Here is a 108,777-nt window from a genome sequence, read left to right as displayed (position 1 = left end):
AAATTGAAAATGGTTGCTTGTCATGAATAACGATGAGAAAATTTCCGCCCATTATTGCCACGGCAACCTGCTAACTGCGATTAAAGCGGGCCTTGAAAAGCAGGGCATTAAACCTGAAAATGCCAGTGTTGAGGATCTTGGCCCAGTAGATGAATTTCACATTGGTGGGCGGGCAGCGAGCGTTCATTTTCTGGACCAGTTAGAGATATGGCCGTCCCAATGCATACTCGATATCGGCTGTGGTTTGGGCGGGGCTGCGCGTTTCGCGGCAAAGACTTATGGAGCAAAGATTGCTGGAATTGATCTGACATCTGAATACGTTGAGGTAGGGCAGCAACTTTGCGACTGGGTCGGTCTGTCCGAAAGCATAAGACTGCAGCAAAGTAGTGCACTGTCGCTTCCTTTTGAAGATGCAAGTTTTGACGGCGCATTCATGATGCATGTCGGCATGAACATAAGCGATAAGCATATGCTAATCGCTGAGGTGTCCCGTGTTCTGAAGTCCGGTGCGAAGTTTGGTATCTACGATATCATGAAAGGCAATGAAGAAGAGCTTGTTTATCCAGTGCCCTGGGCAACAACTTCTGAGACAAGCTGGGTTTCAGAGCCTAATGACTATCGAATGGCACTTGAAACCAATGGTTTTGTCATAGCTGAGGAAAATGACCGCCGCGAATTTGCTATGGATTTCTTTAGGAAAATGAAGGCCGCAAGCGGAGCCGCTGGAGGATTGCCCCCTTTGGGTTTACATGTACTTATGCAGCAGACCACCGCAGAAAAAATCCCAAATATGGTAGCAAATTTGGCTGCAGGGCGCATCTCACCTATCGAAATGATCGCGATCAAAGACGCATAGAACTTTGGGCTCTAGCGTTGAGATGAAGGCGGTCAGATTAACAATGACGCCTGGAATTCCGGACATCCGTGCAACGTGCAGCATCGGTTGAAGTGGGCTCAGAGCGGTCATCAGACGACGGTCGCTGCATGGCTGCTTACGGAAGGCGAACGGCATATGCCGCTCGCCTAAATTTCAAATGTCGATCTTCTCAGCAATGCTTAGGGCATCTTCGACTTCGACGCCCAAGTACCGAACAGTGCTATCGATCTTTGTGTGGCCAAGAAGCAGTTGTAATGCTCGCAAGTTCCCAGTTTTACGGTAAATTTCAGCGGCCTTCGTCCTGCGCATTGAGTGCGTGCCGTAGCCACAGGGTTCTAAGCCAATTGCTGCGACCCAATCCCTGACAAGTCGGCCGTATTGGCGTGTTGAAATGTGGGGATGGTCGTGGAACCGACTTGGAAACATGAAGCTGCCTCTTAACATTTCTGGACTTTTGACCCAATTGGCAACGGAATCACGCGTATTTTCAGTCAGTTCAAACTGAACCGGCCGCTTTGTTTTACTTTGCACCACCGAAACACGTTCGCGCACTTGACCAGCATTTACGAGGTCGCTCACCTTGAGACATACCAAATCGCATCCACGCAACTTGCTATCGATCGCGACATTAAAGAGCGCCAGATCTCGCAAATTGTTTGCCAGTTCGAGACGCGCTCGGATGGCCCAGACCTGTTTTGGTCGCAACGGGCGCTTTTGCCCGATGATGCGACCTTTGTTCCAAGCTCGTTGTTTGGGGGTGATTGCTGGAAGCTGTACTCTAGGCATATTCTGCCCTCCATACCGCCCTCCAAACCCAAGCGTCGGCATCGCGCTGACGATGGATAATAGCACGATTGCCATGTCTGCTTTGGACTTATCATGTAGGTGTATCATGCCGCGTATGCATCAGACCGCTTCGAGCCCAAAGTGTCGGATGCTGCGGTCAGCAGCAATGTCTGCCTCACTAAGCCCGATCAAAACCGTACCAATATCAGGCCAAGTTGCCTGAAGAGAACCAGGAGCCGCAATTCGCTGGTCGACCGTTGTATTCAGCGTGTTGAAACCTCTGTTATGACATCGCTTTTTAGGGTTAACGGCGAACCCAGTGATCAGTCCTACGGATATCCATGCTCTGCCCACAGATTGCGTGAGGGCCAGATGGTAACTGCGTCAATTCCATTTTCAATCAGTCCGCCAAATTCGGCTACAACATCAAAGCCCGAGTCCGACGGTGAGGCATTCCAGACAATCGCGACAAACACATCGTCTTCTTCTTTCAGGACCGACCGCGTACCATTCAACGATCCAAAGAATGTGGTCGCCCCACCCGGACCGGTCGGCGTAAACGCTGCATAGCGGACCAGATCATTGGCGGATGCGATCCAGCCACCGTGACCCGCCATCGCTTCAACCACAAAGCTGTAGGGGCGCGGCACAGGGTTTGCATCTTGTGGGTATTGCGAGGTTACAAGCGGCGAAAAGGGCTGGTCGTAATAGGTGACCTCACCCGGCCTTTGTTGCGACTGACGCCCTCGCCCGACCACCATCGCTGTCACACCTGCCGGGCGCAGAATCTCCTCGCGCACATAGCGCTGATAATTGACTCCGCTCGCTGCGCGCACGATCTGTTGCAGGATGCAAAAACTAAGATTGGAATAGGCGTCCGAGTATGACAGCCTGCGGCTCCTGCGCCCTCCTGGAAAGTAACTCAGCTCGAAATCTTCAATCACGTATTGCATGATGGCGAAACAGCTGACCGGCGCAGCTACGCCCATGTCCGCAGCAACCGTGGTCTGAAACAGCGTCGGATCATAGCGATCCGCGGGCAAAAACCGCCATCCATATCGATCAGGTGGTTTACTGTGGCGTGCGTCATGCGCGCGTCGGCTGGTGGGCCAACTGGCGCACGCGGACCAAGTGCCACCAGCATCGGATCGTCAAGATTCAGTTCGCCCGATCCTTGCAAGTGCATCAAAGCAGACCGCGTCAACAGCTTCGACACCGACATGATGCGAAAAAGGCTGTGTGTTGATACACGCTCAAGTCCGTCGATATCCGCCAGACCGTAGGCGCAGCTATAGACCAGCCGGTTGTCTTTCACGACGGCGATCTGGGCACCGGGTATTGCCTCACGCTTCATCAGGACTTCGAGTGCATCTCCGAAATGCGCCAGACGTCCATCGCAATCACCGCTCCGGCTGATGCCATTGTCCAATAGTTGCACATCAAACCGGCCGTTCGGAGCGCGTTCAAGATCGATCACCCGGCTGCCGTGGCGCAGAGCCATGTGTTTGACCTCGTCGCCGGTGATGCCGTAATAATGCCACGCCAGCTGACCTGGTGAAAATGGCACAAGAACGGTGGTGTATCGTGTGTTTTCTCCGGTGCCGTGGCGTTCTATTTCCAGCACCCGCATGCCGGTGGTGCGCATATTATTCACAACTCCGGCAAGCGTCTGATCACGGAACCAGTTCCAGGCGGATTCCCGCGCGCCGGTATTGTCGACCATAACGGCAGCATACCGCGTCCGGCCACCCTCACGATACCGTTCAATGTCAACGACTCGCATATTATGACGGTCGTAAACGGCAATCAGTCCGTCGCGCGACATATCGAACCCCCAGCGCCAATCAACGGCATCCGCGCCGGTGTTGCTTTTGAAAATCGCAGCAAAGCGGCGCTGGCCACCGACCACGTAGGTTTCGATATCCAGAACGCGCGAATTGGTATCCTCGGCAAAGGCGTTCAGACCCGCCTCGGACATATCGAACCGCCAGTTCCACGTTGCGGCATGAACGCCGTTGTCTTCGACAAGACTGACATCGAACCGCATCGGGTTGGTCGAAACCACGTCGATGTGGATCGGACGGGCGTTCAGATCATCTGTCAGCCTATTGATCTGCGCGGCGCTCTGGTTGGTGAAATACCAGTTTCCGACACGGTCTATGGCGCTGCGTTCTGTCAAAACAGTCTCTTGCGCCGTTGCAATCGTAGAGAGGATCGAGAGGCCGACAGCATGAACGAGGGGGACATTTTCCATCTAACTTCTCCTGATTTGTAAGGCCGCAAGGGGCATCGCGGCTCCGAAATTCATCGTTCCTGCTACCTAAGGCAGAACAATCGCGATGGTTGCGTTGAACAGAAGCGACTAGGCAGACGGCGAACGTCGCAGGCCGAGGAGTGACGCAAGCCCAAGAACCAGCAAGATTGCGGACGCAGGCAGCGGAACCGGCGGAATTGCCGGTTGCGGAGTATGTTCGACTGAATTGGCTTGGCCAAACGCACTTGTCATCCACACATGCGCACCCGGATCAAGGTTGACCTGAAAAACATAACTGTGCTCGCCCTCAAAGATTGAGCTGGTTGTGCCCCCCGATCCGATGGCGGTTGTGCTGGCATTAAACCGAAGTCCCGTGGTCAAACCGGAGTTTGCAAACAGGTTCTCGATTATGCTGGCGCCAATATCATCATCGTCCGACGTGGTCAGATAAGGCGACACGGGAAAGTAATTGATCTGCGCGCCGGCCAGCTCTGAGAATAGCAAATCGATCCCGCCTGCCGCGCGTGCGATACCGTTGTCGCCGTTATATTCAGATCGCAGATAAGCGTCGAAACTCCCGGCGATGTTAAAAGAAATCAGAGCATTCGTCGTGTTTGTAAAGGAATAGGTCCGCGAGTTTCGCGCGAAAGACGCCGCGGATGCAGCAATGGTATCATCCAGTAAAATTGCACTTGCGGCTCCTTCCCGTGAGGACGTCGTGCGGGTTACGCCAGAGAATTCGACGTTTGGGTCGGGTTCGTATAATAGTTCCAGATCATAACCGCTGGACGCGCCTTCAAAACCACCCGGCAATTGGTTGGAATGGATGCGCGTTCTGATAGAGGGCAACGGGGGGGCCGAATAGATGTTTCCAACCTGGGCGGACCCGATATCCGTCTCAACGGCGCTCGGGTCGTCGACTGCGCTGGTTGCGCCGTTTTCAATCACGAGGGCACCAGGCACAGACGCTATATCGATGCCGTCCGGTTTGTTGCCGTTATTGACGATGTAAGAATGGGTCATGACGAGCTCGCTGAAAGCACCGATCGGTGCTGCATGTGCCGATGTGGCCAGCAGCAGGGCAGTTAGACTTGTGATTGTCAGGAACGTTTTCATGGGTATCTCCAAAAGCTCAAAATGAATGAAAGACCGGCCTGGTAGAGTAGCGGAATATGTCACGAGCGTTCGAGACCGGTGTTAGGTATCGACTTGGTACATCAACACAACATCCGATACGAAGAACTGCCCGCTGGTCGCATCCGGCGTCTTATGGATCAGAATCTGGTTTTCTTGCCCGGGTTTGAAACCTGTGCCGCGTAGCAATTCGTGCACCGTCTTGTGTCCACCATCGCGCGTGACCCGCAACTCGATAGATGCGTTCGACGCAGTTGGATTGTCTGCGGAATCATTGACATGCACCCAGCAGGTGCAATCGTCAGTCGCGTCCACGCGGAACATTAAAACCGGAATTGCTCGTGCTGTTCCTTCGACAAAATTGTCGGGAAGATTGAACTTGAAACGCAGCGCCTCGCGCCGTGTGGAATCCTGAAATGTCTGGTAGTCTGTCAAAGTCGGCATCTGAGTCTCCTTCCAATATGAAATCGAGAAGGGCGCGCCAATTGTTCACTATGCGCCACGTGCCTAAGTTACCACCGTCCACTCACATGAATCCTGAGCAAGTTATGAGCAAGTTATGAGCAAGTTATGAGGTCAACGCATGAACGCAACAGGTAGTCAGGCCCTGTCAGGAACGGTTATAAAGGATGCCGCAAGGTGTTCACGCTTTGCAAATTGTGCCACTTTGAGCGCGCAGGCATCGGCATCTGCGGGCCGGTCAAGTGCGGTAAGTATTCGTTCCATCACTGCATAGATGCGCGGTTTGAACCACACATCGCCAGCCTGTTCGGCACGGTCCAGCGCGTATTCAGCTGCCGTTTCTGCGTCTTCGGTCCGTCCGGCGCGAAATAGCGTTTCGGCCTTTAACCCGTACCAGTTCGCCAGTTGCACCCCTGCGCCAGTCCGCTCAAAGACTGCAATCCCGTTCTCCAACTCGGCAAGTCCCAATTCGGTGTCACCCTTTTGCCCCAGCGCCCACCCCCGCATGACCAAACCCGTGCCCAACCAGAACGGAAAACCATTTTCACGGCTCATTTCGACAGCGCGAGTCGCAAGGTCCAGACATGTATTGACATCACCCGCAAACATGAATGCTTCGGAACACAGCGCAAGATGGATCGCCTGCGCGAACCGGTTCTCGAACACTTCTGACAGGTCCCGGGACTGCGCATAATAATATTGCATATCATCAAAACGCCCCTGCATCGCGCTGACCCATGCCGCATAGGCCGCGCATGTTACCGCTGAATTCTGGTCAGTGATCGTCTTGGGGAAACCGTTTTGCACCACATCCATTCCAGCAACCAAATGGGTCATCGCCTCGCTCAGCCTTCCGGTGTGTGTCATGACCTCGCCCAACCCTCCGTGCCCCTGTATCAACAAGCTCGGCTCTTTGGATTGTCTGCCCATCTCGATCAGGTTTGTGGCGTGATCCATCGCATCATTCAGTTGACCAAGAACCCATGTGTGAACCCACAGCCCGACCAGCGCGCGCGCTTGAGCGCTAAAGTTCTGTAATGTGCGACTTAGCACATACACGCGCCCGTAGGCTGTACCGACGCCTTTGAACCCGTACCCCTTCATAGCCATAAGGGCCTGCGCCTGCGCAAGTTGCAGCCTCATTTCGGACTCCGTCCCCTCGGCCTCGCTACCCGCAACCAGATCAAGCCCATAGTTAGAGAAAACGGCAGCCTCGGGATGTGCGGAACGGACCAACGCAGCGTAGGATGCCTTGATCCAATAGGTGATTGCGCGCGGCGTATCTCCGGCCTCTTGAAAGTGCGACCCCAGTATTTCAGGGCGAACGGGATTGGTCTCGGCGTTGCCTTCAAAATACAGTGCTATCTTTTTGTGTAACTCTGCCCGCTCCTTCGGCACCAACATGGCGTAGGCGGTATCCTGAAAAAGCATATGCCTGCACACAAGGTGGTCCTCGTCTTCATGCAGAAAACCAAGGCTGATCAAACGGTCCAACCGCGCCTGAACCGTGTCCTGCGGGAGGCCCATCAAATGCGCGATCAAGGCCGGTTTGGCCGGCTGGCCGACAACCGATACCATATAGACGATCATGCGCAGATCGTTGTCCAACTCTGCGATCCGAACTTCGATAACAGCCTGAACCGTGTCGGGCAAATCGCGCGAAGGGTTAGACCCGGTTTTCGTCGCATGGGCGAGTTCTTCAAGAAAAAATGGGTTACCAGCGGCGCGTTGCACCAAGGTCTCGACCAAGGGTGGCGCAAGATTGGCCAACTCGGGGATCTGATGCAAAAGCGTTCTGCTTTCCATCTGCCCCAACGGTGCCAATTGGAGAACACTTTCAGTTAACGAGGGGAAACCTGACGGGCGCGCGGTGAGGATGATCATCAGCTTGCCTTGCGTTGACGTCCGGATCAGCGCTTCAAGATACCGGTGCGATGCCTTGTCCATCCAATGGACGTCTTCGACAACAAGAACATGACATGTCTCAGTGCAAATCTTTTCAAGAAACCGTTCGATCAATGCTAGCGTACGCTGATGTTTGTAGAAATCCGACACACCTTCAAGGATCGGATCAGGACGCTCCGCGTCGTTCAGCAACGCCCGCAAGAGGGCCTTATCTATTGGGTCAAAGTCCGGAAAATCATCGATGCCTGCGAACAGATCGATGCACATCTGCCGGAGCAGCGCGAGAGGGGTTTCGCAATGGCGCGGCATGCAATAATACTTGTGATAAACGCCATCGCCAGGTTTCATGTCTGCAAGGAATTCAGATACCAGCCGCGATTTCCCGATCCCCGCGGGCCCTAGTAAGATAACCGTCTGACATTCACCTTTATCGCATTTCAGCAAGTTCGCCCGCAAGAAAGACATCTCTGCCCCGCGCCCGACAAACGGCGTCTGCCTTGCGAACGGGCGTGCAGTCAGACCCACGCGTTCATCGGGTGGGCGAAAAAGCAGGAAATCATCTCCGATGGGTTCTGCCTCGATCTCGTCTCGCAAAAGGTTCTTGACCGCCCCACTTACCAGAATGCGCCCATTGCCAGCGCGACTTGCTAGTTCCGCAGAATGACGGGCGGCCCCGCCTGGAATGTTCCATTCAGAAGCGGCACCCGTTTCGCCGTGAATTGTGGCCCCGGTGTCCACCCCGATGGACACAGATATGCCCAAGCCTTCAAGCGCCGTGCGCGCCTCAAGATTGATGATTTCGTGTGCACAGATCAGGGCAAATCGAGTGCCATCCTCAAGGTGCGGATCAAATCCAAAAGTAGCCGAAAATCCGTCAGGCAGCATATACATTAAGCGACCCTTCGCCGCTTTCACACTGAACTCGGCACTCTTGATAAGCGCATCCAACTGCGCATCCGGCAAATCCCGCGACAAAGGCGCCCCATCTTGACCGAGCTTCAATGTCAGGATGGCCACCAGCCATTGTTCCTGCAATCGCGCACGGACCTCCATCGCCTCCGCCCTGCCATCAGAAGGTAGCGCGTTGCTCTCTCGAAGTTGGGCAACAAAGCGAAACCCCATGCCGTGGTAGGTTTTTATGCACGGCACCGCACCACTTTGATCGTCTAACGCTTTGCGGATCACGCTGATTGTCGTTTGCAATGCAGCTTCGGAAACCTCCGGCGTCCAGAACTGATCAAGCAACTCTAATTTGGCGACCATTCGATCCCGGTTTTCGATCAAATAAACCAGCACCGAGAAGGCCTTGGGCGCAATAGCGACTGATTTATTATTTGCCGTCAAGTCGTGATGTTCGGTGTCTAACTCCAAACCATGAAATCTATAGATCAAGGCGGTGCCCCCACTTCAGCTTTTCGCAAGAGAAATCGTGAAACCTGGCTGAGCGTTTGTTATGCGTTGACGTTTTTATGAGATTTACCATACGTCATACCCCACAACCGCTCAAGAGCAGCAATGGACACTCCAACTAGGTCGTCGGCATAGAGCGTTGCGACCGGTAAGAGAAGCTCACATTGCCCATTGAACCCGACGTGGTTTGATGCCGCTCCTTTACTGCCATTCTCCGCAACATGGGGGGCTGAAATGGGCGGATGAATTCAGCAAGTATGCGGTGCGCCGCTCTTTAACCAGCGGGCTGACCACTGCCCGTCAATCAATCTGAAGTATCGATGAGGAGGGCGCAAACAGGTGGCTGACGGTCTGGGCGTTGCCATAGCGATGCTGATTATCGAGCATGCGCACAGCAATTGGTCCGAGCGGGCATGCGAAGGATCACGGCGTACCGCGATACCGATGTGGTGACGAAAAAATATCTGAGCCTTATCCAAAAAAAATGACCGGCTGCGTCTCGAGAACCCCATTCTCGATAAGGAGACGGACATCTTGAAGTCTAGCCGTTTGACAAACGATCCAGTGGATCGATTGTAGCCGACCGGAAATGGGCGGTTGGCATCAGTTGTGTGGGGCTTTTGAAGGCTGGCTGTAACTGGCACGCACCAGTGTTCTTGGACCAATGGCAGACATCCGAAAATTGTTGTGCGCCGGGGTCCCTAGTCGATCATGAACTTGGCTTCAAGAAACACTGATGACGAAAGCGGACGTTGCAAAACCGTAACGCCGCCGGCAGCAAAGTCCGCCTCTCGTTGGTTCCAGCATCGCGCAGCGAAAGTACAGTTTGGATTTGGCCTCTAATATCTCGATTGAACGGCCGCTTTGGTGAAACGTGCTGCATGGCGGCGACAAGCATGCCGCACACGCGAGCAATTGCTGCGTCAGCGAAGTGAGAAAAATGAATGTCTCGAAAGTCCGCAAACCTGACATTAGACTGTCTCTCGCTCAACGGCAGCGATGCTGAGAAATTGCTTAAGAAGTCTGTGTCTTGGGTTCTTGATTGCCCTCTCAAGATAAGGCAGTCGCCTCGATTTTTTCGCCAACGCGCTTGCGTTGAGGATACTAGCCACAGGGGTGGCTCAGCGCTGTTGTTTCAAATATCCGTGTTTGAAATTCGCGTATAGCTTCTGGAATTCGGCTAAGTACTTGAAATTAAATGGAGGCGAGTACCGGAATCGAACCGGTGTACACGGATTTGCAATCCGCTGCGTAACCACTCCGCCAACTCGCCGAAGTTTCACCGCTATAAACCGGCTCTTTGAGGGCTGCAAGGGGCAAGATGGTCCGATTGGAATGTTGCAAGGTGATGAAGCGGAGGTGGGGATGCGGCGTTGCTGCGCGCGCAGTGTTGTGGCACATTGGCGCTGATCAGGATTCTGTATAGACGAGCATTCCCTATGACCGACTTTTCTAAAAGACGTACCATGATGGTGGACACGCAGGTGCGACCTTCGGATGTTACGAAGTTCCCCATCATTGATGCAATGCTGAGCGTTGCGCGCGAGGACTTTGTGCCTGCGGCCCGGCGCGAGGCGGCCTATGTTGGTGAGGATATCGATATAGGGCAGGGACGCATCCTGTTCGAGCCGCGCACGCTGGCGAAGATGTTGGATGCACTGGCCATCGACGGGGACGAACTGGTTCTCGATGTGGGCTGCGGTATGGGCTATTCTACAGCCGTTATTGCGCGCATGGCGCAGGCAGTAGTCGCGGTTGAGCAGGACGATACAATGGCAAAAGAGGCGCAGGATGCGCTGATGGCTGCCGGTGCGGATAACGCTGTGGTGCATGTCGGTGATCTGACCGCCGGTGCTGCACAACATGGCCCCTACGATGTAATTATACTTCAGGGTGGCATTTCAAATCTGCCTGGTCCGCTGGCAGACCAGCTGAAAGAAGGGGGCCGGATTGTTGCGCTCTTTATGGATGGTGCATTGGGTGAAGTGCGCTTAGGTCATAAACGGGCAGGACACATCAGCTGGCGTTTGGCGTTTAATGCAACTGCGCCGGTGTTACCGGGCTTTGAAAAAGAAATGACGTTCACGTTTTGACATGTGATGCGCCATTCGGGCGCGACACGTGCAACCAAGACACGCTTGGTCGGATGAGGGCGTGGCAAAAAACTAGGGGCTTTGGAATGGTAATATCTACACTCACGCGGGGGGCGGTGCGTGCGGCACGGTTGGGCTGTCTGGCGACTGCTTGTTTCGTGGTGACAGGCTTTAATGCGCCCTCGGCACAGGCCGATACCTTTGCCGATGCCTTGGTAAGTGCGTATAATCACTCGGGCTTGCTTGATCAGAACCGCGCTTTGCTGCGCGCTGCAGACGAAGATATTGCGGCAGCCAGTGCCGCTCTTGAGCCTGTGTTGCGCTGGACTGCCAGCATCACCCAACGGATCGGCCGCGGCCAGACATCGCTTGCGTTCGGGCCGCAGGATACAGACAGCCTTGTTGCGACGGGAACGCTAATTGCTGAAATGTTGCTGTATGATTTCGGTGCAACGGCGCTGGGAATCGAAGTTGCAAAAGAAACCGTGCTGGCAACCCGTCAGAATCTGATCGGGGTTGAGCAGCAGGTTTTGCAGCGCGCTGTCGAAGCCTACATGGGCGTAATCGAGGCCAGTGAGTTTGTTGCGTTGCGCCAAAACAACCTGAGAGTGCTGACTCAGGAACTGCGTGCAGCAAGAAACCGGTTTGAAGTGGGGGAGATCACCCGCACGGATGTCGCCCTTGCCGAAGCCCAATTGGCGCAAGCGCGCAGTGGTCTTGCAACAGCGCAGGGTAATTACGCAATCGCAGTGGAGGAATACCGGAACGTGATCGGGCGCAAGCCCGGGCGTTTGTCGCCCCCGCCGCGCATTCCTAAAGTGGGCAGCAATATCGAAGCGGCCAAGGCTTTGGCAGTGCGCAACCATCCAAGCCTGCGCGCAGTCCAGCATCAGGTAACTGCGGCAGAGATGGCGATCAAACGCGCGCAGGCGCAGAAGCGACCGACAATTTCCGCGCAAGGTACTCTTTCGGTGAGTGAAAATCTGGACAGTAGCAATTTCAGTACCGGTGCTTCGATAGGATTGAATGCCGGGGGTACGATCTATGCCGGTGGTGCGCGCTCTTCGGCAGTGCGCCGCGCACAGGCGCAGCGGGATGCGCAGCGTGGAAACCTGCATGTGGTCCGTCATAATATTCAGCAAAATGTCGGTGTCGCCTATGCACGGCTTAGTTCAGCGCGCGCATCACTGGAGGCATCCGAACGGCAGATCCGTGCAGCACGCATCGCCTTCCGTGGCGTACGCGAGGAGGCAACACTGGGCGCGCGCACAACCCTTGATGTATTGGATGCGGAACAAGCTTTGCTGGATGCGGAAGCGTCCCGCATCTCAGCCCAATCGCAGGTTTACGTGGCAGCCTATCTGGTCCTGGCGACCCAAGGCCAGCTTACCGCACGTGATTTGCGTTTGCCGGTCCAACAGTATGATGTGACTGAATATTATAATCTGGTAAAGAACAGCCCGACGTCGCAGTCCGAACAGGGTGCGCAGCTTGATCGCGTGCTGAAACGACTTCAGAAAAACTGAATTTGGATTCCATCGGGAATTGCGCGGGCTGTCCTAATTGGGCGGCCCGTTTTCATGTGTGGTTGTCATTTCGCGTTAAGGCAACAGGCTAATTTTATATTTTTCCACGATTTTCCCCCCATTGTGAGAATCTGATTGGCGCGCTATCTTTGGTGCTGAGTAGAGAGTGGTGAAAAATGTCAAAACCCGTCACAACCGAAGAGGTCGAAGATGTGTTGTCTTCGATCCGCCGTTTGGTATCCGAAGACAAGCGCCCCCTTGCGGGACTGCGTAGCAAACCGGCAGACGGTGCTTCAGCACCTGCATCTCCGTCAGACCGGTTGGTGCTAACACCTGCATTGCGGGTGGCGGAGGCTGCCGAAAATTCAAAGGATGCAACCGAAACGGACTCGCCGGATAACAGGCCGCTTGATCTGGGCTCGGTGGCCCGCGAGACATGGTCACCCTCCAAACCGCAGACCGCATCACACGTGGATGACGCTGTAGCCACGGATAACGGTAGCGATCCATTGATGCTTTTCCTCGACACTGACGCATCGGAAAATCAGGGTGTTGAGCGAACAAATACCTCGCCGACAGAAACGTACCCTGACGCTGACGAGCTGGTGGATGGGAATTACGGCGATGAGGAATATTGGGAAATCCAAGGCGATGCGGCGCAGAATGCCCGCGCCGATGCTCCCGATGACAATTTCCATGACGACGATGCCGATTGGGACGTTGATGCAAGTGAGGTTTGTTCGACCGAAGTTGAAGAGGATCTGGTGCGCGCCGCCAGCGACGCTGTAGTGGCCGAGGTTGAACAGTTTTTCGAACAGGGAGTTGGTGCAGAAGCCGAGCCGGAGGACACCGATGCGATTCGCCTGTCGAGCATCCCGCTGACCGCAAAGATTGCGGCGTTGGAGGCTGCAGTCGGTAAGATTGCAAATGATTGGGAGCCGGACGGAGACGAAACTGACGAACTTGCAGTGCCCGATACCCCTGCGATGGCGTGGGAAGATGACATCGAACTGGACGCGCGTGGCGAACCGGTTGATGATACGTTCGAAGAAGATGAACTGGCTTCGCGTGAACAAGATGATGCGCAGACCACTGCGCCACCTCCGGGCGTTACAGGGGCCGACGACCAACTGATGGACGAAGCAGCCCTGCGGGATCTGGTAGGCGAAATCGTGCGCGCAGAGCTACAAGGCGCATTGGGAGAGCGGATCACCCGCAATGTGCGCAAGTTGGTGCGCCGCGAAATTCATCGCGCGTTGACAGCGCATGAAATGGAATAACTTCAACCGATCTCGGCGGCGGCGTCCAGCAGGGCGTCGAGATCGAAATACATCTCGATATGGCGGGCAAGCGCGTCAAGCGTTTCTTCTACTTGATCCTCAAACGTGACCGAAGATTGCACCCCCAAACTGCCAAGGTATGCGGCGCGAAATGCGTCTGAAGCGAAGATGCCATGCAGGTAACAGCCCAGGATGCGCCCATTCGGGCTGCTGGCGCCTTCATGTGTATCTCCCAGCATTAGCCATGGTCGCGCGCAATCGGCACCGGTGGTTTTGCCCATGTGAATTTCGTATCCTTGCAGGGCGGCACCGCTGTCCAGATGATGACCGCTGCGCAGTGACAGGTTTTTATGCGGTTCCAGAACAGTGTTTACCGCCAGATGTCCAAGGCCCTGCACAGTGCTCGCCTCGCCTTCGATCCCGGCAGGATCGCTGATGCTATTGCCCAACATTTGGTACCCGCCACACAGGCCCATCATATGCCCGCCGCGCCGGATGTGCGCGGCAATATCAATATCCCAACCGGTCGCGCGCAGTGCTGCAAGATCACCGATGGTTGATTTGCTGCCGACCAGAAGGACCAGATCGGTATCCGCAGGAATTGGGTTTCCGGCGGTGATCATGCGCAAATCTACAGATGGTTCTGCCGCCAGCGGGTCCAGATCATCGAAATTGGAAATCCGTGGCAGTTGAGGAACGCTCACAACCAGCCCCGAGCCACCGGATCGCGCCCGCGCGGGCAGGTCCATCACATCTTCCGCAGGCAGGCGGGTGGCGTGCTCGAACCATGGCAGCACCCCCAGCGATGGCCATCGCGTGCGTGCGGCAATATCGTCACGGCCCGCGTCGAACAAGCTGCGGTCGCCACGAAATTTGTTAACGCAAAACCCTTTGATCATGGCGTTATCTTCCGCATCCAGTACAGCTTGGGTGCCGACAATCTGGGCAATTACGCCGCCACGATCAATGTCACCCATCAGCACAACAGGAACATGGGCGGCACGGGCAAAACCCATGTTTGCAATGTCCCCCGCGCGTAAATTTGTTTCAGCGGGCGAGCCGGCCCCCTCAACCACGATTAAATCGCATTGCCTTCCAAGCCTGCGAAAGCTTTGCAGAACCACAGGCATCAGCGTTTCCTTGTTGCGCCCGAACGCGCGTGCCTCCTGATGCCCTGCTAGCTGCCCTTGAACGATAACCTGTGCGCCTGTGGCAGTTTGAGGTTTGAGTAGGACGGGGTTCATGTCTGTGTGCGGGTCCACACCGCAGGCGCGCGCCTGCAAAGCTTGGGCGCGGCCGATTTCGCCCCCGTCGGCAGTGACCGCGGCATTATTGGACATATTTTGTGGCTTGAAGGGGCGCACAATCATGCCGCGGTTGCGGCAGGCGCGTAAAATCCCTGCAACGATCACGGATTTGCCGACATTGCTGCCAGTGCCTTGTATCATGATTGCCTTGGCCACCTGTTGCCCCTTCTTTTTTCAGGCAACCTGACGCAATCGGACACAGAGAAAAAGGGGCAATTGATAAACGCTTGGCCAGAGGGCGTTATCAATCCTTAGAAATGAAGGAATGTGGAAGCAGCTCCATTGCATGATCATACCAGACACAAAAAAACGCAGCCCGAAGGCTGCGTCTTTTTAAGCTGATTACCGAAAGTCGCTTACGCGGCTTCGGCTTGCTGTGCTGCATTGCGGCGTTCAGATTCTTCACGCGAAAGTGCAACGGATGTCCGCACACCTTTGCCGACGAAATCCATCAATCCGGTAACAACGCGTTCGTTTGGATCGATCCCTGCGCAGCTCAATACTTCACGGCCATCGCGTGAACGCGCCCAACGGGCGATCTGCTCTGGTCCGTTACCATATTTCTTGTCATCAGCAATTGCATCATCAAGTGCAGCCAGTACCACAGCTGCAAACAGTTTACGGGCACGATTACCTTGTTCGTTATTAAAGGCTGTGCCATCAACGAAATCTTTCAACTCGTCGTCCTTCCATTATTCTTGCTCTTGTCATTTTCAGCGCCTGCTGCCTTGTGACATATATCGAGCGATTCGGATACCTTGTTTATGCATGGCACCTATGCGGTGACCGCATGGCTTGTTGCGAATTTGTACTAAACAGGGCTTCTTGTGTACGCTTACTTCCCAATATATAGAGCTGGTCAAGATTTCATCAACCTTTTGCCAGAGTTTTGACACATGCCCAAAATTAACGGAAACGAGATTCGCCCCGGAAACGTACTGGAGCACAACGGCGGTCTTTGGGCGGCTGTTAAGGTAGACCATGTAAAACCGGGTAAAGGCGGTGCATTTGCGCAAGTCGAGATGAAGAACCTGCGCAACGGTTCCAAATTGAACGAACGCTTTCGCAGCGCCGACAAGGTAGAGCGGGTACGTTTGGAGCAAAAAGACCAGCAGTTTCTATACGAAGATGATGGTATGTTGGTGTTGATGGATACGGATACCTACGAACAGGTGCAGCTGGCTGCAGATCTGTTGGGTGATCGACGCCCTTTTTTGCAAGATGGCATGATGATTGTAGTCGAATATTATGAAGAAGAAGCAATAAATGCTGCGCTGCCGCAAAAGGTGACCTGCAAGATTGCCGAGACAGAACCGGTTGTGAAGGGGCAGACAGCGGCGAACTCGTTCAAGCCTGCGGTTCTGGACAATGGCGTGAAGGTGAACGTACCGCCTTTTGTGGGGCCGGATGAAAGCATTATCGTCAACACCGAAACCATGGAATATGTAGAGCGCGCCTGAGCCGTTCCGCCAAGCCGGAAATATAGACGCGGCCCCGATGGTGGCCGCGTTTCGTGTTTCTATTCAATCCGCGTAACGACCGATCCCTCCGCATCCATTGCATCTGTCGCGCGGTCATAGCGCAGATAGGCCAACGCTTCGTTGCCTGCACGGGTCAGCAAGGTGCCTGCGGGTTTGCCGCCCGCTGTGATCGGCGTGCCAGCGGGGGCATCCCCATCGACAGCAACACGCGCCAGACCTTTGCGCAGTTCGGTCTTGTGCTTCATACGTGCGGTAACTTCCTGTCCCACATAGCAGCCTTTGCGAAAATCGACACCGTTCAGGCGTGCAAACCCCATTTCCAGAATGAAGGTATCGGGGGTTAACTCTGTTCCGCTGTCGGGGATCATATGAGCAACGTAGAGAGCGGCCCAGTCGGTTGTGTCATCTGTCTGCAATGTGTCGCGATAGGCGCGCCAGCCAAGGGCAGGGTGGCGCGGATCGGGCAGGGCATCCGCAGGGACCGTACCCGTGCCGCGGTGCAGATGCAGATCTGTCTGAGTGATTTGCACATTTGCGCGCAGTTTGTACATCGTCAGGCGTTGAACCAGCATTTCGGCCAACGCGGCATCGACATCCAGCAACACATCGTCGCCATCCTCTTTCAGAAAGAAATCGGCGATGTATTTCCCTTGCGGTGTTAGTATCGCGGCATAGACTAGGCCTGATTTCAGCTTGGCAATATCGTTGGTCACCAGTCCTTGCAAAAAATCGCGGGTATCGGCACCGCTAAGGCGCAATATTCGGCGGGAGGGAGGGTTCATCATGGTGTCCTTCTGGTACTGCTCTTAATATAGCAACCATAGCCCCGTTAAAAAGGGGGCGAAGCGAAAGAGGCTGAATGCGCGCGCGGATATCGGTAATTATTCCTACACTGAATGCCGGACAGGCATTGGCCGCCTGTTTCGGCGCGCTGATGGAAGGGGTGGAGCAGGGGCTGATCCGCGAGCTGATTGTCAGTGATGGCGGATCGGATGATGCTACTGTCACATTGGCCCAGGGATGGGGCGGCGAAGTGGTACACGGCGCACCGTCGCGCGGTGGTCAGTTGCAGCGCGGCGTTGCTGTAGCACAGGGGGAATGGTTGTTAATCCTGCACGCTGATACGGCGCTACAAGCGGGGTGGAGTGAGGCCGTGCAGGCGCATCTGGCAGACCCCGAGGCAGCAGGATGGTTCCGGCTGGCGTTTGATGCGCGGGGCTTTGCGGCCACTGTTGTGGCAGGCTGGGCGAATCTGCGCAGCAGGTTAGGATTGCCTTATGGTGATCAGGGGATGCTGATACATCGTGATCTTTATGCTGCCGTGGGCGGGTATCCCGATCAGCCCTTGATGGAAGACGTTGCTTTGGCGCGGCAACTGCGCGGAAAGCTTTGTGGGCTGGACGCTGTGGCTGTGACATCGGCGGCGAAGTACAAGCAGCAGGGCTGGCTTAATCGCGGTGCGCGTAACCTGATCACGCTGGTACGGTATTGCGCAGGCACCAGTCCCGAAGTTTTGTCTGCATCCTACAACAAGCGCAAGTGACCTGCCGGACGCGCCACAGCCGGGATTACATTATCATGCCCGTATCCCGCGTTCTCGCGGAACGGTCAGGTCAGTTTCCGAAGAAATGTTGCCCGATACGCTGGAGCAGGTTGGGCTGTTGTTCCGGTTCGGGAGCGTCCCGGCGTCCAAACACGCTACGGCGGCGGTCGGAGACTGTCTTGCCATCTTTGAATTGCAGCCGGTAGAGATCTGCGTAAATCCCCCCACGCTCCAGCAATTCTTCGTGGGTGCCTTCATCTACCGCGCGGCCACGGTCCATCACGATAATGTTGTCGGCATTGCGGATCGTGCTGAGGCGATGGGCGATCACAAGAGTTGTACGACCCTCTGACAAGCGATCGAGCGCGTCTTGCACCACTTGTTCGGATTGCGCGTCAAGCGCGCTTGTGGCTTCGTCGAGCAGCAGCACGGGGGTGTTACGCAGCAGGGCGCGCGCAATAACAACGCGCTGGCGTTGACCACCCGACAGGGCAGAGCCGCGCGGCCCTACATGGGTTTCCAGACCGTTTTCCAACTGCGGCAGAAAGTCGGATACATTGGCAGCGTCAAGGGCGCGTTTCAGATCGGGATCGCTGACATCCTCGCGGCCCAGAATGATATTCTCCCGCAGGGTTTCATCAAACAACAGCGCCTCTTGGCTCACCACGGAAAACAGCGTGCGCAGATCGGGGATTGCCATTTCGGTGGTGGCAACACCACCAATGCGCACCGCACCTGTGGTCGGGTCGAGCAAGCGGGTGAGCAGGTTGAAAATGGTGGATTTGCCAGCACCGGATGCGCCCACCAATGCAGTTGTCTGCCCGGCTTTTGCAGTCAGGGACAGGCCGTGCAGGACTTCGGTTTCACCAAAGGACAGGGTCACATTCTCCAGCGTGATATCGGCGGGTTCTTGAGGCGCCGGCACCGGATTTTTGGGCGAGGTGAGGTGCAGGGGGGCGTCCATCAACTCTTTTATACGCTCAAGTGCGGCGGCGGCGGTCTGCCACTGCCCGCTGATGCCGCCAAGACGGCGTAGCGGATTGAAGGTAAACCCCATGGCGGTGAAAAAGGTCATGAACTGACCAATCGTTTTCTCGCCCGAAATGATCTCGGAGCCGCCGTAGAGGATCACCGCCATAAATCCGATTCCCGATATAATATCGATCATTGCAGGAATGGCGGAACTGCCGAAGGCGGTGCGCACTTCGGTCGAGACAAACTGCTTGGTGATGTCGCGATACTGGCGCGATTGATAGGATTCCAGCGCGTTTAATTTGATCTGGACAATGCCGTGAAACACTTCGTCCAGACGGGTAGAGAGCGACGCCCCCAAATCCCGCGCCTCGCGCGCACGGCGGCGCACAAACCGCTGCGCAAATGCTGCGGGCAGCACCATAACGGGAATACCGACACAGGCCAGAAGCGCCCAGACAGGATCAATCGAGATTGCGACGCCAAGCAGTACCAACAGGCCTATGAAATCGCGTCCTGCGCCGGTGATAATCGCGCGCCAGACATCGCCGACGGCGTTTACATCCGATTGTACGCGCTGGATCAGAAATCCGGGAGGGTGTGATTGGTGGAACGCGCCATCCTGCTGCATCATCCGGTCCAGCAGATCGATGCGCATATCCGCAGCGGAGCGTTGCGCGATACGGGTGAGCAGCACCTTTTGCGCGACCCCCGATATGGCGCGGACCACAAAGATACCCACCAGCACAAAACCCACAATCAAAAGCCACGATTGTTCGCCCGCTACGAACACACGGTCGAACATGGGTTCCATCAGTTTTGCCATGGCCCCCAGACTGGCCCCTTCAAGGATCATGAAGGCAACAGCAATGACCAGCTTGCCGATATGGTGGCGCAGATAGTCGCGCCAGAGCCAGCGCATCAGCGCGCCCGAGGTGTAGGTCTGTCCACTACTCATTAAATTATCGGCCTTTGTCGTTGAACCTTGGCGGCTTGGCCGACCTTAGTGCGCGCGCACAACAGGAGCAAGCGCACGGCGGCCAAGTAGGAGGTTGAATTATGGCCCGACACGGGGCGCGCATAGGTGATTGAACTGTCGATCCCGCAGGAGGAGTAACGGATATTGAACGCTACATTTACCGATTGGGCAAAAACGATGTCAGATCACCGCTGCGCAAAAAAAAGGGTCAGCGATTGCCTAGCTTCCTGCGCTGGAATTCTGTGCATCAGCCAAGGCTGATGGAAGGGCAGCGGCCAGCAGATCAAGCATAACGGGCGTGCCACAACTGATCCGCACACACCGGCTTTGCGGCGCGACAAACGGCATACGCACAAAAATACCCCGTGCAATCAGCCCCGCCAGAACCGCCTTCGCAAAGTTTTCGTCACGGCCACAGTCCACGGTCACGAAATTGGTGGCAGAGGGCAGGGGAGTCAGGCCGTTGGTTCGGGCGATGTCCGAAATGCGGTTGCGGGAATGTGCAATGTGTTGCTGCACTTTGGCCAGATAGGCTTGATCATTCAGCGCGGCAAGCGCCCCTTCCTGTGCGGCGCGGTTCATGCCAAAGTGATTGCGCACTTTGTGAAACGCATTGATCAGGTCGGGGTGCCCGATTGCGTACCCCACACGCGCGCCAGCAAGGCCATAACCTTTTGAGAACGTGCGCATACGGATCACCCGAGGGTCATCGGCAGGTAGTGGCAGGGCTGTTCCTTCCGGGGCACATTCCACATAAGCTTCGTCAAGCAGAAGCAAGCTGCGCTCCGGCAGGGTTTCCATGGCGCGCACGATATGCTCGCCGCGATGATGGCTTCCCATCGGGTTGTCGGGGTTGGCAAGGTAAACAAGCTTCGCATCTACTTCGGCCGCTTTGGCAAACAGAAGCTCGGGAGATTCAGCGTCATCCACATAGGGAACTGTGTGAAGCGCCCCGCCAAAACCGGCAACATGATAGTTGAATGTCGGGTATGCACCGGCTGATGTGACAACCGCATCACCCGAGGCGATCATCAGCCGCACCAGATATCCCAACAGCCCATCAATGCCTTCACCCACAATGATGTTATCCGGCCTGCATTGATGATGCGCCGCGAGGGCCGTGCGCAGATCATGGCTTTCCGGATCGCCGTACTTCCACTGGTCTGCTTTCGCCATTGCCTCGATTGCCAGTGGCGACGGGCCAAAGACGTTTTCATTGGCACCCAGACGCGCATCAAACGCTGCGCCACGGGCGCGCTCCTGTGTTTCCGGCCCTACAAAGGGAACGGTTGCGGGTAGGGATTGTGCAAGCGGGGTGAGGCGGAAATCTGTCATGGCGCGCAGTTAATGCGGATGGCAGTGCGGGGGCAAGTCTTTTGAAAATTCCGCTGCCGTCCCGGATGTGAGAATGGATTTCATAAATAGAGGGTGGAAATGGCCAAACTCACAAGGCGCGGGTTTATCGCAACAATAACTGCTGCGGGAACATTGCGTGGCGTTGGTCTAACGGTGACAAAGCCGCCGGTGCGCGGGATGTTGACGCTGGTTTATGACAAGAGCCTTGGCATAATGCGCGCGGTGGAGCGCTTGGTTCCCGAATACGTGCCGTCACGTTCTGCTGGTCTGTTTTGCTCGGCTCTGCTTGGATGGGAGGAAAATCCATTCCCGAGGAAATCCCATGTCCAGAGTTTCAGTAACCTACGAAGACCACATCGCTCATGTGCGCCTTACGCGCGCCGACAAAATGAACGCCGTTGATCAGGATATGATCACGGCAATCATCGCAGCGGGTAACGAAGTGGCGGCATCCGATGCGCGTGCCGTTATTGTTTCGGGTGAGGGCAAGGCATTTTGCGCAGGGATCGATATATCGGGCCTGTCCGGAATGATAGGAAAAGACCCTGCTGAATTGCTGATGCCACGCACGCACGGGGACGGCACCACAAACCAGTGGCAAGAAGTGGCGATGGTGTGGTCGCGCATGGATATTCCGGTGATTGCGGCGGTGCACGGCGTCTGTTTCGGCGCGGGAATGCAGCTGGCGCTGGGGGCGGATATACGCATCGCTTCCCCTGATGCACAGTTTGCGGTGATGGAAATGAAGTGGGGGCTCGTGCCGGATATGGGCGGAATGGCCCTGCTGCCGCGTCTGGTACGCTCGGATGTGCTGCGACTCCTGACCTACACCGCAGAGCCTGTTGATGCACAGCAGGCAGAACGGTGGGGATTGGTTACCGATCTGTCGGATGACCCGCTGGCAGCCGCCGAGAAACTGGCCAAAACTATAGCAGGCAAAAGCCCGTCCGCCATTCGCGCAGCAAAGCGGCTGATCGCGGTGGCTGAAACTGCAGATGACAAGACCGTGCTGGACGCAGAATCGCGTGAGCAGGTTGAATTGATGGGGAAACCGCATCAGATGGAAGTGGTTGCGGCGGCATTTGGCAAACGTCCGGCTGTTTTCAAATAGCTTGGGTTCGCGCCGGATGGCCCTAGCTGATTGATGTGCCGTCGTGAAAAAGGAAGAGGGGCAGCTCCGCTTTGGAAAGGCCCCTTAGCCCATACATTATCTAGGGGCTTCAACTGCATCGATATATCGCAGTTCGGTAAATGCAGTTTCTGACAGTTGTTTCTTTCGGGCTGGGCCTGCTGTCAAAAGCGCACAAGGTCTGAACGCGGTTTCGAGTTCTCTTTGATCCTAAGTTCAGTGGGCATCACGTATGGTCGCAGATACGGCAGCTGCTTCTCCCGCTCCGATTGGAAAATGGGGCAGGGATGGGGGCCGTCTCATCCTTCGATCCTGACAGATCGCCAAGGGCACGTACCTATGGCGATCCGTTATTATATTAGGCGCGCAAAGCTGCGCATGCCTGTGAATTAACCTATCTCAGCAAGACGATCCATTGCCGCTTGGAGTTGGTCGGCCTCTTCTTGCCGTGCGGCTAGGTTTTCTTGGGCCTCGGCCACAACTTCCGGAGGGGCGGATGCGGCAAATTTGGGATTGTTCAAACGCCCCTTGAGACCCCCCATCTCCTTGGCCAGTTTATCGAGAGATTTCTGCAGGCGTGCTTTTTCTTCATCGATGTCGATGATGCCTTCCAACGGTAGGCCAAATGTAGCGCCAGGTGCGCTGATGGCGACAGTCCCTTTGGGGAAATCGTTCTTTTTCTCAAGAGATGCCACACGGGCGAGGCGTTTTATCATGGCCTCATTGTTACTCCATGCAGCTTGGGCGGCATCATCCATATCGGTCACGATCATCGGAACCTTGAGGCCCGCTGGCACGTGCATCTGCGCGCGCGCGGAGCGGATGTTTTCAATCAGGTTGATGACCCAATTTAGCTCTTTATCAGCCTCTTCATCCAGCAGATCGGCAGTGGTATAGGCAGGCCAGTCGGCGTGCACGAGCATCTTGTTGCGCTTAGCGGTCTGACCCCAAAGCTCTTCGGTGATGAAAGGCATGATAGGGTGCAGCAGGATCAGACATTGATCCAGCACCCACGCCAGAGTTTCGCGGGTTTCTTTTGCCAATTCACCCTTGCCGTCATCGTCCTGCAGAAGTGGTTTCGACAGTTCTACGTACCAATCACACACCTTGCCCCAGACAAAGGCATAGAGCGCACTTGCCGCATCGTTAAACCGGTAGGTGTCCAGCGCGGCGTCAACTACTTCGCGCACGCGGGCAGTTTCCCCGATAATCCATTTATTGAGGGTCGCGGACGGGGTCGGCATTGTCGCCGGTGTGTCTTGGAACGCATCGTTCATTTCCGCAAAACGGTGGGCGTTCCAGATCTTGGTGCCGAAATTGCGATAGCCAGCGATGCGCGCTTCTTCCATCTTGAGCGCGCCGCCAAGGGATGCCATCGCCGCATTGGTAAAGCGCAGCGCGTCCGCGCCGTACTGGTCAATGATTTCCAGCGGGTCGATAACGTTGCCCACGGATTTCGACATTTTTTTGCCTTTGGCATCGCGGACGAGGCCGTGCAAATAGACAGTGTCGAATGGGATTTTGCCAACTGTGTCCAGCTGCATCATCATCATGCGCGCAACCCAGAAGAACAAAATATCCTGTCCCGTGATCAGATCGGAGGTGGGGAAGTATTTCTGCAGGGCTTCGGTTTCCTCGGGCCAGCCAAGGGTGCCGATGGGCCAGAGGCCCGAGGAGAACCATGTGTCGAGTACGTCGGGGTCGCGCCAAACAGGGTAGACAATTTCGGTTGGATCCTGACTGAATGAATAGCTGCCCAGACTTTCGGCAAGCGCGTGCATGGCATCCGCGCGCGAAGCAACTTCGATTACACGCGCGTGGTTGAGCGGTGTAGGGAGTTGGGCGGTGAAGTCATTGAAACCTTCGCGTACATTTTCAAAGCTGTCGGCACATTCGATCTGATCGCTGCCTTCGGGCAGGGATTGCTCTGCCAGCAGGCGGGTTATCTCGACGAGGTCGAGCGCGCCGTCGCCTTCGTCATCAGCGAAGCCTGCACGTTTCAGGTCCAGTCCATACCAGACCGGTATCCGGTGACCCCACCAGAGCTGGCGCGAGATGCACCATGGCTCGATGTTGTCGAGCCAGTTGTAGTACACTTTTTCGCCCGACTCCGGCATGATTTTCACATCGCCGTTGCGCACGGCATCAAGCGCGGGGCCAACGATCCGGTCGGTGTCCACAAACCACTGATCCGTGAGCATCGGCTCGATCACGACTTTCGAGCGGTCGCCGAAGGGCTGCATGATGGCTTTGGACTCTACCAGCGGCACAAGGGTCTCCTCGCGCGCCTCGCCGCCCTCTTCGGGGGCGAGCGGCTTGGTAGCGGCCTTGCCCAAGCGCGGATCATGCGCAGGGACCATGATGGCCAGGTCTTCAGCGGTAATATCCTCGATGACTCTCTTGCGCGCTTCAAAGCGGTCAAGGCCGCGATAGTCATCGGGCACAAGGTTCATCGCAGCGACCATCGCCTCGTCGAACTCCTGCTCTCCGTTGGCGATGGCCTGCGCGATAGCGGCTTCTTCGGCGTAGGGCTTGCCGTCCGCGCGCATCGCGGCTTTTGTATCCATGAGATTGTACATGGGGATGCCGTTACGCTTGGCGACCTGATAGTCGTTGAAGTCATGCGCGCCCGTGATTTTTACAGCGCCCGATCCAAAATCCTTGTCGGGGTATTCATCAGCGATGATGGGAATAAGGCGGCGGTGCTCTTTTGGGCCGACTGGAATTTCGCAAAGTTTTCCAATGATTGGCGCGTAACGTTCATCAGTTGGGTGAACTGCAACGGCCCCATCCCCCAGCATGGTTTCCGGTCGGGTTGTTGCGATTGAGATGTAATCGCGCGTTTCGCGTAGCGTCTCGTTGCCGTCTTCGTCTTTTTCAATGTACTCATAGGTGGTACCGCCCGCGAGCGGGTATTTGAAGTGCCACATGTGGCCGGGAACCTCGGTGTTCTCGACCTCAAGATCAGAGATTGCGGTTTCGAAACGCGGGTCCCAGTTCACCAACCGCTTGCCGCGATATATTTTGCCGCTCTGGTACATCTGCACAAACACTTTGATCACGGCATCGTGAAAATTAGGCGAGTTTTCGTGCCCTACGCGGGTGTCACCAGGTGCGCCTGACATAGTGAACGCGTTGCGCGACCAATCGCAGGACGAGCCGAGGCGCTTTAGCTGCCCGACGATCGTGTCGGCAGTGCTTTCCTTGTAGGCCCATGCGTGTTCAAGAAATTCCTCACGGGTGAGGTCGGTGCGCTTGATCTGACTTTCAGCAAGTTTGTTTTCGACGGCCAGTTGCAATGCGATGCCCGCATGGTCCTGCCCGGGCTGCCAAAGCGTGTCAAAGCCGCGCATTCGGTGCCAACGTGTCAGAATATCTTGCAATGTGTTGTTAAACGCATGTCCTACATGCAGCGAGCCGTTGACGTTGGGCGGCGGGATCATCACGCAATATGTCTCCGCGCGGCTGGCATTTGCGCCTGCCTTGAACGCGCCGGTCTGTTCCCAAGCGTCGTAAAGGCGTGCTTCGGCTTCTGTTGAGTCGAAATTCTTTTCCAGTGCCATGATCGCGGCTCCCGTCTGTGTGTTTTACCGTTGATGTAACGGAGGACGGGGCAGAGGGGAAGGGTGTGATACATCACGTAAACTGGCGACTGGACAAGACCGGCAGGACCGTTAGGTTCTGCTATGGTGTGAATAGTGAATGTCAGGGAGCAGGCACATGGATAAATTCGGTAAAAGCCAACCTATCAAACGGGTTGAGGATGTGCGTTTTCTGACAGGGGCAGGGCGGTATGTGGATGATATTGCGCCTGATGATGCGCTGCATGCATTTGTTTTTCGCGCGCCGGTTGCGCATGGTGTAATTTCGGAACTGGATGTCAGTGAGGCTGCCGAAGCCGAAGGTGTGCATCTGGTGTTCACGTGCGCTGATCTCGAAGCGGCGGGTGTGGACATTGCGATTTCTGGTGCAACCTTGAAAAATCGCGACGGTAGCACGTCTGCCGCACCCCTGCGCCCGATGCTTGCGAAAGAACGGGTACGTTACGTAGGTGAACCGGTGGCGATGGTTGTGGCGCAAACCTACCAGCAGGCCCGCGATGCGGCCGAACTGATCATGTTTGATGCAGATGAATTGCCAGCCAAGATGTCGCTGGAGCGCGGCGGCGAAGCCTTACACAGCGAAGCTGCCGACAACTGCGCGTTTGACTGGGGCATGGGCGATGAGGACGCTACCGAAGCGGCCTTCAAGGGTGCGGCAAAAACTGTCGCACTGGAGGTCGGGGACAACCGCATCATCGTAAATTCGATAGAGCCCCGCGGCTGTTATGCCGAATGGGATGGCACGCGCCTCCATGTGGCCAACAACGGGCAGGGCGTCTGGGTCCACAAGGCAAATTTGGTAAAGGCCTTTAGCCTGGACGAGGCGAATGTGCGTGTGACAAACCCTGATACGGGCGGGGCATTCGGGATGAAATCAATGTCCTACCCCGAGTATTTTCTTATCAGCCATGCGGCCCGTGTGCTGGGCAAGCCGGTGCGCTGGATGTCGGACCGTACCGAAGCGATGCTGAGCGATAATGGCGGTCGTGATCTGGTGTCGTTGGCGGAGCTTGCATTTGATGAAAACAACAAGATCACTGCTTACCGTGTGCGCACAAAGTGTAATCTTGGCGCCTACAACAGCCAATTTGGCCAGCCGATCCAGACCACATTGTTCAGCCGTGTTCTGGCTGGCACCTACGACATCCAGACAACGTGGTTGCAGGTGGAGGGTTACTATACAAACACCGTACAGGTTGACGCCTATCGCGGTGCGGGTCGTCCCGAAGCGATTTATGTGTTGGAGCGGGTGATGGACCGTGCCGCCCGTGAACTGGGTGTTGATCCGCTGGAACTGCGCCGGATCAACTTCATCAAGCCTGAACAGTTTCCCTACCTGTCGGCCACAGGCGAAACCTATGATGTGGGCGAGTTTGACAAGGTTCTGACGCGCGGCGTGCAAGAGGCAGACGCGGCGGGCTTTGCTGCGCGTCGTGATGCCGATGCAGCCAATGGGCTGCTGCGCGGGCAGGGGTTGTGTTATTACATCGAAAGTATTCTGGGCGATCCCAGCGAGGGCGCAAAAGTCAATTTCCTTGCAGATGGTACGGTTGAAATTCTTGTCGGGACGCAATCGGGCGGACAGGGCCACGAAACAGTGTATGCTAAATTCCTGAGCGATCAGACGGGTATTCCGATGGAAGCCATTCAGGTTGTGCAGGGCGACAGCGACCGGATTGCGCAGGGTGGCGGTACGGGCGGCTCGCGCTCGGTCACCACGCAGAATAACGCCACACTGGCCACTGTGAGCAAGATCAAAGAGGAGTTTACCGCGTTTCTGGCAGATGAAATGGGCGTGCCTGCCTCGCAGATCAGCTTTGACGACGAGCGGTTTCGCAGCGACGGTTCCAACCTGACGCCTACCATGCTGGAGGTTGCCGAAATGGCCCGCAGCAAGGGGCGCGACGATTTGATGAGCCATCACGAGCGTGCCACACTGGATGGCCGCAGCTTTCCCAACGGGGCACACTTCTGTGAGGTTGTGATTGATCCAGAAACAGGAATAGTGAAGATCGACCGCTATACCGTCGTTGATGATTTCGGCAACCTTATCAACCCGCTGCTGGCCGAAGGGCAGGTTCATGGCGGTGTGGTTCAGGGGATTGGACAGGCGGTGCAGGAGCGCGTGGTGTATGACGAAGACGGTCAACTGCTCACGGCATCGTTTATGGACTATGCGATGCCACGTGCGTTGGATGTTCCTAACATTTCCTTCACCAGTGAGCCTGTACCCTCGACAGCAAACCTGATGGGGATGAAAGGCTGCGGCGAGGCGGGAACCGTCGGCGCGCTAGCGGCTGTGTCCAACGCAGTGCAGGACGCGCTGTGGGACAGTGGGGTGCGACAGGTCGACATGCCCTTCACGCCACACAAGGTCTGGGAGTTGTTGAATAGTGAGGCCATTGCTGCAGAGTAATAAGGATAAATCTTTTCTGAGGCGGCTTTTTGGCCGTCTTTGGAAACGCCCTGACAGTGATTTCAGTCCTGTGCGCGGGGTTCAGGTACATCTGGTCATTCTCGATGGTACGATGTCCACCCTCAGACTCGGGCGGGAGACCAATGCAGGCATAGCCTACAGGCTGGCGCAGGAAATGGGCGGCAGGGTTTCGATTTACTATGAACCGGGGTTGCAATGGGATGACTGGCGCTCGGTGCGCGATGTTGTGACCGGACGGGGGATCAACCGCCAGATCAAACGCGCGTACGGATATCTTGCATCGCGTTACCGCGAGGGGGATCGTGTTTTTCTGATGGGGTATTCGCGCGGTGCCTATGCTGTGCGCTCGCTTGGAGGGATGATCGATTGCATCGGTCTGCTGAAACCCGAACACGCCACCGAACGGAACATTCGCCAAGCTTATCGTCTGTATGAATCCGCGCCGAACGGCAGCGCAGCAGACGCATTTTCAACAGCGCACTGCTGGATGGAATTGCCAATAGAAATGGTAGGCGTCTGGGATACTGTAAAATCACTGGGCATCAACGCGCCGCTGGTCTGGCGGGTGAGCGCGGCGCGTCACGCCTTTCACAACCATGCGCTGGGTGCGGGTGTGAAGCGGGGCTATCAGGCACTGGCATATGACGAAACACGCACGGTTTACAGCCCCGTTTTATGGAACAGCGATCCCGCGCGACCGGAGCAGATTGAACAGATGTGGTTTCGTGGTACCCACGGTGATATCGGCGGACAATTGGGCGGGCGCAACGCCGCGCGTCCGCTGTCCAATATCCCCTTGGTCTGGATGCTGGAAAAAGCACAGGCTGCCGGATTGCCCCTGCCTGAGGGATGGCAGAACCGTTTCGTGCAAGACGCCTCTGCCCCGTCAATCGGTACGTTTGCGGGGTGGGGCAAGGTATTTATCCTCCGCCGCAAACGTGTCGTCGGGGCCGATCCGTCGGAAAAACTGCACGAAACGCTGACCCAACGCTCCGAGGGAGTGCAGAAGCCGCGCGCGATGGAAACCGCGCAGCCCTGACTTGCTGGGTATCGATTGAATTGCCCTGATTTCAGGCGATTTTCATTACGATGCAGGTTGTTGACCCCGTGGCGTAGAGCTTGTCGTCCTCCACACCGCGGATCTCGCCATGGGCCACACCGGTAGAGCGGCCCACATGATCGGTCACACCGATACAGTCCACTTCTGTGCCCAGCGGGATCGGGCGCAGGATGTTGATCTTGTATTCCAGTGTCGTATAGACCGAGCCGCGCGGAACGCGGGTCATCACAGCGCAGGCCATCGCGCTGTCGAGCAATGTGCCGTACCAGCCGCCATGCACCGTGCCGAGCGGGTTGGATACGTTGAATTCCGGTGCGCCGCGGAACACGCAGCGGCCTTCCTCGACGCTGTACAGCGTATACCCCATGGTCGCGCCGATGGGCGGGCCGGAGTTTGTCCCGTCCAGCATTTTTTGCATGAACTCCAGACCGGACAGGGTCAGGACTTCTTCCTGGTTCAGCAATTCATCGGGTGAGGTTGCAATCTTTCGCATTAATCGTCGCTCCGGCTCTGGGTTCCTATCCAGCCTAGAGCCGATTTGCAGGGGACTGCAAGGCGTTACGCCACGTTTGAGAGCACGGATTGGGATGTCACGCCCAGTGCGCGGCAGACATCGCGGGTCAAATCCGGACGGTTAAGCGTGTAAAAATGCAGCGCATCCACACCTTCCGATGTCAGCTCGCTGCACAGTTCGGTGCACAGGGAAGTCGACAAAAGCTCGGTCCGGTTGTCACGCTCGGCGGCGCGGTACGCTTCATCCATCCACGCGGGGATCTTCGTGCCGCAGCGCACGGCAAACTTGCGCGCGGATGCCCAGTTGCTGATCGGCAGGATGCCCGGAACGATGGGTTTTGTGATCCCTGCGGCGGCGCACTGGTCGCGAAAGCGCAGGAAGCTTTCGGGTTCAAAGAAGAACTGGGTGATCGCCTCGTCCGCGCCTGCATCGAACTTGCGCTTGAGATACTGGATGTTTGCATGCTGGCTGGCCGCGTCGGGGTGGCAGTCAGGATAGGCGCCCACGCGGATGGTGAACTTGTCCTGCAAAGCAAGGGCCTCAATCAATTCAAGCGAGTTGGCGAATCCTTCGGGGTGGGGCGTAAATCGTTGCTCTCCCGCTTGGGGATCACCGCGAAGGGCGACAATATCAGTAACACCGGCGGCATGGAATTTCTCAGCGACTTCCATCGTTTCCGCAACGCTCGCGCCAACGCATGTCAGATGCGCAGACACCGGAAGTTTGGAAGTCTGGTGCAGCACATGGGCGGCGTCATGGGTCAGATCGCGGGTTGTTCCACCCGCACCATACGTTACGGAAAAGAAACGCGGGGCCAGAGGCGCCAGTGCATGGGCCGTTTCCCACAGGCGAAACGAAGCATCGACGGTTTTCGGTGGAAAGACCTCGAACGAAACAGCGGGAAGGGTCATTTGTGATATCCTGTTTTGGTTTGAACCTTTGTTGCATGTGGTGCTAAGTGAGGCAAATTCATAACTTTCATCTTCAACATGAGGCGCACCTCATATGCATATCGAATTCAGGCACCTGCGGACCATTCAAGCGATCCACAAGGCGGGGGGGCTCGCACGGGCTGCGGAAATGATGAATATAACGCAAAGCGCGCTGAGCCATCAGGTCAAAGGATTGGAAGATCAGGCCGGGGTGGAATTGTTTGTGCGCCGTTCCAAGCCGCTGAAACTGTCCCCGGCGGGGCAGCGATTGCTGAAGCTGGCCGAACAGGTGTTGCCACAGGTTGCAGCACTGCAAGAGGAGTTCAGCGGGTTGCGCGATGGCAGCACTGGCCGGATGCACATCGCAATTGAATGTCACGCTTGTTTTGAATGGTTGTTTCCCGTGCTGGAGCAGTTCCGCCGAAGTTTTGGCGAAGTGGATGTGGATATCCGTCCCGGACTGGCGTTTGACGCGCTGCCTGCTTTGTTGCGTGAGGAAGTAGATCTGGTGATATCATCCGATCCCGAGGAGATCGCAGGTGTCGAGTTTATCGAACTGTTTGATTATCAGGCGGTATTTGTAGCGGCCAGTGCCCATCCGCTGGCGCAAAAAGCGTATATAGAGGCTGAGGATTTTCGCAGCGAGACGCTGATCACCTATCCCGTGGAGCGCACGCGGCTGGATGTGTTCAGTCAGTTGCTGATCCCGTCCAAGGTGGAGCCTGCGGCGATCCGGCAGGTGGAACTGACTGCGGTAATTTTGCTGCTGGTCGCGAGCAATCGGGGCGTGTCGGTGCTACCTGATTGGGTGGTGCGGGAGGTGAAATACTCCTCCGATTACGTGACCCGCCCGTTGACCGAGAAAGGTATCACGCGCAGTCTTTTTGCAGCGATACGCACAGAAGATCGGGAAAAGCCGTTTATGCAGGAATTGCTGAATTTGGCGAGTGTGGAAGCGCGAAAGTTGCAGGGAGTATAATATTCACTGTGCAGGTGGTTGTTGTCGTCAGCTATTTACCCAACCATGGTCGCTGACCAAGATCACTTTATCTTAGCGCGTATGCCGCTTCTAGGTCTTTACCTAACCATTGGGAGTTAGACGCCTTGCTGTCTGGAGAGAGATCGACGCTGGCCTAAGCAAAGGTCTAATTTGCACAAAAAGCCGGCACAAAACTATCGACCTGACAATTGCCGAGATCAGCGGCCATGAAGTTTAGCTGTTGGTGGTGATTGATCAACACGGGTGACTTGACCTGTACTGCCCACTGAATGAATACGCCCGCGCTTTTTTCGTTCTGATCAAGACTTCCGTGCCATGAGTTTCCTCCTGTCTGGGTCCAATCCAGTTAGGGTGCCATTTTTTCCGCTGTGAAACCGTTCCCAAAAATGCCGCTGTTGATCGACGTTTGAAGGGCGTCTACTTGCGCACGCGCAGCTTCTTCAATCGCTGCGGGACATCCGGTAAATTTCTGCCCGCGGAGCTCGATAGCCCGTGTTCCGGCGCGCGACTGAATGCGCGTGGCGCTTAGGGCATCGGGGGCCGGAAACCTGTCTTCGTCGTGTTCGAACTCGATGTCGGAGTTTTCTTCTGCATCGGCCGCCCGTCGCGCTTTTCCTCGGCGGCGTCATATTCCATCGCTGACTCCGGCTCTACGCCCTCGCGATGCACGATAAAGGGCTTGCCCTCGCCACCAAAGCGTTCGTTCACCTGCCGCGAGGTCCGGTCTGTCCATTCAGCGTTTCCGCCTTTGTTCAGCACAACTCCGGTGTCCCCCTCGGGACGGGGTTCGCCAAAGATAACCTCTGCCTTTTCAAGTGTGACATCAGTGGCGCGTTGGACAACGCCGCTTCCGTCTTTTGGCACGAAGAACACACCGACGGATTGCGCAGACGCAGACGTGCCCATGAGGAAGGCGATCAAGGTAAGGCGTTTCATTCGGACTCTCCGGTCAATCGTTCCAGCAGGGTGTTGAAGCGCTCTTCGTTTAGCCACGCGTAAAAGGGTTTGAAGAACCGGCTGAGCTGGATCAACGCAATGTCCGCCAGAAGTTTGGGGTCGTCCGTTACATCATGGCAGAAGGTTCCGGTTGGAAGTTCCGTGCACGGTCCAAGGGACCGCGCGCTGCCGCTGGTTCAGGGTCCGTAAATTGGGCCGTCAGGCGTCCGTGTGACCATGTTGAACGCAACCACTCCGTTGTTTGTCTTTATCGGGCGCTCGGCACCCCAACCAACCGGAAGGTTAAATGAAATTGGAATTTCGCCCATCTTTATCGCGCATTTCACTTTCGGCGAGCAATAGAAGGGAGTCTTGATCGGCGGGCCAGCGCCTTCGCCTTCTGAACGGATTACAACCACATGCCCCAGCCGCCATTCTGTCGCGTGGATGAAGTTGGAAGACCCGCTCATGCCGTTGGTGGTTGCGGTGACAAAATAGGAATCAGGTGGCATTTCCGCTTGGTAATATCTTCCCCCGTTGGAGGGCGCGTATTCGCCATCCTGAGCATCACCTTGAATAATCGATCAATCGGTCGACATCTTAACCTGTTGGCCACGTTCGTCATAGGCCGCGATACTGACTGGTGCCGGGTCAGGATTAGCCGATGCAAAGAGAAGCCCCAGCTCGTTAGGCCGAACCAAATTCACGATGAGGCTGCTGGCAGTGCCGCCGTCATACTCCATAACGCCGCGCCAGATCGCGCCGTTGTGGGTCAGCTTGCCAGCATAGGTGCGATCCGAAAGGTTTGCGACGAAGTTCATGACATCCCCGTTGCGGGTCACCTTGAAATTCTCGTGGCCGGTGGTTTCGCCAAAGTTCCAGTCCCTTGCGTGCACGTGGATACCGACCGTGGTAAACTTGCGCATGTTGACCACGTTGGTGCGAAAAAACCAAACGATAGAGGCCCGCTTCGGTCGGCACGATCAGCTTAAACCCTTCGGGGGTTGCCATATTTTGTATACGGTGCTGCGACCGTAGGATGCGTCCGATAATGCCTGATCTGCGCGCAAGAATAAAAACTGGTTTCTGTGACTGCTAGGGCCAGCCCAGAGCGCGTCGATAATAGCACCGGGTTCGGCTTCGCGCGCGCCTTGCCAAACAGGGGGATCTCAGCAGCAAAGGCTACGGGAATGCGGCAGTATTCCTCGCGGTTTGTGCGCATCATAACCGGATCGTAGTCGCCCGGTGTCGTTGGTGAGGTGATCAGATTTAGGTTGGACATACCTGCTCTGGAGCCGATGTTGCCACCCTTGATGCGTAATGTCTCGTCTGTGCAGCCGAATGGGTAAAGATAGGTATAATAGTGACTGTTGCGATCAACGCTCATTGCATTCTTGACCATCACGAAGTGCTGGTTGGCCAATGGGAGTCTGTCAGGCCGCAAAACTGGAAACTGTCCGTTGCGGAACAAAATATAGTCGGGGGCTACGGCTTCGGTATCGATTACCAAAAGCGTTGTGTTCTGCATAACATCTGCCACCAATTCACCCGTAACGTCGCTGCCTTCAACCCGAACTGTAACACGTCCGACAGGCAGGCTGGCGGTCAGGCCGGGGACCGTGGCCGTCGCCTCTGTCAGAGTGCCAAGCACGGTGTCGCCGACATATACAGTCGTGTCGTCGGGGAGGCGCATGGTTGGCGGTCCGTTGACGCGGAGTGTCAGCTCTTGCAAGTGGGGGATCGCTTCAGCCACTTCTTGCTTAGCCGTGGCTTGTGCGACATCGCCCATAGCGTCCGCCAACTCCCCCGCATCAGCCGCGTTTTTCCAAGGGGCCGCAGACCTGCCACCGGTGCGGCGATATCGGCCTCCTGATCGGGCGTTGCAAGTGCTTCAATATCTGCACAATTTCCGCGTGCGCGGTGACCGTATGCTATCAGTCCCGCACGGGTGCCAGCCTCTGCCCAGTCGCCCAGCAGCCCGCGAAATGCATTATGCGCGATTTCTACCTTGGTGACGCCGTCCGCCTAACCCCACATGGATCCAGACATGTCAAACACAACCATCACAACGCGGCGCTCGTCTTGTGCGAGGCTAACCTGTGTTGTGAGTGCAAACATCAAAAACGACAAAAGGAAACGCATGCTAAATCTTGGCATGAGGTGTGCAGAGGTACCGGGGCGGCCGTGATTGAAAAATCGGAACAATTTTTTTCGGTCCACACAAGCTCCGGACATCCTTAGCTTTTCGGGCAAAGGTTTTTTGTCGGTAATCAGATCACTTGCAGACTCGATGGTGGCGGCTGGATCGCCAGCGCAATTCTGGCAGTCGGCGATCCAACCGGTAAATATGGGCCTCACAAAAGTCATCTTCATGGATTTGTCGCCCCGTACTGCGCTGCGCATACTGCAAATATCTCTGACGCATGGGCCGAGGGCTATCGGGGGGCGGTCGAGGACTGATCGGACCCTTTTTCGCGACACTGTCTAACAGGGATTGCACCGTAACTTACGGGGATTGCGCACCTTAAGGATCACTTCTAGTTATCGCAGGTCGAACTGGATCAGATTGCAATAAGCAGCGCCGAACTTAATAATCTTCTCAGGTATGTCTGTGACGATCCATCCCGCTGTATGCGGTGTTGGGGTCGGGGTGAGCCTGATGATGAACCTCACGGCGAACGGGTTTGCCAAATTACGCCTGAAACGCGAAGATATGTGGCGGGCGTGGTATCAATTGACCTATGCAGGGTTGGAACGAGTTCCCAATTTCAGGTTGCTGCCTGTATTAACCTAAAAACAACGCGATTGCCTTGCCTATGTTGCTGATGGATTTCGGACGACCGAAGTTGCGCACAAGCTGGGATTATCCGAAGCCACCGTCGAGCTTCATTTGCGCACACACCCAGGCGCCAAGACCAGCGACCAAGCGGTGGCAATAGCTGTACGGGCAGGGTTGATCTGACGATAGACCCTATCGGGCTAAGAGCATTCGAGCCCACATTACAGAAGCGGACTTTCGTGGACGTCGTTGCTTGAACTCGCACGGCCAGTTGCGGCGGCTGCGCAGTAGTCCCCCGCGCCGCCTCATCAGGCGGCGCGGGGTTGTTCGTTAGATAAGTTTAACGATTGCTTTGCCTGTGTTGCCGCCTGTCAGCAGTTTGATAAAGGCGTCGGGAGCGTTTTCCAGACCTTCGGTGATGTCTTCCTGAACTTTGATAGAGCCGTTAGCAATCATCGGTCCGACCTCTTTGTGGAAGTCGCCCATGCGGTTCCAATGGTTGGATATGATAAAGCCGTTTACGCTCAGAAAGTTGACAAGGATTGTGCGCCAGAGTTTTGGAGCAGAGAGCGTCTTTTCGATGGCATCGGCACCAAGGCCGCCTTCGTTATACCACGCAATCATGCCGCAAATTGGGATGCGCCCGAAGGGGTTCATCATCGGCAGAACGGCTTCCAGAACCTTGCCACCGACGTTTTCGAAATAGATATCTACACCTTTCGGGGCTGCTTCCTTGAGCGCTTCGCTCAACTCGGATGCGGTGTCATAGGCACGGTGATCAAGACAGACGTCAAAGCCGAAATGTTCAACGGCCATTTTGCATTTCTCGGGACCGCCTGCGATGCCCACAGTGCGCAGACCTTTGGATTTTGCGATCTGCCCGACCATGGAGCCGACGGGGCCGGTGGCTGCGGCGACGACAACGGTTTCGCCTTTTTTCGGCTTGCCCAGTTCGGTTAGGCCGTACCAGCCGGTTAACCCGGGCATGCCGAGCACGCCTAGTGAATAAGTGATTGGTGCAGTATCGGGATCAACCTTTGCCAGACCAGCCGCGGGGGCAACGGCGTGTGTGGCCCAGCCAAAGCCGCCCATGACAAATTCGCCAACTTCAAAGCCGTCAGCATTTGAGGCGATGATTTCACCTACCGAGCCGCCTTCCATTTTGCCATCGACAGGAATGTTGGCGGCGTAGGATTTTGCATCGTCCATGCGGCCGCGCATGTAGGGATCAAGTGACATATAATGCACGCGGACCAGCACTTCGCCTTCGCCCGGCGTAGGGATGTCATGTTCTTCGAGGCGGAAGTTTTCAGGTGTCGGCGCGCCGTCAGGGCGGCTTGCGAGTACGATCTGTTTCATTTTTTCAGTCATGGGATCCTCCGTTGGGTTAACCTTCAACGTAATGACGAGGAATGCATGTACAAGCGGCACGCTGCGTCACTGCCTATTGGCATTTCGTGGATGACACCCTAAGAGGGCGTTGATCCATACAGAAAAGGCCGCGATGACATGGTAGGCAGTGCAAATCTCAACATTATGATCAAGGCCGCACGCAAAGCGGGTCGTGCGCTGGTGAAGGACTTTCGCGAAGTCGAGCAGCTTCAGGTGTCCATGAAAGGCGCGGGAGATTTTGTCAGCCGTGCCGATCTGAACGCCGAGAAGATCCTAAAGGACGAATTGCGCGCGGCGCGCCCGACCTATGGCTGGATTGCCGAAGAGGGCGGAGCGGAAGAGGGCGAAGACCCGACACGCCGCTGGATCGTTGATCCGCTAGACGGGACCACGAACTTTTTGCACGGTCTGCCGCATTGGGCCGTTTCCATCGCATTGGAACACAAGGGCCAGATCGTGGCCGGCGTAATCTTTGATGCTGCCAAGGACGAAATGTTCTTTGCCGAAAAAGGCGCAGGTTCATGGCTGAACGAGAGCCGCCTGCGGGTGTCGGGCCGCAACAAAATGATTGAATCGATATTCGCCACGGGCATTCCTTTTGGCGGTCGCAGCGATCTGCCAGCGACATTGCAGGATATCGCACGTCTCGCACCTGCGTGCGCGGGTATCCGGCGCTGGGGGTCTGCGGCGCTTGATCTGGCCTATGTCGCAGCGGGGCGGTACGATGGCTTTTGGGAGCGTCGCCTTAACGTTTGGGATCTGGCTGCGGGCGTGATCATCGTGAAAGAGGCCGGTGGGCTGGTGGAGGCATTGAACCCACAGGGCGATGTTTTGCAGGATGGCGAGATTGTCGCCTCTAACGAAGCGGTATTCACAAATTTTTCCAAAGTGGTGCGCGGCTAAAGCTATGCGGTACGATCCGACGGGTGGTTAATACCGTCTGTCCATCGGACCGGTTCGTGCTGCCATGTATCTATACCTGCGATGCAGCCCAGATTGATCCCGCATTGGGCAGGATCGGCGCGGCGTTGATGGTAGAGATAGATGCCGCAGGTTTTACAGAAATAATGTTTCGCTGTATGAGTGCCCCAGCTGTAAAGTTGCAGGTTGTGCGCGCCCTTTGTGACTATCACGCTTGATGTGGTTGCTGTGACCGCAGCAGCCTGCCGCCTTTTGCAGAAGGAACAGGTGCATCTGGCGGCATCAGTCAGGCCATGAGGCAGTGTGGCGCGCAGGGCGCAGGCGCCGCAATGACAGGATGCCGTTATATCAAGGCTCATCGTCTTTTGACCTTTGGCAAGGAGCTGGGCAGCACGTATTGTGCGGGTGGATGGGGCGGTCGTCCTTGCGTCCTGCTCCAGAAGGCAGGGCCGCCACGGCGCAGCCAAAGCGGAATTGTCAGAACAATGCCGGCTATAAATCCGCCTGCATGTGCCCAATAGGCGACTCCGCCGGTGGCCTGCATGGTTCCCAATCCACCGACAAATTGCGTCGCAAACCAGAGGATCAGCATGATCCATGCAGGGATCGGGAATATGCGGAAAATTATGATCAGGAACAGCAGAATGTCGATTTTCGCCTTCGGGAACAGCAACAGATAGCTTCCCATGACACCCGCAATCGCACCGGATGCGCCGACCATCGGGATAAATGATGCCGGATCCATCGCAACCTGTGCCAGACCGGAGAGAACCCCCGCAGTGAGGTAAAAGCCCAGATAGGGCAGGTGGCCCATTTCGTCCTCGATGTTGTCGCCGAAGATCCACAGGAACAGCATGTTTCCGGCCAGATGCAGCCAGCCGCCGTGCAGGAACTGCGAACTAAGCAGCGCGCCATAGCCATCGCCCATCGTGATGCGACGGGGCAAAAGCGCCCAGTCATAATAGAACTGTGCAAGCGCGCGTTCGTCGCCTGAAATAGGCAGCATACTGATGAAAATACCTATGTTTGCGGCCATCAGCGCATAGGTCACATAGGGAACGCGGCCCGAGGGGTTATGATCACGGATGGGAAACATAAGACGCCACGTTCCGCGATTGTCCGGCGGGCGTCAAGGGATGACAGGTGTGATCTGGCGGACATGCTGACGCATGACTGGACTTATGGCGCGCGCGGCAGATGTGCGCCCTTGAACAATGGCGGCGGTAGCCGGGGCGCGCGGGGATGCGCCCCGATCTGATGAGCATAGTCGAGTACTACGCCGATGCCCCCAACAGGGCCGCGTTGCCACCCGATGCGGTTGTATCGACGCAGACGTGCCGCTCCTGGCGGACGCGTGCGGTATCGGGCAGGCCGCGCAGCAGTGGTATGATCGGGCCTTTGCGCAGTGCCAGCGCCTGATCGTATTTCCGCGCGGTTTCGTCATCGCCCCACCACAGGACGCCGCCGAACTCGGGGCCGGTGGTGAGGTCTTTTGCGTCGATTTCACCGGTTGCGGTAACAGCAACACCGCCAAGCGCTTCGACGGCACGTTTCTGGGCCGCAGCGGTTTTGGCTGTTGGTCCGGCGCACAAGATCGCTGCGCGCGGCAGGGTGGAGAGACGGTTGCTTTCCCCCGTTGGACCGGGCAGGGACAAGGTATCGATGATCTGTGGTGCGTGCTCCGGAAGGGGCGGTAGGGCGGCTTTGCTGTCCCATGGGGCGGGTTGTTCTGCCACATCGGGGGTGGAAAAGCGTGGCAGATAATTCGGGCCGCCTGCTTTGGGTCCGGTGCCGGACAGCCCTTCGCCGCCAAAGGGTTGCGAGCCGACGATTGCACCGATCTGATTGCGGTTAATGTAGATGTTGCCTGCCTCGATCCTTTCAGAGACGTGCTGCACGCGGTCGTCGATGCGGGTGTGCAGGCCGAATGTCAGACCGTAGCCTGTGGCATTGATGGCATCGATAACGGCGTCAAGATCGCCGGATTTGAAGGTGGCAATATGCAAGACCGGGCCAAAAACCTCCCGCTCCAGTGCGTTGATGCTGTCAACCTTGATAATTGTAGGGGCGATGAAAGTGCCGTGGTCCGGCGGGGAAAGCTCCGCGACAAGACGCCCCTCGCTGCGGGCGGTTTCGATATGGGCGGCGATCCCTGCACGTGCGGCTTCGTCGATGACGGGGCCTACATCAGTGCTCAGGTCCCACGGATCGCCCATGCGCAGGGCCTGCATCGCGCCGATTAGCATCTTTTGGAAGGGTTCTGCGATATCTTCCTGAATATAAAGGCAGCGCAGCGCAGAACACCGCTGGCCTGCGGACTGGAACGCGCTTTCGATGATCGCTTGTACTGCCTGTTCGGGCAGCGCGGTGCTGTCGACAATCATTGCGTTCAGGCCGCCTGTTTCCGCAATCAATGGCGTGCCGGGGGCGCAGTTGTCGGCCATGGCTGCGCGAATACGCTGCGCCGTGGCGGTTGAGCCGGTGAAAGCCACCCCGTTGATGCGCGCATCCGACGTCAGCGCCGCGCCGACCTCACCACCGCCGGTCAACAGTTGCAAAGCCGTGAGGGGCACACCCGCTTCGTGCAGGATCGTGGTTGCCAGATGGGCAATCAGCGGTGTTTGTTCTGCGGGCTTGGCAAGCACTGCGTTTCCGGCGGCAAGTGCCGCACTGATCTGGCCGAGGAAGATCGCGAACGGGAAATTCCATGGCGAAATGCAGGTGAATACGCCAGCAGGCGGCGTGTTGGTGGCCTGTGCAGCGTAGTAGCGCAAAAAGTCCACACCTTCGCGCAGTTCGGCCACGCAGTCGGGCAATCCCTTGCCTGCTTCACGGGTCAGCAGTGCGAATATCTCGCCGTAGCGGTTCTCGTAAATCTCTGCGGCGCGCAGCAGTGCCGCGCGACGTTCATCCAGTGGCGCACTCCACGGCGTCGCGGCATCCAGTGCCTTGGCCACATCGGCATCAGTTGCGTTGCGCACGGTGCCGGCCGGTTTTCCAGTGCCCGAAGGGTTAATCACATCCTGCGCATCTGCGCCCGTCGCACCACCCGACACCAACGGTACAGCCTGCCATGCGTGATCAAGGAAAGGCGCGCGCGCGTCTTCTATCGCGGTCAGTGTCGGTGTGTGGGTCAGATCAAAACCACGCGCATTCGCCCGAAGCGGATAGAAAATTTCCGCTCCGGTAGGGATGATCGCGATGCTGTCTTCAAGCTTGGCAAACGGGTCGGCGGCGACCTCTTCGGGGGGCACTTCCTCATCTACGATCTGGTTGACGAAGCTGGAGTTGGCACCGTTTTCAAGCAGGCGGCGCACCAGATAGGCCAGCAAATCTTTATGCGCGCCAACGGGCGCGTAGATGCGGCAGCGGCTGCCGTGTTTTTGCAAAACAATGTTGTGCAGTGTCTCGCCCATGCCGTGCAGGCGCTGGAACTCATAGCCTTCTTTGTCATGGCCCATGTGCAGCACAGCGGCAACCGTATGCGCGTTATGGGTGGCGAACTGCGGATAAATGCGATCCGTCATGCCCAGCAGCTTGCGTGCATTCGCGATATAGCTGACATCTGTGGCCGCCTTGCGGGTAAAGACGGGGAAACCGTCCACGCCCTCAACCTGCGCGCGCTTGATTTCGGTGTCCCAATACGCACCTTTGACCAAACGCACCATGATCCGGCGGTCGTGTGTTTTTGCCATATCGTATAGCGCATCAATAGCGCTTGCGGCGCGTGGGCCGTAGGCTTGGACGACAATGCCGAAACCGTCCCACCCCGCGAGCGCGGGTTCCGACATCACCGCGTTGATCACATCCAGCGACAGGCCAAGACGATCAGCCTCTTCTGCGTCGACGTTCAGGCCCATGCCTGCGGATTTCGCCAGCAGGCACAGCGCGCGCAGACGCGGCACCAGATCCCGCATGACGAAGGCCTCTTGTGCCACCTCGTAACGGGGGTGCAGGGCGGACAGCTTTACCGAAATGCCGGGGTTTTTGCGGATATCATCATGGGTGCAGCCCCTCGCGATCGAGCTGATCGCATCGGAGTAGCTGAGATGGTAGCGTCGTGCATCTGCCTCGGTGCGCGCGGCCTCGCCCAGCATGTCATAGGAATAAGTGAAACCCTTCGCCTCCATCCCAGCGGCGCGTTTCATGGCGCTTTTGATATCCTCGCCCAGAACAAACTGGCGGCCCATTTCCTTCATGGCGCGGGCCACTGCGGTGCGAATAACAGGCTCGCCCATGCGTTTGATCGCCGCACGCAGGTGGCGGATGGGGCCGGGCTGTTCATCGTCCAGCACACGACCCGTCAGCATCAACGCCCAAGTCGATGCATTCACCATGGTCGAGGTCGAATGCCCCAAGTGACGGCCCCAGTCAGACGGTGCGATCTTGTCCTCTATCAGCGCATCCATGGTTTCGGCATCCGGTACACGCAACAGCGCTTCGGCCAGACACATCAGGGCAACACCTTCGTCGGTAGACAGGCCGTATTCGGCTAGGAACACTTCCATCATGCCGGGCGCTGTGGTCGCGCGAATGTCGCGCACCAGACCCGCGGCAGCGGCACTGATTGCGCGCCGTGCTGACGAGTCCAGCGCGGCTGTTTCTATCAGGTTGTTTAGAACGGTATTGGGATCACTATAGGTGCCTGCATCAATGCTGGCTCGCAGGGAGGATGAAGTATCACGTAGCATTTTCTGGCTCCGAATGTAAACTTTGGCTAATGTAGCGTAGTGTTAGTAGTCATGTTGACTGAAGATGCCAAAATTACAGGGTAGAATGCGCTATTTTAGGGAGATTAGTGGTGCAAAACACTTTTGATCTGGACCGGTTCGATCAGGCGATTCTGGCGACGTTAGCTGAAGACGGGCGCATCAGCATCACGGATCTTGCCAAACGCATCGGCCTGTCCAAATCACCGACACAGGCGCGCCTGCGCCGTCTGGAGGAAAGCCGCGTTATTCTGGGGTATCGCGCGATGCTGAACCCGATCCGGTTGGGGCTGGATCATGTGGCCTTTGTAGAGGTGCGTCTGACCGATACGCGGGAAGCAGCGCTGTCCGCCTTTAACGCGGCAGTTGCGCGTGTGCCGCAAATCGAACAGGCGCATATGATTGCCGGAAACTTCGATTATCTGCTAAAAGTGCGCACCCGCGATATGGCCGATTACCGTGCGTTTCTTGGAGATACGATTTCAGCCCTGCCGCATGTGGCGTCCACCTCGACCTATGTGGCGATGGAAGCGGTGAAAGAAGTGATGCTGTCCGAAGGAACATGAAGCAGCTTCGGAAAGCGGCATCAATCAAGCATGCGGATCAAGTTGTTTATGCCAACCCCGCGTCCGGGGGAAATCGGGCAGGGGGCTGGCGCTGATGGAACTGCCCAGTATCAATAAGACGTGCGGATTGCGGTCCTGAGGCACACACACCATCGGTGTCAAAAAGCCGCTCTGCTGGCCGAAGAGCACCATTTGGCTCAATTGATCAAGACTTTTTGACAATTGCGCAGTTGATACATTTACACTGCGCGCGCGATTAGTATTGTGCAGCAGTCGCAGACTTATGTGCTCTGTGACATGCGGGCGTGATGGAATGGTAGACATACCAGACTTAAAATCTGTTGGGGTGTAGCCCCGTGTGGGTTCGAGTCCCACCGCCCGCACCACTATCTAGGTTTATCTTTATATTTTTTAATTGATTAGGTTGAGACTGGCCTTGGTCTATTCCATGGCCCGCCTTTCGCTGTGCATTGATGTTCCACTAAACGACCGGCGTCTTTTCCGACGTTGCTTTGGGGGCAGACAGGGTGGAAATGCGTCTGTCGGCTTGTTCTGGACAAGCAAGAAGTGCTGCCGATCGATTGACAACACTCGATACGGAAGAGTGCAACAATACGTGACGAATTTGAGGATTGTTTCGAAGCGACAAATTTCCGCCACTATTCACCGTCAGGTTGTAGGGAGAGATTAGAAACCGGGAATCGGGTGATTTCCGAAATGTGTTCTGGAGAGAGTGATGAAAATTCTGGCGGTTGACGATGATCCTATCATCTTGGAACTGTTATCGCAATTTGTTGACGTAGTAGGTGGCCATCAGCTGGTGACTGCACCCTCTGGCAACCACGCGCTGGACCTTGTTTATGCACAAGAAGGCGCTGCTTTCGATTGTTTCCTGTTTGATATCCAGATGCCAGAGATGGATGGCATCGAACTCACTCAAAAAATTCGCAGCATGAAGAATTTTGTTGATACCCCTATACTTATGCTGACGGCCATGTCCGACAAAAGGTATATTGATGCGGCATTTTCCGCTGGTGCAACCGACTATGTAACCAAACCTTTTGAAGTTGCAGAGCTTAAGGCCCGTCTACAATTGGTAAATGATCTAGTGACCACCCGACGGATAAAAACGGACAAGATTTTTGCCGTCCAATCGCCAATTACGCCCGCCGTACAGACCAACAGCGGATCTGTGATCGAACTCCACGATCCTATCTCAATCTATGATGTCGAAAACGTCATAGAATATCCGGCACTCGAAAATTATGTTCGGCAACTCGCGCGCGGTTCTCTATTTGGCTCAGCCACATTTGCTTTCACAATCCGCAAGATCGAAGAGCATCATCATTTAATGTCCTCAGCAGAGTTCTCGTTCCTGATCTCTGATGTCGCCGAAGTTATTTCTGACACATTGGCAGGTCTTCAATTTCTGATGTCCTACGCTGGCAGCGGCACCTTCGTTTGTGTCACAGAAAGCGGCTGGCGCCCTAACATGGCTGTTCTCATGGACGCTGTGAACCTCTCGCTTTCGCGCACTGAACTTTACGACAACTCGGGTCAGCAACTTTTCGTACGGGTGAGTGCGGGTGAGGCGATGAGGATGATCTGGAAATGTGAAAATACGGTTATGGAAGCCATTTCTGCGGCTTATATGTCAGCCGAGGAAGCGAGTGCTGCACATGAGCGGTCGATGAATGACCTTTGGCTTGCTCCACAGCGGGCATGAACGCAATGTCGCAAGAACTACCAGGACTTGACCGTATAAGAGCGCGTTTTCTACATCTCCAAACAGCACGTCAGGCGGATATCGCTCAGTATGCATTGTTGGCATGGGAAAGCGACGATGCAGATACGAAACGTCTCAATTTACAGGCAGCACAAAACACGTTGCACCAGATAGCCGGAACCGCAGGATCGCTCGGCTTTAGGGAATTTGGTCAGACCGCGCGAAAATGTGAGGAACTGATTATCAAATTTTTCGAGAGCGCACCGTCCAGACATTCCGTTTTGATGCAAGAAATCCTCACGAATCTGGACGCTTTCGTGACTGAAAGCCAAAATCTGATATCTCGTTCCAGCTAACTCTGGCGGCTTTACCTGTTCATGTGTTCGGGTGAAGCAGTTCGCTAAGTCGACTTACTCATCGCCAGCTTTATCTGCTCAGGCAATGCCATTGGATCAAACGGTTTGGCAATTACTTCGACAGCGCCGTTCTTCAACAGCTCCTCAATTTCAAAGTGCTGGGCACGTGCGGTCATGAAAATTGCGGGAACGTTTTCCAATAGCGGGTCCTTTCGCATATGGTCCAACGCTTCACGGCCAGTCATTCCGGGCATCATCATATCGAGCAAGAATACATCCGGCGCAAATGCGGCAGCCTTGGCAACCGCTTCCTGACCTGATCCGCATTGAAGAACGTCAAATTCTCCTGAAAGCTCAAGAGCCATGAGCGCAATTTCACGAATGTCCGCATCATCTTCTACATGCAATAACTTGATCATCAGTTGCTTCTCCTTGTTCAAGCGCAACGTTTGACGTCGAGTGTTTTGATGCTGGAAGGCGCGGATTGCACCTTTGGCAAACAGAAAAAGAACCTAGCGCCCTTTCCCTCAGCCGACTCAAAACCGATTGTTCCGCCCATGTTTTCAACAATCGCCTTACAGATATTGAGGCCAAGCCCCGTTCCGCCTTTTAAAGCTCGATCCGAATTCGTCATGTCTGAAAACCTGCTAAATATTTTGTGCTGTTCATCTAGAGGAATCCCTTGCCCTTCATCGGTGACAGACACTCGGACAAGCTCGCCTTCGTCCCTCACGTCAACGAATATCGTCCCGCCCGGTTTTGAGAATTTGTAGGCGTTCGACAGTAGGTTTGTCATTACCTGAAGAAATCTATTTGGGTCGGTATTAAACGGAAAGGCACTTTCGGTTCCCGTCAGCTCAATCTGGACACCAAAGCGTTGTTGTAACACTGCACTCGCTTGATCCGCTTCTCTAATCAGCTCCGACAGATCGACCTCCTTGATCTCGATATCCATCTCGCCATCTGCCAATTTATCAAGGTCGAGGATATCGTTTATGATCAGGATCAAACGGTCGGCATTGCGGTGGGCGATCTCCAGGAGGGAGATGGCCCTATCTGGAAGGTCGCCCGCAGAGTTTGATAACAGCAAGCCCATCGCACCCTTTATCGACGTCAAAGGAGAGCGCAGCTCGTGGCTAACGGTCGAGATAAACGCGGATTTCTGTTTTTCTTGCTCGACCCGTTCCGATATGTCGGAGATCAGAATGAGATACCTGCCAGAGTTTTCTGCACCTGTCAGGAATTTAATGCTTACATCGACAGGCGCGCCCATCAGTACTGTTTCAAAGCGACTGGTGGTCTTGCCATCAGCGACAAGGGCGCGGCACGACGCCAAAACTTCGGCGGTATCGCCTGACGGGTCCAGATCGCTCACACTCCGTTTTGGGTAGTCTTTTCGGCAAGTGTTAAACCGGTTCTCTGCGGTGCGGTTCAAGTAGCTAACTGTTTCCATGCCGGAATCTATAATCCAGATGTCATCGCGCAACTCATAAAGAGTTTGGGCGGTATGACGCTCGGCGACGAGTTCATTCGTACTGCTGATGTCGGTCCGGACTGAAATTGATCCCGACCAGTTTCCGGCAGGGTCGAACAGGGGCATTATTGTTGATTCAGTAAAAATCTCGCGGCCGTCTTTACGGCGAAGCGGCGTTTCCCCTTTCCAGCTTTTGCCACTGTGAAGGTTTTCCCGAATATCGAAAGCGATTTTACTATCGAGATCATTGTAGAGCAATGTTACAGGCTGCCCGATCAGATCGGTACGGTCATAGCCCGTCAACTCGAGCAGCTTTTCATTCACTTCTGTCAGGTTTCCGGTTTCATCCACGATGTTGATGCAGGCATGTTTGTCAAACGCATCAAGCCGCTGCGACATCGAATGCCGAAAATCCCGGAACCGGCTCTCTACAGTCTTTTTTATGATGACGGTCGGAACAGTTCCAGCCAATACGATTGCACCGAAAATGGGGATCACTTGTGCAGGCCCGCCCGACAGGGCCAGCTGGGTAAGGGAGTACCACCCCGTCGCAACACCGCAGCCGCAAGTTATCGCGAGTGCGGTGCTGGACATCATAGTTATCGACTTTTTCATCGGACCTCGGCCCCACAAGCATTGTTAAAGGATCATACGATTATGATCATCTTCTGACTATTGGTCTGAGGAATGCCATTAGAATTCGTCATGAATATGACATTAAACGTTTTTCTTGCGGCACCCGCTCAAGAAGCAAGCTGTCTGCACTTGTTAATCGATGCAACGACAGTGGCCATCTCGGCTCGGCTCTTCACAATATCTGCAAATAGCCGCGGATCATTTGATCGGTTGCCATTGGCCGAAAGCCCGATGATCTTTGCCTTCGGCTGCAATTGAGCAATCTGCGCAATAAGGCTTCTAGCATCGCCATCCGGAAGGGTCCAATCTAGGATGACAATATCCAGCGGCTCACCGGTAATGAATTTCTGCGCAGTCGCGAGTGAGCTTGCGTGCCGTAAATCGGCGAAGTCCTCAAGTGAGGCTGCGAGGATTTCTGCAAAATCATGATCATCTTCAACATGTAAAATCTTCAGATTTTCGCGCTCTATCGATCTCGGCTTGGATGCCTCTTTGTGTGCGACCACTGTCGCATAGTCCGAGACAGGGATTGTGAACCAGAATATCGTTACGACATCCGCAATACTCTCAAATCCAATCTTTCCTCCCTGACGCTGCACGATCTGTTTTGATATATTCAGGCCCAGCCCTGTACCGCCGGTTGTACGGGTGTCAGATCCGTCAGCCTGTGAAAAGGGCTTAAAAATTTTGGACCGAAAGCTGTCCGGCACACCAGGGCCGCTATTTTGGACATAAACGATTATTTCGTCGTCGATCTGTTCTGCTTTGACGACAACTTCGCTATCGGCATCGGAATATTTGCAGGCGTTGGAGATAAGGTTGGCAAGAACCTGTTGGGTGCGACCGTAATCTGCACATACCGGCAAGCGCGCTTCGGGTATGTCAACCCGGATGGTACTGTTGTGCGTGGTTGCGAATGGAGACATTTGCTGTACGCTGACCTCAATAATCTCTGCGAGGTCGAGCTCGGTCGTATTAAACGTCACCTCCCCTGCGGATATCTTTTCGAGGTCGAGAATATCGTTCACGATGTCGGTCAACCGGTCAGCATTGGATTTCGCAATATCTATCAGGCGCGACTGCGCCGGTGTTAGTGCGGCCGTCTTCCCAGCCAACAGCAGCCCAAGCGCACCTTTTATAGATGTCAGCGGTGTGCGTAATTCGTGGCTCACTGTAGAAACGAATTCATCTTTCATAAGATCAATTTTCTTTTGATCTGTGATGTCGATAATCTGACCTATGAAAAAATAGCGGTTCTGGTTTTTATCGAATGACCATGAGATACTAAGGAGACCCCACCGCTTTTCTCCACTCGGCATGATGATCTGATGTTCAGCAGAATAGACCGACTGATCGTTATTTGACATCATTGTCGATATCGCAGAGTAAATTGATTTGCGTTCTGTATTGGGGATCATATCCGAAAGACGCGCACTGCTCATGAGATCCGCCTCGCTTCTACCTGCAAGGTCGGAAAACGCCGAGTTGACGTTGATGAAGTTGCCGCCATCATCCATCAAAGCCATGCCAATTGGAGCGTGTTGAATTATTTGCCGAAATAGCTTTTCGCTATTTTCGAGCGCGTTGCGATCGTGACGAAGTTCCGTGATATCGATCTGCGTTCCGATTAGCCTAAGCGCTTTGCCTTGCTCGTCCCGTTCGGCAACAACAGCGTCGGACCGCATCCAGCACCAGCTGCCATCCTTTGTCCTCAGGCGGTATTCGGTTGTCGAACGAACAGTTTTCCCCGCTATGCAATCAGCATCTGCCTGCTCCAGAATGCCAATGTCATCCGGATGAATGCGCTCGATAAAGCTTCTCTGAGTATCGAGCCCGTTGCACCTCTGATCGTAGCCCATAATCCTGCACCATGTATCTGACACCTCGGATTTACCTGTCGTGAGATCGATATCGAACACGCCGATTTCGGATCCTTGAAGCGCCATATCGAAAAGGGCCTTGCTTTGGTTGAGCGAACGGCGATCAGCATTTTGGCTGGTAAGATCGCGCAGAATGACCGTACTCCGTTTATCGCCTTCACTGCTTGTCCACTCGTTCCGGTGGAGGTCCAGCTCAAGCTGACTTCCCGAGCGGGTTATGCCTTTTGCATTAAAGGAACCATCCGAGGGTCGTGCTGGTGTTGCAATGGACGAGAGCGGGGCCATGTAAAGCTCCTCGGCACTTCGACCAAAGCAATTCTGTGCCGCTTGATTGGCAAAAAGGATCCGATCGGAGGCATCCAGTAAGAAAACGGACGTGACATCGTTTTCAACGATGGACCGGGTTTCCTGTTCTTGCGCTATTATTTGGCGGGATTTCAGTTCGGAAACTTTTTTGAGGTTTTGTGTGCGCTGCCGGGTATTTCGCAATATCGAAATAAGCATTGCAGTCAGTGTCAGCCCGGCGATCAAAATGCTCAGTGGTTGATATGTTCGCAACGCTGCTTCAAACTTCGGTGTGCTGTAAAACTCAAGAGTCCAATTTCGGCCAAATCGCTCGATTTGATAGACTTCAGTGAATTTTGCTTGCGAAACGGTGGCTCCCACTTCTTCGTACAAGGGTGCGCTGCCCTCTGCGGGTTTGCCGTCGAATGCTCTAAAACCATAACTTTGCCCATGGGTTGAGGTCAGGTTCGAGAACATATCCTGCGCAACAAAAGCTGCATTAATCCATCCGAGAAAAGGGCCACGTTTTTCGGATTCTAACGTCGTTCTATAAATCGGCATGAACAGAACATATCCTGCGCGCGATGCATCCGACTGCACCAGATAAATCGGCGGCGTAAGACGCGGTTCTCCGGTAGCTTTTGCCTCTCGCATTACAGCAGCGCGGTTGGCGGCAAAGGTTACATCCAACCCTATCGCTTCTGCGTTATTATCTTCTGGCTCCATATACTTAATGACATGGTGAACATTTTCCGCAGAGCGGCGCCGTATGCTAAAGTCAGGATCAACCTCTAAGCGCATCCGCCGCAGAAATTCATTAATATCGGCTTCAGGGACTTCTTCAATCAAACCGATGCCCGTGATGCTCGGCAACTGCTCTGGGATGTTCAGACCGTCAACGTAAACTCGAAAATCACTTTTCGTGACTTCACGTGATGCTGCTACAAACGCAGCTGTGCCCTTGATGCTCAGCAGATAAGTACGCAAGCGAGCATCTAGGACATCAAAACTTTCTTTCGTGATAGCCTCAAATTCCTGCGCACCTTTACGGGTGTGATGATTGAGATCCATTGTAAAAAGCATGCCAGTGAGGGCCAAAAGCCCAGATACCAGAAAGACGTCTAATCGAGAAAACAAACCGGCACCTCACAATAGCTTGTTCCTGCTTGGAAAAACTTTCTAAGCAGATCCTTTTGACACGCTTTCGTTCTACTTTTAGTTGTTTTAAGCGCCAAATGCATCTGCGAGATGGGTTATCTTCTTAAACTCTCAATAATGTGGTTTTATCGCACCTGTTTCGAATTGATCAGAGAAAATTCGCGATAGTGCTGACATCTAAGACCTGCGCCCCCAAGGCTTCCTTATTCGTAAGGAGAGTTCGCGGGTTTGGAGTTTATAGTCTTCGCCGTCTGGTTGGGCAAGCGCATCGTGTGCGGAGCCCTCAGATTTCTGCATCGTACGGCGCGCTTCAGCGGGTGTTTGGTTTCCGGGTGATGCGTGCGGTCTGGCGTTGTTGTAATCATACCGCCAGAGGGCCAGCTTGCGGCGAGCATCATTTAATGTGTCGAAAATTTCCTTGTCGCGCAGGCTGCCGTTGAAGGTTTTGACAAAATCATTCTGCTGAGGCTTGTTCTGTTGCGCCGCAACGCATGTCTACATGCGTGAGAATGGCGGGGGGGCAGGTCAGCGAATTTCGCCCAGCCCACCATGAACGTGGACGCGTAACATCTACTTGCCGCCGCCATCACTGTTCCTGAACATTCACAATCTGCCGCCGGCCAAGTGCCTGCCAAACTCCAAAGACTTTACGCACTGTGCAGACAACTGGTCAAAGCCACTGTCCCACCGTCCACCCCCAAATCAGATTATGCTAACGGGCGTTTTTGATCGTTGAACTGCAGAACGGTTCAATAAATCATGGTGTTTCGCGCCGGCGGACCGCGAAACACCATAAACATGATTTCAATGCGCTCCGACCGCACCACCCTTCACGCTCAGGAAAGGTAGCGGGGGATCAGGTTGTAGGGTGCATAAGGGACGTATTCACCGTTGGACATTTCTCCGACGTTGATATCCGCAAGGGTCAGGTCCTGTCCGCCGATGATCACAGCGATGACTTCTCCTTCTTGACGCAGCTCTGCGCCGGTGTCGTCTTCCAGCGGGGTCAATGATAAAATTAATGGATCAAGGCGGGATCCGGGAATTGTTCTGACGAGAATCGTATCCTCGCCTGCTATGAAATCGGTAATTATCGTCGGAGGAAGCGGCTCGTCGGCCCTAAGTGTATCCAGATCATGCTGGATGACGAACAGATCGTCGCCTTCGCCGCCTGTGATCATGTTGCCGTTCACAGAGAAGATTACATCATCACCACCGCCACCTGAGACTGTGTCTGTTTCGAGGAGAGTGTTGGTTTCGGTTTCATGGTCATAGGTGAACACCGATCCACCATCAGCAAAGATCGTGTCGTTGCCCGCGCCGCCATTCAGCACGTCACTACCGTTGACACCCGAAATGACATCGCCGCTGTTGCTGGCGGAAATATCATCATCCCCATAGCTGCCAATGACATAGCTGCCGTCAACGCTTTCGCCCAATGTGTATTCGGTCGTTGAACCATCAGAAGACTCTAGCCTCACCACAAGAGTGATATCCGTCAGTGTGAGGGGGCTGGTGCCCAAAAATTCAGCGACCAAATCATCACCAAGGTACAAATTGCTGCCGTCGCCATCGCTGCGCGGTTGCAAGGTGAATGCGCCGCCGTCGCCATCACCCGCTATGATATCGATGTGCAGGCTGTCCACTGTCGGATCGTAGTCGATAATTTGAGGGACAAGCGTGTCGGATATGCTTTCCTCCAGCGTCATGGTATCTGCACCCAGACCACCTGTAAGAGTGCTGCCGCGGTCGCCGCGCAGGATGTCGTCACCTTCACCGCCGTCCAGGAAATCATTGTTCGGGCCCGGATTGGCACCGGCAATACCGCGGGAAACAAGAACATCGTTACCGGCTCCGCCAAAGATCGTGTCAGATCCTCTGCCACCAGCCAGATCGTCGTTTCCGTCGCCGCCAACCAGCAGATCGTCACCTTCCATCGCGCGCAGTTCGTCGTTCCCGGAACCGCCGTTCAGGGTGTCATCACCGGTATCCGACCAAATTGTGTCGCTGCCGCTGCCCCCGCGCAGGCTGTCGTTGCCATTGTAGCCGCGCAAATAGTCATTGCCGCCTCCGCCAATTATTGTGTCGGAATCGCTTTCGCTGATTTCATCTGCGGGGACAATATCACTGCCTAGAAGTGTATCATCGCCCAGACCACCATCGATGAAGTCATTGTCGGCGCCGCCATTCAGGATGTCATCGCCGTTTTGGCCAAGAATGGTATCATCACCGCCCATACCGCTGACAGTGTCGTTGCCGTCCATGGCTTCGATCAAATCGGCGTTTTCTGTGCCGGTGAGGCTGTCGTCACCATCAGTGGCCACAATCCCATCCGGAACGAAAGGCGGCTCGACCACAGTAGGGGGATTGGGCGCTACCGGAGTTTCCGGCTCGGGCGGAAGCTCGCCTTCATCGGGGTCGACGACTTCTTTTTCGACCGGATCACCCGAGTCAGAAGAAAAAGCCGCAAAAGACACAGCGGCCAGAATCAAAAGTACGATTTCCATGGCCTAAACTTCCCGACTTACTGACGATTTTAAAATACGTTAGCAGCAGCCCAGCGGCTGGGTCGAGTCCGTCAGCAGGAGCGGGAAGATGCTAGTCTCTCTTGCCAGCAAAGCGCTCTGCCCATTCCTCGCGCTGCTCGTCGGTTATTTTGGCGAACAATACTTCGGGCACTTCGAACGCATGACCGGCAGACAGTTTGGCCACGGCGGCGGGAACATCATCGGGCCATCCAGCATCGGCGATTTTCATGCCTGCCAGCATTTTCTGCGCGGCATCGGGAATGAACGGCGCGGCAAGCGTGGCATAAAGCGGGATCAGGTTGAGCGCGAGGCGCACTTGTGCTGCGGCCTTGTCGGGGTCAGTTTTGAAGGTGGTCCATGGTGCTTGCGCTTGGAGGTATTCATTGCCCGCTGCCCAAATCGCGCGCAGTTCGGCGGCTGATTTGCGCACCTCCATCTTGTCCATCTGCTCACCGTATCGCGCCACACGCTCGCTCAAATCGGCAATCAGCGCTTGTTCCGCTTCGCCGTATTCGCCTGCTTCCGGCACCGCTTCGCCAAATTTGGACCGACAGAACTTTGTGATCCGGCTGACAAAATTACCCAGCACGTCGGCAAGGTCTTTGTTTACGTCGACCTGAAATGCGTCCCATGTGAATTCGGAATCCGATGTTTCGGGCGCGTGCGAAAGCAGCCACCAGCGCCAGTAGTCGGCGGGCAGAATTTCAAGCGCCTGATCCATAAACACGCCGCGCCCGCGTGACGTAGAGAACTGGCCACCATCATAATTCAGGTAGTTAAACGATTTGATGTAATCGACCAGCTTCCAAGGCTCGTTTGAACCCATGATTGTGGCGGGGAAGGAAAGCGTGTGGAACGGAACGTTGTCCTTGCCCATAAACTGGGTATAGCGTACGTCATCGGCGCCCTTGTCAGTGCGCCACCAACGCTGCCAGACACTGTCTTCGTTTGCGCCCCCTGCGGGCGCGGGAGCCTTGCCGGCATCAACCCATTCCTGCGCACAGGCAATATATTCAATCGGGGCATCGAACCAGACGTAAAACACCTTGCCCTCCATCCCCGGCCAAGGCTTGTCGCCACGTTTGACAGGCACGCCCCAGCTCAGATCGCGGGTGATGCCGCGGTCTTGCAATCCGTCACCGTCATGCAGCCACTTTTTGGCGATTGAGGTGGTCAGAACCGGCCAATCAATTTTAGAGTTGATCCAGTCGTCCAGACGGTCTTTCATCGCGCTCTGACGCAGCATCAGGTGTTTGGTCGCGCGCATCTCCAGATCGGTTGCACCCGACACGGTCGAGCGTGGATTGATCAGGTCTTCGGGATCAAGTTGCTTGGTGCAGTTGTCGCATTGGTCGCCGCGCGCATCTTCGAACCCGCAGTTGGGGCAGGTGCCCTCGACATAGCGGTCAGGCAGAAAGCGGCCATCGGTTTTGGAATAAATCTGGCTTTGCTCGACTTCCTCGATCAGCCCTTCGTCTGCCAGCGCACCTGCAAAATGCTGGGTCAGGCGCTTGTTCTGCTCCGATGACGACCGTCCGAAATGGTCAAATGACAGGCCGAACCGCTGGGCGATGTCCGCCTGCACCGCGTACATTTCCGCACAATATTCCTCGACAGGCTTGCCAGCCTTTGCGGCGGCCAGTTCAGCAGGGGTGCCGTGTTCGTCCGTGGCGCACAGAAACAGCACTTCGTTGCCGCGCTGGCGCTGGTAACGGGCATAAAGATCGGCGGGCAACTGGCTTCCCACCAGATTACCGAGGTGTTTGATGCCGTTGATATACGGAATGGCAGACGTGATGAGATGACGGGTCATGTGGGAGGTTCCTTCGCAGATCATCCCCCCCTTAACCGCTGGCGCGACAAGGATCAATCTAGTGCAGTACAGCGATGATCGCGTTGCGCAGATCGGCGTCGGCTTCGGGCGGCAGGCTGCCTTGCCAGTTTGCCACAAAAACCGTGCCGCTGGTGGCGCTCACAAACTGCGCGCCGATGCGGCGCGAGGGGGGGGGGCGCTGCGCCATAGGCCGGAACGGATAAGCGTGTGTTCTCCTGCACTGAATTGGTGATATACGCCCAAACCTGCGCCGCTGTCGCGATCGTAGGAAAACTTGTGCGGCGCTTGCATCCAGGGGCGCGACGGGTGATGCCAATGCATCACAAAGCGGGCGTAGTCCTGTGCGGACACGATCCACCCGCCGAAGCCCGCCGTCGCCCACATGCTGGCATCTGCTGCCCCTGCTGGTGCCATTGTTGTGCGGTAACAGACATCGCTGCAAGCCTCGCCTGTCATGCATTCGATAATCTGACCCAGCAGCGGGAAGTTTACGTTTGAATAAGAATGTGTGCGCTTATCACTTTGGTGTCGGGGATCACGCAGTGCTTCGCGGGCGAAATTGATCTGGGTATACAGGTTGCGCCGCTCTCCGGCGGTTTCATCGGCATCAATATTTTTCGGCAGTCCGCTTGTGTGCGTTGCAAGGACGGATAAGGGCAGCTTTGCCAGTTCAGGATGGGGTGCCATGCCGATATTCTCCCAAACCTCGCCCAGATCGGATAGCGGGGTGGACCAGCCGTGCGTAGATTGGGCTAGCAGGCCGTTTAGGCACATGGCGGTCACCGCTTTTGACAGGCTGGCAACAGGATAGGGCATCGCGGCCCCTTGCCGCGCTGTGGGTGATGACGCCTTACTCGCCGATGGCCATGGCGCTTTCGCTGAGCTCAGGGCGCTGCATCCAGTCGCGCCATACGCTTTCCACCTTGGCGGGGTCGGTGACGGGCGCAATTACTGCGCCCACCTGTACCGCCGAAGATTTTTGCGGCAAAAATGAAGAGATCAGAACGATCAGCAGGAAGGAAAGCAATCCTGCGGCAACAAGTTGTAAAATGCGCATCCCTCGACCTCGCCCTGTGTGGTCTGCGGGGTTTGACGCGAAAAACAGGCAGCACTAGGGCATCTTGTTGTATTTCTCGCGATCACGGCCAAACAAACGCCCCACGATGAACGACGTGCGCGGCGCGTTGATATAGGCGGTGCGTACCTTGCGTGTCGGGCGTGCTCTCATCCGTGCAATGCTGAACAGCACCAATGCGCCATGGCCACCGGCAAGCAGAATAAACAACGCCTTGGGGCCGTAATTGTCGATCAGGATGGAAGAGCCATAGGGCGCGGCGATTGCGCCCAGAGCAAACCAGAACATCAAAGCGGCAGAAAGCTCTACCCGCTCGTCTGAGGCAGCGAAATCATGGGCGTGGGCGGCGGCGACAGAATATATCGGGAAAGTCGTAAGACCGAACAATCCCGCAGATAAAAGCACTCCGCTGACACCCCAGCCTGCCGTTGCGATAGTGACGCCGCAACTGCCGATGGACGCGATGGACAACCAGACCAACACTTTGCGGCGATCGAATTTGTCGGCCAGCAATCCGATGGGCAGCTGCGCTATGGCGCCACCGATCACAAAGGCCGACAGGAACCACGCGATTTGCCCCGCGCTCAGGCCCACTTCCTGCCCGTAAATCGGGCCAACCATTCTGAAAGACGCGCTGGACAGCGCGGCGACAAGCACGCCCGCAACAGCCAAGGGCGAGCGGGCGTAGGCAAGCGCGGGGCGCAATCGCGGCGATTGCGGGGTTTCGGGTTGGGACACGGTGGTGAGTGTGATCGGGAGCAAAGCCGCACAGCACAAAATCGCGAGAATATTGTATGAAATGTAATCGGCAGGGGCCAGAATGCCGATGATTCCCTGGGCCGCAAGGCTGCCTGTCATGTCCACCATCCGGTAGGTGCCCATGGCGCGACCGCGGGTTTCGTTGGTTACTTTCGACTGCAACCATGCTTCGACAACGGTATAACACCCCGCCACGCACAGACCTGACGCGACCCGCATCAATGCCCATGCATAGGGGTTGATGATCATCATGTGTGCGATCAGACCGATGCTGCCTGCGGCGGTAAAGGCGGCAAAGGCGCGGCTGTGGCCGACACTGCCCAGAAGGCGCGGCGCAAACCAGCAACCGATAAAGAACCCGACAAAATGGGCCGAGCCGAGCATGCCGATCTCTTGACGCGAAAAGCCGAGCGCGGTGCCCGAAAGTACGTCCAGCGGACCAACCCCGCCGGACGATAACTGCAACAGGACGACAGAAAAAAACAGCGCCGCAAATGAAATCATCATTCTCATGTCACTTGAATGATCCTGTTGAATATAAAAGGACAGACAAATCCGACAAACATTGTCTGTTTCCGTCTAATTTTCCGACAAGCACATAAACCGGTTGCGACCACAGATGCGCCAGCTAGTGTCTGCGCGACGAACAGAAAGGGCAGCGCGATGCAGATGAGAAAACTTGGCCGTACGGATATTGAAGTTTCCAAATATTGTTTGGGGTCAATGACATGGGGCACACAAACTGCATCCGCTGATGCACATGCGCAGATTGATCGCGCGCTTGCCGCCGGGATAAATTTTGTCGATACGGCAGAGCTTTATCCGGTAAACCCGATCAGCGCCGAAACCCAAGGGCGCACCGAAGGAATCATCGGGGACTGGTTTGCCCGGTCAGGTGGTCGTGCCCGCGTTGTATTGGCCAGCAAACACGCGGGCGAAGGGGTCATGCACGTGCGTGACGGTGCCCACATTACACCTGAAACAATCAGCGCCGCACTGGATGGATCGCTTGAGCGGCTCAAAACCGATTACATCGACCTCTACCAGTTCCACTGGCCCAATCGCGGCAGCTATATGTTCCGCAAGCATTGGTCGTATGATCCAACGTCGCAAAACCGCGCCGAGACCATCCAGAATATCGAAGATTGCCTTGGCGCGCTGCAGAGAGAAGTGGATCGGGGCCGCATTCGTGCTTTCGGAATGAGCAACGAAAGCGCGTGGGGGTTGACCCAATGGGCAAACGCGGCGGAGCGGGGGCATGGCCCGCGTGTTGCCACGGTACAAAACGAATACTCCCTGTTGTGCCGCATGGCCGATACCGATGTGGCAGAGGTGTGCCACAACGAAGATATCGGCATGATGGCATTTTCCCCGCTGGCTACAGGGCTGTTGACGGGCAAGTATCAAGGCGGGGCTGTGCCCGATGGATCACGGCTGTCTTATGGCGGCGATCTGGGCGGGCGCAAGACACCGTATGTGTTTGCGGCAGTCGATGCCTATCTGGATATCGCCTCCAGACACGGGCTTGATCCGGTGCACATGGCATTGGCGTGGGTCCGTGAGCGCCCGTTCATGGCTTCGGTAATTTTCGGCGCCACCGAGATGACACAGCTGGAGCGCATTCTCGAAGGCACCGATCTGGTGCTTGACGATGAAGTAATGGCCGATATCGACACAGCCCACCGCGCGCATCCGATGCCGTTCTAGACGCGAAACCATGTAAATAAAGAGTCGCCTGGGGATGGAAACTCACCAGGCTCTTGCGCAATAGTGCGTAGAAATTTGAGGAGATCACCATGCCACTTGCCATGAACCGCGAGGTTTTCATCACCTGTGCCGTCACCGGATCGGGCGCCACGCAGGACCGTAGCCATCATGTGCCACGTTCGCCCGAACAGATTGCAGATAGTGCGATCAAGGCGGCCAAAGCTGGCGCGGCAGTGGTGCATTGCCATGTGCGCGACCCCGAAACAGGTGCGCCCAGCCGTGATCTCGCGCTTTACCGCGAAGTGACTGAACGCATCCGCGGCAGCGATACCGATGTGGTGCTGAACCTGACGGCTGGCATGGGCGGCGACATTGTGTTCGGCGGTGTCGAAAATCCGATGGACCTCAACTCCGCGGGCACAGATATGGTCGGCGCGACCGAACGTATGGCCCACATCACCGAGTGCCTGCCTGAAATCTGCACACTTGATTGCGGCACCATGAACTTTGCCGAGGCCGATTACGTGATGACCAACACCCCCGGTATGCTGGTCGCGATGGGGCAGATGATGACCGATCTGGGCGTAAAGCCCGAGATCGAAGCGTTTGATACCGGCCACCTTTGGTATGCCAAGGAACTGGTCAACCAAGGCGTATTGGACGCGCCTGCGCTGGTGCAGCTTTGCATGGGCGTTAAATGGGGCGCGCCAGATGATCTGAACACCTTTATGGCGATGGTCAACAATGTGCCAGCTGACTGGACGTTCTCGGGTTTTGGTCTGGGGCGCAACCAGATGGCATATGTCGCGGCGTCCGTATTGGCGGGGGGCAATGTGCGTGTCGGTCTGGAAGACAATCTTTGGCTCGACAAAGGTGTGCTGGCCGAAAACCACGAGCTGGTGACGCGCGCGCGGGGTATCATCGAAAGCATGGGCTCAACGATCATCGGCCCTGATGCTGTGCGTGAAAAGCTGGGTCTGCAAAAGCGGATGCCGCGTTGATACGCGGTTTGGTGGCGGCGGCCGTTATGGCGCTGGGCGCATGTGCCGCCACACCGCCAACGGCCGCCTACGGCCCAAGTTATCGAAATCCTGACGCGCTGATCGGCGTAACCTCGCGCTATAACGCGCAGAAGTTCGCGGGCGTGTGGTATATCCGTGCAGGCTTTGACCCCGCTCTGGGGCGCATGGCGTTTCGCATGATCGACACGCACAAGGGGCAGGTGATGCGGTTGGGCGCATTTGTGTGTGACCCGGCAGGCGTTTGTGGTGACTTTTCCGAAGATTTGCCCGTGACCCGTCTGGGCAAAGGGCAGTTTCGCGCGCGTATGCCTGACGGGCAGGATCGTGACTTCTGGGTGCTGTGGGTTGATGAAGGTTTTCGCACCGCGGTACTGGGCAACAAACAGGGCAATTTCGGCTGGATCGTCGATCGCAGCACCAAAGGGGGTGTTGACCGGATCAAGGCAGCCACCGAAATACTGGATTTCAACGGCTATGACATTAGCAAACTGAAGGTAGTGAAATGAGCAAGACAGCAGCAATAATCGGCGGTGGCGTGATCGGCGGCGGCTGGGCCGCGCGGTTTGTTCTGAACGGCTGGAACGTTCAGGTGTTCGACCCCGACCCACAAGCCGAACGCAAGATCGGCGAAGTCATGGCCAACGCGCGCCGCTCGCTGCCCGGACTGACAGACATCGCGCTGCCGCCCGAGGGCAAGATCACCTATCACGCCAGCATCGGCGAGGCTGTGCAGGGCGCCCAGTGGATACAGGAAAGCGTGCCCGAGCGGCTGGACATCAAATACGCCACCTTTGCCGAAGTGCAAAGCGCGTGCCTGAAAGATGCGGTGATCGGTTCGTCCACCTCCGGGTTCAAGCCGTCAGAGCTACAACAGGGCGCGATGCGACCCGAACAGATTATGGTCGCGCATCCGTTTAACCCTGTCTACCTGCTGCCTCTGGTGGAGCTGGTCGCGGTTAATGCGGATCAGGCGCTGGTCGAGAACGCCAAGAAAATTCTGGTCTCGATCGGAATGCACCCGCTGCATCTGAAAAAAGAAATTGATGCGCACGTGGCTGACCGCTTTTTAGAGGCGGTCTGGCGTGAGGCGCTGTGGCTGGTCAAGGACGGCATTGCCACCACAGAAGAAATCGACAACGCGATCCGCTACGGTTTTGGCATACGCTGGGCGCAGATGGGGCTGTTCGAAACCTACCGCGTGGCGGGAGGCGAAGCAGGCATGAAGCACTTCATGGCGCAATTCGGCCCTGCGCTGAAATGGCCGTGGACCAAGCTGATGGATGTACCGGAATTTACTGATGAGCTGGTGGATCTGATTGCAGGCCAGTCTGACGCACAATCGGGGCTGTACTCCATCCGCGAGCTTGAGCGTATCCGCGACAACAACCTTGTCACCATGATGCGGGGCCTGAAGGCGCAGGATTGGGGCGCGGGTGCGCTGCTGAACCTGCAAGAGGCCGAAATGCGTGCGGGTACGGTGCATGGGGCTGTTGCCGCCGATCTGGCGGCGGATGAACTGGTTGAAACTGCACACCGTACGGTGCCGCTGGACTGGACCGATTACAACGGTCACATGACGGAATCGCGCTATCTTCAAGCGTTCGCCGATGCGACCGACCGGTTTATGGCGATTATCGGGTGTGACGCCCAATATATCTCGTCCGGCGGCAGCTATTTCACCGCCGAGACGCATATACGCCATCTTGACGAAGTGCACGCAGGTGCGTTGATCACCATACGGACCCGTGTGGTGATGGGAGAGGGCAAAAAGATGCACCTCTGGCACGAAATGCACGAAGGTGATCGTCTGCTTGCCACCGGAGAGCACTTCCTGCTCCACGTAAGCCTTGAGACACGTAAGCCGACGCCGCCAGCCCCCCATATCGAGGCGGCACTCGTGCGGTTTGCCCAAGGGCACGCTGCACTAGCGGTGCCCGAAGGGCTGGGCCGCGCCATCGGTGGATCAAAGTAGCGAAAATGTGACGGCGGGTTTCGGGTGTAGGGGGAGAGGCGCGGCATTCCTTTCCGGAAACAGGATTATCCGACATCTGAAATCCCAAATCGCCCCGAAAGGATGGTCGCGTTTCGTTACGCCCTGTGACTGACCGGCACTATTTCTGCTGGCTCCGGTGTGGCAGCCTAGGGGCTGGCGATGTTCTTGCCTGCGGGATGGAGTGGCGCGGCCTTTATGATGTTGGTTCAACGCTGTTCTTGCACAGTTTGCTTGACCACGAATTACTGCAAGGGGAGCCGTTCGGCGTTGTGCAGGCTGGCAGAAGGGATTGTCCAATTCCACGTGTCCGCTCGCCCATGTTCCCCTGACTTTCCAAGCGGTAAGAATATCCGATATCAGCGTTTGGGACTATCTGGCGGCGTGTTCTGCGGCGCTGTCGGCTTGAACAACCCTAACCTTTCCGTATCATCAAGCTATGCGCGAGGGTAGGACCACACGGCCATTACCGAAGATCACGGTTTGCTAGAGTTTCTGCTTCTCAACAGCAACCTCCGCATAGTTCACTCCATGCACCCACGCGTTACATGGTGTCGCCGTTAGCCGTCTTATCGGGAACCGCGTGCGCGGTTTAAAAAGCAGAAAGCGGGGGAGGTGTGTCAGCCTGACGGTGACATTATTCGCCGCTACCTGCGGCATGGGAAAAATCCGATAGCATATCCGTACTGGCGTGGCGGGCCGGATTGATGCACTAGGGCAGGATGTACACACCTGACCTCTGGATCATCGTTTCCCTGCTGGCTGCTATGTTTCAGACGGTGCGGTTCATGTTACAAAAAGTGCTGGCGACTGCCACGCTCAGCCCTGCGGGAGCTACGTTCTCGCGGTTCATTTATTCGGCACCGTTTATCGCGGTGCTACTTGCGGTCTATATGCAGGCGACCGCCGCCAGCTTGCCCGCAATGAATTTGCGGTTCTGGGGTTTTGGCCTGTTGGGTGGCAGCAGCCAGATACTGGCCACTGTCTGCGTCGTTGCGTTGTTCAAAGAGCGCAACTTTGCTGTTGGTATCACCTTCAAAAAGACCGAGGTTATCCAGACCGTACTGGTTGGTTCGCTTTTGCTGGGCGAACTGGTCAGCTGGTGTGGTTTTGCTGCGATCGCCCTCGGGCTTGTGGGGGTGCTGCTGCTGTCGGGTGGCAAGGATGCATCGGGGTTTCACCTGTCTGATCTGCGTAACCGCGCGGCAGGGTTGGGGATTGCGTCTGGCATCCTGTTTGCTTTTTCCGCTGTCAGCTATCGCGGTGCATCACTCACGCTGGCCACGGATGATCCGTTGTTGCGCGCTGGCGTGACGTTGATGGCGGTGGTACTGATGCAGATGCTGATCATGTCCGTCTGGCTGTATCTGCGCGAGCAGGGCGAGATCGGTCGCGTTTGGCGCGCGCGGCGCGTCGCAATCTGGATCGGGCTGACCTCGATGGGCGGCTCGCTGTGCTGGTTCATCGCCTTCACGCTGCAAAATGCCGCCTATGTGAACGCTTTGGGTCAGGTCGAACTGATCATGAGTGTCATCGCCTCAACCCTGTTTTTCCGCGAAAAGATCACCGCGCGCGAGGCTATAGGAATGGCCATTCTGGTCGCATCGATCCTGTTGCTGATCCTTGCGATTTAATCTTTCCCCGCGTAAGGGGTGGCGTGCCCGCGCAGGCGCAGAAACAGGCTTTCTTCGTCGTTATTCTTGAAATAGGGCACCGATTCCGGCGGCTCCAGTTCGCGCGCGCGGGCTTCAACCTCTGCCAGCACAACTTCGGTGATGAAGGGCATGTCAAAACGGCGCGCATCGCTCAGCGGTACCCATTGCAGGTGCGAAAGCTCGTCGCAGGCGGCATCAAAATTATCGGGGTCACTGGCAACCGCATCAGCATCCAGCAAGAAGAACCGCGCGTCAAAACGGCGGGGACGGCCGGGTGGGGTGAGAGCGCGGAACACAAATTGCAACGCGCTTGCGTGCGGGACATGGCCTGTTGCGGCGTAGGTTTTCCAGTCATCCGGCACCTCGCCATCCCATGTGCCTTGGGCGCCAAGGATCAGGCCGGTTTCCTCCCACAATTCGCGCACGGCGGCGACAGGGATTGCGTGTGCCAGCGCAGCGTCTGCATCTTCCTGAATTCGCGCAGCACATTGCGGGGGCAAACCTGCAGCAAGCGGTACGTGCGCATCGGCAGGATCCACAGCACCGCCGGGAAAGACAAACTTGTTGGGCATGAACGCTGCTTTCGCGCCGCGCTGTCCCATCAGGATTGACGGGTTTGTCATCCGGTCACGGATCACGATAACCGTTGCTGCGTTTCGTATTGCGGTTTTATCAATGCTCATCTAGCGCCTCTTCGTGTCAGGGGGCCAGATTTCAGGTGTCTCTTGCGAAACCGCCCATCTCTTTGGCCCATTGAAAGCCGATCAAGGCTCCCTTCAATCTTGGCAGAAGGTAAAGCGACAAGCCCACTGTGCCAACTGCAAAGATCGTAAACAGAATAATAGGTTCCGGGCGGAAATATACAAACACTACGTGCAGCAAAGGTGCCATCAGGTGCCCCACCAACAGAATGGTCAGATAGGCAGGACCGTCATCTGCGCGGTGATGGTGAAATTCCTGCTCACAAACAGTGCAGTGATCATGAACCTTCAGATAGCCGAACAACAAAGGCCCCGCGCCGCAATTGGGGCATTTGCCCCGCCAGCCGCGCAGCATTGCAGGCATGCGGGGACGGTCCGCTGTGTCATCGGCAGAAAGTTGACTGATTTGGGTGGCTGTTTGTGTCATAAAAGGTTCCCGAAGCGGATTGATCTCTTGGAATGCGCCAATATCACAGAAAACAAAAGGTGGCGATTTGTCTCAACATGCAAAGTGATGAGTTTCGCTGATTTTTTCCGACGGAAACGCTGAGCCGGTTCGTACAACACCCAACTGCACGGCAAAGCGACCGTTGCAGTCAATAACAAAACGGAGATCATCATGTTTAAAGAATCAATCACGATACTGGCAATCGCAGCAGGTCTGGTCGCGACCAGCGCCAGTGCCCGCGATGGCGGGGACCGGATGCAAGCGCGGTTCGAACAGATCGATACAAACAAGGACGGCCAGATCACCCCGGAAGAAATGCAGGCGCAGGCTGCAGCGCGGTTTGCGGCGGCAGATACCAATGGCGACGGTGAACTGTCATCGGATGAAATGGCCAAAAACGCGCAAAACAGGCACAAGCAACGGATGCTGCGCCGGTTTGACAAAGACGGTGACGGCGCGCTGAGCGCAGAAGAGCTTGACCAGATGCCCAACAACCGGAAAGGCAAGCGATTTGGCCGTATGGATGCCGACAACAGCGGCGGTGTTTCGCTGGAAGAATTGCAGGCGCACCGCGATCCGGCGAAACTGATTGCAAAGCTGGATGCAGACAAAAGCGGTGGTCTAAGCGCTGAGGAGTTTGCAAAAGCGCGCAAGCATGGGAAGCATCGCGCAGACTGATGAGTAGACTATACACCCCCGCTGCTCCATTGGCGGCGGGGGACATGCAGGAAGAGCGAGTGAAAATGACGTCTGGTCATACCGACGCACGGGTTGCGGATGCGGCGTTGCTGGTGCGGTATGCGGCGGGTGACGATGCCGCGGCACGGATGCTGTCAGCCCGCCTGTCGCCGCGTGCCTATGCACACGCCTACCGCGTTCTAGGCGACACAGCCGAGGCCGAGGATGTTACGCAAGAAGCGATGTTGCGCCTTTGGAAGCAGGCCGCGCAATGGGATGCGGGCCGCGCGCAAGCGGCAACATGGCTTTACCGTGTGGTCGCCAACCTGTGCAGCGATCGGCTGCGCGGACGCAGAACCGAGACATTGGATGAGATGAACGAACCCGCAGACCGGCAGCCCAGTGTCGAGACGCGGTTGCAAAACGATGCCCGCTACGATGCGCTTCAGGCGGCGTTGCTGCGGCTTCCTGACAGACAACGGCAGGCAGTAATACTGCGCCATATCGAGGGGTTGGCGAACCCGCAAATCGCCGAAATTCTGGACGTGGGCGTTGAGGCGATTGAAAGCCTGACTGCGCGCGGTAAACGGGCGCTTAAGGCTGATCTGGCCGCGCAGCGCGATGCATTGGGGTATCAAGATGACACAACCTGACAGATTTGATCTGGATACTGCGCTGGAAGCGGCGCGCGCAAACCCGCCACAGATGCCGAAACGGCTGGCAGAACAGATCGTTAACGATGCCATGTCATACCAGCCGCGCGCGCCTTTCTGGCGCCGCATCATGGCGGCGGTGGGCGGACCTGCTGGTGTGAGCGGGATGGTTACTGCAACTATTGCAGGGTTCTGGCTGGGTGTAGCGGCCCCTGTTGAGCAGGTTGATCCGCTGGCGTTGATCGGTGTTGTCGATGCCTTGGACCAGGATGAAATGTCGGACCTGATGGGGTTCGATTGGTATAGTGATGAAGGATAAAAAGATGGCTGATGTTGTACGCAAAAGACGATGGGTGCCTTTTCTTCTGGGACTATCGCTGGCGCTGAACCTTGCGGTAGTTGCTGCAGTCGCGGGTGCGGGGATGCGCCACCATCGGGCTGACGATAGAAAACCTCATTCCCGCAACGCGGGTGCGGCCTATATCCGCGCGCTTCCGCGAGAGGCGCGTCAGAACCTGCGCGAAACCCTGCGCGAAAGGCGAGGTGAAAATGGAAGGGATGTAACCGAAATGGTTAATTTGCTGCGGCAGAAACCGTTCGATGCCGCCGCCGCCGCGCAGGTGTTTGATGCCCAGCGGGTTCATGGGCTAGCGCAGTTAGAAGCAGCAAGTGCTGCGTGGCTGAAAGAAGTTACGGCGATGGACGAAAATGAACGCGGTGCTTATGCGGACCGTTTGCAAGAATTGAGCGAAAAGCGCCGTTCACGGCACAAAGGAACCGTGCGGTACAAGAACTAGTCGGTAGATGTGTTAGGTGGGACTGATTATTGATCAGGTCGGCGATAGTTCAGTGATCGACACGAAAAATTGCCGCCATGACAGCCTGCTTTATGCGGCGGGTCGTGTCTGTGGTTGGCTTAAGGTGACGCGGTTGCGACCTTGCAGCTTGGCTGCGTACAGAGCCTTGTCAGCGCGATCGAGCAACGCATCCACGCTATCCAACGTGCGCCTGCCTATTTCGTCGCGCAAAGCTCCGACGGTTAGCCCGATACTTATAGTGATAGAAACGGAATGCCGTGCGCCTGGAATATCGAACGGAGATTCGCCGATGGTGCGGCACAGATGGTTGGCGACCGTCTGCGCGGTTGCGATATCGGTTGCAGGCATCGCTATCAAAAACTCCTCGCCGCCCATGCGCGCAATGATATCGGTGTCGCGAACCGCATCGCGCAACCGCCGCGCCGTTTCAACCAGCACAGCATCGCCGGAGGCGTGTCCGTAGGCATCATTGATGCGCTTGAAAAAGTCCATATCTGCAAGAATAACGGCATAAGGCGTCGCGGTGGCGGTACTGTGTTCAATCAATTGTTTCAAGTAGGGCATCGCGTGGCGCCGATTGTAAAGGCCGGTCAGCGGGTCATTGATGGCTTCGCGCAAGCCTGCGCGGACACTTTGCAACATCTGCGCAACCTGTCGCTTGCGCTGCAACAATACCTTGAGGCGTAACGCAACTTCGGGCGCGTCAAAGCCGGAGGCCATTACATCGTCCGCTCCCATATCCAGCGCGGAAGTGGCAAGAAACGGATTTGGCGTTTTCTGGATTACCAGTAATGCAATGTCCTGCGTCTGCGCACTTGCCCGGAGCGCGGGGATAAGCCGCAGGCACTTTTCACTCTGATCCGGAGAGTCAGGGAGGGCAATAACAACCGCATCACGGGGGACACCCCCGTGAAGACCCGCCATCGCGTCACGTAGATTGGTCACGTTGTAGCGCGCGCGCAGGTGCGTTTGTAACTGGCGTACCCAGCCTTGGAGCGGGGCGGCATCAAGTCCGATCAAACAGATATTTTCCGGCCGCTCAAACACGGCGGGCTCTTCGGCAAGGCCGAGCGCGCAGCTTGTATCGTCGTGTATCTGCCACTGCGAAAATTTGTGATGAGCGCGGATCATGTTGCGCACTCTGCCGAGAAGAAGGGTCTCGTTTATAGGCCTGTGCATTACCTCGAACGCGCCAGCGCTAAGTGTTTCCAGCCGCATGCCGGTATCCTTGCTGCCGCCAATGGCAAGTACGGGCAGCGAAAAGGCGTGACGGGTTTTCCGCAAGGCCGCACACAGATCGGAAGCTGTACCATCGGGCAAATGCAACGCAGTGATGACCAGATCGGGTTTTTCGGCGTGAATAACTTCCAGCGCGCCGACCAGCGTGTCCGCTTGCAAGACATGATAAAAGGCGGCTGCCAATTTTACCTTGAGCACAATACGGTTTGTCGAAATACCATCAATGATAAGGATTTTACCCTGCATCTGAACTCCTTTCCCGCATGTGTGTTTTGTTGGCTTTCAGTTTTGTGTGGAATTGATTAACAAAGCGTTGAGATTTTGACGGACTTGGACCCATAATATGAGCCTTACGCGGATAACCGCCGATACGATCGCGCTCCATTCATTGGGCTGGCTGGTCGCAAACGAAGACCTTTTGCCGGTGTTCCTGGGGGCGACAGGCGCGTCGGAGACAGATATGCGCAGCGCCGCGCAAGACCCTGAATTCCTCGGGTCGGTCCTTGATTTCATTATGATGGATGACGCGTGGGTCATCGCATGTTGCGATGCCCAGGACATCCCCTACGAGCGTCTGGCAGAGGCACGCCAGAGCTTGCCTGGCGGGGGGCAGGTGCATTGGACATGAGTGAAAAACATATACCTATCAGCGGTTTGTGCTTTGACAAAGATGGCACACTGTTTGACTTCGCCGCCACGTGGGAAGCATGGGCAGCGTCATTTCTGTTACGTGCGTCGAACGGTGACATCGCGCGCGCTGCCCGTGTTGGTGAGGCGATCGGCTTTGACACGGCAGCGCGGAAATTCTCGGATGACAGCATCGTAATCGCGGGGACACCGGGAGAGGTTGCAACAGCCTTGGCGCCGTATTTTACCGATATGTCCCGTGCTGCGTTGTTGCAAATGCTTGACGAAGAAGCCGTTAACGCCCCGCAGCAGGCAGCCGTGCCGTTGTTGCCGTTGTTAACGGAATTCCGTGCGCGCAATCTAATGTTGGGTGTCGCGACAAACGACAGCGAAGGTCCTGCGCGCGCGCATCTTGACGCTGCGGGTGTGACGCAGATGTTCGATTTCGTTGCAGGATATGATAGCGGATATGGTGGAAAACCGGCGGCAGGGCAGCTTCTGGCGTTTGCCGCTGCGGTTGATCTGCCGCCCGAACAGGTTGTGATGGTTGGTGACAGCACCCACGATCTGAACGCCGGACGCGCCGCAGGTATGCGCACGGTCGCTGTTTTGACAGGAGCTGCCAAAGCAGATGTGCTGGCGCCCCTTGCCGATGTCGTCCTGCGCGATATCGGGGAAATCCCTGCATGGCTGGACAGTCGTAGCACGACTTGACCCGTCAAATACGACACGATCTGTCGTGAACAGATAGGCTGCAGCAGTTTGGCTGGTGCCTCTTGGAAACAGACCTCCAAGGAGATGCCCCATGACAGACGAGCCCAAACGCAGAACCCGCGGCGGTGGCCGCGCCGGTGCCAAAACCCGCCGTGGCAGTGCGGTAATCGAACAGATGCCGTGGAACCCGCCTGTTAACATCGACCGCCCCACAGAACCACTCAACCCCGACGGGGTGGCGGCAGTCCATGACGGGGCGATGCGTATCCTTGAAGAGATAGGCATCGAAATTCTCAACCACGAAGCACTTGACGTGTTTCGCAAGGCAGGATGCACGGTTGACGGTGAAAATGTGCGCATGGGCCGCGATATGGTGATGGAATATGTCGCCATGGCCCCGTCGGAATTTACGATCACACCGCGAAATCCTGATCGCAAGATAACCATTGGCGGAAAAAATCTGGTTTTTGGCAACGTTTCGTCACCGCCGAATTATTGGGATATGGCGCTGGGCCGCAAGGTGCCCGGTACGCGCGAGATGTGCCGTGATTTGCTGCGGCTGACACAGTATTTCAACTGTATCCATTTCGCGGGCGGCTATCCGGTAGAACCTGTGGATATCCACGCCTCCGTCCGGCATCTGGATGTGCTGTATGACAAGCTGACGCTGACGGATAAGGTTATGCATGCCTATTCGCTAGGCAAGGAGCGGGTAGAAGATGTGATGGAAATGGTGCGCATTTCCGGCGGCTGGACGGATGAGGAATTCGAGGCCAGCCCGAAGATGTATACCAACATCAATTCTACTTCGCCGCTAAAGCACGATATTCCAATGCTGGACGGCTGGATGCGCATTGCACGGCGCAATCAGGCGCTGGTGGTGACGCCGTTCACACTGGCGGGGGCAATGGCACCTGTAACGATGTCGGGCGCGGTGGCGCAATCGCTGGCAGAGGCGTTGATTGCCGTTGCTCTGGCACAGATTGTCAGACCGGGGGCAAGTGTGGCGATTGGCACGTTTACCTCGAACGTCGATATGAAAACCGGCGCGCCAGCATTTGGAACCCCTGAATACATGCGCGCCACGCAGATGACAGGCCAGTTGTGCCGCTTTTACGGACTGCCGATGCGCAGTTCGGGCGTATGTGCGGCCAACGTACCTGACGGTCAGGCGATGTGGGAAACGTCCAATTCCCTTTGGGCGGCAGTACAGTCAGGCACCAACATGGTTTATCATGCGGCGGGCTGGCTGGAGGGAGGGCTGATCGCCAGCCCTGAAAAGTTCATTATGGATTGCGAGGTTTTGCAGCAGATCCAGCGTTATATGGACCCTGAAATCTGCGCGACCGGACCGGATGAAATCGCGCTTGATGCTATTAAATCGGTGGGCAATCAGGGCCATTTCTTTGGCACACAGCACACGCAGGACCGTTATACGACCGCATTTTACCAACCTTTCTTGAGCGATTGGACCAATTACGAGGGCTGGGAGGTGGCAGGCGGCATCTGGACGCAAGAGCGCGCGCATCACATGTTTAAGGAAATAGTGGCGAGTTTCGAAGAGCCGCCGCTGGATGTGGCGATCCGTGATGAACTGGCGGCATTTGTCGAACGTCGCAAATCGGAAGGCGGCGCACCAACCGATTTTTAACTACGATTCGGCCTGCGCTCCGGTTTTAGCCGCTTGTTAACTTTTGCACGTCATCAATATGTGCATCGCAATTACGAGGGGCCAGTATGCACGGGCTTATCAATCGAAGTTTCCAGAATTACATGTGTGACAGCTATGGCAAGGATGCTTGGCTGGACGTAACCGCCCGTGCCGGTGTCAGCACCATCGAATTCGAAGCAATGCTGGTTTACGATGATGCGGTGACGCCAGCGATACTGAATGCCATGGGTGAAGTTCTGCGCCGCAAACGCGGCGAGCTCATGGAAGATATCGGCGCGTATCTTGTCTCTCACCCCAATACCGAAGCTGTGCGCCGGTTGCTTAGGTTCGGGGGCATGAAATTCGAGGATTTTCTCCACTCCCTCGATGATTTGCCCGACCGTGCGCGGATGGCGGTGGGGGATTTGCACTTGCCTGCGATTGAACTGCACAACCATGAGGAAGGGCACTATAGCCTGATCTGTGACAGCCCGCTTACGGGGTTCGGGCATCTGATGATGGGTGTCCTGCGGGTGATGGCAGATGATTACGGGGCGCTGGTCCTGTTGGATCTTGAGGAAAGTGGAGAGGGGAAGGAAACTGTCTCCATCCGGCTGATCAAAACAGACTTTGCAGACGGGCGCGAATTTGAACTGGGCGCGCGTGCTTTATGACGATCGCTTTTGAACCGGATGTGCTGGATATGTTGTGTCCGATGCACCTGATGCTCGACGGGCAGGGCGTTATCACCCACATAGGTCCGACAACACAAAAGTTGCGTCCTGATATGTCACTGATCGGAATGCGGTTTCTGGATGCGTTTACAGTAATGCGACCGCGCGGAATCACAACACTGGACCAGCTACGGAACGCACGCCATTTGAAACTGCATCTGGAAATGGCAGGTGTTCCGCCCGCGCGCCTGAAAGGTGTGCTGGTGTCCAGCGGCCAGAACTCGGCAATTGTGAATTTGTCTTTTGGTATTTCGATCGTGGATGGCGTGCGTGATTATGCGCTGACCAATGCAGATTTTGCTGCCACCGATCTGGCGATAGAAATGTTGTATCTGGTAGAGGCTAAAACCGCCGCGATGGAATCCTCGCGCAAGCTTAATCTTCGTCTTCAGGGCGCCAAGTTGGCAGCGGAGGAGCAGGCGTTTACCGACACCCTCACAGGGCTGAAGAACCGCCGCGCACTTGATCAGGTGCTGGAGCGGCTTTTGACCATCAACGCGGCTTTTGCAGTGATGCACATTGATCTGGATTACTTTAAGGCCGTCAATGATACGCTTGGCCATGCAGCGGGCGATCATGTGCTGCAAGTTGTAGCAAAGGCCATGATTGAAGAGACCCGCACGACCGATACCGTTGCGCGGGTAGGTGGTGATGAATTTACGGTGATTCTGCCGGATGTGCGCGACATCAACGTTCTGGATCGGATTGGCCGCCGGATCATCGGCCGGATTGAAGTTCCTATACCGTTCAACAATTCGCTGTGCGAAATTTCAGCCAGCATCGGCACGGTCTGGATACAGGGTGGTAACAGCGCGACCCGCGAAACCGTGATGGAGGATGCGGACCTCGCACTATATGCTTCGAAAAACGATGGCCGCGCGCGACAGACGTTCTATACACCAGAGTTGCGCAAGACCGCCAACAGTCTGATGCCGCCAACTGGGCGTGGTATCAAAAGGCCGTGAACAGACCCGCGAGTGTCGATAATCTAGAGCGGTCATCTTTTTTGAGCCTTCTTTCGGCGCCGCTCCTCCGATTGGGACCCTCTTGAAACAACTGTAATCCTCTCGGATTGATCGGTCTGGCATGGCTGGTCAGCGTTCTGTCATTTATCATAGCCACGCGCAGGCGAAATAGGCTGAATGGCGAACGGGCATTGTCTATGATCGAGGGTAAAGAGCCATCGGATAACGGACGAAAATGCATCGCCGGTAATCAAACAGCTCTACGGTGTTTGTGAAGAGTGGACCGTTGTGCGCCACTGGCGTAAATACCTGCTAATGAACCATCGCGCCTCAATCTTCGCCCGCATCCGTAACCGACTGTGGCAGATGAAACGCCGCCGTCGCTTTGCCCGCGCGGTTGCGCATGTTCACGGCAGCGGTTTCATCGTGCCGAAGGGTGAGGTGCTGGCAATTGTGCTGGTGCGTGACGGCGCATATTATCTCGATGCATTTTTCGAGTATTACAAAAGCCTCGGCATCCGCTATTTTGCTTTCATCGACAACGGCTCCACGGATGGGACCATTGCGCGGATCAAGGCGGAAGAGGGATGCGTTATCGACCGTGCGGTGCTGCCTTTGGCGCAATACGAGGATTTAATGCGCGCCTATCCGGCACAAACCTACGGCAAAAACCGCTGGTGTCTGTATGTGGACATGGACGAACAGTTTGATTTCGAGGGGCGCAAAACGCTCGGCTTGCCTGCGTTAATCGGCTATCTTGAATCGCGCGGCGAAACCGCCCTGATGGGGCAGATGCTCGAAATGTTTCCGCCCACCCCGCTGTACGTGGTAAAAGACCTTAGTTTTGCGCAATCCCTTAATAAATTTGTACACTACGATATCAGCACAGTCGCGTGTTTTGATTATCATTCACCTGACATCGAATTTAATGCCATGCTGCGCGGCAACAGACTTTCATCGGATAAATTGCAATTCAAATTCGGTGGCGTGCGCGGCAAAGTCTTTGGCGAGGCGTGTTGCCTGACGAAACACCCGCTGATTTTTAACGGACCCGATGTGGTGCCGGCACCGCACCCGCATTTGTCGCAAAATGTTGTCGTATCGGATTTTAGTGCTGTGATCCGCCACTATAAATTCGCGGGAAATGTCGCTGCGCGCGATGCGGCCACGGCAGGCAGTGGTGATCTGGCCCACGGTGAGGATCAGGCGCGGCTTGAAGTGTTGAATGCGCAATCCGCCCTGACGTTGCATTCGGACGCCGCACAAGAATGGGCAGGGATCGAACCGCTGTATGAAGCCGGATTTTTGACCGCATCAGATCATTATCGGCGATTTTTGAAAGATCGTGCCGCATGAATATTGCAGCCATCGTGATCGGGCGGAACGAGGGCGCGCGCCTGACTGCCTGTCTTGATGCGCTGGTGGGGATTCCGCTTGTGATCTATGTCGATAGCGGTTCAAGCGACGGTTCCGTTGATGCTGCGCGCCAGCGGGGGGCAACGGTGGTCGAACTGGATATGACGCTCCCCTTCACGGCCGCGCGTGCGCGCAACGCGGGGCTGGCACACCTGCCTGACGAAACGGAACTTGTGCAGTTTTTGGATGGCGATTGCGTGATGCAGCCGGAATGGCTGACGCAGGCGCGGGATTTTCTGGCGCAGCATCAAGACATAGCGGTTGTATGCGGACGGCGGCGTGAAATGCACCCCGATGCGTCGGTCTACAACCGTTTGATCGACGATGAATGGGATACGCCCGTGGGCGAGACAAAGGCTTGCGGTGGTGATGCGCTGATGCGGGTGCAGGCCGTCAAATCTGTTGGCGGTTACAGAGATGATCTGATTGCGGGCGAAGAACCCGAATTGTGTATTCGTCTGCGTCAAGCAGGTTGGCGCATCTGGCGGCTGGATGCCGAAATGACAGGCCATGACGCGCAAATCACGCAGTTCGGCCAATGGTGGAAACGCACCAAAAGGGCAGGTCACGCCTTTGCCGAAGGGGCGGCATTGCATGGCGGCGCGCCCGAGAAACACTGGGTGGGTGAGACGCGCCGCGCCCTGCTGTGGGGGGCGTTCATACCGTTGTTGGTGGCGTTGTTCTTTGTGGCAAGCGGACCTGCTGCCCTGCTGTTATTGTTGGTTTATCCGTTACAGGTCTTACGGCTGGCGCGGCGCGGGGGGCTAGCGTGGGCCAGCTTTAGCGTGCTGGGAAAATTCGCCGAGGCGCAAGGTGTTTTGGGGTATTATTGGCGCAACATGACCGGCCGTCGAAAGACACTGATCGAATACAAATAGGCTAGCGTTGCTGCCATGCCTGTCTGGTCAGCCGTGGCAAAATGGCAAAACACTTGGCATAGCGTGGCACCATCCTGCGCGGGCTTTGCAATGCGCGCCACAACCATTCCAGTGCCAGCGCGCGCATGAATTGCGGCGCGCGCACCTGATGCCCTGACAGAAAATCAAGCCCGGCCCCAATCGAGGCAAACCCGACAGCGGGGCTGCGGGCCTTTGCGAAGGCTGCAAATACCTCCTGTTTCGGAGCGCCCAGCGCGATGAAGCACAGGCCCGCGCCACTTTCGTTCAACATCTCGCAGATTTCTGCGGCTGCTGCCCCCGTCGGGTCAAACCCGTATGCGGGGGCGTGGGCCAGCACGATTTTGATTTTCTGCACCCGTTGTTCCAACGCGGCCTTTGCACCGGCCAGTGCCTCATCTGAGCTGCCGACAAAAGCAACGGGCACGCCCATTTCTGTTGCCAGTTCACACAGGGGTATTACCAGATCCGATCCCGGCATCAGCTCTAGCGGTTGGTTTGCCAATTGCGACAACCAGACAATGGGCCGTCCGTCCGCGACAACCAGATCCTGCGCCTGATAGGCGTCCGCAAAAGCGGTATCGCAGGGCAGTTTTGTCAGATGGTCGAGGTTCAGCGTCGCTAGCGCGAATCCGTCGCCTTTTGCGAATTTTTCCCGGACCGCCTGAAACAATGCAGTGCGGGTGGGGATATTGACCTCTACTGCGGAACGACCGGTGCCGAATTTCATGTCTGACCTATGCAAGCTTGCCACATCGCTGCGCGACGATTGGGTGTTTGTCTCTAAAAATCTGTATATTTTTCAGTTCATTGTAATCTGTCGGCAGTGTCTGCGCGGTGTTGGTGGGCAAACTACCGTGATGACATGCGCCTGCCTAGTGTGTAAATGAATGTCCGTTCACCGCATCTGCGCGACAAGGAGCATAATGCCCAACCCGATTGCATATCTGATGCTGCTGATCTGGCCGTTTGTCTGCCTTGTCCTGTTTCGTACACAGTCGGTTGAACGGGCGATTGTCTGGTCTATCCTTGGCGGCTATTTGCTGTTGCCGCCCTTGGCCGAATTCAACCTGCCTCTGGTGCCTGCGATGGACAAGGTCTCGATCCCCAATCTAAGCGTTCTGGCCATTCTGGTATTTGCCACAGCACATAAGGTGCGCCTGCTGCCCGAGGGGCGGATTGCGAAGGTGCTGGTGGCGTTGCTGGTGTTCAGTGCGATCCCGACCGTGCTGACCAACCGCGAGCCGATCCTGTTTGAAGTGCTGCGCGATGCCGATCCGATCCTGTTTCTTGTCGATGCACTGCCCGGACAATCGGTGCGCGATATCGGTTCGGTTCTGATCGGGCAGGCGCTTACGATTGTGCCGTTTCTGGTGGCGCGGCAGTTTTTACGCACTGAAACGGGCCTGCGGGAAATCCTGCTGGCGCTGATGGTGGGGGCCATCGCCTATTCTGTTCCGTCGTTTCTGGAAATTCGTGTTTCTCCGCAGATGAACATTTGGGTGTACGGTTTTTTTCAACATAGTTTCGAGCAGACGATGCGGGCGGGCGGCTATAGGCCGATTGTGTTTCTGCCGCACGGCCTGTGGCTGGCGTTGTTTGTGTGCACCGCGGCGATGGCGGCGGCGGCATTGGCGCGGGTCGCGCCGCGGCTTGAACGTTGGAAGGTAGTTCTGTGGGTCCTTTACCTGATGATCTTTCTAATGGCGTGCAAAAGTGCGGCGTCCATCGCTTATGGTGTGCTGCTGGTGCCGTTTATCCTGTTGGCGCCACCTCGCTGGATGATCTTGCTGGCCACGGTTTTCGCCCTCGTTGCAGTAACCTATCCGATGCTGCGTAATCTGGGTGTTATCCCCACCGATGCGATTGTCGCCACAGTGGCCGAAGTGAACCCCGACCGCGCGCAATCGCTTGGTTACCGCTTTGACAATGAGACGCAACTGCTGGCCCGCGCAGCGGAAAAACCCGCTTTCGGGTGGAGCGGTTGGGGCCGCAGTCTGGTTCGCGATTCCGAAAACGGCCAAATTTTAACCATTCCCGACGGGCGCTGGATCATCGTATTCGGCAGCTTTGGCTGGCTCGGCTATATTGCTGAATTCGGTCTGCTTGCATTGCCGTTGGTATTGCTGGGGTGGCACACACTGCGCCACCGCGAGGCAGAGGTGTCACCCTACATCGGCGCCGTTGCGCTAACCCTGGGGATCACGTTGATGGACATGCTGCTGAACGCTACGCTGACCCCGTTCACTTGGTTAACCGCCGGCGCGGTTCTGGGCTATGTCGAGCGGCTGCATCCCCGCCGCATCCGCGCGCCGCGCCACGCACTGCGCAATCCGCCGGTGATGGGTGGCGGTACACCTCGCGCAAAGAGCGCCCAGATGTAATTGAGCGATTCCCGACCCGACAGCCAAAAGTTGACCATCTGTGCGACCGATTGGCCATTGTTTCCAAATAGTGGATAATCTTCATTCAGAAACAAAGGTTAATATGCTATGCTGATCCCTGTTGCCTTGAAAAGGGGACGGGGTGCCATGAATTAGACATCTTCACGATATAGTGCAGTGTCGGGAGAGTGCTAGCGCCCGGTTGAATGGTCTGCTTTTTAGTCAATTTGTGTGGAAATCTCGCGCAGGTTGACGTGGGCCGAAGGAAGAGACTGTATGACTGAAAACAGCCGCGAAATGAATTCGTCGGCAATCGATATCGCGATTGTTGGTATGGCCGTAAATGTTCCGGGTGCCGTCAACGTGGCAGCCTTTTGGGACAACTTGCGCAGTGGCGTGTCATCCATCCGTAAACTTACCGAAGAAGAACTGCTGGCGGCAGGCGAAACCCCGCAGAACATCGCTCGCAAGAATTACGTGCGCGCCGCCGCCGATCTGAAAGGGTTCGAGACATTCGACGCCGAGTTTTTCGGCTTTTCGCCCAAAGATGCCGCTATCCTAGATCCCCAGCACCGCAAATTTCTGGAGGTCGCTTGGGAAGCGATGGAGCAGGCGGGCCATGTGCCGGAAAATGTCGCAGGGCCAATCGGTGTCTATGCCGGATGCGGCATGGGCAGCTATTTCTATTTCAACATCTGTTCCAACCCTGATCTGGTGGATGATGTGGGCATGTTCCTGTTGCGCCACACCGGCAATGACAAGGATTTCCTGTCCACCCGCGTCAGCCACGTATTCGATTTGCACGGCCCGTCAATCAACCTGCAAACGGCCTGCTCTACGTCGCTGGTGGCGATCCACTACGCCGCGGCAGCCCTGCGTGCGGGCGATGTTGATATGGCGCTTGCGGGTGGGGTTACCATAGAACTGCCGCAGGGGCGGGGGTATGTTTTCAATGAAAACGAAATCCTGTCACCGGACGGGGAATGCCATGCGTTTGATCACCGCGCGCAGGGCACTGTTTTCGGGTCCGGTGCGGGATGTGTCGCGCTGAAGCGCCTGTCGGATGCGCAGGCGGACGGCGACCATATTTGGGCCGTTATAAAAGGGTCGGCAGTCAATAATGACGGTGCGGCCAAAGCCGGATATCTGGCCCCTTCGGTGGACGGGCAGGCCGAAGCCATCGGTATGGCGCTGGATGCGTCTGGCGTGCGGGCCGAGCAGATCGAACTGGTGGAATGTCACGGCACGGGCACCTATCTGGGCGACCCGATAGAGGTTGCGGCCCTGACAGAGGCGTACCGCACCCAGACCGACAAGGTGGATTTTGCGCGGATCGGATCGGTGAAAACCAACATCGGCCATCTGGATACCGCCGCAGGTGTGGCAGGGCTGGTAAAGGCCGCGCTGTCTTTGCATCATGAAGCGATGCCGCCATCGCTGGGGTATGAGGCCCCGAACCCCGCAATCGGGTTTGACGGCAGCCCGTTTTCGGTGAACGCCAGCCTCACACCCTGGCCGCGCCGCGCCAACCCGCGACATGCGGCAATCAACGCACTGGGTGTAGGCGGTACAAACGCCCATGCGATCCTGTCCGAAGCACCGGCGCGTGCGCCTTCTGAAGAAAGTGATTTCCCCTTTCAGGTGCTGTGCGTTTCGGGCCGTACAAAGGCGGCGCTGGATGCAAATACTGCTGCCCTGTCCGCGCATTTGCGCGCTCATCCCGAACAGGATTTGGCCGATATCGCCCATACGCTGAAAAACGGACGGCGCGGATTCGAACGCCGCCGCGTGGTGGTGGCCGAAACCCATGAAGAGGCCGCCACCTTGCTGGAGGCAGGTGATACCCGCCGCGTGTTCACACATGAAAATCTGGGTGCAGACCCCGAGGTTGTGTTCATGTTCCCCGGCGGTGGTGCGCAATACCCCGATATGGCCCGCGATCTCTATGAGACAGAGCCGGTGTTTGCCGAAGCGATGGATCGCGGGTTGAATCATCTTTCGCCCCAGCTGGAATACGATATCCGCGCGCTGTGGTTGCCAGAGGCGAACAGAGAAGCCGCTGCCGAAGCGCTGAAAAAGCCCTCGGTACAGTTGCCGCTGATTGCGATCGTCGAATACGCGCTGGCCCAACTTTGGATTAGTTGGGGTGTCAGGCCTGCGGCGATGGTCGGTCACTCCATGGGGGAAAATGTGGCCGCCTGTCTGGCGGGTGTGATGAACTTTGAAAACCTGATCGATCTGGTTTTGTTGCGGGGTCGCCTGTTTGATACAGTGCCAGCAGGTGGAATGCTCAGCGTGCCATTGTCGCTCGCGGAAATCAAACCCTACCTTGATGACGATCTGGATATCGCGTCGGTCAATGGCCCCGAACTGACGGCAATTTCCGGCCCCGACGCCGCGCTAAAAGCGTTGGCCGCGCGGTTGGGCAAGGACGATGTGGAAAGCCAGCGCATTGCGATAGACATCGCCGCACACAGCCGCATGCTGGAACCTATTCTGGCTGAGTATCGCGCGTTTCTGGCCGGTCTTGATCTGCAAGCCCCCAAAATGCGGTTCATGTCCAACCGCACCGGTACAGAAATCACGGATGCGCAGGCGACCGATCCAGACTACTGGGTCGACCAGCTGCGCAACACGGTTCATTTCGCGGATTGCATTGAAACGCTGAGCGCGCAGGAAAACCGCGTGTATCTAGAGGTTGGTCCGGGCAAGGCGCTGTCGTCGCTTGCGCCGATGTGTGCGGGCGTGAAACCGGCGCAGGTGCTCAGTTCGCTGCGCCATCCCGATCAGGAAATCGCGGATGATATGTATTTTATCGGTGTCATCGGCAGGCTGTGGGCCTGCGGCGTTGAGGCCGATTGGGACCAGATCTGGGGCGAGGCGCGGCGCAACCGCGTGGTGCTGTCCACCTACCAATTCCAGCGCAGCCCGTATTTCATCGCGGCCGGGACGCAGAACATCCCCCCCGCGAGGCCCGAAATCGCGCGGCTGGAGGATATGGCCGATTGGGGTGCCGTACCAAGCTGGCGTGCGCGATATGCAGATGTAGACGCTGATCTTGATGCCGCGCTCGACTCGGCCAGTGGTGAAAACTGGCTGGTGTTTGCGGATCAGGACGGTGTCGCAGACACCGTTGTCAAACGGTTGATGGATGCCGGGGCGCGGGTGAATGTTGTTCGCGCCGGTGACAGTTTTGCCGATCTGGGTGCAGGGCAGTTTACGCTTGCACCCGAACAGGGACGCGAGGGGTATGACGCGCTGATGGGTGCGCTGGCGCAGGCAGATCAGTCGCCTACACGTATCGCCCATTTCTGGAGCGTGACGCGTACCGAGACCCACCGCCCTGGCAGCAGCTTTTATGACCGCTTGATGGAGCAGGGGTTTTACAGCCTGCTGTGGCTGGCCCAGACGTTGGCCGAGCGCGAGGATGCACCACAGACCCATTTAAGCATATTCACCAACGGTGCCGCACGAGTGGCTTCAGAGGCGCTGATCTATCCTGAAAAGGCGATGATAAGTGGCCCCGCAGGTGTGATGCCGCGCGAAATCACGGGCCTTACCGTGTCGACCGTGGATATAGACCTGCCCGAGGTTCAAGCCCCGAAAAGCCTGTTTGCACGCGCGTCCGAACCGGCTGGCGATGTCACGGGGGGATTGATCGAAGAAATCCTTGCGACCCCTGCGAATGCCGTTGTCGCCCTGCGCGCTGAGCGCCGGTATGTGCAAGGTCTGCGCGCGCAGCGGCTTGCACAGACTGCGGGCGCGACGACCCTCAAAAAGGGCGGCACTTATCTGATAACCGGTGGCTTTGGCGGGATCGGCCAGACAATCGCAGCTGATCTGCTGGCCAACTACGGCGCGCATGTTGTTCTGTTGGGGCGCCATGCGCTGCCCGCACGGGAAGCGTGGCCGCGTGTGTTGCAAACCACCCATGCAGGGGATGCGATAGCGCGGCGCATCCGCGCTGTGCAGCGGCTTGAGGCGCTGGGCGGCACTGTCGAAGTGGCCGCCGCGGATGTGATGAACGTGGCGCAGATGCGCAAAGTGATCGACAGCTTGCGCGCGCGCGGCACCATCGACGGTGTGATCCATGCGGCAGGTGTGCTCAACGACGCGCCGCTTTTGGGAAAAACACAGGCCCAGGTGGACACGGTTCTTGCGCCCAAAGTGCAGGGTTTGCGGGTGCTGGACCAGTTGTTGCCCGATGGCAGTGTTGATCTGCTGATACTGTTTGCGTCTACCTCCACCGCCACCCGCGCGGCGGGGCAGATCGATTATGTTGCTGCCAACGAATACATGAACGCCTTTGCAAAATCGCGAGTCGGGGCGAAAACCCGCGTTGTCGCGGTGAACTGGGGTGTTTGGGCCGATGTCGGTATGGCAGCGGATGCGGTCGGGCAGGCGCCTGACGTGGTTACACTGCCGCGCGCGCTGGATGTGCCGCTGCTTGACACTGTCGAAGTGATGGCGGATGCGACCCGCTTTTCTACTGCGCTGAATGCATCGTCGGATTGGGTGCTGGATCAGCACCGTATGGCCGAAGGTAGCGCGGTTATGCCCGGAACCGGCATGGTCGAAGCACTGGCGCAGGCCGCGCGGGGCGCGGGGCTGTCATACCCCTATGCACTGCGCGATTTGTATTTCCTGCGCGCATTCGAAGCGCCTGACGGCGAAACGCGCCGGATGCGTATCACTCTGGAACCGGACACAGACGGATTTGCCGCAACCCTGCGCAGTGATTGCACGCTGGACGGGCGAGAGGGCTGGCAGGCCCACGCTCAGGCACGGATCGGCAGCCGGACCGGCAAGCGGCATATGATTGATCTTGAAGCGGTTTCAGCGCGCCTTGGCGCGGTAGAGGAACATGACGGCGCGCATATGCCCACCCCGCAGGAGGCGCATCTGCGTTTCGGACCGCAGTGGCAGGCTTTACGCGCCCGCCAGATGTGCGGAGACGAAGGCCTTGCACGTCTTAGGCTAGACGCGTCGCTGGATGACGCGCAGGTTTTACATCCGGGGCTGATGGATCTGGCCACCGGCTGGGCCATCGACTTGGTGCCTGAATACGACGGAGCCGATCTTTGGGTGCCGATGTCATACGGTGAGATTGAGGTGTTCGCACCCCTGCCGCGCGAGATTTACAGCTGGGTGCGTCTTACCACGTCGGGCACCGATGATGCGCGGTTCGATGTGTCGATCTGCGAGGCCGAAGGCGCGGTGTTGGCCGAAGTACGTGATTTTGCGATGACGCGCCTGAAAGGCGGGTTTGCCGCGCAGTCTGCCCCGCTAAGCGCCGCAGAAGTTCAGTTTGATGATGCGGATGAGGGCGAAACCCGACCGCAAACCGAAGCAGAAGAGCGGCTGGCCTATCTGGTTTCCCAAGGCATCACTGCCGCAGAGGGGCCGGAGGCGCTGTTGCGCGCGCTAGCGCTGGACATGCCGCAAATCTATGTCTCGTCGCTGCCCTTGCAGGCATTGATTGCGCAGGCAGACACGCCGCCGCGCGCGGTATCCAAAGGCCAGAGTTTCGAACGGACCGATCTGGAAGGATTTGTCCCGCCCGAAGGCCCTGTGCAGGAAGCATTGGCCGAAATGTGGTCAACGCTGCTGGGCGTGTCGCCGGTCGGCGCTGACGACAGCTTTTTTGATCTAGGGGGGCATTCGCTGATCGCGGTGCGCTTGTTCGCCGCCGTGAAACGTGACTTTGGCGTTGAATTTCCGATCTCCGTTCTGTTCGAGGCGCCGACAATCGCGCAGATCGCTGCGCGCATTACCGCGCAGACGGGCGAGATCGCTGTTTCGGACAGCGATGAGGACCAGAAGCAAAAAACGGGATTTGTCCATCTTGTGCCGCTGAACGGTGTTAGCCCGGCCAAAGGCGCGCCGCTGTTCGTGGTGGCGGGGATGTTTGGCAACGTGCTGAACCTGCGCCATCTTGCCTTGCAATTTTCTGATGCGCGGGCGGTTTACGGCCTGCAAGCACGCGGGTTGATCGGCGACAGCGCCCCGCATGAAACCGTTGAGGACGCAGCGGCGGATTACATTGCCGAAATCCGTCAGGTTCAGGCGCAGGGGCCTTATCTGCTGTCGGGCTTTTCCGGAGGCGGTATCACTGCGTATGAAATGGCGCGCCAGTTGACTGCCGCAGGGGAGGAGGTGGCCGTGCTGGCGTTGCTTGACACGCCGCTGCCTGTCCGCCCGAGCCTGAGCAAGCCTGATAAGGCGCTGATCAAGCTGGCAGAGTTGCGCAAAAAGGGGCCGCGCTATCTGCTGGAATGGGCGCAAAACCGCATCGCTTGGGAAAAGTCCAAACGTGCCGGAAAGGTTGAAGCGCCAGCGGGCGCGCAGTTTAACAACACCAAGATCGAAGCGGCGTTTTTGCGCGCTGTCGGGCGCTATCAGACACCCGATTGGGACGGTCCGATGACGTTGTTGCGCCCTGTTCTGGACCGGAAATACAAGGTCAATGGTGGCAATTGGGTCAGCGAAGCACGCGAGTATGTCTTTGAGGACAACGACTGGACCCGCTTTGCCCCCCATGTGCGTGTGATCGAGGTGCCGGGGGATCACGACAGTATGGTGCTGTCACCCAATGTGGTTGTTATGGCGGCTGAGCTGCGCGAAGTGATCGACGAAGCCCTGCACACTGACGCACCGCGTCAGGCCACAGCGGCGGAGTAGCCAATGCCAGCCCCCACAGTGCTTTGTGTTATTTTGAACTTTCGCACGCCGGAAATGACCCTGCGCGCGGCAGAAGCAGCGTTGGCCGATTTGCACAGCGTGGGCGGTGAGTTGGTGATTGTCGACAATGCGTCGGGCGATGGATCGTATGAGATGATTACACAACAGGTTGCCGCCCGTGGCTGGGGCGAGGGCGGACTTGTGCGTGTTGTCGCATCGCCCGTCAACGGTGGCTTCGGGGCGGGGAACAACATCGCGCTGCGGATGACGCTGGGCGACGGGCGGGCACCCGACTATTTCTATGTGCTTAATTCTGATGCCTTCCCCGATGCGGGCTGTATCGAGGCGCTTATGGATCATCTCGAAGCGCACCGCGACGCCGGTATCGCGTGCAGCAATGTGCGCGGCGAAGACGGTGTTGTGCACACAACCGCTTTCCGGTTTCCCAGCATTGCGGGGGAGTTCGCCGGCGCGGCACGATTGGGTTTTATCGACCGCATGTTTCCCGAGGCCCCCGTGCCGATGCCGCAACCCGCAACCACCTGTCAGGTTGACTGGAGCGCGGGTGCCTCGATGATGTTGCGCCGCACCATGCTGGAACAGATCGGCCTTTTTGACGAGACATTTTTTCTGTACTTCGAAGAAACCGATCTGTGTTTGCGCGCCGCGCGTGCGGGTTGGTCATGCTGGTACGTGCAAGACAGCCGCGTGGTGCATATCGGCTCGGTTTCCACAGGATTGAAAACAACCAGGCGGATGCCGTCCTATTGGTACGATTCCCGCCGTCACTATTTTATCAAGAACCATGGCCGCGTGTATGCCGCAACGGCCTTGCTGGCCCATCTGGCAGGTGGTGTCTTGCACCGTCTGCGCGCGGCGCTGGGTGGGCGACATCCGCAGGATCCGCGCTGGTTTCTGCGTGATCTGGTTGCACACGCCGCCACCCCTTACCGTACATCCCCGGAGGACCGACTATGACCGCCCCCTTCAACGCTGATCCTTTTTCCTGTGTAATCCTCGGGGATCAGTCCCTCACGATCGCGTGCGGGGATATGATTGTTGCGGGGGGCCATACGGTGGTTGCCGTCGTTACAACGGATGCGGATGTGCGCGGCTGGGCGGATGCACGCGGCATTGCGAGCTATCCAAAACCGTCCGATCTGGCCGCCGCCGGATTGCCTGCATTCGACTGGCTGCTGAGCATTGCCAATTTGCGGATCATACCGGATGCAGTGCTGGCACTGCCCGCCAAGGGTGCCGTGAACTTTCATGATGGTCCATTGCCGCGCTATGCAGGGTTGAACACACCTGCATGGGCCATCATCAACGGCGAGGCGCAGCACGGCGTCAGCTGGCACATGATCGAAGGCGGCGTTGACGAAGGCGATCTGCTGGCACAGGAACTGATCGATATCGCTGCCGATGACACGGCCTTCAGCCTCAATTCCAAATGCTACGCCGCCGCGATGGACAGTTTTGACCGCGTTCTGGCGCAGCTGGAAAAGGGCAAGCCCGAGCGTACCCCCCAAGACCTGAGCCAGCGCAGCTATTTCGCCCGTAACCAACGGCCAGCCGTGTTTGACCTGATTGATTTCAGCCATACCACCGCGCAGGTTATCGCCCTGCTACGGGGGCTTGATTTTGGTGGGTATTGGAACCCGCTGGGTGTTGCAAAGATTGCTGCGGATGGCGTGGTTTATACTGTTGAAACCGGTGAATCCGCTACCGGAAACAGTGCAGCCGGAACCGTGCTTGGGGTAGAACCCGACGGGGTGGTTATCGCTACTGCTGACGGTGCCGTTAAACTGTCGGGTGTGGCGGGATTGCGCGGCGAGGTGGCATTGCCGGCAGTTGGTACGCACGTGGACAAGGCAGACACCGACCTTCGCCAATTGCAGGATTTGATCGTGGCGGATGAGGCGTACTGGCGTGCCAAGCTGGCGGCGCGGGAGGCGCTGCCAGTGCCATTGGCGCGTGGACGTGCCAGTGATGATTGGCACAAGCGCACCGTTGATTTGGCGCAAGGTACCGGCCGGGAGGACGCGTTGGCGGCGGTTATTGCTGCGATGGTGCTGGGCGCAGGGCAGGGCGGTGGCGACATCGCCTATGCGGTGAAACCTGCTGCAAACGGTTACGTATTGCCATGGGTGCCGTTGCGCAGTGATGCACCGCTTGCAGCGCAAATGGCGCGGATCGAAAAAACCGGCGGGATTGCCGCGGATCTGGCCTTGCGTGATCCGGCGGTTGATCTGACCACGCCTGCGATTGCGGTGGCGGATGCCCCCTTGGCGGGAAGCACATTGTCAATTGCAATCACAGAGGCGGCAATCACCCTGCATGGCAACGCCGGTCTGCTTGATGATGCCGCGATGCAAATAATTGCGGCAAGGGTGGCCAAAGCATTAACCGGCGATGCGGCTTTGCCCCCGGAAGAACGGTCGCTCCTGCTTGAAACGTGGAACAAGACCGAAACGGACTACGCCGCCCGGCCCATTCACACCAGCTTTGAAGCGCAGGTTGAACGGACACCGGATGCGACGGCGCTGGTGTTCGAAGACAACAGCCTTAGCTACCGCGCGCTGAACGCAGCGGCGAACAAGCTGGCGCACCGGCTGATCGCCTTGGGTGTTGGTACGGGCACACCTGTGGGATTGGCCACGTCACGCAGCCCCGATCTGTTGATTGGCGCGCTGGGCATTCTCAAGGCGGGCGGGGCGTACGTGCCGCTTGATCCTGCCTATCCAGCAGAGCGGATCAAACACTATATTACTGACAGCAGTGCACCTGTGATTGTCACCCAATCGGCGCTGGCGAACAGTCTGCCCGAAGGCGAGGCGAAACTGCTGCTGCTGGACACAGACCCCGATCTGGCATCCGCGCCAGAGACAAACCCCGAGGGGCGCGCGGACGCAAGCACGCTTGCCTATCTGATCTATACCTCCGGCTCCACAGGCACACCCAAAGGGGTAATGGTGGGCCATGGCAATGTTGCAAACTTCTTTGCCGGAATGGACCAGCGGATCACCCATGCGCAGGGCGATGCATGGTTGGCCGTGACCAGCCTGTCGTTTGATATTTCCGTGCTGGAATTGTTCTGGACCCTGTCACGCGGTTTCAAACTGGTGCTGGCAGGCGATGACAGCCGGACCGAGCTGAGCCGTGGCGCGATTGCTTTGCCGGATCGCAAGGTTGATTTCAATCTGTTCTATTGGGGCAATGACGATGGTGTGGGGCCCGAAAAATACCGCCTCCTGCTGGAGGGTGCGAAATTCGCCGATGCCAACGGGTTTAACGCGGTCTGGACGCCGGAGCGGCATTTCCATGCCTTTGGCGGCCCCTATCCGAACCCCTCGGTCACGGGTGCTGCCGTGGCGGCGGTCACGCAAAACCTGTCTGTGCGTGCGGGATCATGCGTTGCGCCTTTGCACCATCCTGCGCGTATTGCCGAAGAATGGGCTGTGATCGACAATCTGACCAACGGACGTGTCGGGCTGGCCATCGCAAGCGGCTGGCAGCCGGATGATTTTGTGCTGCGTCCTGAAAACACCCCACCTGCAAATAAACCCGCGATGTATGCCGCAATTGATCAGTTGCGCAGCCTGTGGCGCGGTGATGCGGTCGAATTCCCCACCAAAGACGGCACACCCTTTGCCGTGGTCACACAACCACGCCCCGTGTCCGCAGAACTGCCCGTCTGGGTGACCACCGCAGGCAATCCCGATACGTGGCGCGAAGCGGGCGAAATTGGCGCAAACGTGCTAACCCACCTGCTGGGTCAGTCGGTGGACGAGGTCGCGGACAAGATCAAAATCTATCACGCAGCACTGCGCCACGCTGGCCACGATCCGGCTGATTTCAAAGTCACCCTGATGTTGCACACCTATCTGGCCGAAACGCGCGCACAGGCCGAAGAGATCGCGCGCGACCCGATGAAAGACTATTTGCGCGCCGCCGCCGGGCTGATCAAGCAATATGCATGGGCCTTCCCCGCGTTCAAGCGCCCGGAAGGTGTGAATAATGCTTTCGAAATGGATCTTGGCAGTCTGGACGAGGAGGAGCTGGAAGCGATCCTTGAATTCGCGTTTCAGCGGTATTTCAACGACAGCGGCATGTTCGGTACAATCGAAGACGGCGTAGCGCGTGCAGAACAGCTTAAGCGGATCGGCGTAGACGAGATTGCCTGTCTGATCGATTATGGCATCGACGTCGACACGGTGCTGGCGGGGCTGAAGCCTTTGGCACAGGTGCTGGAACGGGCCAACGCAGGGTCAGCGCTCGCGGCGGATGATTTCTCGCTTGCGGGGCAGTGGATGCGTCACAAGGTCAGCCACCTGCAATGCACACCGTCCATGGCGCAGATGTTGGTTACAAATGACGAAACCCGCTATGCCTTGTCGGGTCTGAAAGAACTGATGGTCGGGGGCGAGGCATTGCCGGGTGCGCTGGCGGCAGAATTGCTGAAAGCCTGCGGTGGACGGGTGCAAAACATGTACGGCCCGACCGAGACCACAATCTGGTCCACAACACAGGATGTCACCCGGCCCGAAGCAACCGCCGCCATCGGCACACCTATCGCGAACACGCAGATTTACGTGCTGGACGCAAGCCTTGCGCTTTGCCCGATAGGTGTCGCGGGTGAGCTTTACATCGCAGGTGACGGTGTGGCCCAAGGGTATTGGAACCGCGCCGAGATGACGACCGAGCGGTTCGTCGAAAACCCGTTCGGCGCGGGCTGGATGTACCGCACTGGCGATCTGGCGGCATGGCGCAGTGACGGTGTGCTGGGCTTCATAGGGCGCGCGGATGATCAGGTGAAAATCCGTGGTCACCGGATCGAGTTGGGCGAGATCGAGAGCGCGCTTGTCGCCCAATCCGGCATCACGCAAGCTGTTGTTGTGGCGCGTGAGGGGGCTGGCGGCGCACAACTGGTCGGATATGTGACAGGCAGCAGCATTAACGAGGATGCCTTGCGTAAAGCACTCTCGGGCAGTCTGCCCGACATCATGGTGCCCGCGCGGATTGTCGAAATGGCGCAGATGCCATTGACGCCGAACAAGAAGATCGACCGGAAAGCGCTGCCGGCACCCGCTGCCAAAGCCGCGCCGGATAATGGTGGCGTGGCGACAGTCGAAGGCGACACCCAGGCTGCAATCGCAACTGTCTGGAGTGCAATTCTGGGCGTGTCCAACATCCGCCCCTCGGACAACTTCTTTGCGCTGGGCGGACATTCGTTGCTGGCTGTGCAAGCGCACCGTGACATAAAAGCGGCTCTTGGCGTGGACAGGTTGGGGATTACAGACATCTTCCGCTTTCCAACCCTGTCGGGTCTGGCGGCACATCTGGACAAAGGCCGTGCTAAAACCGAAACGCCGGCAGAGGCGCCGGCGCAAGACGCGCCAGCAAAGGCAGAGACAATTTCGAAACGCCGTGCGATGCGTGCAGGGCGGGCCAAGGCAGATATGTGATTGTCGATCCCGATCTTGTCGCGGCGCTGGCACGATCGGTTTTGCCCGATGGAATTGCCGTTGCCGCGTGTGATCCACGCGTCATGCCATCCAAAATCGAAGCTGCCGAGGACGCGGCAATTCGCACAGCCGTGCCACGTCGACGCACAGAATTTCACGCAGGCCGCGCCGCAGCCCGTGCGGCACTTTCGATGCTGGATATCGCTCCGCAACCCATTCTGACAGGACCGGATCGTGCGCCGGTCTGGCCGGCAGGGGTGACGGGCAGCATTTCACATTCGCGCACTGCCTGCGCGGCTGCCGTAGGATTGTGCCGTGACTGGCGCGGCATCGGCATTGATCTGGAAGAGGCCACGCCGCTGGACCCTGCATTGCTGCCCGAAATCTGCACCCGCAGCGAGCGCGCGTGGTTGAGCACATTGGGGCCGGACGATCAGGCCCATATGGCAAAGCTGTTATTTTCCGCCAAGGAAGCGGCCTATAAGGCGCAGTATCAGGTCACAAGAACACTGTTCGGATTTGACACATTCGAGATCCGGGTGGATCGCGATGCATCGCGCTTTAGGGCGGTATTTCAAACTTCCCATGGCCCGTTTGCCGCCGGTGACATTCTGAGGGGGCGTTTCAGACAGGCTGCTGGCCTGCTTGTCACGGGCGTTGCAGTTAGGCAATCTGGCACGGCACGGACGAACAACTCCTGAAGGGAAGTGGTGATGTTTTCACGACGCAACATGCTGCGGGGGGCCGCGACGGGGGTGATCGGGATTGGCGCGGGGCTTGCGCTGTCGGCGGGGGTGCGCCAGCGCAGGCTGTTAAATGCGCGCGCGCAATACACCGTCTCCCTGCCAGCGCCCGCCGGGCCGCTGAATGTCTATCATCTGGGGCACTCGCTGGTCGGGCGTGACATGCCCGCAATGCTTGCCCAACTTGCGCCTTCGGGCCATGCATACGCAAGCCAGTTGGGGTGGGGCGCGCCGCTGCGCGCGCATTGGGAGCCGGACGTGCCGGTGAACGGCTTTGAAACCGAAAACAACCACCCCCGGTTTCTACCCGCCAAAGACGCAGTGCAAAGCGGACAATTCGATGCGTTGGTCCTGACTGAAATGGTCGAGCTGGCGGATGCCATCCGGTATCATGACAGCGTGCACTATCTGGGGAACTGGGCCGCGCTGGCACGCGCTGCGCGACCTGATGTACGGCTTTACCTTTACGAGACATGGCACAACACCGACGATCCCGCTGGATGGCTTGCGCGCATTGACGGCGATTTCGATGCGCTCTGGCTGGACCGGCTGGTTTTGCCTGCGGTGGCACAAATCAAAGCGCCGGTTTATGTCATCCCTGCCGGTCAGGCGCTTGGGGCATTTGTCCGCGCGCTGGAGCAGCGCGGCGGTGTCGGCAATATCGCAAGCCGCGATGCCCTGTTTGCGCGCACGCCCGAAGGGGCGGTCGATACCATTCATCTGGGTGATCTGGGGGCTTATCTGGTGGCGCTGACCCACTACGCGACGCTGTATCAGCGCAGCCCTTTAGGCCTGCCGCTGGCGTTGAAACGCGCAGATGGCACGATTGCGGATGCACCCGATGCTGCAGCTGGTGTATTGATGCAAAATACAGTGTGGGATGTGGTGCGCAAAACGCCCTACAGCGGAGTATCGAAATGAGTGACCTGACAAGCGCAATTTTTTCGGTTGTGATGGTGGGGCATAGCCTGTTTGGCAGCGCCGGACCCGATATGCTTGAGGCTGCGTTGGGGGCGAGTAGCGACACCGTTCAGGTGCAGGCCCAGATCATCAATGGCGCACCGCTGAAATACAACTGGCATAATTCCGACAAAGCGGAGGGCATTGATGCGCGCTTAACCTTGCCCAAAGGGATCACAACCGATCTGATCCTGACAGAGGCAATTCCGCTGGCCAATCATTTGCAATGGAGCGAGACAGAGGTTTACGCGCAGGCATTTGCGGGTCTTGCTTTTGGTGCCAATCCGGACGCACGGGTTTTTGTGCAGGAGACATGGCACAGCCTGAAAAGCGGCACGGGCAAAACTATTGAATTTGACGACGGTGCGAAAACCCCGTGGCGGGTGCGCCTGCAAGAGGATCTGGCCGATTGGGAAGGGATCGTGACGCTGCTGGGTGCGGAGCAGCCGGACGCCGAAGCTCGGATCAGGCTTATCCCTGCGGGACAGGCGCTGGCACGTCTAGATGATGCCATTGCGGCCGGAACCGTACCGGGGTTGAACACAATTTCCCAAGTCTTTGATGACGATATCCATCTCAACCCGCTTGGGCATTACTTTGTGTCGATGGTGCAATACGCGGTGCTGACCGATGCCAGCCCCGAAGGATTGCCCCACGCTGTCAGTGATCGCTATGGCAAGCCGTTTGCGGGGCCGGATGCCGAAATGGCGGCGGCGATGCAACGTGTCGCCCGCGAGAGCGTCGAAGCCTATCAGGGAGGCGAGGTGGCGGATACGCCGGTTCAGGTGACTGCCATAAAGGCGCCAACACCGGACGTTGATAAAACTGTGCGGTCTTCCCCCCCCGCAGAAGCGGTGCCAGAGGCCGAAACGCAGACCGCGCCTGCTGCGCTGCCTTCCGCAACGCCAGCGGGCGAGATCGCGGTGGGCCTTGCACCCATAACAGATTGGGCCGCGCAACAGCCGTTTATTGACATCATGAAAACCGCGCGCCCGTGGCTCGGGCATTTGCCGGGCCAGTTTGGCGGCATTGAATTTGCCGCACTGGTTGAGGCGGGGCATATCGATGCAGATGGATGGGTCCGCTCACTCCCGCGCGATGCAGGGTCGGTCGGGACGATGATCCTGACCGATCTGCCGGAGGCCGCAGCGCCATCGCTGGAGGGGCGCTATGTGTTGCGCTTTGATGGCGGCGGCGTGGTAGAGCCGACAGGCCGCGCGCGCAACATCCGCTATGGCCGTGGTGAGGTGCGGTTTGATTATACGCCGGGGCCGGGCAGTGTCGAAATCCGTATCCAACGAACCAGCAGCAGTGATCCGGTGCGCAACATTTCAGTGGTGCGCGAGGACCGGTTGGCGCTGTGGGAAAGCGGCGCGGTGTTCAACCCCGACTGGACCGCCCGTCTGGCCCCTTTTGAAACGCTGCGGTTTATGGACTGGATGGAGACGAATAACTCCACCCAGTCGCGCTGGCAGGACCGCCCGCAGACGGGCGATGCAAGCTGGGCGCATCATGGGGTGCCGTTAGAGATCATGCTGGCGCTTGCGAATGGTCTGGGCAAGGATATCTGGGTGAACATCCCGCATCTGGCGGATGACGCTTATGTGAAGGCATTTGCGCAAGAAATACGTGCAGGTCTGGACCCCGCGCAGAAGGTCTATGTCGAATACTCGAACGAGATGTGGAATTTCCAATTTGCACAGACCCGCTGGGCCGAGGAGCAGGCCAAGGAACGCTGGGGCAAGACGGATGTCGGTACACAATTCTATGCAATGCGCGCGGCAGAGGTTGCGCGCATCTGGTCGGCGGTGTTCAAGGGGAATGAATCACAACTGGTCAACGTAATTTCGACGCAAACAGGTTGGCTGGGGCTTGAGGAGAACATTCTTGCGGCACCTTTGGCTGTGGCAGAAGGTGCGCCCAAGCCCGCTGAGGCGTTTGATGCCTATGCAATCACCGGATATTTTGGCGGTATTCTGGGGCTTGAGGCGCGGCGCGAACAGGTCACGAACTGGCTGGACGAAAGCCTTTCACGGGCAAATAATGCTGTGACGGCGCAAGGGCTGACAGGTGCTGCACGGCAAAAGGCGCTGGAGGCGACGCAATACGACTATGCCACAGCTGTAGCGGCCCAAGAGCTGACTGATGGCTCTGTGAGCGGGGTAGATGCCGATACCATCAGCGATTTGCGGGATCGTATCTGGCCTTATCATGCCGATGTGGCGAGGAAAGCGGGGCTGGATCTGCTCATGTACGAGGGCGGCACGCATGTAGTTGGCATCGGTGCGCAGGTGGATGATGAACGCCTCGGCGCGTTTTTCCGCCATTTCAATTACACACCCGAAATGGGTGCGCTATATTCTGCACTGCTGGAGGCGTGGAACGGCGTGGGGGGCAAGCTGTTCAACGCCTACGCCGATGTCTACGTACCGACAAAATGGGGCAGCTGGGGCGCACTGCGCCATCTGGATGACAGCAATCCGCGCTGGGATGCGCTGGTGGCAAAAAGATGAGGGTCGCCTGTAGCATCCTGATCCCTGCCCATAACGAAGAAGGGTATATCGAGCCGTGTCTGGAAGCGCTGCTCGCCTCTGATAGGACAGGTGCGGCTGTCGAAGTGATTGTGATGGCCAATGGCTGCACAGATGAAACAGTTGAAAGCTCACGGGGTTTCGCAGCGCGCTTTGCTGCGAAAGGGTGGCCGCTCACGGTGCTCGATCTGGCAGAGGGTGGCAAGATGAAAGCATTGAATGCGGGTGACCGGGCCGCAAAGCACGGTGTGCGCATCTATCTTGATGCTGACGTTGTCGTGTCACCTCCACTCATGGCGCAACTGGCTGATGTGCTGGATACCCCCGAGCCGCGATATGCAAGCGGAAGCCCGATCGTGGATGCCGCTGGCAGCAGGTTCACCCGCCTTTACGCCCGTTTTTGGGCTAGACTGCCGTTTTGTACCCATGGTGTTCCGGGATTTGGTGTCTTTGCTGTAAATGCGGCTGGTCGTAAGCGGTGGGGGGTGTTCCCCGACATTATATCCGATGATACTTTTGTGCGCCTCAGCTTTACGCCCCAAGAGCGTGTTCGCGTACCGGCGCAGTACCACTGGCCGATGATCGAAGGGGCAGGGCCGCTGGTGCGGGTGCGCCGTCGGCAGGATATCGGTGTGGCCGAGGTCAAGGAACTCTATCCCGAACTTTGGAAAAATCATGATCCGTTTCCGGAAGATGCTCCGCTGCTCTGGCGGCGGGCGCTGCGTGATCCGGCGGGGTTTGCAGCATTTGTGGCGGTAGCATTGGCAGTGCGTCTGCCGCACCGCGCGCAAGAACGCTGGGCGCGGGGCCGCTAGGCGCGGATATGGTCGGCCAGCTTTGCGGCCTCGACAGCGACATCATGGCGGGCCAGAACACGCTCCCGACCGGCTTGCGCCATTTGCTCCCGTTGGTCCGGATCAGTCTGAGCCATTTCGGCCATGGCATCCGCCAAGGCATCTGCATCGCCCGCTGGCACCAGCCATCCGGTTTTGCCGTGCTGCACCAGTTCAGGTGTGCCTGCGATGTAGGTGGCAATCACCAGGCGGGCGGCGGCCATGGCTTCCATCACCACCATCGGCAGACCTTCGGCAAAGCTGGGCATCAGCAGGGCATGGGCATTTTGCAACTCGGCCAATATGCGCGCCTCGTCCACCCATCCGGTCAGGGTGATGTGATCTTGCAGGCCCAAGGCATCGATCCGCGCTTCGATCAGGGGGCGCATTTCACCATCCCCGATCATCATCAGGTGGGCATCGGCACGGGTCTGAATCAATTTTGCCATCGCTTCGACGGCGAGGAGTTGGCCCTTTTGCTCGACAAACCGCCCGATTGTGACAAACCGCGCGCCGGTTTTCGGCAGGGGGGCGGGCGTGGAGAATTGGGATGGTTCAATTCCGCAATGCACAACCTTGATCTTGTCCCAATGCATAGGGGCGGCCCAGCGGCAAAGCTGGCTGCGCCCGTAACTGGTAATCGCGACAGTGAATTTTGAACGCGCGATTTTTGTACCCAGCGACAGCGCACGGGGGGCATCGTATTCTTCGGGGCCATGCACGGTAAAGCTGTATTGCGGACCGCCGAGCGCGTGGCACAACATGGCGACCGTTGCCGCGTTGGTGCCGAAATGGGCGTGGGCGTGTGTGGCGCCTGCGGCGGTGCAGACCCGGGCGGCATACGCGGCCTCTGCCAGATAGATCAGATGCTTCAGCATTCCCACCTCAGAACACCGCCCGCATTGAATGGCAAGTTTAAGGGTCGCGAGAAATCGCGAGGGAGAAGCGACCAGATTTTGCACAGTTGCGCGCAGCAGGGCCAAGGCGCCAGCGCGCAGTACGTATTGCGTGGCCGCGGCCTCTTCCAGATCTTTGGCATCGACCAGCGGTGTATCCCCTGCGCGCATGGCAAGGCGGGTGATGGTGTGGCCCTGCGCCTCCAGCGCGCGGATTTCGCGGCGGATAAAGCTGTGCGAAGGCTGCGGATAGCTGTTGAGAATATATGCGATGTTCAACGGTTGCGTCCTTCATGTCTCACTTGTGGTCTACAGGCTCGCTTGCCACTGGCACAAGGGGCGGGGGGGCGTTACGAAAAGGGGGATAACAGTCAAAGCGGAGATGATTGAGGCAAATGAATGGTCTTTTGCAGCAGCTTCGCAGTGGCCGCCTGATGGCGCGGGTGTTTCGCAGCACGTCATGGATATTGCTGGGCTATGGTGGCAGTCAGGGATTGCGGCTTGCCTCCAACCTGATTCTGACGCGCATTCTCTTTCCCGAAGCCTTTGGCCTGATGGCCCTGATCAGTCTGGTGACTGTGGGCCTGATGCTGTTTTCCGATGTGGGGATCGCGCCTTCGATCGCGCAGAGCAAACGGGGTGATGACCCTGATTTTCTGAACACCGCATGGAGCATTCAGGTAATCCGCGGCATCTGTTTGTGGGTGATTGCCACGGCGCTGGCGGTGCCGCTCTCCGTCTTTTACGCCGCGCCTGAACTGGCAACCTATCTGCCGATTGCGGCACTGGCGCTGCTGGTGACGGGATTCAACCCGACCCGCATCGAAACGGCGCACCGGCATCTCCTGATGGGGCGGTTGACGGTGCTTGACCTGACCTCACAGGCGGTTGGAATTGCCGTGATGATCGTGCTGGCGTGGTGGTTGCAATCTGTGGTGGCACTGGTTGTGGGCGGTGTTGTTGGCCCGCTGGTAAAGCTGGCGCTGACGTGGGCGTTCCTGCCCGGAGCGGCAAACCGCTTTCGCTGGGAACCTGCGGCGGTGCGCGAACTGGTCACATTCGGCAAATGGATATTTCTCAGCACGGCATTCTGGTTTTTCGCCAGTCAAGGCGACCGTGCGGTGTTAGGAAAATTCCTGAGCCTTGAGAGCCTTGGCATCTACAACATCGCGTTTTTTCTGGCCAGTTTCGCGATGCAACTGGGCACGGCTGTGACGGGGCGCGTGATGATACCTGTCTACCGCGACGCCAAACACGAGGTTGCGAAAATCGCCAAGCTGCGGTTTGCGATCAGCGGGGTGGTTTTAATGTTGCTCCTGACCATGGCGCTGGCCGGTCCGTGGCTGGTTGGAGTGCTTTATGATGCGCGTTACGCAATGGCGGGGGCTATCGTGACGCTGCTGGCTGTGGCGCAGACTCCGGCGGTGATCGGGATGAGCTATGATCAGGCCGCACTGGCTGCCGGAGATTCGCGGCGGTTCTTTGTGGTATCGGCCACGCGCGCGGTGCTGCAAATCACGCTGTTGATTGCCGGCGTGTCGATGTTCGGCATTGTCGGTGCGATTGTGGGCATGGGGCTGGCGCATCTGTTCACCCATCCGGTAATCATCTGGCTGGCACGTCAACATGATGCATGGGACGCGCGCCATGATCTGGTTTGCGCAATAGGTGCGGGCAGCGTAGGGGCCGCCGCGCTCTGGCTGCATTGGGACGCAATTTCAGCGCTGTCAGCCTTGAACTAAGCCGGTCAGGAGTGGCGCGCCAAACGTGCAGCGCGGCCCGCTTGCCCAGCCGCACGGCGTTTCTCGCGCATTGCGCGCCATTTGGAGCTTTGGTATTTCGGCGCAAGTTCCGGAATGGACACAACCGGCATCACGCCCGTTTCCCGCTGCATCTGACGGGCAGAGCGAATGACGGGACGGCGCAGTTCCAGCAGCCACGCGATGATAAACGCCAGAATTGCCGAGGCCATTGCCCCCATAATCGCGCGCTTCTTCTTGCTCATCGTGATCGGGTAATCGGGCACCTGCGCCTCTTCGATTGTTGTCAGCCGCTCGCCCTGCGCGCCGACCTCCAGATTGAAGCCCACCTGCGCATCGTTGCGTCGCGCGGCGATGGTTTCCAACTGCGTGCGCAACTGCTCCATCCGGCGGTCGAAATCCGCCAGAGCGCGCTGTACTTCGGGCGAGCCCTGAATGGTTTCACGCAGGGCCGTGCGGCGTTGATCCAGCAGGGCGCGCTGTTCGGTAAGGGTCTTAAGCTGGGTATCAATGGCGCGCTCCTCGCGCTCTACGGTTGAGGCGCGCGCACTCCGGTCGATCTGCGAACGCGCAAGCTGCACCGAGATTATGTCGCGGTCCAGACCGAGGATTGCTTCGTTCAGCTGGGCCACCTCGGACAGGCGAAATTCTACTCCGCCTTCAACCGACAGATCGTTTTCGCGGCGGTAGGTTTCCAGTTCAGCCTCAAGAGCGGCGATATTGTCGAGGACAACCTGTTCCTGATTCTGGAAGAACGCCAGTGTTTGCGCGGTCTGGTCACGGCGCTGCGCCGCCATCAAGGCGCGCGTCTGCTCGGCAAATTCGTGCGCTACATCGCGGGCAAGTTGTGCTTCCTCCATCTGGGCGGTAATCGTCAGAACAGAAATGGTACCATCATCGGCAAAGCCTTCACGCGCGGCGGCGACGCCGTTTATGGTGACTGCCTGTCGCAGCAGATTGATTTTTTCACTGGGTTTCAGGGCGACAAGATTGTCGTAGATGCCGTATTCATCAATAATCTGTTGAAGGCTGCCACGGGCCATCAATTGCTGCTGGATCAATTGCAGCCGCCGCGCCGATGATCCTTCAACCGTCGAGCGTGCAAGCTCGTCATTGATGGTGGGCTGTTCTACCTGAATGACCTCTGACGAGGTGTACAGATGCACATGGCTCATCGCCCAGTAAAGCGAGGCGATGCAGCCCAGAATGATCACAAACAGGATCACGCCCAGACGGCGACGAGTCATGTCGAGGAAATCCTGCCATGTGTATATCGGACCCATACGTGCCTCGCTTTTACCTGTCTGATGCCCTGTGAACAGAACATTCCGCCCCGAAAAGGAGGCGGCGTTTTTATCCGGTTAAACCTAAATTTTGTCTATTATATGTCGCTTGTGCTCCTGCACAAAGCAGGATTGCGGTAGCCGAGTTTAGAACCGCTCAATACTGGAGGCACGTGCGCGGTTCAGGATTACACCCAGAAGCGGCACCTGACCGTCAAGAATACGTTCACATTCAGCGATATGTTTTGCCATGGTCTGGGTGCCGTCCGACACCAGCAAGACACCGTCAAGCTGCGGCAAAAACGCTGCTGCGTCGTCATGTGAAAGCAAGGGCGGTAGATCGTACAGCACGATTTCGGGCCTGAGTGATGCGCGCATTTCTGTCAGGCTGGCGGCTGTTGCCGGATCTTGCAGTATCTCGGATGCGTCGGGTTGCGCCGTAGCCACAAGCCCTACCGCTAGCGTATCGCTTACCCGCAAAATATAATCGCTGATCGCGACGTCACCGGCAAGGAAATCACGCAAGTTGTCTGTCTGGCTGGCATCCATGTCTAACGCCTTGGCCAAACCAGGGGTGCGCATATTGAAGTCCATCAACACAGTGCGCGAGGACGGCACACGCGCAAGGCTGGCGGCCAGATTGGCAGCGATAAAGGTGTTGCCGCAGCCTGCTGTTGGCGAAGCAACGCCGATATTGACCCAGCCGTGTTGCTTTACAGTCTGGCGCAGGCGGGTACGCAGCAGATCAAATGCGCGGGACACATCAGTTGTGCGAAAATCCTCGGCGGCCTGACTGCCCTCCAGAATGTGCTGGTCTTTTCCCGGCTCTTGCTCATGCAGCAGTGGCCACAAATCTCGCGGCGCTACCGCAGGTAGATCGACATCATCCCGAAATGGCGTAGAGGAAACAGCAATTCCCTCATCCATCACCATTTCCGCGTCGGTGATCCGGTCATTTTGTTCAGTGCTAAACCTGCGCGGACGCGTGAAGCTGCGATGTTCGGGCAGCATCAGGTCACTTCTGGCCTGTAGTCCGCGTTCGGCGGCCGAGGATGCAAAGGTATCCTTCATCTGGTCAGACTTTCGGGTTTTATACATACACTAGATATAGCGCATATAGGGTTCAGTACAAAGACGTGTGACGTTCTCTAGCATCCTGTCCGGCGCAACATCACACCGACAGTTTTGAAGATGATGGCGATGTCACCGACGATTGACAGTTTTTCATTATAGGCTTTGTCGACTTCGTTGCGGAACGAAAATCGGTTTTCGTTGCGAGCCGATATCTGCCACAAACCGGTAATGCCGGGACGCAACGCAAAGTAGTTTGCCGGATTACCATACAACGGTAGCTGCTCGGGCATCATCGGACGGGGGCCAATGAGGCTCATATCGCCTGTCAGAACGTTCCAAAGCTGTGGCAACTCGTCCAGAGAAGAAGAGCGCAAGAGGGCACCGACGGGGGTGACACGCGGATCATTGATCAGCTTTTGCTTTTCATCCCATTCGCGGCGCAACTCGGGATCGCTTGTCAGGTAGTCTTCCAACACGGCATCTGCATCACGTACCATCGTCCGCAGTTTGAGAATTGAAAAATACTTGCCATTTCGACCCAGACGAATCTGGCGATAGAAGGGATTACCCCCCTCAATCCAAAGTGATGCCATACACAGAATCATCACGGGTACAAAGAACGGCAGGCTGGCGATAATCAGCAACGTTTCGAACAGGCGTTTCCCGCCGTTTCGATACAGGGAATGCGGAATTGTTTCTGTCTGTGAATTAAACATCAATACAGGTGCTTGCGCCTTGCTCAGCAATGTATCCGAATCGCCAGTGACTGCAGCAAGCCGTGATACGCCGTATCCGGCCTGATCAGCGTCAAAGTTCTTCATAGTTCAAACCCCCCAGGGCCGTATAGTTGTCTGTGGCGATATGCCAATGACATCGGCGTATCCGTATGTTCCTTCAAGGGGCGCTTTCAGCAACATTCCCCGCAGTGGCAGCAGTGGGGTGTCCGGTTATGCGTCTCTTATTGCGGAGCAGAAAAAATTGCTCCTGTTCATATCGTGCGTTACAAATTCGTCTCTGGATCGTGCATCGCGTAAACCGCTGCCCGACCGCTGACTTCTTAATAACAGATTTTCGCCACATTCGAGAGGAAATTTTTGAAACAAACTGTTTCTTACAAATTGGCGCAAACCAAAAAGATCAATGATCTTTATCATTTAGGGGAGATGTGAAGGGAAAACAAGGTGGCAGCCCGTAGGGGAGTCGAACCCCTCTTTTCAGGTTGAAAACCTGACGTCCTAACCGATAGACGAACGGGCCACACTTGGTGTGCGTGTCTCTAAGCAATAGCGGAGAATGGCGCAAGTCGAAATTATCGAGTTTCGACATTTTTTTATTTTTTATGCGCGGGCTGCGTCCTCCAGCCGCAGTTGGACGCTCTGGCGGCCCTGCCAAGTGTTGATATCCAGGCGACCGGCCAAGTGGAAATGCGCGCCGCCATGGCTTTCCAGTGCGGGGCCTAGGGGCGAATCGTATGCGCCAAAGCAGATCGCGTCGAGTCGCTTGCCCATTCCGTCACCGAAGCTGACCTTTAGATGGCTTTCGCCTACACGACGCGCCGAGAAAATGCGCATATCGGCAAATACGTATCGCGGGGCGGGTGCGCCTGCGCCGAAAGGACCTGCTGATTCGACAGCTTCTGTCAGCTCGACGCTGGCAGCATCGGGCATCAGCATCCCGTCTAACCGCAAATCAGAGGGGCCGCGCAAATGCGCCCCTTGTTTTTCGAGCAACGCGGTCAGCTGCGCCATCGCGTCTTCCAGCTTGTCCTCTTCAACTGTCAGACCAGCGGCCATTTTATGTCCGCCGCCTTTTTGCAGCACGCCCTGCATCGCCAGTTTCTGAATGCACGCGCCCAGATCAACTCCGGTGACAGAGCGGCCCGATCCTTTGCCGATGCCATCATCCAGCCCGATCACCACGGCAGGCCGGCCGGTGGCCTCTTTTAGACGTGATGCGACGATGCCAACCACACCGGGATGCCATCCTGCGCCAGCGGCCCAGACCAGCGCGCCATCGGTGCCGCGTTCCTCGGCCTGTGCCAATGCGGCGGCACGTACGGCGTTTTCAACCTCCCGGCGTTCCGAGTTCAGGGCATCCAGCCGCTCGGAGAGGGCAGATGCCTCGTGCGGATCGTCAGTGGCCAGCAGCCGCGCGCCCAGATCAGCCTTGCCCACACGCCCGCCTGCGTTGATGCGCGGCCCGAGCATAAAGCCAAGATGATAGGCGGCGGGGGCGGTATCCATCCGCGCGACATCGGCGAGCGCCGACACCCCAACCCGTTCGCGGCGGGCCATTATTTTCAGTCCCTGCCGCACAAAGGCACGGTTCACACCGATTAGCGGGGCCACATCGGCCACAGTGGCAAGCGCAACCAGATCTAGCATGGCCATCAAATCGGGGCCTTTAACCCCAACCTCACGCAATTGCCGACCTGCCTCAACCAACATCAGAAACACCACGGCAGCGGCGCATAGATGCGCCAGCACGCCGTCTTCGTCCTGCCGGTTGGGGTTCACCACCGCAAGACAGTCGGGGAGGGTTTCCCCGCCAAGGTGGTGATCCAGCACAATAACATCAGCGCCCTTGGCAGCCGCGATGGGACCGTGGGAGAGGGTGCCGCAATCAACGCAGACGATCAGATCATGGGTGGCGGCCAGATCGGCCATCGCCTCATCATTGGGGCCGTACCCTTCGTCAATGCGGTCTGGCACGTAGAGCGTTGCCTCGCGCCCCATCTGGCGCAGCCACACCAGCAACAGCGCGGCAGAACTACCGCCATCCACATCGTAATCCGCAAAGACGGCAATGCGCTGGCGGGATTTGACCGCGGCCAAAAACCGCGTGGCGGCTGTTTGCATATCGCGCAGCGAGCGCGGGTCGGGCAGCAGGTCACGCAGGGCGGGGGCAAGAAATGCCTCGGCTTCGGAAGCCGCTACGCCGCGCCGCGCCAGTACCTGACAAACGGCCATCGGCAGTCCTGTCTGCTGGTGCAGGGCTTCGGACGCGCGAACGGTTTCCGACGCGGGACCAACCCAGCGGCGCCCCGTCAGCGAGGAGTCGACCCCCAGAAAGGCTGCTGATTTGTCCACGGGCTATTCCTTGTGTCCTACGTGCGGGGTCAAACTTCCTCGATCCGCAGGGCAACCGGATCACCTGCCACAACAGAAGTGTTATCGAAGGCGGCCAAAGCGTGGTCGATATCGGCGCGGGTGGTTTTGTGCGTCACGATCAGCACGGGCGCGCAATCATCAATATGGCCGTATTGGCGCATCCGGTCGATAGACACACCGGCCTCACCCAGAACCGCCGCCACTTTCGCCAACGCGCCCGGTTTGTCCTTGAGAGACATGCGCAGGTAATAGGCTGCCGGCCGCTGGCTGAGGGCGGGGGTCGCAGCAGTGAGGGTGTTCGCGGGCTGGCCAAAAACCGAACCTCGATAGCCGCGCGCGATATCACAGATATCCGAAAGCACCGCACTGGCGGTTGGACCTGCGCCCGCACCGGCGCCGCGCAGCACGATCTGGCCCACGGCGTCGCCCTCTAGCAAAATCATATTGGTGCCACCTTGAAGCTGGCCCAGCGGGGATGTTTCCGGCACAAGGCAAGGCTGCATCCGCTGTTCAAGCCCGCGCCCTGTCATTTGCGCCACGCCCAGCAGTTTAATCTTGTATCCCATGTCGGCGGCGGCGGTGATATCCTCGATGGAGACGCGCTCGATGCCTTCCAGTTCAATTCCGGCAAAATTTACCTGCGTGCCGAAAGCGAGCGACGACAGGATGGCCAGTTTGTGTGCGGCATCAATGCCACCCACGTCGAGTTGGGGATCGGCCTCCAGATAGCCCAGCCCGTCCGCTTCTGCGAAAACATCGGCGTAGGGCAGGCCTGCGTCCTCCATCCGCGTCAGGATGTAATTGCACGACCCGTTCATCACACCCATCACGCGGGTAACCTCGTTACCGGCCAGCCCCTCGCCAAGCGCTTTGACCACGGGGATGCCACCAGCCACAGCTGCTTCGTATTTGATCACACAGTTTCTGGCTTCGGCGGTGACGGCCAGTGCCTGACCATGCATGGCGAGCATTGCCTTGTTGGCGGTGACCACGTCCTTGCCCAGTTCCAGTGCGGCTTCGGTCGCGGCCTTTGCCGGGCCGTCCTCGCCGCCCATCAATTCGACAAAAACATCCACGTCGTCGCGTTGGGCCAGTGCAATGGGATCATCCTCCCACGCGTAGGAGGTGAGGTTCACGCCACGGTCTTTTGTGCGGCTGCGCGCGGATATGGCTGAAATCACAATCGGGCGGCCTGTGCGCGTTTCCAGCAGGGCGGCCTGTTTGCGCAGAATTTGCACAACGCCTGCGCCCACTGTTCCCAATCCCGCAATCCCAAGACGAAGAGGCTGTGACATGGCGGTGGTTCCTTTGAATAAATGATCTTTGCGCCGATGTAGCCCGAACGCAGCCCCCGTGCAACGGACCAACCGCGCCCTAGCGCAGACCGTTCTTCAGCCGCTGCCGTTCTGCCCCGCTCAGCACCGATCCGCGCAGGCGGGCGGCGCGCGCTTTCAGGGCTGCAACACGGCGGTCAATAGCGGCGTTTGCCTGAACAGGCTCAACTCCGTTGCTTTGTGCTGCCGCAAGAACCGGCTCAAGCGGGACAAGTGCGGGGTAATCGGCATTCGAAAGCTCTGGCGTGATGGTACGGTCCAGCGCGGGAAAATCCGTGCAGGCCCCCAGCAGGGTCACTGCGGCGCAAATGGCCGCTGGAAAAAATGCGCGTATCATACGCCGAAGTGTTTAGCACCCCGCAAGCACGATGCAAGCGCGTTGGATCATATCTGCGCCTGAGGGTTTACTTTTTGAACGTACGTTCAGATAAACGAAGATATGGCACGCACCGCAGGTTCACATTCTGATATTACAGGCCCGCGCGTTCGCGACGCGGCGCTGAAGCTGTTCGCGCAGGGGGGCTTTGCTGCCGTTTCCATGCGCGCGATCGCGGCCGAGGTCGGTGTGCAGGCGGGTGCGCTTTATAACTACACACCGGATAAACAAACCCTGCTGTTTGACCTGATGGAGCGGCACATGAACGAGCTGCTCGCGGCGGGGACTGATGATCCGTCGCTGGCGCCGCAGGAGCGGTTGAAGAAATTCGTCGCGTTTCACATCCGTTTTCACCACGCGCGCCCCGATGCGGTGTTCATCGCCTATATGGAATTGCGCAACCTGACAGAAGAAAATTTTGCCCGTATCGAGGCCCTGCGCAGCCGGTATGAGAGCGGGCTGGAAACCATTTTGCGTGACGGCGTCGCGGCGGGTGTGTTTCAGGTGAGTGATACCAAAATCGCCACGCTGGCGATCATCGCGATGCTGACGGGGGTGAATACGTGGTTTCGCACCGGCGGCAGGCTGTCGCTAGAGGAAGTCACCGCGCAGTATTGGGATATGGTGCGCCGCGCGGTGACATGAGTTTTAGTGGGCGGGTTTGATAAACGTCCCGTTGTTAAGATCGCGCACCGCCTGCTGAATTTCCGCGCGGGTGTTCATCACGATGGGGCCGTGCCACGCCACAGGCTCGTCTATCGGCGCGCCGGAAATCAGCAAAAACCGCAATCCGTCCGGCCCCGCCTGTACTGTCACTTCGTCGCCTGTGCCAAAGCGCACTAGCGTGCGGTCGCCCGACATATCGCGAATATTCAGTTCTTCTCCCGCGACTTCCTTTTCCAGCAAGATACCCGACGGGCGGCTGGCATCCACAAAGGCGCCGGCGCCTTCAAAGATATAGGCGAACGCGCGACGGTATGTGTCGATGTGGAAGGTCTTTCGCACCCCTGCGGGCACGGTCACATCGAGGTATTGCGGATCGGCCGCGATACCGTCGACCGGACCGCGCTTGCCCCAGAACTCTCCGGTAATGACGCGCACTTTGGTGCCGTCATCGTCAATGACCTCGGGGATCGCATCGCTGGTTATGTCCTGATAGCGCGGGGCGGTCATCTTTTGTGCAGCGGGAAGATTGCCCCACAGCTGGAAACCGTGCATCTGGCCGCGCTGGTTTCCGTGTGGCATTTCCTGATGCAGAATACCGCTGCCTGCGGTCATCCATTGCACGTCACCTGCCGCCAGCGTTCCGACATTGCCAAGGCTGTCTGAGTGTTCAACGGTCCCCTCAAGCACATAGGTGATTGTCTCAATTCCGCGGTGTGGATGCCATGGAAAACCCTTTTCATAATCGGCAGGGCGCTCATTGCGAAAGTCATCAAACAGCAGGAACGGATCAAGCTCTGACGGATCGTGAAAACCGAAAGCGCGGTGAAGCTTCACGCCAGCCCCCTCAAGGGTCGGTTGTGCGGCGCGGGTTTCAAGTGTGGGACGTAGGGACATATGATTGCTCCTGAGTGGTTTATTGGGGTGGAATTAGGCAAGCCTGTGGCGCGCTTCAATACATCGCTGCGCAGGGTGAGTGTGCGAAATTGCTAGGTCTTGTATCTTTGTGCGGGGTGAACGGCGTAGAAATTGGTCGGTTTCAGGCAAGACGTGGTGCCAGAGAGCCGTGAGGCTGAACCAAAGCACGGGGCGGACATATGAAAATCGGATTTATCGGATTAGGCAACGTCGGTGGTAAGCTGGCAGGTAGTTTGCTGCGCAACGGGGTCGATTTGCAGGTGCATGATCTGGACGGCGATCTGGTTACCGCCAAAGTTTCGGACGGGGCGAAAAAGGGGGGTAACCCTGCGCGGATGATGCGCGCCTGTGATGCGGTGATTACCTGCCTGCCTACTCCCGCAGCCAGTGCGGCGGTGGTGGAACAGATGCTGCCGGAAATAGCTGACGGCAAAATCTGGATCGAAATGTCGACCACTGATGCAAGCGAAATCAAGAGGCTGGGGGCGCTGGTGATGGCGCGGGGCGGGCACGCGGTAGACTGCCCCGTCTCGGGCGGATGCCACCGTGCCGACACCGGCAACATCAGTATCTACGCCGGCTGTGACCGCGCCACATTCGAGCGCGTATTGCCTTTGCTGACCCACATGGGCCGCCGGATTCTGCACGTAGGTGAATTGGGAAAGGCCAGCACCCTCAAGGTGATGACGAACTATCTTGCCACAACCAACCTGCTGGCGTTGTGCGAGGCGCTAACGGTGATGAAAGCGCATGGGATGGATTTGGCCATGACCTACGAGGCGATTGCGATGTCGTCGGGCAACAGTTTTGTGCATGAAACCGAAAGCCAGCTGATCCTGTCCGGCTCACGCGATGTAAATTTCACGATGGATTTGATCCAGAAGGACATTGGCCTGTTCCAGAAGCTGGCTGATGAAGCCGGTGTGCCATTGGAGATCTCGCCTCTGGTCATCGCGATGATGAGTGATGGGCAGGAACGGTACGGTGCGCGGGCCCAATCTGACCGTATGATCGAGCGGCTGGAAGACGCCACCGGCCTGTCTGTTCTGGCGCAGGGCTTTCCGATGAGGTTGACAGATGACGAACCCGAAGAGCGTGGATTAGAGGTGCATCCAAAGCGTTTGGCCTGACGTAGCACATGGGCGTGATACGCTGTTTTGCCGGAATTCGATGTTGATCGCGCGTTGCAAATGCTGTCCGACCTCTTTCAAAGCAGGGGCAGATATGCTTGCCCGCACCCACATCTGCGACTAGGGGTCGCAAAAAGGAGCGCCCCGATGACTGCAACACCTGATACCCGCGAAACCGACAAAGAGGAAATTCTGGCCTTTGTGCAGGCAGGGGCCGGACGCAGGGTCTTGGGGATGGGATCGCTGGGGCTGTTGGGGCTTTTGCTGATCTACATTGCGATTGTGCAATCACCGGCGCTGGAATGGCGGTTGTTTTTGTTGGCACTTGGAGTGGGCACGTTGTGGACGGCCGACAAGATGCGCCGCGCAACTGCATCGCGAATTGAGTTGACCGAAACCGAATTGCGCGACAGCGATGGCACGGTCATCGCGCGGATTGCGGATATCGACGGTATGGATCGTGGATTTTTTGCGTTCAAACCCTCAAACGGATTTTTGCTGCGCACAACGGACAAAGGAAGCAATCAGTGGCGTCCGGGATTGTGGTGGCGGCTGGGCCGACGGATCGGGGTGGGGGGGATGACCCCTGCAAGCCAGACGAAATACATGTCGGAAATCATTGCGGCGATCATGGCGCAGCGCGATATAGACAAGAGCGCATAAATGGCAAAACAAAACCCCCGAACGGTAAACCGTTCGGGGGGATAGGGTGTTTGGCAGGCTGTTCAGGACCCTGCGAAATCGGGTTCGATATCTGTCCACAAGACCTGTGGCGAATACCGTGGCCGTGTAAAGATGAACTGGTCAATCGTCTGCTGACCCAGTTGGCCCAGTCCCATCATAAACGGGGGATCATACATCGCCCGTGTCTCGACCACGATCATGCGTTCGTTGTGCAGCATGACGGGTAGACGGTCTGACCAGTTGCGCACCTGATGGTTGGTCAGAGGTTGGCCAAAGCCGCTTGTCTTGGACCAGTCCAACTTGAAGATTTTATTGTTGGCATCATAACGAACGATCGTGACGCGGACCGTGCTTTCCTGCGGGTCCCGTGTGAGGGTGTTCAGCAGGGCATGCGTGCCGGTCAGATAGGCATTGTCGATCGGCAGTGTCTCACGGGAGACCATATCGGCGATTGTGTAGGCCGCTTTCTGGTGTTGACCGTGAAGACGGGTCAGATCAAGCAGTGCCAGAACTGAAACCATCACAACAAAGATTGCGGTTACCATTAACGCGGCTTCGACAGACGCCGACCCTTTTTCATCACGCGCAAAGCGGGCGCGCATCAGGGACTTGAGTTGAAAGTTATACATTATTCTGGCTCCTGAACGAATGCACTGATGGAAACCATACGGCCCATTCCATCGCTATCAGCACCGAGTAGTTTTCCAAGGCCGACAGAGGCGACGACCGGCGTGAATTTGTAGCAAGCCCGCAACAACATCAGTTCGTGTTGCTGGCCGAGCGACCAACCGCGTACCGGATTGACCGGAAAAGGCGCGCTGGTGCAGTCGGGCATTGCTGGCAATCCGCTGAATTGACGCGGGTTCATGGGCACCATCTCAAGGCGCAGCATGGTTTCACAGTTGGCCAAGCCGCCGGAGTTGTCACAAATGGCCTTTGTCAGATCATCGTGGGTAATGAACCGTCCTGTTGTGAGCCGCACCAG

General features: G+C 57.1%; 87 protein-coding genes, 3 tRNA genes and 2 pseudogenes (1 of these 92 running past the window's edge). 44 read left to right on the top strand and 48 right to left on the bottom strand.

All coding sequences use genetic code 11. From position 1 onward, the window contains the following. The first annotated feature begins 22 nt into the window (after positions 1-22). Entirely contained in the window at positions 23-856 is an 834-nt protein-coding gene (locus tag OS189_RS09230; RefSeq protein ID WP_267166997.1) for a class I SAM-dependent methyltransferase, read from the top strand. Between the two features lie 174 nt (positions 857-1,030). On the opposite strand, the gene OS189_RS09225 is transcribed toward OS189_RS09230, so the two are convergent. The 7 genes from OS189_RS09225 to OS189_RS09195 all read right to left on the bottom strand — a co-directional run bounded on the left by OS189_RS09225 (position 1,031) and on the right by OS189_RS09195 (position 10,101). Next, positions 1,031-1,663, bottom strand: a complete 633-nt coding sequence (locus OS189_RS09225) for a tyrosine-type recombinase/integrase (protein WP_267166996.1) — start codon at positions 1,661-1,663, stop codon at positions 1,031-1,033. Positions 1,664-1,992: 329 nt separating this feature from the next. Continuing rightward, positions 1,993-2,706 carry a serine hydrolase gene (locus OS189_RS09220; protein ID WP_267166995.1) on the bottom strand — a complete coding sequence of 238 codons (714 nt, stop codon included), beginning with the start codon at positions 2,704-2,706 and terminating at the stop codon, positions 1,993-1,995. Continuing rightward, complete coding sequence (locus OS189_RS09215) at positions 2,643-3,917, bottom strand: serine hydrolase domain-containing protein (protein WP_267166994.1); 1,275 nt, start codon at positions 3,915-3,917, stop codon at positions 2,643-2,645. The genes OS189_RS09220 and OS189_RS09215 overlap by 64 nt, the downstream gene beginning before the upstream one ends. Before the next feature lie 108 nt (positions 3,918-4,025). Next, the gene (locus OS189_RS09210) at positions 4,026-5,033 is read right to left on the bottom strand and encodes a hypothetical protein (RefSeq protein ID WP_267166993.1); all 1,008 of its coding nucleotides are present in this window, start codon (positions 5,031-5,033) and stop codon (positions 4,026-4,028) included. 81 nt (positions 5,034-5,114) lie between these two features. Continuing rightward, complete coding sequence (locus OS189_RS09205; RefSeq protein WP_267166992.1) at positions 5,115-5,495, bottom strand: hypothetical protein; 381 nt, start codon at positions 5,493-5,495, stop codon at positions 5,115-5,117. A gap of 156 nt (positions 5,496-5,651) precedes the next feature. Continuing rightward, positions 5,652-8,762 carry an AAA family ATPase gene (locus tag OS189_RS09200; protein ID WP_267167023.1) on the bottom strand — a complete coding sequence of 1,037 codons (3,111 nt, stop codon included), beginning with the start codon at positions 8,760-8,762 and terminating at the stop codon, positions 5,652-5,654. 1,265 nt (positions 8,763-10,027) lie between these two features. After that, positions 10,028-10,101, bottom strand: a tRNA-Cys gene (locus OS189_RS09195). Positions 10,102-10,267: 166 nt separating this feature from the next. Here OS189_RS09195 and OS189_RS09190 point away from each other — a divergent pair. The 3 genes from OS189_RS09190 to OS189_RS09180 all read left to right on the top strand — a co-directional run bounded on the left by OS189_RS09190 (position 10,268) and on the right by OS189_RS09180 (position 13,727). After that, positions 10,268-10,921, top strand: a complete 654-nt coding sequence (locus OS189_RS09190) for a protein-L-isoaspartate O-methyltransferase family protein (protein ID WP_267166991.1) — start codon at positions 10,268-10,270, stop codon at positions 10,919-10,921. A gap of 86 nt (positions 10,922-11,007) precedes the next feature. Continuing rightward, a complete protein-coding gene (locus OS189_RS09185; RefSeq protein WP_267166990.1) occupies positions 11,008-12,447 on the top strand; it encodes a TolC family outer membrane protein in 1,440 nt (479 codons plus the stop codon). A gap of 176 nt (positions 12,448-12,623) precedes the next feature. Next, a complete protein-coding gene (locus tag OS189_RS09180; RefSeq protein ID WP_267166989.1) occupies positions 12,624-13,727 on the top strand; it encodes a hypothetical protein in 1,104 nt (367 codons plus the stop codon). Positions 13,728-13,729: 2 nt separating this feature from the next. Here the strand turns inward: OS189_RS09180 and OS189_RS09175 are convergent, their stop codons facing one another. Together OS189_RS09175 and OS189_RS09170 are read right to left on the bottom strand one after the other, a co-directional pair. Then, entirely contained in the window at positions 13,730-15,190 is a 1,461-nt protein-coding gene (locus tag OS189_RS09175) for a cobyric acid synthase (RefSeq protein ID WP_267166988.1), read from the bottom strand. Positions 15,191-15,390: 200 nt separating this feature from the next. Beyond that, complete coding sequence (locus tag OS189_RS09170) at positions 15,391-15,711, bottom strand: DUF6280 family protein (protein WP_008228933.1); 321 nt, start codon at positions 15,709-15,711, stop codon at positions 15,391-15,393. Positions 15,712-15,930: 219 nt separating this feature from the next. On the opposite strand from OS189_RS09170, the gene efp reads away from it, so the two are divergent. Beyond that, the gene (efp, locus tag OS189_RS09165) at positions 15,931-16,494 is read left to right on the top strand and encodes an elongation factor P (RefSeq protein WP_267166987.1); all 564 of its coding nucleotides are present in this window, start codon (positions 15,931-15,933) and stop codon (positions 16,492-16,494) included. A gap of 59 nt (positions 16,495-16,553) precedes the next feature. Here efp and ygfZ read toward each other — a convergent pair whose 3' ends face one another. After that, positions 16,554-17,297, bottom strand: a complete 744-nt coding sequence (gene ygfZ / locus OS189_RS09160; protein WP_267166986.1) for a CAF17-like 4Fe-4S cluster assembly/insertion protein YgfZ — start codon at positions 17,295-17,297, stop codon at positions 16,554-16,556. 77 nt (positions 17,298-17,374) lie between these two features. Between ygfZ and OS189_RS09155 the strand changes: the two genes are divergently transcribed. Beyond that, positions 17,375-18,058, top strand: a complete 684-nt coding sequence (locus tag OS189_RS09155; protein WP_267166985.1) for a TIGR04283 family arsenosugar biosynthesis glycosyltransferase — start codon at positions 17,375-17,377, stop codon at positions 18,056-18,058. A 70-nt stretch (positions 18,059-18,128) separates the two neighbouring features. On the opposite strand, the gene OS189_RS09150 is transcribed toward OS189_RS09155, so the two are convergent. Beyond that, positions 18,129-19,988, bottom strand: a complete 1,860-nt coding sequence (locus OS189_RS09150) for an ABC transporter ATP-binding protein (protein WP_267166984.1) — start codon at positions 19,986-19,988, stop codon at positions 18,129-18,131. A 240-nt stretch (positions 19,989-20,228) separates the two neighbouring features. Beyond that, positions 20,229-21,344 carry a pyridoxal phosphate-dependent aminotransferase gene (locus OS189_RS09145; protein WP_267166983.1) on the bottom strand — a complete coding sequence of 372 codons (1,116 nt, stop codon included), beginning with the start codon at positions 21,342-21,344 and terminating at the stop codon, positions 20,229-20,231. Between the two features lie 343 nt (positions 21,345-21,687). Between OS189_RS09145 and OS189_RS09140 the strand changes: the two genes are divergently transcribed. Continuing rightward, on the top strand, positions 21,688-22,476 hold the full coding sequence (locus OS189_RS09140) for a crotonase/enoyl-CoA hydratase family protein (RefSeq protein WP_267166982.1): 789 nt from the start codon (positions 21,688-21,690) through the stop codon (positions 22,474-22,476). A gap of 407 nt (positions 22,477-22,883) precedes the next feature. Here the strand turns inward: OS189_RS09140 and OS189_RS09135 are convergent, their stop codons facing one another. Then, complete coding sequence (locus OS189_RS09135; protein ID WP_267166981.1) at positions 22,884-26,057, bottom strand: valine--tRNA ligase; 3,174 nt, start codon at positions 26,055-26,057, stop codon at positions 22,884-22,886. 157 nt (positions 26,058-26,214) lie between these two features. On the opposite strand from OS189_RS09135, the gene OS189_RS09130 reads away from it, so the two are divergent. After that, on the top strand, positions 26,215-28,512 hold the full coding sequence (locus OS189_RS09130) for a xanthine dehydrogenase family protein molybdopterin-binding subunit (protein ID WP_267166980.1): 2,298 nt from the start codon (positions 26,215-26,217) through the stop codon (positions 28,510-28,512). Then, positions 28,499-29,572 (top strand): T6SS phospholipase effector Tle1-like catalytic domain-containing protein, encoded by a 1,074-nt coding sequence (locus OS189_RS09125; protein WP_416237469.1) that lies wholly within the window; start codon positions 28,499-28,501, stop codon positions 29,570-29,572. Before OS189_RS09130 ends, OS189_RS09125 begins: the two co-directional genes overlap by 14 nt. Before the next feature lie 31 nt (positions 29,573-29,603). Here OS189_RS09125 and OS189_RS09120 read toward each other — a convergent pair whose 3' ends face one another. Continuing rightward, positions 29,604-30,086 carry a PaaI family thioesterase gene (locus OS189_RS09120; protein WP_267166979.1) on the bottom strand — a complete coding sequence of 161 codons (483 nt, stop codon included), beginning with the start codon at positions 30,084-30,086 and terminating at the stop codon, positions 29,604-29,606. 65 nt (positions 30,087-30,151) lie between these two features. Continuing rightward, entirely contained in the window at positions 30,152-31,018 is an 867-nt protein-coding gene (gene metF / locus OS189_RS09115; RefSeq protein ID WP_267166978.1) for a methylenetetrahydrofolate reductase [NAD(P)H], read from the bottom strand. A gap of 94 nt (positions 31,019-31,112) precedes the next feature. On the opposite strand from metF, the gene OS189_RS09110 reads away from it, so the two are divergent. Next, positions 31,113-32,018: a LysR family transcriptional regulator gene (locus OS189_RS09110; RefSeq protein ID WP_267166977.1), complete on the top strand. Its 906-nt coding sequence runs from the start codon at positions 31,113-31,115 to the stop codon at positions 32,016-32,018. Positions 32,019-32,564: 546 nt separating this feature from the next. Here OS189_RS09110 and OS189_RS09105 read toward each other — a convergent pair. The 5 genes from OS189_RS09105 to OS189_RS09085 all read right to left on the bottom strand — a co-directional run bounded on the left by OS189_RS09105 (position 32,565) and on the right by OS189_RS09085 (position 35,348). After that, complete coding sequence (locus OS189_RS09105) at positions 32,565-32,975, bottom strand: hypothetical protein (protein WP_267166976.1); 411 nt, start codon at positions 32,973-32,975, stop codon at positions 32,565-32,567. Between the two features lie 197 nt (positions 32,976-33,172). Further along, positions 33,173-33,487, bottom strand: coding sequence for a hypothetical protein (locus tag OS189_RS09100; protein WP_267166975.1), 315 nt, complete (start codon positions 33,485-33,487; stop codon positions 33,173-33,175). A 72-nt stretch (positions 33,488-33,559) separates the two neighbouring features. Then, complete coding sequence (locus tag OS189_RS09095; RefSeq protein ID WP_267166974.1) at positions 33,560-33,901, bottom strand: hypothetical protein; 342 nt, start codon at positions 33,899-33,901, stop codon at positions 33,560-33,562. Between the two features lie 62 nt (positions 33,902-33,963). Continuing rightward, positions 33,964-34,764: a hypothetical protein gene (locus OS189_RS09090; protein ID WP_267166973.1), complete on the bottom strand. Its 801-nt coding sequence runs from the start codon at positions 34,762-34,764 to the stop codon at positions 33,964-33,966. Positions 34,765-35,000: 236 nt separating this feature from the next. Continuing rightward, on the bottom strand, positions 35,001-35,348 hold the full coding sequence (locus OS189_RS09085) for a hypothetical protein (RefSeq protein WP_267166972.1): 348 nt from the start codon (positions 35,346-35,348) through the stop codon (positions 35,001-35,003). A 433-nt stretch (positions 35,349-35,781) separates the two neighbouring features. Here OS189_RS09085 and OS189_RS18705 point away from each other — a divergent pair. Continuing rightward, positions 35,782-35,937: pseudogene (locus OS189_RS18705) on the top strand (LuxR C-terminal-related transcriptional regulator); the annotation flags it as partial. A 147-nt stretch (positions 35,938-36,084) separates the two neighbouring features. Here the strand turns inward: OS189_RS18705 and curA are convergent. After that, complete coding sequence (curA, locus tag OS189_RS09080; RefSeq protein WP_267166971.1) at positions 36,085-37,125, bottom strand: NADPH-dependent curcumin/dihydrocurcumin reductase; 1,041 nt, start codon at positions 37,123-37,125, stop codon at positions 36,085-36,087. A gap of 138 nt (positions 37,126-37,263) precedes the next feature. Between curA and OS189_RS09075 the strand changes: the two genes are divergently transcribed. Then, a complete protein-coding gene (locus OS189_RS09075) occupies positions 37,264-38,049 on the top strand; it encodes an inositol monophosphatase family protein (protein WP_267166970.1) in 786 nt (261 codons plus the stop codon). A 2-nt stretch (positions 38,050-38,051) separates the two neighbouring features. Here OS189_RS09075 and OS189_RS09070 read toward each other — a convergent pair whose 3' ends face one another. The 3 genes from OS189_RS09070 to putA form a co-directional block, all read right to left on the bottom strand. After that, positions 38,052-38,426 (bottom strand): GFA family protein, encoded by a 375-nt coding sequence (locus tag OS189_RS09070; RefSeq protein WP_267166969.1) that lies wholly within the window; start codon positions 38,424-38,426, stop codon positions 38,052-38,054. Next, positions 38,423-39,163: a rhomboid family intramembrane serine protease gene (locus tag OS189_RS09065; RefSeq protein ID WP_267166968.1), complete on the bottom strand. Its 741-nt coding sequence runs from the start codon at positions 39,161-39,163 to the stop codon at positions 38,423-38,425. The genes OS189_RS09070 and OS189_RS09065 overlap by 4 nt, the downstream gene beginning before the upstream one ends. A 178-nt stretch (positions 39,164-39,341) precedes the next feature. Beyond that, on the bottom strand, positions 39,342-42,758 hold the full coding sequence (putA, locus tag OS189_RS09060) for a bifunctional proline dehydrogenase/L-glutamate gamma-semialdehyde dehydrogenase PutA (protein ID WP_267166967.1): 3,417 nt from the start codon (positions 42,756-42,758) through the stop codon (positions 39,342-39,344). A gap of 110 nt (positions 42,759-42,868) precedes the next feature. Here putA and OS189_RS09055 point away from each other — a divergent pair, with 110 nt between their 5' ends. The 4 genes from OS189_RS09055 to OS189_RS09040 all read left to right on the top strand — a co-directional run bounded on the left by OS189_RS09055 (position 42,869) and on the right by OS189_RS09040 (position 45,424). Then, complete coding sequence (locus tag OS189_RS09055) at positions 42,869-43,342, top strand: Lrp/AsnC family transcriptional regulator (protein ID WP_267166966.1); 474 nt, start codon at positions 42,869-42,871, stop codon at positions 43,340-43,342. Between the two features lie 299 nt (positions 43,343-43,641). After that, positions 43,642-43,728 (top strand) — tRNA-Leu (locus OS189_RS09050). A 350-nt stretch (positions 43,729-44,078) separates the two neighbouring features. Further along, a complete protein-coding gene (locus OS189_RS09045) occupies positions 44,079-45,068 on the top strand; it encodes a response regulator (protein WP_267166965.1) in 990 nt (329 codons plus the stop codon). A 5-nt stretch (positions 45,069-45,073) separates the two neighbouring features. Beyond that, the gene (locus tag OS189_RS09040) at positions 45,074-45,424 is read left to right on the top strand and encodes an Hpt domain-containing protein (RefSeq protein ID WP_267166964.1); all 351 of its coding nucleotides are present in this window, start codon (positions 45,074-45,076) and stop codon (positions 45,422-45,424) included. Between the two features lie 44 nt (positions 45,425-45,468). Here OS189_RS09040 and OS189_RS09035 read toward each other — a convergent pair whose 3' ends face one another. The 9 genes and pseudogenes from OS189_RS09035 to OS189_RS08995 form a co-directional block, all read right to left on the bottom strand. After that, positions 45,469-45,843, bottom strand: coding sequence for a response regulator (locus OS189_RS09035; RefSeq protein ID WP_267166963.1), 375 nt, complete (start codon positions 45,841-45,843; stop codon positions 45,469-45,471). Between the two features lie 17 nt (positions 45,844-45,860). Beyond that, positions 45,861-47,495, bottom strand: a complete 1,635-nt coding sequence (locus tag OS189_RS09030; RefSeq protein WP_267166962.1) for a PAS domain-containing sensor histidine kinase — start codon at positions 47,493-47,495, stop codon at positions 45,861-45,863. Between the two features lie 146 nt (positions 47,496-47,641). After that, positions 47,642-50,770, bottom strand: a complete 3,129-nt coding sequence (locus OS189_RS09025; protein WP_267166961.1) for a CHASE domain-containing protein — start codon at positions 50,768-50,770, stop codon at positions 47,642-47,644. 264 nt (positions 50,771-51,034) lie between these two features. After that, a pseudogene (locus tag OS189_RS09020) lies at positions 51,035-51,328 on the bottom strand (integrase core domain-containing protein); the annotation flags it as partial. A gap of 365 nt (positions 51,329-51,693) precedes the next feature. Beyond that, positions 51,694-53,364 (bottom strand): calcium-binding protein, encoded by a 1,671-nt coding sequence (locus tag OS189_RS09015; RefSeq protein ID WP_267166960.1) that lies wholly within the window; start codon positions 53,362-53,364, stop codon positions 51,694-51,696. Between the two features lie 91 nt (positions 53,365-53,455). Beyond that, the gene (metG, locus tag OS189_RS09010; protein WP_267166959.1) at positions 53,456-55,198 is read right to left on the bottom strand and encodes a methionine--tRNA ligase; all 1,743 of its coding nucleotides are present in this window, start codon (positions 55,196-55,198) and stop codon (positions 53,456-53,458) included. 159 nt (positions 55,199-55,357) lie between these two features. Then, the gene (locus OS189_RS09005) at positions 55,358-56,035 is read right to left on the bottom strand and encodes a serine hydrolase (RefSeq protein WP_267166958.1); all 678 of its coding nucleotides are present in this window, start codon (positions 56,033-56,035) and stop codon (positions 55,358-55,360) included. Positions 56,036-56,069: 34 nt separating this feature from the next. Then, positions 56,070-56,276: a hypothetical protein gene (locus OS189_RS09000; protein WP_267166957.1), complete on the bottom strand. Its 207-nt coding sequence runs from the start codon at positions 56,274-56,276 to the stop codon at positions 56,070-56,072. Between the two features lie 54 nt (positions 56,277-56,330). After that, complete coding sequence (locus tag OS189_RS08995) at positions 56,331-57,566, bottom strand: MFS transporter (protein ID WP_267166956.1); 1,236 nt, start codon at positions 57,564-57,566, stop codon at positions 56,331-56,333. 150 nt (positions 57,567-57,716) lie between these two features. Between OS189_RS08995 and OS189_RS08990 the strand changes: the two genes are divergently transcribed. From OS189_RS08990 to OS189_RS08970, 5 genes are all read left to right on the top strand, one after another. Next, positions 57,717-58,760, top strand: coding sequence for an aldo/keto reductase (locus OS189_RS08990; RefSeq protein ID WP_267166955.1), 1,044 nt, complete (start codon positions 57,717-57,719; stop codon positions 58,758-58,760). Between the two features lie 89 nt (positions 58,761-58,849). Then, on the top strand, positions 58,850-59,761 hold the full coding sequence (gene bcoG / locus OS189_RS08985; RefSeq protein WP_267166954.1) for a 3-dehydrocarnitine:acetyl-CoA trimethylamine transferase BcoG: 912 nt from the start codon (positions 58,850-58,852) through the stop codon (positions 59,759-59,761). Positions 59,762-59,772: 11 nt separating this feature from the next. After that, a complete protein-coding gene (locus OS189_RS08980; RefSeq protein ID WP_267166953.1) occupies positions 59,773-60,288 on the top strand; it encodes a lipocalin family protein in 516 nt (171 codons plus the stop codon). Further along, positions 60,285-61,754, top strand: coding sequence for a carnitine 3-dehydrogenase (locus OS189_RS08975; RefSeq protein ID WP_267166952.1), 1,470 nt, complete (start codon positions 60,285-60,287; stop codon positions 61,752-61,754). The genes OS189_RS08980 and OS189_RS08975 overlap by 4 nt, the downstream gene beginning before the upstream one ends. Positions 61,755-62,494: 740 nt before the next feature. After that, positions 62,495-63,406: an EamA family transporter gene (locus OS189_RS08970; RefSeq protein WP_267166951.1), complete on the top strand. Its 912-nt coding sequence runs from the start codon at positions 62,495-62,497 to the stop codon at positions 63,404-63,406. On the opposite strand, the gene OS189_RS08965 is transcribed toward OS189_RS08970, so the two are convergent. Both OS189_RS08965 and OS189_RS08960 read right to left on the bottom strand, forming a co-directional pair. After that, on the bottom strand, positions 63,403-64,110 hold the full coding sequence (locus OS189_RS08965; protein WP_267166950.1) for an NUDIX hydrolase: 708 nt from the start codon (positions 64,108-64,110) through the stop codon (positions 63,403-63,405). The genes OS189_RS08970 and OS189_RS08965 overlap by 4 nt on opposite strands. 31 nt (positions 64,111-64,141) lie before the next feature. Continuing rightward, the gene (locus tag OS189_RS08960; protein WP_416237468.1) at positions 64,142-64,555 is read right to left on the bottom strand and encodes a DUF983 domain-containing protein; all 414 of its coding nucleotides are present in this window, start codon (positions 64,553-64,555) and stop codon (positions 64,142-64,144) included. Positions 64,556-64,747: 192 nt separating this feature from the next. Between OS189_RS08960 and OS189_RS08955 the strand changes: the two genes are divergently transcribed. The 4 genes from OS189_RS08955 to OS189_RS08940 all read left to right on the top strand — a co-directional run bounded on the left by OS189_RS08955 (position 64,748) and on the right by OS189_RS08940 (position 66,704). Then, positions 64,748-65,254 (top strand): EF-hand domain-containing protein, encoded by a 507-nt coding sequence (locus OS189_RS08955; protein ID WP_267166949.1) that lies wholly within the window; start codon positions 64,748-64,750, stop codon positions 65,252-65,254. A gap of 65 nt (positions 65,255-65,319) precedes the next feature. Beyond that, positions 65,320-65,907, top strand: a complete 588-nt coding sequence (locus OS189_RS08950) for an RNA polymerase sigma factor (RefSeq protein ID WP_267167020.1) — start codon at positions 65,320-65,322, stop codon at positions 65,905-65,907. After that, a complete protein-coding gene (locus OS189_RS08945; protein WP_267166948.1) occupies positions 65,894-66,226 on the top strand; it encodes a hypothetical protein in 333 nt (110 codons plus the stop codon). Before OS189_RS08950 ends, OS189_RS08945 begins: the two co-directional genes overlap by 14 nt. A 4-nt stretch (positions 66,227-66,230) precedes the next feature. Further along, positions 66,231-66,704, top strand: coding sequence for a periplasmic heavy metal sensor (locus OS189_RS08940; RefSeq protein WP_267166947.1), 474 nt, complete (start codon positions 66,231-66,233; stop codon positions 66,702-66,704). Positions 66,705-66,794: 90 nt separating this feature from the next. On the opposite strand, the gene OS189_RS08935 is transcribed toward OS189_RS08940, so the two are convergent. Next, positions 66,795-68,210 carry a diguanylate cyclase gene (locus OS189_RS08935; protein ID WP_267166946.1) on the bottom strand — a complete coding sequence of 472 codons (1,416 nt, stop codon included), beginning with the start codon at positions 68,208-68,210 and terminating at the stop codon, positions 66,795-66,797. 97 nt (positions 68,211-68,307) lie between these two features. Between OS189_RS08935 and OS189_RS08930 the strand changes: the two genes are divergently transcribed. The 7 genes from OS189_RS08930 to OS189_RS08900 all read left to right on the top strand — a co-directional run bounded on the left by OS189_RS08930 (position 68,308) and on the right by OS189_RS08900 (position 74,949). Continuing rightward, positions 68,308-68,592, top strand: a complete 285-nt coding sequence (locus tag OS189_RS08930; RefSeq protein ID WP_267166945.1) for a DUF3572 domain-containing protein — start codon at positions 68,308-68,310, stop codon at positions 68,590-68,592. Continuing rightward, positions 68,589-69,305, top strand: coding sequence for an HAD family hydrolase (locus OS189_RS08925; protein ID WP_267166944.1), 717 nt, complete (start codon positions 68,589-68,591; stop codon positions 69,303-69,305). The genes OS189_RS08930 and OS189_RS08925 overlap by 4 nt, the downstream gene beginning before the upstream one ends. A gap of 91 nt (positions 69,306-69,396) precedes the next feature. Further along, positions 69,397-70,956 (top strand): trimethylamine methyltransferase family protein, encoded by a 1,560-nt coding sequence (locus OS189_RS08920; RefSeq protein ID WP_267166943.1) that lies wholly within the window; start codon positions 69,397-69,399, stop codon positions 70,954-70,956. Between the two features lie 86 nt (positions 70,957-71,042). Then, positions 71,043-71,630, top strand: coding sequence for a heme NO-binding domain-containing protein (locus OS189_RS08915; protein WP_267166942.1), 588 nt, complete (start codon positions 71,043-71,045; stop codon positions 71,628-71,630). Continuing rightward, the gene (locus OS189_RS08910; protein WP_267166941.1) at positions 71,627-72,655 is read left to right on the top strand and encodes a diguanylate cyclase domain-containing protein; all 1,029 of its coding nucleotides are present in this window, start codon (positions 71,627-71,629) and stop codon (positions 72,653-72,655) included. The genes OS189_RS08915 and OS189_RS08910 overlap by 4 nt, the downstream gene beginning before the upstream one ends. A gap of 315 nt (positions 72,656-72,970) precedes the next feature. Continuing rightward, on the top strand, positions 72,971-74,011 hold the full coding sequence (locus OS189_RS08905) for a glycosyltransferase family 2 protein (protein WP_267166940.1): 1,041 nt from the start codon (positions 72,971-72,973) through the stop codon (positions 74,009-74,011). After that, positions 74,008-74,949 (top strand): glycosyltransferase, encoded by a 942-nt coding sequence (locus OS189_RS08900; RefSeq protein WP_267166939.1) that lies wholly within the window; start codon positions 74,008-74,010, stop codon positions 74,947-74,949. The genes OS189_RS08905 and OS189_RS08900 overlap by 4 nt, the downstream gene beginning before the upstream one ends. Before the next feature lies 1 nt (position 74,950). On the opposite strand, the gene OS189_RS08895 is transcribed toward OS189_RS08900, so the two are convergent. After that, positions 74,951-75,697, bottom strand: a complete 747-nt coding sequence (locus OS189_RS08895) for a WecB/TagA/CpsF family glycosyltransferase (RefSeq protein ID WP_267166938.1) — start codon at positions 75,695-75,697, stop codon at positions 74,951-74,953. A gap of 196 nt (positions 75,698-75,893) precedes the next feature. Here OS189_RS08895 and OS189_RS08890 point away from each other — a divergent pair, with 196 nt between their 5' ends. The 8 genes from OS189_RS08890 to OS189_RS08855 all read left to right on the top strand — a co-directional run bounded on the left by OS189_RS08890 (position 75,894) and on the right by OS189_RS08855 (position 94,546). Continuing rightward, a complete protein-coding gene (locus tag OS189_RS08890) occupies positions 75,894-77,351 on the top strand; it encodes a hypothetical protein (protein WP_267166937.1) in 1,458 nt (485 codons plus the stop codon). Positions 77,352-77,627: 276 nt separating this feature from the next. Beyond that, on the top strand, positions 77,628-84,032 hold the full coding sequence (locus tag OS189_RS08885; RefSeq protein WP_267166936.1) for a type I polyketide synthase: 6,405 nt from the start codon (positions 77,628-77,630) through the stop codon (positions 84,030-84,032). A gap of 3 nt (positions 84,033-84,035) precedes the next feature. Continuing rightward, positions 84,036-85,010, top strand: coding sequence for a glycosyltransferase family 2 protein (locus OS189_RS08880; RefSeq protein WP_267166935.1), 975 nt, complete (start codon positions 84,036-84,038; stop codon positions 85,008-85,010). Continuing rightward, complete coding sequence (locus OS189_RS08875; RefSeq protein WP_267166934.1) at positions 85,007-89,497, top strand: MupA/Atu3671 family FMN-dependent luciferase-like monooxygenase; 4,491 nt, start codon at positions 85,007-85,009, stop codon at positions 89,495-89,497. The genes OS189_RS08880 and OS189_RS08875 overlap by 4 nt, the downstream gene beginning before the upstream one ends. After that, positions 89,494-90,198 carry a 4'-phosphopantetheinyl transferase family protein gene (locus OS189_RS08870; protein ID WP_267166933.1) on the top strand — a complete coding sequence of 235 codons (705 nt, stop codon included), beginning with the start codon at positions 89,494-89,496 and terminating at the stop codon, positions 90,196-90,198. The genes OS189_RS08875 and OS189_RS08870 overlap by 4 nt, the downstream gene beginning before the upstream one ends. Before the next feature lie 12 nt (positions 90,199-90,210). Next, the gene (locus tag OS189_RS08865) at positions 90,211-91,161 is read left to right on the top strand and encodes a hypothetical protein (RefSeq protein WP_267166932.1); all 951 of its coding nucleotides are present in this window, start codon (positions 90,211-90,213) and stop codon (positions 91,159-91,161) included. Beyond that, positions 91,158-93,713 (top strand): hypothetical protein, encoded by a 2,556-nt coding sequence (locus OS189_RS08860; RefSeq protein WP_267166931.1) that lies wholly within the window; start codon positions 91,158-91,160, stop codon positions 93,711-93,713. The genes OS189_RS08865 and OS189_RS08860 overlap by 4 nt, the downstream gene beginning before the upstream one ends. After that, positions 93,710-94,546: a glycosyltransferase family 2 protein gene (locus OS189_RS08855; RefSeq protein ID WP_267166930.1), complete on the top strand. Its 837-nt coding sequence runs from the start codon at positions 93,710-93,712 to the stop codon at positions 94,544-94,546. Before OS189_RS08860 ends, OS189_RS08855 begins: the two co-directional genes overlap by 4 nt. On the opposite strand, the gene OS189_RS08850 is transcribed toward OS189_RS08855, so the two are convergent. After that, positions 94,543-95,739 (bottom strand): glycosyltransferase family 4 protein, encoded by a 1,197-nt coding sequence (locus tag OS189_RS08850; protein ID WP_267166929.1) that lies wholly within the window; start codon positions 95,737-95,739, stop codon positions 94,543-94,545. The genes OS189_RS08855 and OS189_RS08850 overlap by 4 nt on opposite strands. Before the next feature lie 116 nt (positions 95,740-95,855). Between OS189_RS08850 and OS189_RS08845 the strand changes: the two genes are divergently transcribed. Beyond that, a complete protein-coding gene (locus OS189_RS08845; RefSeq protein ID WP_267166928.1) occupies positions 95,856-97,202 on the top strand; it encodes an oligosaccharide flippase family protein in 1,347 nt (448 codons plus the stop codon). 5 nt (positions 97,203-97,207) lie between these two features. Here the strand turns inward: OS189_RS08845 and OS189_RS08840 are convergent, their stop codons facing one another. From OS189_RS08840 to OS189_RS08810, 7 genes are all read right to left on the bottom strand, one after another. Next, on the bottom strand, positions 97,208-98,467 hold the full coding sequence (locus OS189_RS08840; protein WP_267166927.1) for a GumC domain-containing protein: 1,260 nt from the start codon (positions 98,465-98,467) through the stop codon (positions 97,208-97,210). Between the two features lie 183 nt (positions 98,468-98,650). Continuing rightward, positions 98,651-99,574, bottom strand: a complete 924-nt coding sequence (locus OS189_RS08835) for a CpsD/CapB family tyrosine-protein kinase (RefSeq protein ID WP_267166926.1) — start codon at positions 99,572-99,574, stop codon at positions 98,651-98,653. 77 nt (positions 99,575-99,651) lie between these two features. Next, positions 99,652-100,398, bottom strand: a complete 747-nt coding sequence (locus OS189_RS08830) for a sugar transferase (RefSeq protein ID WP_323380225.1) — start codon at positions 100,396-100,398, stop codon at positions 99,652-99,654. 361 nt (positions 100,399-100,759) lie between these two features. Continuing rightward, positions 100,760-100,834, bottom strand: a tRNA-Glu gene (locus tag OS189_RS08825). Positions 100,835-100,914: 80 nt separating this feature from the next. Continuing rightward, entirely contained in the window at positions 100,915-102,666 is a 1,752-nt protein-coding gene (gene recJ, locus OS189_RS08820; protein ID WP_267166925.1) for a single-stranded-DNA-specific exonuclease RecJ, read from the bottom strand. A 29-nt stretch (positions 102,667-102,695) separates the two neighbouring features. Then, positions 102,696-103,982, bottom strand: a complete 1,287-nt coding sequence (locus OS189_RS08815; protein WP_267166924.1) for a homoserine dehydrogenase — start codon at positions 103,980-103,982, stop codon at positions 102,696-102,698. 79 nt (positions 103,983-104,061) lie between these two features. Next, a complete protein-coding gene (locus OS189_RS08810) occupies positions 104,062-104,358 on the bottom strand; it encodes a hypothetical protein (protein WP_267166923.1) in 297 nt (98 codons plus the stop codon). 102 nt (positions 104,359-104,460) lie between these two features. On the opposite strand from OS189_RS08810, the gene OS189_RS08805 reads away from it, so the two are divergent. Further along, the gene (locus tag OS189_RS08805) at positions 104,461-105,042 is read left to right on the top strand and encodes a TetR/AcrR family transcriptional regulator (RefSeq protein WP_267166922.1); all 582 of its coding nucleotides are present in this window, start codon (positions 104,461-104,463) and stop codon (positions 105,040-105,042) included. Between the two features lie 3 nt (positions 105,043-105,045). Here the strand turns inward: OS189_RS08805 and OS189_RS08800 are convergent, their stop codons facing one another. Continuing rightward, positions 105,046-105,957 (bottom strand): pirin family protein, encoded by a 912-nt coding sequence (locus OS189_RS08800; RefSeq protein ID WP_267166921.1) that lies wholly within the window; start codon positions 105,955-105,957, stop codon positions 105,046-105,048. Positions 105,958-106,157: 200 nt separating this feature from the next. Between OS189_RS08800 and OS189_RS08795 the strand changes: the two genes are divergently transcribed. After that, positions 106,158-107,108 (top strand): NAD(P)-dependent oxidoreductase, encoded by a 951-nt coding sequence (locus OS189_RS08795; RefSeq protein ID WP_267166920.1) that lies wholly within the window; start codon positions 106,158-106,160, stop codon positions 107,106-107,108. 147 nt (positions 107,109-107,255) lie between these two features. Beyond that, a complete protein-coding gene (locus tag OS189_RS08790; RefSeq protein WP_267166919.1) occupies positions 107,256-107,771 on the top strand; it encodes a hypothetical protein in 516 nt (171 codons plus the stop codon). 62 nt (positions 107,772-107,833) lie between these two features. On the opposite strand, the gene OS189_RS08785 is transcribed toward OS189_RS08790, so the two are convergent. Then, entirely contained in the window at positions 107,834-108,421 is a 588-nt protein-coding gene (locus tag OS189_RS08785; protein ID WP_267166918.1) for a TadE/TadG family type IV pilus assembly protein, read from the bottom strand. Further along, positions 108,421-108,777, bottom strand: the 3' portion of a protein-coding gene (locus tag OS189_RS08780; RefSeq protein WP_267166917.1) for a TadE/TadG family type IV pilus assembly protein. The gene runs 183 nt beyond the window's last position; the window shows 357 of its 540 coding nt (coding positions 184-540); its start codon lies beyond the right edge, outside the window; it ends in the stop codon at positions 108,421-108,423. The genes OS189_RS08785 and OS189_RS08780 overlap by 1 nt, the downstream gene beginning before the upstream one ends.

The organism is Sulfitobacter sp. F26169L, from assembly GCF_026410285.1.
Lineage (GTDB): Bacteria > Pseudomonadota > Alphaproteobacteria > Rhodobacterales > Rhodobacteraceae > Sulfitobacter.
Note: the sequence above shows the minus strand (reverse complement) of the source record. Positions and strands in the feature narration are given on the sequence as shown.

What these genes read in the sequence shown, in the direction of transcription:
- OS189_RS09145 (WP_267166983.1), bottom strand. Translation starts at nt 21,344, where the DNA reads ATGACAGATTTCCGCCTCACCCCGCTTGCACAATCCCTACCCGCAACC.
- OS189_RS08880 (WP_267166935.1), top strand. Translation starts at nt 84,036, where the DNA reads ATGCCAGCCCCCACAGTGCTTTGTGTTATTTTGAACTTTCGCACGCCG.
- OS189_RS08805 (WP_267166922.1), top strand. Translation starts at nt 104,461, where the DNA reads ATGGCACGCACCGCAGGTTCACATTCTGATATTACAGGCCCGCGCGTT.
- OS189_RS08955 (WP_267166949.1), top strand. Translation starts at nt 64,748, where the DNA reads ATGTTTAAAGAATCAATCACGATACTGGCAATCGCAGCAGGTCTGGTC.
- OS189_RS08875 (WP_267166934.1), top strand. Translation starts at nt 85,007, where the DNA reads ATGACCGCCCCCTTCAACGCTGATCCTTTTTCCTGTGTAATCCTCGGG.
- OS189_RS09075 (WP_267166970.1), top strand. Translation starts at nt 37,264, where the DNA reads ATGGTAGGCAGTGCAAATCTCAACATTATGATCAAGGCCGCACGCAAA.
- putA (WP_267166967.1), bottom strand. Translation starts at nt 42,758, where the DNA reads ATGCTACGTGATACTTCATCCTCCCTGCGAGCCAGCATTGATGCAGGC.
- ygfZ (WP_267166986.1), bottom strand. Translation starts at nt 17,297, where the DNA reads ATGAACCCTCCCTCCCGCCGAATATTGCGCCTTAGCGGTGCCGATACC.
- OS189_RS08960 (WP_416237468.1), bottom strand. Translation starts at nt 64,555, where the DNA reads ATGACACAAACAGCCACCCAAATCAGTCAACTTTCTGCCGATGACACA.
- OS189_RS09225 (WP_267166996.1), bottom strand. Translation starts at nt 1,663, where the DNA reads ATGCCTAGAGTACAGCTTCCAGCAATCACCCCCAAACAACGAGCTTGG.
- OS189_RS09005 (WP_267166958.1), bottom strand. Translation starts at nt 56,035, where the DNA reads ATGCCCTATCCTGTTGCCAGCCTGTCAAAAGCGGTGACCGCCATGTGC.
- OS189_RS09180 (WP_267166989.1), top strand. Translation starts at nt 12,624, where the DNA reads ATGTCAAAACCCGTCACAACCGAAGAGGTCGAAGATGTGTTGTCTTCG.
- OS189_RS08965 (WP_267166950.1), bottom strand. Translation starts at nt 64,110, where the DNA reads ATGAGCATTGATAAAACCGCAATACGAAACGCAGCAACGGTTATCGTG.
- OS189_RS08830 (WP_323380225.1), bottom strand. Translation starts at nt 100,398, where the DNA reads ATGAAGAACTTTGACGCTGATCAGGCCGGATACGGCGTATCACGGCTT.
- OS189_RS08840 (WP_267166927.1), bottom strand. Translation starts at nt 98,467, where the DNA reads ATGACTCGTCGCCGTCTGGGCGTGATCCTGTTTGTGATCATTCTGGGC.
- OS189_RS09015 (WP_267166960.1), bottom strand. Translation starts at nt 53,364, where the DNA reads ATGGAAATCGTACTTTTGATTCTGGCCGCTGTGTCTTTTGCGGCTTTT.
- OS189_RS08940 (WP_267166947.1), top strand. Translation starts at nt 66,231, where the DNA reads ATGGCTGATGTTGTACGCAAAAGACGATGGGTGCCTTTTCTTCTGGGA.
- OS189_RS09085 (WP_267166972.1), bottom strand. Translation starts at nt 35,348, where the DNA reads ATGAAGATGACTTTTGTGAGGCCCATATTTACCGGTTGGATCGCCGAC.
- OS189_RS08910 (WP_267166941.1), top strand. Translation starts at nt 71,627, where the DNA reads ATGACGATCGCTTTTGAACCGGATGTGCTGGATATGTTGTGTCCGATG.
- OS189_RS08920 (WP_267166943.1), top strand. Translation starts at nt 69,397, where the DNA reads ATGACAGACGAGCCCAAACGCAGAACCCGCGGCGGTGGCCGCGCCGGT.
- OS189_RS08860 (WP_267166931.1), top strand. Translation starts at nt 91,158, where the DNA reads ATGAGTGACCTGACAAGCGCAATTTTTTCGGTTGTGATGGTGGGGCAT.
- OS189_RS09120 (WP_267166979.1), bottom strand. Translation starts at nt 30,086, where the DNA reads ATGCGAAAGATTGCAACCTCACCCGATGAATTGCTGAACCAGGAAGAA.
- OS189_RS09095 (WP_267166974.1), bottom strand. Translation starts at nt 33,901, where the DNA reads ATGCGCAAGTTTACCACGGTCGGTATCCACGTGCACGCAAGGGACTGG.
- OS189_RS08815 (WP_267166924.1), bottom strand. Translation starts at nt 103,982, where the DNA reads ATGTCACAGCCTCTTCGTCTTGGGATTGCGGGATTGGGAACAGTGGGC.
- OS189_RS08935 (WP_267166946.1), bottom strand. Translation starts at nt 68,210, where the DNA reads ATGCAGGGTAAAATCCTTATCATTGATGGTATTTCGACAAACCGTATT.
- OS189_RS08945 (WP_267166948.1), top strand. Translation starts at nt 65,894, where the DNA reads ATGACACAACCTGACAGATTTGATCTGGATACTGCGCTGGAAGCGGCG.
- OS189_RS09090 (WP_267166973.1), bottom strand. Translation starts at nt 34,764, where the DNA reads ATGGGCGATGTCGCACAAGCCACGGCTAAGCAAGAAGTGGCTGAAGCG.
- OS189_RS09190 (WP_267166991.1), top strand. Translation starts at nt 10,268, where the DNA reads ATGACCGACTTTTCTAAAAGACGTACCATGATGGTGGACACGCAGGTG.
- OS189_RS09040 (WP_267166964.1), top strand. Translation starts at nt 45,074, where the DNA reads ATGTCGCAAGAACTACCAGGACTTGACCGTATAAGAGCGCGTTTTCTA.
- OS189_RS08950 (WP_267167020.1), top strand. Translation starts at nt 65,320, where the DNA reads ATGACGTCTGGTCATACCGACGCACGGGTTGCGGATGCGGCGTTGCTG.
- OS189_RS08835 (WP_267166926.1), bottom strand. Translation starts at nt 99,574, where the DNA reads ATGAAGGATACCTTTGCATCCTCGGCCGCCGAACGCGGACTACAGGCC.
- OS189_RS08905 (WP_267166940.1), top strand. Translation starts at nt 72,971, where the DNA reads ATGAACCATCGCGCCTCAATCTTCGCCCGCATCCGTAACCGACTGTGG.
- OS189_RS09100 (WP_267166975.1), bottom strand. Translation starts at nt 33,487, where the DNA reads ATGCCACCTGATTCCTATTTTGTCACCGCAACCACCAACGGCATGAGC.
- OS189_RS08890 (WP_267166937.1), top strand. Translation starts at nt 75,894, where the DNA reads ATGCCCAACCCGATTGCATATCTGATGCTGCTGATCTGGCCGTTTGTC.
- OS189_RS08995 (WP_267166956.1), bottom strand. Translation starts at nt 57,566, where the DNA reads ATGAGAATGATGATTTCATTTGCGGCGCTGTTTTTTTCTGTCGTCCTG.
- OS189_RS09030 (WP_267166962.1), bottom strand. Translation starts at nt 47,495, where the DNA reads ATGATGTCCAGCACCGCACTCGCGATAACTTGCGGCTGCGGTGTTGCG.
- OS189_RS08885 (WP_267166936.1), top strand. Translation starts at nt 77,628, where the DNA reads ATGACTGAAAACAGCCGCGAAATGAATTCGTCGGCAATCGATATCGCG.
- OS189_RS09000 (WP_267166957.1), bottom strand. Translation starts at nt 56,276, where the DNA reads ATGCGCATTTTACAACTTGTTGCCGCAGGATTGCTTTCCTTCCTGCTG.
- OS189_RS08925 (WP_267166944.1), top strand. Translation starts at nt 68,589, where the DNA reads ATGAGTGAAAAACATATACCTATCAGCGGTTTGTGCTTTGACAAAGAT.
- OS189_RS08990 (WP_267166955.1), top strand. Translation starts at nt 57,717, where the DNA reads ATGCAGATGAGAAAACTTGGCCGTACGGATATTGAAGTTTCCAAATAT.
- efp (WP_267166987.1), top strand. Translation starts at nt 15,931, where the DNA reads ATGCCCAAAATTAACGGAAACGAGATTCGCCCCGGAAACGTACTGGAG.
- OS189_RS09150 (WP_267166984.1), bottom strand. Translation starts at nt 19,988, where the DNA reads ATGAGTAGTGGACAGACCTACACCTCGGGCGCGCTGATGCGCTGGCTC.
- OS189_RS09035 (WP_267166963.1), bottom strand. Translation starts at nt 45,843, where the DNA reads ATGATCAAGTTATTGCATGTAGAAGATGATGCGGACATTCGTGAAATT.
- OS189_RS09205 (WP_267166992.1), bottom strand. Translation starts at nt 5,495, where the DNA reads ATGCCGACTTTGACAGACTACCAGACATTTCAGGATTCCACACGGCGC.
- OS189_RS08930 (WP_267166945.1), top strand. Translation starts at nt 68,308, where the DNA reads ATGAGCCTTACGCGGATAACCGCCGATACGATCGCGCTCCATTCATTG.
- OS189_RS09210 (WP_267166993.1), bottom strand. Translation starts at nt 5,033, where the DNA reads ATGAAAACGTTCCTGACAATCACAAGTCTAACTGCCCTGCTGCTGGCC.
- OS189_RS08900 (WP_267166939.1), top strand. Translation starts at nt 74,008, where the DNA reads ATGAATATTGCAGCCATCGTGATCGGGCGGAACGAGGGCGCGCGCCTG.
- OS189_RS09230 (WP_267166997.1), top strand. Translation starts at nt 23, where the DNA reads ATGAATAACGATGAGAAAATTTCCGCCCATTATTGCCACGGCAACCTG.
- OS189_RS08795 (WP_267166920.1), top strand. Translation starts at nt 106,158, where the DNA reads ATGAAAATCGGATTTATCGGATTAGGCAACGTCGGTGGTAAGCTGGCA.
- OS189_RS08895 (WP_267166938.1), bottom strand. Translation starts at nt 75,697, where the DNA reads ATGAAATTCGGCACCGGTCGTTCCGCAGTAGAGGTCAATATCCCCACC.
- OS189_RS08800 (WP_267166921.1), bottom strand. Translation starts at nt 105,957, where the DNA reads ATGTCCCTACGTCCCACACTTGAAACCCGCGCCGCACAACCGACCCTT.
- metF (WP_267166978.1), bottom strand. Translation starts at nt 31,018, where the DNA reads ATGACCCTTCCCGCTGTTTCGTTCGAGGTCTTTCCACCGAAAACCGTC.
- OS189_RS08970 (WP_267166951.1), top strand. Translation starts at nt 62,495, where the DNA reads ATGTACACACCTGACCTCTGGATCATCGTTTCCCTGCTGGCTGCTATG.
- OS189_RS09105 (WP_267166976.1), bottom strand. Translation starts at nt 32,975, where the DNA reads ATGAAACGCCTTACCTTGATCGCCTTCCTCATGGGCACGTCTGCGTCT.
- OS189_RS08915 (WP_267166942.1), top strand. Translation starts at nt 71,043, where the DNA reads ATGCACGGGCTTATCAATCGAAGTTTCCAGAATTACATGTGTGACAGC.
- curA (WP_267166971.1), bottom strand. Translation starts at nt 37,125, where the DNA reads ATGACTGAAAAAATGAAACAGATCGTACTCGCAAGCCGCCCTGACGGC.
- OS189_RS08975 (WP_267166952.1), top strand. Translation starts at nt 60,285, where the DNA reads ATGAGCAAGACAGCAGCAATAATCGGCGGTGGCGTGATCGGCGGCGGC.
- OS189_RS09185 (WP_267166990.1), top strand. Translation starts at nt 11,008, where the DNA reads ATGGTAATATCTACACTCACGCGGGGGGCGGTGCGTGCGGCACGGTTG.
- OS189_RS09135 (WP_267166981.1), bottom strand. Translation starts at nt 26,057, where the DNA reads ATGGCACTGGAAAAGAATTTCGACTCAACAGAAGCCGAAGCACGCCTT.
- OS189_RS08790 (WP_267166919.1), top strand. Translation starts at nt 107,256, where the DNA reads ATGACTGCAACACCTGATACCCGCGAAACCGACAAAGAGGAAATTCTG.
- OS189_RS08845 (WP_267166928.1), top strand. Translation starts at nt 95,856, where the DNA reads ATGAATGGTCTTTTGCAGCAGCTTCGCAGTGGCCGCCTGATGGCGCGG.
- OS189_RS09155 (WP_267166985.1), top strand. Translation starts at nt 17,375, where the DNA reads ATGCGCGCGCGGATATCGGTAATTATTCCTACACTGAATGCCGGACAG.
- OS189_RS09025 (WP_267166961.1), bottom strand. Translation starts at nt 50,770, where the DNA reads ATGGATCTCAATCATCACACCCGTAAAGGTGCGCAGGAATTTGAGGCT.
- OS189_RS09130 (WP_267166980.1), top strand. Translation starts at nt 26,215, where the DNA reads ATGGATAAATTCGGTAAAAGCCAACCTATCAAACGGGTTGAGGATGTG.
- OS189_RS08865 (WP_267166932.1), top strand. Translation starts at nt 90,211, where the DNA reads ATGTTTTCACGACGCAACATGCTGCGGGGGGCCGCGACGGGGGTGATC.
- OS189_RS09070 (WP_267166969.1), bottom strand. Translation starts at nt 38,426, where the DNA reads ATGAGCCTTGATATAACGGCATCCTGTCATTGCGGCGCCTGCGCCCTG.
- OS189_RS08855 (WP_267166930.1), top strand. Translation starts at nt 93,710, where the DNA reads ATGAGGGTCGCCTGTAGCATCCTGATCCCTGCCCATAACGAAGAAGGG.
- OS189_RS09140 (WP_267166982.1), top strand. Translation starts at nt 21,688, where the DNA reads ATGTCCAGAGTTTCAGTAACCTACGAAGACCACATCGCTCATGTGCGC.
- metG (WP_267166959.1), bottom strand. Translation starts at nt 55,198, where the DNA reads ATGACCCGTCATCTCATCACGTCTGCCATTCCGTATATCAACGGCATC.
- OS189_RS09215 (WP_267166994.1), bottom strand. Translation starts at nt 3,917, where the DNA reads ATGGAAAATGTCCCCCTCGTTCATGCTGTCGGCCTCTCGATCCTCTCT.
- OS189_RS09065 (WP_267166968.1), bottom strand. Translation starts at nt 39,163, where the DNA reads ATGTTTCCCATCCGTGATCATAACCCCTCGGGCCGCGTTCCCTATGTG.
- OS189_RS08810 (WP_267166923.1), bottom strand. Translation starts at nt 104,358, where the DNA reads ATGATACGCGCATTTTTTCCAGCGGCCATTTGCGCCGCAGTGACCCTG.
- OS189_RS08785 (WP_267166918.1), bottom strand. Translation starts at nt 108,421, where the DNA reads ATGTATAACTTTCAACTCAAGTCCCTGATGCGCGCCCGCTTTGCGCGT.
- OS189_RS09045 (WP_267166965.1), top strand. Translation starts at nt 44,079, where the DNA reads ATGAAAATTCTGGCGGTTGACGATGATCCTATCATCTTGGAACTGTTA.
- bcoG (WP_267166954.1), top strand. Translation starts at nt 58,850, where the DNA reads ATGCCACTTGCCATGAACCGCGAGGTTTTCATCACCTGTGCCGTCACC.
- OS189_RS09110 (WP_267166977.1), top strand. Translation starts at nt 31,113, where the DNA reads ATGCATATCGAATTCAGGCACCTGCGGACCATTCAAGCGATCCACAAG.